The sequence below is a fragment of the Bacillus sp. WP8 genome (assembly GCF_000800825.1).
Classification (GTDB): Bacteria; Bacillota; Bacilli; order Bacillales; family Bacillaceae; genus Bacillus; species Bacillus safensis.
Window position 1 is genome coordinate 401728 of the sequence record NZ_CP010075.1, and the last position, 115343, is coordinate 517070.

Genomic DNA, 115343 nt, shown 5'->3' on the forward strand with positions numbered 1-115343 from the left:
AAAACTAGAGTATGATGCAGACTTATTTTCTGACGACACGATGGAACGGTTCCTTCGTTACTACAAACAGCTGCTTATGTGTATTTGTGAAAATCCAGCACAGCCGATCAGACAAATGAATTATCTGCCAGAGAAAGAGAAGCAGCAGCTGCTCTATGAATGGAGCGGAAAAACAGAACAACCAGCAGGCCCGCTTCTCATCACAGAACGGTTTGAAGCACAGGTGAAAAAGACACCTCATGCGATCGCCCTCGAATCTGGGGAAGACCAGTGGACGTATCAGGAGTTACAAGAAAAAGTCGATCGGCTTGCCGCTTATCTGCAGCAGCGAGGAGTGAAGCCGCATGAACCAGTAGGGCTGCTGATCGACAGGTCGCCTGAAATGATTTTTGGGGTGCTGGCGATTGTGAAAGCAGGCGGGGCCTATGTCCCAATTGATCCTGAATATCCAGATGCACGAATTGATTATATGCTGAGGGATACAGGTATTCAGCTGTTACTAACAAAAAATGAATGGCTGAAACAAGTCTCAATCAGTCAAACCGAGCTCATTTGTCTTGATCAGGGATATGAAGAGTTTTTATCAGAGGGAGAACTCAAACCTGCTGCCTTAAAACCTGATGGACTCGCTTATATCAATTACACATCAGGGTCAACTGGACAGCCAAAAGGGGTTTTGATTCCGCATGAAGCGGTCATCCGGCTTGTATGTGAAACAGATTATGTCACCCTTGACGAACATACGCGTATTTTACAAATCGCTAGCTTTTCCTTTGATGCCTTTACGTATGAAATATGGGGAGCCCTGCTCAACGGAGGAAGGCTGATACTGACCGATCGAAATACGATTTTATCAATGGATACGCTGGCTGACACGCTGACATCTTACAAGATCACAACAGGATTTCTGACAGTGCCGCTGTTTAACCGATTAACAGAGGAACATCCAGAAGCTTTATCTGGATTCAATGCCTTATTGGTCGGTGGTGATGCTTTGTCAGCTGCTCATATCCGTAAAGCGCTGCCGTATTTACCTGAAGGCCTTTTAAACGGCTATGGACCAACTGAGAATACGACGTTCTCCTGTGTGCATCACATTCGGGCAGTGGATGAGGGGCAGGTGGCGGTTCCTATCGGTCAGCCAATTGCGTATTCACAAGCTTATGTACTAGACGACCAGCTGCAGCCGGTTCCACAAGGTGTCATTGGAGAGATCTATGTAGGCGGTACAGGGCTTGCACTCGGTTACCTTGGAGATGAAGAAAAAACATCACAATCATTTATCCCGCATCCTTTCCAAGAAGGAGCGCGTTTATATAAAACTGGCGATCTGGGCCGCTGGCTGCCAAACGGCATCATCGACTGCCTAGGAAGAATCGATCATCAGGTGAAAATTCGCGGACACCGCGTCGAATGCGGGGAAATTGAAGCCGCTATGCTGCGCTTTGAAGACATCATAGAATGTGCAGTCATTCCGCATCAGCATGAGAGTGGCCACAAGCGGTTGATCGGTTATTTTGTCCAAAAGGGCAGCGTGACCACGCAAGACATTCGCCATCAATTAAAAGAAATACTGCCAGATTATATGGTGCCAAGCCTATTAATAGAGCTGGAGGAACTCCCGCTCACGGCAAATGGCAAGGTAGACCAAAAACGTCTCCCGCCGCCAGAGTGGAGACAGGAAGAAGTGGACAAACCGGCTGACAAGGCACTCAGTGAGGAAGAACGTGTACTGGAAAAAGTGTGGACTCAGCTGCTCGGCACTCCTTCGATTGGCGTACATGATAACTACTTTGAGCTTGGCGGAGATTCGATTATTGTCATACAAATGGTGGCGCGCTTAGCACAGGAAGGCTACGTCATTCAGCCGAGAGATGTATTTGAAAAACAGACGATTTCACAGCTGGCACTTGCTATGAAAAAGTCAGATGCTGCTGCGTTCTATGATCAGTCGCCTGTCACAGGAGCAGTTCGTCTACTTCCGATCCAATCATGGTTCTTTGAGCAATCATTGATAAACCAAGATTACTGGAATTTATCTGCCCATATGGAATTCAAGCAATCCATACAGCTCAAGCAGCTGACACAGGTTCTCTCAAAAATTGTCGATCATCACGATATGCTGAGAGCGATTTATACAAAAGCAGCAGATGGCTCGTGGATTCAAACCATTCGTGCGCCTGGCATCACGCCTTGTGTCACCTTCTTTGATCTAACGAGTGTTTCTCAAGAGGAAGCGCTGGAACAAATCCGTATGGAGACCGCCGCTTGTCAAGGAACGTTGTCATTAGAGCGAGGGGAAGTCATCAAAGCCGTTCTTTTTCACATAAGTGATGGTATGTCTGAACTCTTTATCGCTGCCCATCATCTTGTGATGGATGGAATCTCATGGCGCATCATACAGGAAGACCTATTAAATGGACTGAAGCAGCTTGCGGCAGGGCAGGAAATCGCGCTTGCAAAGAAAACTGCGTCCTATCAGCAGTGGGCAGAGGCTCTTTATGAATATGCACAAACCGATCAATTACAAGAGCAGGTTCCTTTTTGGCAAAATATCATCAGTCAAGAGGAAGAGGGTTCTCCTTTTCAAACACCTGCGCTTTTCAATATAGAAGAACATGCAGAGATCCTGTCTATTCAATTGACGAAGGATCAAACAGATATTTTACTAAGACAGGCATCTCAAGCGTACCGAACAGAGGTAAACGATTTACTTTTATCAGGACTCACGCAAGCCGTTGGAAAGCCACTACTTATTACGTTAGAAGGGCACGGACGCGAGGATTTATTTGAACAAATGGATTTGTCACGAACAGTCGGATGGTTTACAAGCTCTTATCCTATTTTTATTCCTTTTATTCAAACCGATGTTGAGAGACAAATCAAAGATGTCAAAGAAACCTTAAGAGCTGTGCCGCAAAAGGGAATCGGCTATGGCTTGCTTCAATACATGACAGCAACTCGTTTACTCAAAAAGGCAGCGCCGCAGATGAGCTTTAATTACCTTGGACAGTTAGATCAAATAGACGGTGAGACACACCTTTATATAGCTGATGAACGAAATGGACATGTACATGATCCAAAAGCAGAAAGACAGCATTTGATCGATGTGTACGGATATGTTGTGAACGGTCAGCTTCAGATGAATTTTATGATCAATCGTGAACTGCTTCAGTATGAAGAGGTGCGTCTGTTACCTGAACGGTTCAAAGAAAAAATGGAGGATATTCTGACGCATTGTGTAGAGACAAAAGGCGGTTTTACGCCATCTGATTTTCCAATGGTTCAGCTGACGCAAAAGCAAATCGATGATCTCCCAGACAATGTAGTGGATGTGTATCCACTATCTCCAATGCAGCAAGGGATGCTGTTTCATGCTTTATTAGATCAAGCGTCACAGGCGTATTTTGGTCAAGTGCATATGACGCTCGAAGGCTTAACGGACGGTGCAGCCTATGAAAAAGCCTGGAATCTGCTTGTGGAACGTCATTCGATTTTGCGGACAACATTTGCTTGGGAAGGGCTAAAGGAGCCTGTTCAGTTGATTCAATCAGAAGGAAGCATTCACCTCACTCAGCACGATGTGCGCCACCTGAGTGAAACGGATCAGAAGGAAGCCATCGAGCAATATTTGCAAACAGATCGTTTAAAGGATTTCAAACTAGAAGATACGGATGAACCGCTGATTCGTATTGCTTTATTCCATCGTGATGAAAACACATGCACGTTTGTTTTTAGCTTTCATCATATTTTAATCGATGGTTGGAGCTTGTTCAGCTTTATTGAAGAATCCTTTTCTTTGTACCGCTCTCTTGTGGATGAACGGGAGTTGGATCTTCCTGCTGTCCGTCCATATAAAGATTTTATCGAGTGGCTGCAAAAGCAGGATCAAGAGAAGGCGCTAGCGTTCTGGAAACATTATATGTCAGGAGTAGAGGAGGCCACGCCGCTTCCAGGAGACGATGGGCATGCTTCAGATGAAGATGCAGGTGTTGATCAGCTAAGTATCAAACTAACGCCCGAGATGCAGGAGAAACTCGAAAAGATGACAGGCAAGCAGAAGGTGACAATGAGCACCCTGATTCAGACAGCATGGGGGCTGCTTTTGCATCTTCATTCAGGATCTGATGATGTCATGTTCGGCGTGACAGTATCAGGACGGCCGGCGGATTTACCACAGGTTGAAAGCATGACAGGGCTCTTTATTAACACATTGCCGCTCCGTTTGCCGATCACGCCAGAGTGGACCATTTCCAAGCTGCTGGCACATACGCAGGAAACAGTTTTTCAGATGCGGGAATTCGAATATACCGTACTGCCAGATATTCAGCAGCTGACCCACATCCCGAATGGAGATTCATTGTTTAACAGCATTGTCGTGTTTGAAAACTATCCGATTGAATCTATCGAGCCATACGGAGTACGCATTGTAGACATTGCGAGTCATGAAGAAACGAACTATGACCTGACCCTTGTGGCAGTTCCGGGAGATACGCTGGAGCTTCGGGTCACATATCGCCTCAATCAATATACAGAAAAGCAAATACAATCGTTGATGCAGCAGCTGATCCACACACTTGAAGCGATGACAGAACAAATGGAGACACCCCTTTCTTCCTTCACAATCGTGACGAATGAAGAAAAAGAGCGGATAATCACCGATTGGGCGAAAAACGCACAAGTCAGTGTGCTGTACCCAGATCAAGAAGAGGTCTATTCAGGTGTGCATGATCCTTCCTGTGAGACGGAAATATATGTCCTGAGCGAAGAGCATCAGCTCATGCCGATAGGATTCCCTGGAGATATTTTTATCGGCGCAAAGGATATCAAAGCACTTTGCGGGGAGCTTGCCGATTGGATGGAGACGCATAAAATTCCGCATCCATTCAAACATCAAACTGGCGAATACCTCTATCCGACAGGGGATGTCGGCGTTTGGACTGAAAAAAATAAGATTCAGATTTTGGATTGGATGTAGGAGGAGAAGAACGATGTTAGTGAGTAGACGAAAAGGACATGCAGCAAATCATATCGTCAGAATCAACGGAAAACGGATGGATCTCAAAGCATTAGAGCAAGTCATGATGCTTCATTTTCCGCTTAAGGAATGTGCCATCATTCCGAAGAAAAATCAAGAAGGCAGTCTATCGCTTGTGCTATTTGCACAGGCGAAGGACCCTTCGCTGACAAGGGAGGACCTGATGAAAGGTCCACTTCACCCTCATGAAGTGCCAGCTGCTCTCATCTTATTACCTTCTTTGCCAAAGACAGAAAGTGGAGCAGTCGATACAGAGGCACTGCTGTCAATTGAAATCATAGATCAAGAGGAATTAAGAAAGATAGAAGAGCGCACCAAAGCTATAGATGGAGTAGAGGAAGCGGCCGCTTTCATTGAAAGTCAGTCAGAAAAACAAACGCCCTATCACTTAGATGATCTGTTTCCTAATCGACAGCGTACTCAAGGGAACGGATCGCTTTCGAAAAATGAAGCGAGCGAGACAAAGCAATCATCTGTACATGAGAAGCCGCCCGCACTTGTGTATGGCGGAGATGTGATCAAAAAGCCAGGCACACCTGTCACACTGACAGAGGTGCTGATTCGAGCAGCTTTTATGTCACCAGACCGCGGGGTGACTTATTTGAAAGAAGACGGGCGTACGTTGACCCAAACCTATCCTGAATTACTAACAAGCGCTGAACGGGTTCTGTCTGGTTTAAGGGCAGCAGGACTGACAAACGGTGATCAAGTGTTACTTCAATTGAAAGATCATCAAGATTTTATCACGGTGTTCTGGGGCTGTATTCTCGGAGGAATTATTCCGACCCCGGTCTCTGTGCCGCCTGTTTATGATGAAATGAATCAAGGTGTGAATAAGCTGAAGGGCGTGTTTCAGCTGCAAAATGAACCTTTCATTATTACGAATGAAGCAAGTGCTGAGGACATTGCTGGGCTGCGTGAGACATTTGAAGCAAAGACCATGCCTATCTTAACAATTGAAACATTGCTGGCGTATGAACCAGATGAACAGCATTATGAGCCGGAGCCGGATGAGCCTGTGCTGCAGCTGCTGTCTTCAGGAAGTACGGGTGTGCCAAAGTGTATCCGTCATCATCATCAAAGCATTTTATCTAGAATTATTGCTTTTGAGCAGGTAAACGGCTTTACACATGAGGATGTGTCACTTAACTGGATGCCACTTGATCATGTTGGTGGAATTGTCATGTTTCATGTACATGACGTCTACCTTGGCTGCCAGCAGATTAGTCCATCCATCGATCAATTTATCGAGCGGCCGATGGTGTGGCTGGATTGGATAGAAACATACGGTGTGACAAGAACATGGGCGCCAAACTTTGCTTTTGCCATGATGAATGAATATGAGGAGGACATTCGTAAAGGGAGCTGGGACCTGTCTACTCTGACTTATATCATGAATGCAGCCGAAGCAGTTGTCCCGAAAGTCACACAGCGTTTCATGCACATCATGGGTCAGCACAGATTAAGCCGTCATGCGATGGTACCTGCTTACGGCATGTCAGAAACATCCTCAGCCATTGTTCAGTCAAAGAAATTTATGCGGAACGGTGAACAGGATGGGCAGCTGACGATTGATCAAAATTCATTAACAAGTGAGATCGAATATGTGACGCACGATCATCCGAACAAGATGACGTTTACAGAAGTCGGCACACCGATTCCGTCTGTATGGATTCGAATTGTAGATGAGCATCACGAGGTGCTGCCAGAAGATCAGGTTGGGCGCTTGCAGGTGAAGAGCCCAACAATTATGATGGGCTACTATCAAAATGAGGAAGCCAATCAAGAAGTATTTGCGGAAAACGGCTGGTTTCACACGGGGGATTTAGGCTTTATTCACGAAGGGCGTCTCGTTCTGACAGGTCGAGAAAAAGACATCATTGTCATCAACGGCGCTAACTATTTGAATTACGAAATTGAAGCCGTTGTAGAAGAGGTGGACGGGGTTGAAGTCACCTTTGCTGCTGCGTACGGCATTTATAATCCCGAATCAAGCAACGACACGCTTGCCGTCTTTTTTGTGTCACAAAGGGATTCAATAGAGGAACAAATCACGATGATTCAACAGATTAGAGAGGCCATCATTCGAAAAATCGGCATAGAGCCTGATCACATCATTCCGGTGAAAAAAGATCAATTTCCGAAAACGGAGAGTGGGAAAATCCAGCGTGCCCAGTTAGGCGCAGCACTAAAAGATGGAGCCTTCCGTGACATTGAACAGGCACTGGATCTTGCTTCTGAAAATGAACAAACACTCCCAGATTGGTTTTTTAAACGCATTTGGGCTAAGGAGAATATCGGTCCAACTCAGTCTTTTGCTGACCATGTACTCGTTTTCGAGGATGAAAAAGGACTTTATCAATCGCTTTACGTCCAATTTGAGCAAAAGAATCAGCCATATATTTCTGTGAGAAAAGGGCATGAATTTTTGCGTCTGTCTAAAGGGATGTATCAGATAAACCCGAGAATCAAGGGAGATTACGTCAGGCTCATTGCAGCACTTGAAGCAGATGAACTAAAGACCGGGCGCATGCTCCATCTGTGGAATGTGTCAGACAAAGAAGACATCGTTGATCCTGCGCATTTCAAAGAGCTGCATGCCAGCACCAATCAATCCATTTTGTACTTGTATCAAGCATTGAGACAAGCAAATAAAGAGCCCATCCGTTTTGTCGTTGTGACAAAAGGTGGACAATTTGTGCAGCCTGAAGACGATCTTCATGTGGAGAAAACGCCGCTTGTAGGTCTATTAAAAACCATTCCGCAAGAATGGGAAGGAGCAGAGGTGTCTCATCTTGATATTGAAGCGGAGAATGTAGAACAGGATGCCAAGCATATTGCGGATGAATTGTCTGCTATCCATATAAAAGCAGAAGTGTCTTACCGAAATGGGGACAGGTTCGTACCAAAGCTGGAAAAAGTTAATATGATGGAAGCACCTCAAACAGAAGGGTTTTTAGAATATGAAGGTCTTTATTTATTGACTGGAGGACTTGGCGGGATTGGGTTTGAGCTGTCTAAGCAGATGCTCCAATTTGGCTTAAAGCTCGTCTTAATTGGACGGACATCTCTGGAAGGCAGCTTGGAAAAGAAAGAAGCCTTCTCACAGTTAAAAGGTTTTGGTGACGTCATTTATGTCCAAGCGGATGTGACCAACTTATGTGACGTCGAACAGGCGATTTATGAAGCAGAAAAGCATTTTGTACAATCGATCCGAGGTGTGCTGCATTTGGCCGGTGCTGGCAATGTGTCTGAGCATTTTCAGCAGGCGGACAAGTATACACTGGCTCATACGTCAGAAGAGGATTTCACCAAAGAAATGTCAGGGAAAGCAGACGGGGCATGGGTGCTGCAGGAAGCCTTTAAGTATGATCAGACAGTACCGCTTGTCTTTTTTGGATCGGTCAATGGCTTTTTTGGCGGCACGACATTTGGGGCATACTCTGCGGCCAACAGCTTTTTAGATGGACTCGCCCACGCTCTCAACTTTCAACAAGGAAGACGAGCGATTTCTTTGAACTTCAGTATGTGGGATAATCTCGGTTTGTCTAAGGGGCATACAGGAGCAGCTCTCACCGTTCGCAAGGGATTTCAATTGATTGGAAAGAAGCAAGGTCTCCATTCATTATGTCTAGGTGTTCGGCTGAATGAAGCGCATCTATTTATCGGATTGGATGGAGCAAACCCAGACATCGCCGGGTATCTTCAGCCAGCTCCAATACCGGTCTTTGAGAAAAAGCTTTTTTACACTGTTCAGCCTGGCAAAGAAGTGCATGTTGAAGAGATCAAGAGCGTCGCAGAAGGCAAATGGGACATTCAGCAAGTACAGGAAATACCGAAAAAACAAGATGGCTCTATTGATCATGAAGCTCTCAAATTGAATCATGACAAAAACGTACTAAGCCTTGAAAAGCAATTGCCAGAAACGAAGACAGAGCAGGTTCTTGCCGCCATCTGGGAGGATATTTTAGATGTAGATCGCGTGTACAAAGAGGATCAATTCTTCGATCTTGGCGGACATTCACTAAAAGCGACTCAAACCATTTCTCGGATCAATCATGAATTTTCAATGAAGGCGCCTTTAAAAATATTATTTGAAAGCACACATTTGGCACATCTGGCGCAAATGATTGATGACATCAAAGGGGCGCCAGCCGTTCAGGAAGCCAAAATTCCAAAGCTTGAAAAGAAAACAAGCTATGAGCTGTCACATGCCCAGAAGCGCATTTGGTTCTTATCCACATTAGAAAAGAGCCATCATTACAATATATTAGGTGCTTGGAAGCTGACAGGATCATTACACATTCAAGCATTAACAAAAGCGATTGGCCTTTTAACAAAGCGGCATGAAGCACTTCGGGCAACATTCGAATCACTTGGCGGCAAGCCGGTCCAACTCATTCGAGAAGACCTTCCGCCATCTGTGACTGTGGCAAATTTCTCGTTATTTAATGAAAAAACAAGAGCGAGAAGACTGAAGCAGCTCATTCAGCAAGAGGCAGAACGCGTCTATGATTTAGAAAGAGGGCCTCTTGCGCAGTGGACGATAGTAGATATGGGGAAGGAGGAGTATTATCTCCTTTGCGCGCAGCATCACATCATTTCAGATGCATGGTCACTCAGCCTGCTCATTCAGGAATTAGAAGTGGCATATGACGCACTGCTTGCAGATGAAACGCCGCAGCTCCCAGCCTTAGAAATCGAATGGACAGATTATGTACATTGGGAAAATGAACAATTAAAGCATCATCAAGCAGACAAAACCTATTGGCTCAATACGTTACAAGGTGAACTTCCAGTGCTGGATCTGCCGTTTGACCGCCCTCGTCCGCCGGTTCAAACATTTAACGGTGCTACAGAGCAAATCGTATTGGATGAACCGCTTATCCGCCGCTTGCAGGCTTTGTCTAAGCAGCAGGGCACGACACTGTTCATGACGATGCTGTCTGCGTACTACGTCCTGCTTCACAAGCTGTCCGGACAGACAGATATCATTGTTGGATCGCCTATTGCAGGCCGGGATGCCAAGCAATCAGAGCAGCTCGTTGGGATGTTTGTGAATACACTTGCGCTGAGACAGGAAGTCTCAACAGCAGAGACGTTCGCCGATCTCTTGGAAAACGTGAAAGAGATGACCTTAAAAGCGTTTGAACATCAGCATTATCCATTTGATAAGCTTGTCGATGACCTTTCGTTAGATCGAGATTTAAGCCGGTCACCTATTTTTCAGGCGGCCATGGGGTATGTCACCAATTCGCTTGATGTAAACCTAAAAGGGCTGACAAGTGAACATGTGGTGGTTCATCATACAGTATCTAAATTTGATCTCACCCTGCATGTATTTGAACAGGAAGAGCAGCTGTCGATTCATGTGGAATACAATACGGATTTATTTGATCAAGAGACCATCCAACGTTATATGAACTATTATCTCCATTTGTTAGATGGCATGACGGCTCAGCCTGAGCGTACATTTGCTGATTATTGCTTAATGGACAAAGCGGAACAGGCGGCGATGATTATAGGGAAAAATCAAACGGAAACGCCTTATCCAAAGCGTACGCTTCAAGAACTGTTTGAAGAGCAGGTGCAGCGTGATCCGCATCGTATTGCCTTGTCCTATATGGATGAGCACATGACGTATGAAGCCTTGGATGAGGAGGCGACAAAGCTTGCTGCTTACTTGCAGTCAAAAGGAATTGGACCAGGCTCCCTTGTACCGATGCTATTTGATCGCTCCTTTGACATGATTGTTTCGGTCCTAGGAATCGTCAAATCTGGTGCTGCGTATGTTCCGATGTCACCTGAATATCCTGATGCACGCATCCGTCTCATCGTTCGTGATACGCAAAGCGATGTGATCATCACCCAGTCTCATCTTGCAGATCGTCTAGTAGACTTTACAGGTACAAAGATTGTCATGGACAAGCCAATACCAGAAACAAATGCAGTGTATCAAAGAGAAGCATCGATCATAGGGGAAGACCAGATAGCCTATGTCAACTACACATCAGGCTCAACAGGTACACCAAAAGGCGTGATGCTCCCTCATGCAGGAGTTGTCCGCTTGGTTAGAGAAACAAATTATATAAAGCTCGGTCCAGATGACAAAATGCTTCAGCTCTCAAACTATGCTTTTGATGCCTTTACATTTGAATTATGGGGAATGCTGCTGAATGGCGGTCAGCTGATTCTGCTCCCAAAATATGCAGCACTGAATATGGACGAATTAACGCAGTTCATCAAAACGCATCAAGTCACAGCCAACTGTCTGCCAACCGCTTTATTTAATCGATTGGTGGAGCATGATCCAAAAAGTGTGGCAGGCTACCGCACATTACTCGTTGGCGGGGAAGCCATGTCTAGTGAGCATGCACGAAAGGCACTGCCGCATATGGAAGGTGTGCTTGTCAATGCTTACGGTCCAACAGAAAACACGACTTTAGCCACCACACATCAAGTCACACATGTGCCAGCAGGCGTAAAATCAGTTCCTATTGGTGTGCCAGTGTCGAACTCAACTGTCGTCATACTGGACGATGCGCTCAAACCAGTACCAGCAGGCGTCAAAGGAGAAATGTATATCGGCGGAACTGGCCTTGCTAAAGGCTACCTTCATGATCCAGAGCAGACAAAGGAGCGGTTTATTGACAATCCTTTCCCTGAACTAAAGGGAGACAAGCTGTATCGTTCAGGCGACCTTGGTACATGGCGTTCAGATGGCACCATTGAATATCTTGGCCGAAAAGATCATCTGGTGAAAATTAGAGGCTACCGAATCGAATGCGGAGAAATTGAGACAGCCCTGCTCAAGCATCCACAAGTCAAAGAATGTACAGTCATCGCCAAAACGTATGGCAGCTCAAAGCGGCTGGCGGCCTACCTTGTGACAGATGGAGAAAATCCTGTTCAGGGCTGGAAAGCCTTTTTGCAGGAAAGCCTGCCAGGCTATATGATTCCAAGTTACTTTGTCGTACTGGATGAAATGCCGGTGACAACGAACGGGAAGGTTGATCAAAAAACACTGCCAGAGCCAACAGAAACAATTTCCCTTTCCGATGATGAAGATAAACCGGTCACTGAAACGGAGGAGCGGATTGTCGCAGCTTTCAAGGAAGTGCTTGGTGTGAAACAAGTAGGTATGCATGACTCCTTCTTTGATCTGGGCGGCGATTCCATCATGAGTATTCAGGCTGTCGCCAAATTAAAAGAAAAAGGTGTTCGTGTTGATCCAAAATGGATTTTCATGCACCCGGCGCCTGCTCAGTTAGCCGCACATTTAGATTCAGTGCCAGAAGCTGCTGAGAACGTCGAAAGGTCTCCGAAGGACTACGTGATTGAGCTGAAAAAAGGTGATCCAGCCGAACCGAGAATATTCTTTGCGCCGCCTGCTGGTGGAACGGTGATGGGCTATATTGATGTTGCTAAGCTTATGACACATCAAGGAGCTGTGTACGCTTTGCAGTCTCCTGGCTTATATGAGGATGAAGAGCCGCAATTTCTCCATTATACGGAGCTTGTGACCCTTTTTATTGAAGCCATTGAAACGTTCTACCGTCCGGGCATTGACTATGTCGCAGGGCATTCAATGGGCGGGCATCTTGCCTACGGAATGAATCAGCGGCTCTGCCATGCAGGGAAAGCACCGAAAGGACTCATCATTTTAGATACGGTCCCAGTGCTAAGAGATGAGGCAGATCAGGCACTTCATGCCGATATGAACGAAGAAGAAGTAAAAATGCTCGCACTTGTCCTTGGAATGGGGAATCTGGTCGGCATTCAGCCAGAAGCTTTACAAGGATTGAGTTTCCAAGAAGTAAAGCAGAAAATTCTCAAAGAGGCAGAAAAGGATGAAGTTGTTCATCAATTCATGAATGATCAATATTTAGATAAATATTTGCAAATGCAAACGCATAATACGATCATGTCACAAGCCATTGAATTAGAAAAAGAACCATTCCCTGTGCCATTTTATATTGTCCAAAGCAGTGATCACGCAAGCGATTTCCAGAAGAAGTTCGCAGACTGGGAGGCTTATACGAAAGAGTCGTGCTCGTATTACCACATCAAAGGCGACCATGTCACCATGATGAAAAGACCGCAGGCAGATGAACTGGCACGGATTCTTCAAACGATTATAAAGGGGTAAAGACGTATGAATCAGTTATTGAAAACCTTTGAAAAAAAATCAGATCTCATTCAGCTTATTTGTTTTCCTTTTGCCGGTGGATATTCCGCCTCATACCGTCCGCTCTTTGAACAGCTAAAAGACATGGCCGAAGTCACAGCAGCAGAGCCCCCAGGGCACGGCACCAATCTCATGCCGCTTGAATCAAGCATTGACCGGCTGGCAGAGCTGTATAAAGAAGGACTCACGGACAAATTGAACCGCCCATTTATTCTGTTCGGACATTCAATGGGAGGACTTGTGGTCTACAGACTAACCCAGCTGCTAGAAAAGGAAGGAATTTATCCCGCAGCAGTGGTGATCTCAGCCATTCAGCCCCCACAAACAAAACGGCAGATGCTGACGCATTTATCCAATGAAGCATTTGTACAGCATATTGCCGAAATGGGCGGGATTCCAAAGGAATTATTAGAGAACAAACCAATGATGGATTACTTTACACCGTCATTGCGTGCAGACTACCGGGCACTAGAAACCTTCCAGCACACAGATCAATCGATTATCGATACACCTGTTTATTTATTCAATGGGAAGCAAGATGAGAAATGCATGCAGGATGCAAGCGGCTGGCTAAAATGGGCTAAAACCATCGAACGCACCAATTTCGATGGAGGCCACATGTACATCAATACACATCTTGAGCAATTTGCAGAGCAGATGAGACATGTCATTGAGCTTGCAGCCAAGCAGCAATTGATCAGACATTAAAAAGAAAGCGGCTCTCTATAAAGAGGCCGCTTTTTCTTATGAATGCTGTTTCTTCACCACATTCCCGCCAATTACTCCGCCAATGACCAGCACCCCTCCGATGAGATGATACCAATCAATCGTTTCGTGTAAAATGAGAACCCCGGCGGCGACCGTGATAAACGCGGATAAATTGTTAAAGATGCTGACCTTTGCTGCTTCAAGCTGAGAAAGTGCATAGTTTGATAAATATGCCGTGAGAAGCGATGAAAGAATACCTAAAAAGAGCATCGACCATACAAAGGATGCTTCTGTAAATGGACTGAAAAACTCCGGCAATGAGCCATTGATCGAATGCCGGATAAGCGCGGCGGCATTGAAAAAGACAAAGCCAAAGAAGGTCATCACAAAGGTGAGTTCGATCACATGGAAGCGTTTTGTAATCACTCTGGCAAACACACTATATGCACTGGATGACAAGGCTGAAAGTAAAATCAGCACATAGCCGATGAAGTGAGAATGCTTGACATCAATTCCCTTCATGACAAAGAGAAGCATCACCCCGCACACAGAAAGAAAGGTAAACAGCACTTGTATCCATGTCGCACGTTCCTTTAAAAACCAGGCTGCCAGCAGCATCGTCAAAATAGGAATCGTTGCTTGAATGATGCCAGCCTCTGAAGAAGATGTATACATCAATCCCCACACTTGAAAAGCAAAGAACAAAACAGGATAAAGCAAGGAAAACGGTACGATATAAATGAGATCACGCCATTGAATGGATATGCGATTCTTCTTTCGTAAAAATGGATACAGCAATAGAGCGGCTGCAAAAGAAACAGTAAAGCGGTGTGCCAATAAATCGATTGGGTTTGCTGATTCTAATGCTATTTTGACAAACAAAAAGGAAAAACCAATGATAGAGGCGTATGCGATCGCGGCAGCATACGCTTTTTGTTTTGAAATATTCATAACGTGACTCCTTACATGAGCATGCATGCTTCAAATGAATTGACCGGTTCTGTTCTTCTATCGTAATCGGAACATCTAACGTGTACAATAAGAGAACATAATATCTGTACCGGTACAAGGAGGAAAAGGCGTGAGGAAATATGATCAGCTTGTCTTGAGTTTAAAAGAAAAAATGGATTCAGGTGAGTACAGCGCTGGAATGAAAATTCCCTCCATTCGCCACTTAGCGGCTCAATATGCAGTGAGTAAAAGCACTGTCATCAAAGCGCTAGACACATTGGAGCGTGAACATCTGCTGTATTCTGTAGAAAGAAGCGGCTATTATGTCGTGAAAACGAAGCAATCAGTTGGTAAGCAGGATGGCACATGGATTGATTTTGCTTCCTCTGCACCTGATCCCGTTGTGTTTCCGTATGTCGATTTTCAGCACTGCATCAACCAAGCAATCGATTTGTATCAAAATGACTTATTTATTTACGGCACAGCCAACGGCTTACCATCCCTGCTGCCAGTCATTTCAAAGCGATTAATGGATTATCAAGTGTTTGCTCATCCAGAACAGATTGTCATGACCTCTGGTATTCAGCTCGCGTTATCCATTTTAAGCACCATCCCTTTTCCGAATGGAAAACAAACTATACTTGTCGAACAGCCCGGTTATCACTTATATCTCCAATATTTAGAGAAAAATCAATTGCCTGTGCTCGGGATTCAGCGGACGGAAAAAGGGATCGATCTGATCGAATTAGAGCGTATCTTTCGAGAAGAGGAGATTCGTTTTTTCTATACGATGCCAAGATTTCAAAACCCGCTTGGAACGAGTTTATCAAAACGAGAAAAAAGAGCGATTGCAGCCCTTGCCGAGAAATATGATGTCTACATTGTTGAGGATGATTATATAGCAGATTTAGAATTCGACACAAAAAGAGACCCTATTTATTCATTCGATCAGGCAGGAAAGGTTATTTATTTGAAAAGCTTTTCGAAAATCATTTTTCCGGGGCTTCGAACAGGAGCGGTCGTCTTACCTGAAGAACTGATTGCTCCTTTTAGCGAACACAAACGGCTCATTGATATCGACAGCTCCATGCTGTCCCAAGCAGCTTTAGAAATATATTTAAAAAGCGGGATGTTTGAGCGGCATAGAGACAGGATGCGGGCGAGCTATCGAAACCGCTCCAAGCAGCTCGTGGCAAGTTTAAAAAATGATCAGGGCGCTTATCAGCTCGGAGAACAGGAGCCGGCTACCCATACACATGTACGTGTCGATCGGTCGATTCCTGTGAACCAGCTTATTCAGCAGCTGAAAAAGGCATCTGTTTCCATTCAGCCAATTGACCGTTATTACCTGTCGGCCTATCAAAAGGACCCCATTCTTCAGCTGAATATCTGGCAGGTGAAAGAAGAGCAGATCACACGCGGAGTCGATCTATTAAAGACGGTATTACAACAAAGCACGCGTTATTAAAGGCGGGACAGTATATCGCTGCAAGTGAGTCTCTCAACGCTTTCTGCCGCAGCAGGCTTTCGTGTGCATACCGCCATTTGGTAGGCAGGGTCAAGTGAATATGTTTGAACAAAGCAAGGCGCTTCATGATCAGGTAATGCAAGCGTCGCCTCTCCATCCTCTGACAGACGGGCTGTAAAAGACGAAAGCCCATAGGATAATCCTTTTCCAGTCAGCTTGATAAAGGCCTCCTTCATTGACCATAGATGAAAGAAATAGGCTTCCTGCCGTTCTGCCGGCTGTGAGAGTAAATCCTGATACTCATCCGCTGAAAAAAATCGTTTGGCAATCGCCAGATCAATAGGTTTGATTTCCTCAATATCAATGCCAACAGGTGCATCATCTACTGCACAAACGACCCAATTGCCAGAATGAGAAAGATTAAAATGAAAAGAAGGAAGATGCCGGACGACAGGCTTGCCGTTGCCCTCTGTTTCAAAAACGATTTGATCCATAGGTAGCTCGTACATATCATGGATCGTTTGACGAACCAGCACTTCACCTAATAAGGTTCTTCTTGCATCGATCAAAAAACGAAAGCGCTCAGCGGCAGCTCGCTTTTCAGATGACACAAAGGGTTTCAGACGCTCTATTTGTTGTCGTGCATTGATTTCATCTAAGTGCTGTAATTGGATAGCAAATATCTTCATAACGAACCTCTAATTTTTTACATTGATTGTACCATTGGAGAGCGCCGCGCAAAAGAGTCCATTAACGTAAAAAAGGCAGCGAGCCTCGCTGCTTTACGTCTGTTTCACGATGTGGACACCATTCGGATCAATTGTATTCATTTCATCAACATTCGTCATGTTCACGTCAAGCAAGGAAAGCCGTTCTCCTTTTTGCCAGTGAATGGGCTGATTCAAAGGTGATAGCAGCTGATCCACTTTAGGTGTCTGTGACAAATCAGGAACAGCAATTGTCATAGCATGCAGCGCATCGTTTCCATTTTCAATGACATCTGTACGGCGCTGTAATTCAAGCCTTAAACGAAGAGGTGTCGAAAGAAATGTTCTCCGTTCCCCAGCTTGGATTGGCCAGTTTAGTTCTTTAGCTTGTGCAAGCAGCTGATCATATTCTTCGTTTGAGACAAGAAAGCCGATGTGATCAAACAAGACTTTTTTACTATATCCGAATGTGATATTGATCTGACCTTTTCTCATTTCGATGATTCGAAAGGTCGGCTGCTTATCTCTAAAATCATCCCATGTGAGCGGGGGATGAAAGGAACCATCCTTTGTAAAACGGCCTTTAACCTCAAAGCCTAGCGAACGATATGTTTGTTCTGTCTCTTCAACAAATGGTGTCCAGTAATGATAGTGGAAAAGCTGCATGAGGTCTCCAACTCCTATGTGTGAATATTCTGTTTATTAATTTTAACACAAGAAAAGCCATTCTATGATAAGAATGGGTTACTTTCATCTTGTAAGGGTTTGAACAGGTTTCTCTGCTGTTTTTGTAATGAGCAGCTGCAGGAGCCGTGTCGATTGCGGCAAGGAGAAACGCAGGACAAGACCTGTGAAGATCGCAGTCAAAATCGTTCCAATGCCGATCGGTCCACCGAGCATCCATGCAAACAAAAGCACTGTTAACTCAATGCCATTTCGAACCCACTGAACGTTCAGCCCTGTTTTCGCTGAGATGAGCAGCATTAATGAGTCCCGTGGCCCAGCACCAAGATTGGCTGAGACATAAATGCCAACGCCGTATCCAGAAACTACAACACCCGTAATAAATACATATAAAGCCGGTAAATACCCATGTGGCGCAGGTAATATCGCATTAAAGAAATCAATAAACACGCCAATCAGCACCATATTAAGTAAAGCGCCGATCTTTGGAAATGATTTCGTAAAAACAGAAGTCAGTGTCACAATGAGTGCACCAATAATAATGGACCATTGCCCAATTGTGAGTCCAAAATGCTGAAACAGCCCGTAGTGGAAAGCGTCCCAAGGACCAATCCCAAGAATCTTCCCTTTCACTGTCAGCGATAGTCCAAAAGCTAGTACGATCAACCCAACAAAATAAAAAAACCACCGTAAAAGATGTTCCCGCTTCAAAAGCATTCCCTTCTTTCTTAAACACTCGATTTCCATCGTAACATACTCTCACACCCCTTTAAATGGCTTTGCTCAATTGTAATCGCTTACTCCAAAAAGAATTTTTTTGATTTGTAAAGGTTCAAAACATCAAAACAAACAGCAAGACTTTCGAATTGTTTTTTTTACCAAACCAAGCCATTAATTCCCTCCTTTTAAAAGAAAAAGAAAAAAATTCAATATATTTTGACAAAAAAATAATCTAAACCAATTAAAGAATAATTATCTTTAGATAGAAGAGATTGTATGTAAACTGTGCCATTAGACCTGTTGGAAAATACGGAGGTTTACGATAAAAAAAGATCATTTTATTGGAAAAAACATATGCAAATCAAACGTTGAGAGGCACCTGTTACTAAAGGTCTATTTTTGTCGAAATTAGTCATTTAGTCATGTTGTTACTTTTGAAATGTTACTGATATTCTTTACCAAAGTGTGGGAGGTGAACTGGTACATACCATTACGATATAAAGCAAGAAAAAGGGGAGGTCAAAAAATGAATATATTGAAAAGAACAAGTCAGTTATTTCTTATTTTGGTGCTGATTATTGGAAATTTATTAACGGTCTCACCAGCTGTTACAAACGCCGCTGGGACGGTTGTTGTGAACAATACGGATTCTTATATTATTGGGAGTAGACCGCTGGTTCTTCAGCAGCTTGATGGAAATAACCCAACAAACGTAAAAGCTAGTGTACAGGTGAAAGGAATCGCTGTAGGTGCAGTGAATGGTGTAGCTGTAAGTGATCGAGAAAATGTTGTATATGCAACTGCAAATGCAACTTCAAATACCGCTAGCCCTATACTATATAAAATAAATGCGACCTCAGGGCAAGCAGAGAGCGTAACCTCATTACCTGAAGGTGCTACTAATGCCGTTGTGTATCAAGATAAATATATATATTCTTATGCTTCTAATGGTGAGTATTTCCTTGGAACGTACGATTTAGTTACGGGTAAAAAAACGGCCAAAAAAATCGTAGGCTATGAGATTGGGTCTGGCGTTGGCGGAGACCTTGTCGTTGATAAGGACGGTTATCTTTGGTTCGCATCCAATGGCAGTGGTGCCATTGCACAAATGAACCCTGATACAGCAGAGGTCATTCGTGTCATTCCAATTAAAAATGCGGATGGTAAAACGATTGACGGAGGCGTTCGGGGAATTAGCTTTTTGCCAAATGGACAAATGCTATTACAGTCAGGATTAAATGAATCCATTGGTCATTCCACTCTTTTTACACTTGATGCGAAAACATTAAGTACAACATATATGGGCACTGTAGGTGATACATTATCTTACGACCTAGCTTCACGTGTAAAACCAGAATTTGATCCATATCCACCAGAGCTTGAATCAGAAAAATCAGTTATCTTACAGAAAAAAGCAGAGGGCAACACAGATGAGAAGCATCCAGAAGTAGGCGATACCCTTCTTTATACAATTAGAGCCAAAAATACAGTACAATACGGCATTCTTAAAAATCTAATCATTTCAGATCAGCTTCCAAGCAGTTTAAGCTATGTTGCAGGCTCACTTAAGGTAGATGGTGCCAGTGTCACAGATGCAAAAGATCAAGACAAAGGTGATTATACAAACGGCACTGTTGCAGGACAAGTAGGTGACGTGAAAGATACCGATTGGCACACTGTGACATTTGAAGCGACAGTAGGAAAAGGTCAGGCAGGCAAGGATATTAAAAATACTGCCAATGTAAAAGGGGAGAACACACCACCAGGCAATCCAACAACAGATATAGAAATCTATCCTCGAGATCCAAAGCTTGAATCAGAAAAATCGGCGGTCTTGCAGAAAAAAGCAGAGGGCAACACAGATGAGAAGCATCCAGAAGTAGGCGACACATTGCTTTATACCATCCAAGCCCGTAATGCTGTTGAAGATAGCTTCATTGAAGATCTTGTCATTTCTGATAAATTACCTCAAGGGTTATCATATGTACCAAATTCACTTCAGGTAGATGGAAATCCAGTCACGGATACAAAAGATGATGACAACGGCGATATAACAGATGGAACTGTTACTGGAACGTTCGGAGAAGTGAAAGATGCGAAGTGGCATACAGTGACGTTCGAAGTGACGGTTAACAAAGGTCAGGCAGGCAAAGACATTCAAAATACAGCGAGTGTCACAGGCGGTAACACACCACCAGAGAAACCGACAACAAAAACAGAAATCTATCCTCGTGACCCGAAGCTAACGTCAGAAAAATCAGCCGTCTTACAGAAAAAAGCAGAAGGTAACACAGATGAGAAGCATCCAGAGGTTGGTGACACTCTTCTTTATACAATTAAAACAAAGAATACGAAAGAAGACAGTCTCGTTGAAAACTTAGTGATCTCAGATGAACTGCCGGAAGGCTTGGCATATGTACCGAATTCACTACAGGTGGATGGAGATACAGTCACAGACGCAAAGGATGACGATAACGGAGACTTTACAAACGGAGCCATTTCAGGACAATTTGGCGACATTAAGGATACAGATTGGCATACGGTGACGTTTGAAGTGACGGTTGAAAAAGGACAATCAGGCAAAGACATTCAAAATACAGCCAATGTCACAGGGGGCAACACACCACCAGAGAAACCGACAACAAAAACAGAAATCTATCCGCGAGATCCAAAGCTTGAATCAGAAAAATCAGCGGTCTTGCAGAAAAAAGCAGAAGGTAACAAAGATGAGAAACATCCAGAAGTAGGCGATACCCTTCTTTATACGATTAAAACAAAGAATACGAAAGAAGACAGTTTGATTAAAGATTTAGTCATTTCAGATCAATTACCAAAAGGACTGAAGTATGTCACTGGATCCCTGCAAGTTGATGGAGAATCCGTCACGGACGTAAAAGACGATGATAGCGGAGACTACACAGATGGAAAGGTTACAGGATCTTTTGGTGATGTGAAGGATACGGACTGGCACAACGTGACGTTTGAAGTAACAGTTGAAAAGGGACAGGCTGGTCAAGACATTCAAAACACAGCTAGCGTCACAGGCGAAAACACACCGCCAGAAGAGCCATCAACAGAAACAAAAATTTACCCTCGTGACCCAAAACTAACATCAGAAAAATCAGCGGGCATTCAGAAAAAGGCAGAGGGCAACACAGATAAAAAGACACCACAGGTAGGCGATACCCTTCTTTATACGATCAAAACAAAGAATCTTGAAGAAGACAGCATCGTCAACAATCTCGTGATTTCCGATGAATTGCCAGAAGGTCTTCAATATGTCGAAGGTTCACTAAAAGTAGATGGACAAGCCGCAACAGATGCAAAAGATGACGATAACGGAGACTATACAAAAGGCACAGTAACCGGTCAATTTGGCGATATCAAAGATACGGACTGGCATACAGTGACCTTTGAAGCGAAAGTCGCAAAAGGCCAATCAGGTAAAAGCATTCAAAACACAGCAAAAGTAACAGGCGAAAACACGCCGCCAGAAGAGCCATCAACAGAAACAAAAATTGATCCAAGAGATCCAAAGCTTGAATCAGAAAAAACATCTGAGATCTCTCAAAAAGCAAAAGGCAATACAGATGAAAAACAAGTACAGGCAGGCGACACGCTCCTTTACACCATCAAAACAAAAAATAGTGTAGAAGACAGTGTCATCAAAGATCTAGTCATCGCAGATAAACTGCCAGAAGGTCTTCAATATGTCGAAGGTTCACTAAAAGTAGATGGACAAGCCGCGACAGATGCAAAAGATGACGATAACGGAGACTACACAAAAGGCACAGTAACCGGTCAATTTGGCGATATCAAAGATACGGACTGGCATACAGTGACCTTTGAAGCGAAAGTCGCAAAAGGCCAATCAGGTAAAAGCATTCAAAACACAGCGAAAGTAACAGGCGAAAACACGCCGCCAGAAGAGCCATCAACCGAAACAAAAATTGATCCAAGAGATCCAAAGCTTGAATCAGAAAAAACATCTGAGATCTCTCAAAAAGCAAAAGGCAATACAGATGAAAAACAAGTACAGGCAGGCGACACGCTCCTTTACACCATCAAAACAAAAAATAGTGTAGAAGACAGTGTCATCAAAGATCTAGTCATCGCAGATAAACTGCCAGAAGGTCTTCAATATGTCGAAGGTTCGTTAAAAGTAGATGGACAAGCGGCCACAGATGCAAAAGATGATGACAATGGAGACTACACAAAAGGCACAGTAACCGGTCAATTTGGCGATATCAAAGATACGGACTGGCATACAGTCACATTTGAGGCGAAGGTTGCCAAAGGATCTGAAGGGAAAACCATTCAAAATATCGCAGTCGTAAGTGGTGAGAATGTAGACGATCCAGACAACCCTGAAAACTCAACAACTGTAGAACCACCGCATAAGCCAGAGGTGCCAGCAAATCCAGATACGCCTACTAATTCAGATACGCCTTCTAGTTCAGAAACGGAGACACCTGGTCATCATCTTCCGAATACTGCAACTGCGATGTACAACCTTTTACTAGCAGGTTTTGCACTCGTATTAATAGGTGCAGCTCTTATCGTCTGGAACAGAAGAAAAAGAAACGGATAACCGGTCATGTTTCAAAAATTCATCTCAGCGATATTAATCATAGCAGGGCTGTGTCTTGCGATTGTAGGATATTTGAATATCGTTGATGGACAAAAAGAAGTAGATCATTCATTTCAGTCTGCACAAGCAGCCATTCAGCAAAAGGGGAAAACAGATTCCCCTTTTGCGCCGCAGACTGGTGAAGCGATTGGGCTTTTGCACATCCCAAAGCTAAAAGCTGAGTTACCGATTGTAGAAGGAACAGATGCAGATGATTTAGCAAAAGGCGTTGGTCACTTTCACGAGAGTTATTTTCCAAACGAGCACGGACAAATCGTTCTATCAGGGCACCGTGATACGGTGTTTAGACGAACAGGAGAACTTGTGAAGGGAGATCAACTGATTATTGAGCTTTCATATGGACGTTTTGTCTATGAAATCGAGAAAACAAAGATAGTGAAGAAAGATGATCAAACAATTATTACGTTACAACAGGAAAAGGAAGAACTTATCCTCACCACATGTTCCCCTTTTTCCTATATTGGTCCTGCACCAAACAGATATATCATATATGGGAAGCGTATTTAGTCACTGGAACAGCCTGCAGATTAACCGATTTGATCGCTTAATCCCTTCATATAGAGGGAATTGTCTATATCATATCTAGTGATGCAGGAGGGGGCAATTTGTTAAATAACGATTATGTTAAATATATAGATAAATTTGGGAGAATTGTTCTTCCGACAGAGATGAGAAAACGGTTGAACATTCATCCGCAAGATTTTATGGAGATTTATCGAGAAGAAGATCAAATAGTGATGAAGCCGTATTGGCAGGACAAACCTTGTATCGTAACAGGGCAAGTGACGTGTTCCAATAAGGTGCTATCTGGTGGTGTGGTCATCAGTCCAGAGGGAGCAAGGCTGCTCCTGCAAGATTTACTGGCGCTTCGCCTGCAAAAAGAGATATAAAAAAAGGCTGTCCTCACCACGTGAGAACAGCCTTTTTTCATCATACTGGATTCAAAATCCGGTTTAAGAATTGTTTTGTTCGTTCTTCCTTTGGTCGTTTGAAGATTTCTTCCGGAGGACCTTGTTCGACAATGACGCCGCCATCAATAAAAATCACTTCGTCTGCTACTTCTTGGGCAAACTTGATTTCATGTGTGACAACCGCCATGGTCCAGCCTTCCTTCGCTAGATCCTTCATGACCTTTAAAACTTCCCCGACAAGCTCAGGGTCAAGCGCAGAGGTTGGTTCATCAAAAAGCATAAGCTCTGGCTGAATGGCAAGTGCACGGGCAATCCCGACACGCTGCTTTTGACCGCCTGAGAGCTGAAATGGATACAGGTCTTTTTTATCCTCAAGACCGACCTTTTGCAAGAGCTGAATGGCTTCTTTTCGAGCCATTTCCTTTGGACGGCGCTGCACCTGGACAGGACCTTCCATGACATTTTCAAGCACTGTACGGTGAGGAAACAGGTGATAATCCTGAAATACCATTCCTGATTTCCGGCGTAGCTTTAGCAGATCAGCTGATTTATTTTTTTTCGAAAAATCAATCGAGAAATCATCGAAGGTAAAGGAGCCGCCATTTGGTATTTCAAGTGCATTTAAACAGCGAAGCATCGTTGTTTTCCCAGATCCAGATGGACCAAGAATGGCCACAACCTGCCCTTTGTTGATCGAAAAATCAATCGACTTTAAAATCTCATTTTCACCAAAGGATTTCTTGAGACCTTTGACTGTTAGCATGTCGTTCCCTCCTTACCTTGCGACATATCGATCAAGTCGTTTTTCAATTTGATGCTGAACGAGCGATAGAATAAAGCAGAATACCCAATAGATGAGGGCTGCTTCCATATAAATAAACAAGATCTGATCCAAGTTCGCCGCAGCAATTTCCTGTGATTTACGGAACATCTCTGCCACGAGAATTTGGGAGGCAAGGGATGTATCCTTCACCAAGCTAATGAATGAATTAGACAGCGGTGGAATTGATACACGCACAGCCTGCGGTAAAATCACGCGGACGAGCGTTTTGCGATGTGTCATCCCAATGGAATAACCTGCTTCCCATTGTCCTTTTGGAACAGACAGGACGGATGCACGGATAATTTCCGACGCATACGCACCTACGTTTAAAGAAAAAGCAATAATGGCACTTGGATATGGATCCAGTGTGATATTAAATGTCGGAAAGAAATAGAAAATAATAAACAATTGCACAAAAAGCGGCGTTCCGCGAACGGCCGACACATAGATGGAGAAAATCCATCTGAGGGCTTTAATTTTAGACATTCTCGCAAGAGCTGTCACAAGCGCGATAAAAATACCAATAATAAAGGCAATGATGGCGAGGGGAATTGTATAATAAATCCCCTGCATCACCATTGGCCAAAAAGATTGCTGAAGAAGATCCCAAGGAATGACGACTCCTAGGATGTTATTTTGTAACATCTTCACCAAACCATTTCTTAGAAATCTTAGCGAGTGTACCGTCTTTTTTCATTTCTTTTAATGCGCCATTCACTTTGTCAACGACTTCGCCGCTGCCTTTTCTGAATGCGAAATAAGTTTCTTGAGGATCTCCTGTTTCAAATGCAACTTTTAGGTTTTTGTTACCGCTTGTTTTCAAGTAATTCAATACAGCCAATTTGTCATTGAACGTCAGATCAGCACGTCCTTGCTGAATCAATTGAATGGATTGCGCAAGACCTTCAACGCCTTCGATCTTAGCACCAGCATCTGTTGCTAGTTTGTTGTAGTTACTTGTTAACGATTGTGCTGCTTTTTTGCCTTTAACATCAGATAGTTTCTTGATGTCGTTGTTATCTGATTTTGTCACAACAATAGCTTGAGATGTCGTGTATTTATCAGAGAAATCGTATTGATTTTCACGTCCAGTTTTCCCAACTTGGTTCGCTACCACGTCAAAACGTTTTGCATTCAGTCCAGCAAACATACTGTCCCATTGTGTTTCTTTGAATTCAGGTTTTAAGTCAAGGCGTTTTGCTACTTCAGTGATGACTTCTACATCGTAGCCAGTTAATTTATCTGTCTTTTTGTCATGGAAAGTGAAAGGAGCATAAGTACCCTCAGTTCCGATGGTTAATACACCTTTATCCTGAATGGATTTCCAAAGGTCTCCTGATTCCTTAGACCCAGATTGTTTATTCGCGTTGTCGCTTGCACCAGATCCACATGCCGTGATCAATGCAACACAAGCGCCTAAAATAATGGCAAAGAACATTTTTTTCATTTTATTCCCCACTTTTCTTGTTGGTATTTACAACATATGATCTTACAGAGAAGCAACCTAAAAGTAAAGCATTTGAAACTAGCTTGAGCGAATCTCACCAACTTTATGCCCGCAACCCATTTCTTTCAAACCTAAAAAGTCATTCAGTTTATTTGTGCGAACATTACTAAAATAAAGACTTTGAGACAGTGACCATAGAAGGAAGCATATTTATTATAAAAGATGTATAATTAGTAGGTTGTTTTGAAAATGGAATGAATCACATGGAGACATGTTTTGATAAACAGAGCATCTTAGAAGAAGGAGGGCATCATTGTGGATGTTGGACAAAATCAGCCTGAACAATTGAAAAGGGCGATGACCTCCCGCCATTTATTTATGATTTCACTTGGCGGTGTCATTGGGACAGGCTTTTTCTTAGGAACGGGCTATACGATTGGACAAGCAGGGCCAGTCGGAGCCGTTCTTTCATATATTGTGGGCGGATTGATCATGTATTTAACCATGCTGTGTCTTGGGGAGCTGTCGGTTGCACTTCCTGTGTCGGGGTCGTTTCATACGTATGCGACGAAATTTGTCAGCCCGGCAGCGGGTTTTGCTGTCGGCTGGATTTATTGGCTCGGCTGGGCGGCAACGGTCGCCCTTGAGTTCTTATCAGCAGGACAGCTGATGAGGCGCTGGCTGCCGCAAGTAGATGTGTGGATTTGGTGTCTCATATTCGGACTCTGTCTTTTCTTATTAAATGCCCGGTCAGCAAAAGCGTTCGGGGAGTCGGAATTTTTCTTTTCTACCATTAAAATTATTGCAATTTTACTCTTTATTGGCGTAGGCGGAGCGGCGATGTTTGGGTTTATTGATACAACGAGCGGTGAACCCGCCCCTTACTTCAGCCATTTTGTGAATGATGGGCTGTTTCCAAATGGTCTGCTGGCCGTTGTGGTCACGATGATTACGGTGAATTTTTCGTTTCAGGGAACAGAGCTGATCGGGATTGCGGCAGGAGAAAGTGAAAACCCTGAGAAAACCGTTCCCCGTTCGATCCATCAAACCGTATGGCGTACACTTGTCTTTTTCGTCTTATCTATTTTCGTCTTAGCCGGTATGGTGCCTTGGAAGGAAGCCAGTGTGCTGCAAAGTCCATTTGTTACTGTGTTTGAGAGAACGGGCATTCCTTTTGCGGCAGACATCATGAACTTTGTCATTATTATTGCTTTATTATCTGTTGCAAACTCTGGCTTGTATGCATCGACAAGAATGCTGTATTCCTTATCGAAGGAAGGAATGGCAGGAAAAGCATTTAGACGCGTCAATCAGCGCGGCATACCGATGAATGCCTTACTGCTCACTTTCCTGTTTACAGGGATTTCGCTGTTATCCGGTTTTTTTGCAGAGAAAACGGTATTTGCCTGGATCGTGTCCATTGCCGGAATGAGTGCCCAGACAGGCTGGATCACGATTACATTATCACAGCTTCTTTTCCGTAGAAAATATTTGAAAGCAGGCGGAAAACTGGAAAACTTAAAATTTAAAACGCCTCTTTATCCGGTGCTGCCAATCATTGCGATTACACTGAATACCATCGTTTTGGTCAGCCTTGCCTTTGATCAAGAGCAGCGCATCGGGCTATATGTCGGCGTACCGCTCATGATCATTGGATATGTTGTCTACCATCGCTATGTGAAAAAGCATCAGGCACAAAGTGAGCCGCTGAAGCTGCAAATCCATGGAGATGATGAGATTCGGTTTTAAAATCAAAAAACACTAAATTTAAGAAATTTAAAAACACCTCTGATATCAATCTGAAGGTGTTTTTTTTTGAAGTGATTCTGGAAGTTCTCAACTAACAACAAAAGTTAGTTCATATCCTGCTGTTTAAAATCTTGTTGTTCAAAATTTTGGAGCTTATTCTGATATCCTACGTTATTATTACCCCAAAGCTTCTCGTAATCCCATCCTGTTAGCGCTTTCAAAACACTTCTTGTTTCATCATCAGCCTGTTCCATTGAACCATTATTCTTTAACCTATTAATTTCATTAATCATAATGGAATGAGTTTTCTTAGATAATTTAAATTTAAATGAAATAACTAAACTAATCCCGACTAGCCCTACAGTTCCGAAAAACAGAATACCTACAATCCCATTTATTGCTGTCGTAGACTGTGTCGTCGCACTTGCAACGAATCCACTTTCCTGTAAAATAACTCCCACCAAGAATGTGGCTAAAGCTGTAGTACTCTTGCGTGTAAACGTCATAATACCTGCAAATATTCCTTCTCTTCTTTTACGAGTGACCATTTCATCTACATCAGGAATGAAAGTGTAAATATTCCATGGTATATAATATAACCCACTCTTTCCGATGCCTAAGATAAAAGAGAAAGCATACAGCGCTATAATCATATAAGTTGGTTGTGTGAAGTATAAAAATATATAACCGCTGATACATGTAATAATAGCAATATAAGATATTTTCAAAGATGGCGCAGGACCTATTTTAATCACGAGCCAACCAAACAATATGGTACATACCATTTGAAGTAATGAACCAATAGATAATAAATCGGCTGCGAGCACTGCATCTTTATTTAAAGAAAACACAACAAAGTAGACAAAGACAGCGTTTAAAATATCCATGGCAGTAAACGAACAAATATACATCGTGAGGTGCTGGCGGAAACTTCTAATTCTAAAAGTAGATGTTAAGTCAATGATGACTTTTTTTATGGATTCTATAGCAGGTACTTTTTCTACACCATCAGGTTCTATCATGTCTTCTTCTATTTTACGTTCCCATGTTGTTCTATGTGTAATTAATAATGCAGCCATAAAAATAAAGGTGAAGATAATTCCATTGTAAAGAAAAACTTGAGGTGAATCTTTTCCGAATATTTCGAATAATCTGCCTGGAATAAAGGTAGCTAAAAATGTTCCTAGTCCTGAGTAGATTAATCTTATTGTTGAGAGCTTGGTCCGTGCATTAAAATCATTCGTCATTTCAGCTCCAAGTGTTTCAAATGGAATTAATACCATTGCTGCAAGGAATTCTAACAAAATATAAACCGTTAAATAGTACCAGTAATTCATATCAGAAATCCAAAGAAGAGAATAAATAACCATCAAAGGGCTTCCAATTAGTAAAAAGAACCTGCGTCGTCCAAATTTTTTCCCAAGTTTTGTACGACCAAAATTGTCAGTGATATGGCCCATAATTGGGCTTGCTATCGCATCAATAATACGAGCAATTGCAATAATAGATCCTGCTTCAACAGGGGTAAGACCACAGTATGTAATGAAAAAATATAACATCCATGCGCCTATGATAGCGAATGCTCCCCCTCCAAATAAATCCATTGTTCCATAACCAATATAATTTTTGAGTGTTAGTTTCCTGTTCTCAGTCTGCATTCTTATTTCTCCTTTCCAAGCCTACTTATAAATTTAAAAAAACATATAAAATAAAGATGTATGACAAGGAAAAAAATAAAAATATTAAACACCTGAATACGCCATAAAACCTCCATCAACAGGAATGGTCACGCCGGTAACAAATGCTGACATATGATCATCAACAAGCCATAATAGGGTACCAAGAAGATCTTCTGGCGTACCAAACCTTCTCATTGGTGTGTTCGAAATAATCTTATGAGACCTCTCTGTATAATCTCCTTCTTCAGTTAGGAGAAGGTTTTTATTTTGTGAGGTTAAAAAGAAGCCCGGTGCAATGGCATTTACTCTAATTCCTGCCTCGGCCATATGAACAGCTAACCATTTGGTGAAATTTTCAATTGCTGCTTTTGCCGCGCTATAAGCAGGCACTTTGGTCATTGGAGAAGGGGCACTCATAGATGACATGTTGATGACAACTGCTCCCTTTCGATGAACCATATTTTTAGTGAAAATTTGTGTAGGAATAAAAGTCCCCATAAAATTTAAATCAAATACATTTTGTACACTATCTGTACTTAAATGAAAAAAAGTATTTACCTTAGGATTAGTAAGGTCGTCTGTTTGAAATATTTCATTGGTTGTATTTGCACTGGAGTGGTTACCACCAGCTCCATTGATCAATATTGTACAATTGCCTAATTCCTCTGTTACAATCTTCTCGGCTTGTTCAACACTCTCTTTATTCAGAACATCACATTTAATCGCAATCGCTTTCCCGCCCATAAGGTTAATTTCTTCGGCTACCTTTTCACCCTTTTCGACTGTTCTATTTAAAATGGCCACAGACACGCCATGTCTAGCAAGTTCCTTTGCCATGGCGCTGCAAAGTACGCCACTTCCTCCTGTTATGACAGCTACTTTACCAGCTAAATTTTTATTTTCTTGTATGTTTACCATGTAGCTTCCTCCTTTGCTTCTTTTCATACAGAATGTTTATTTTGTAAAGCATCCCAAGCTCCCCACAAATACATAATTCCAAGTGCTCTATCATAAAGACCATATCCAGGCCTACATTGTTCATCCCATATGTGTCTTCCATGATCGGGTCTACAATAACCTTTGAATCCGCTTTCATAATAAGCGTGTATAATAGCTGAAACATCTACTGATCCATCTTTTGATCGATGCGATGTTTCAACAAAGTCCCCGTTATCATATACACGTACATTTCTTATATGAGTAAATGGGATTCTATCAATAAATTCGTGAATCATAGAAACTAAATCATTTTCTAAGTTTGCTCCTAAAGATCCTGTACAGAGCGTTATACAATGATGTGGGCTATTATTTAGTTGTAAAATTTTTCTGATGTTTTTTTGGTTAGTTACTATTCGCGGTAGACCAAAGACAGGCCAAGGTGGATCGTCAGGATGAATAGCCATTTTAATATCATGAAGTTCTGCAATTGGAATAACCTGATCTAAAAAATATTTCAAGTTGTCCCATAAATCATCGTCTGTTACATTTCTGTAGGCTTCAAAAAGGTGGTGGAGGTGATTTAACCGCTCTGGTTCCCAACCTGGCATGGTTAAACTGGAGTTCTCACTAATTTTATTTACTAAGTCTTTCGGATCAATATCTTTAATTCGACTATGTTCATAAAATAGAGCTGTAGAGCCATCAGGAAGTGTTTTATTTAAGTCTGTACGGATCCAATCAAATACAGGCATAAAGTTATAACATATGACTTTAACACCGACCTTTGCTAGCTTCTGAATTGTTTTCTTATAATTTTCTATGTATCGATCTCTAGTTGGAAGTCCGAGCTTAATGTCTTCATGAACATTCACGCTTTCAACCACTTCAATATGAAGGTTATGTTTATCAGCTAATTTTTTCATTTCTACAATTCTTTCTAGTGGCCACTCTTCTCCTGCGGGCACATCATGCAGTGCCCAAACAATTCCTTCCACTCCTGGAATCTGCTTTATTTGTTCCAGTGTGATTGTGTCGTTTCCTTCGCCAAACCATCTAAATGTCATCCTCATCTACCATCACCCCTAAAATATAAGTAACAACCTATTTTTATTTAAAATAATTTGGATATTCTTTCTTCAATAATTCTTTATCAACAAGTGCAATTTTCAAATGCTCTTCCATGATTGTTTCAGCTTTATCAGCATCTTGATCTTGTATAGCTTTGAAGATATTTACATGTTGAGAAAAAATATTATCCCAATTATAATCTGTTACTAGCCTTAACATGCGACTCCTATTAAAGTGTACATTCATCTGTTGAATAACTAACCATGTTTTTTCTTTTTTACACCGCTTGAAAATAGTTCTATGAAACTCCTCATCTAATTCAAACATTTTTTTATAATCTTTTTTCTTAACGCAAATTTTTTGCATACTTAAATTCATATCTAAATCATTAATCAACTCTTCAGAAGGTTCCTGACAGGCTAGTCTAATCACTGCCTTCTCGAGATGTTCTCGCATAAACCGTGCTTCCTCCACAAGGTTCAAATCAATTAAAGAAACAAATGTACCTCGTTGAGGGTAGATACTTAATAATCCTTCTTGAGATAATTTTAAAAAGCTTTCTCTTACAGGAGTTCGACTAACATTAAATTGAATGGATATTTCTTTTTCAGAAATATTTGTCCCAGGTGGAAGCTTCAGGCTTAATATTTGATCTTTTAGCATATTGTAAACTTGTTCCCTCGTAGAGAGGTTTTGGTTTTTAAAATCAATATTCATTATTCTAATCTCCTTTCTCTAACATACTACCATACAAGTGCATTAGAATGGTAGACACTAATTTAATTTTTCTGAATATTACCCTGTGAGCATTTATAACTCTTGATGATTCTAACTATGTAAGCCATGATCAATCATAAAAGTGAGGGATATTAAAAAGAAAATTCAAAAAACTATACAAAATTCAAAAAGATTGAGTTATAATGTTTTTGAGCTACCATACTAGTATAACTAGAATATTAATAGAACGAACGGTACTCTGATCTATCAGTTAGGTGAATCATTCAGTTTTTTTGAAAGCGCTATCTCATTATTAGAAGTGAAAATTTATCTTCTTGCAGAAGGGAAAGATTGATATGACCAACATCGCAATTATAGGAACTGGATCTATTGCAACTGCCCATATCGAGGCTTATCTTGCAATGCCTGAAATCAGTAAAATTGTAGCTTTAGCTGATATTTATCCTGAAAAAGCAATGTCTGCAGCAACAAAATATAACCTAGAAGCACGAGTTGTCGCTAACTACCAAGAGTTATTGAATGATCCTACGATTGATGCCGTTTCCATTTGTACACCTCCTTATATGCACGCAACCATTGCCATCGATTTTCTTAAAGCAGGCAAACATGTCTTAGTAGAAAAACCTATGGCTTCTTCTCTAAAAGAATGTGACGAAATGATAAAAGCATCTATTGAAAGCCAAAAGCTTTTATCCGTTGTTGCTCAAAACAGGTTTATGACGCCCATTATGAGATTAAAACATGTCCTTGATCAAAACCTCATTGGAAAAATCGCTCATACTCAAGTTGATTCTTTTTGGTGGCGTGGTCATAGTTACTATGATTTATGGTGGCGCGGTACATGGGAAAAAGAAGGTGGAGGTTGTACACTTAATCATGCTGTCCATCATATTGATATGTTGCAATGGATGTTAGGATTGCCGACTGACATTTTTGCAGCAACTAGTAATACCTTGCATGATAATGCAGAGGTTGAAGACCTTTCGATTGCTGTACTTCGCTATGGAAATGGCAGCTTAGCACAAGTAACCAGTTCTGTTGTTCATCATGGAGAAGAACAACAATTGATTTTTCAAGGTGAAAAAGCTAGAGTATCTGTCCCATGGAAAGTAAATGCTCAAATAGCTAAAGAAAATGGGTTTCCTCAAGAGAAAAATGATGAGGATTTAGAAAATCGTATTCAGGAAGCTTTTAATCAATATCCGGAATTGCTATTTGAAGGGCATAAAGGACAAATAAATAATTTTTTAATGGCCATCAATGGTAACCAGAAGCTTTTAATTGATGGAACAGAAGGAAGAAATACACTAGAACTTATTACAGCCATCTATAAATCTGCAAACCAAGGTGTTCATGTGAAGCTTCCTCTTTTAGCAGACGATCCTTTTTACACACGTGAAGGCATGCTCGCGAACGTTAAGCATTTTTATGAAAAACAAAGCAGTGTAGAAAATTTTTCAGACGATACGATAACCGTTGGAGGAAATTACGAGAAACTATGAGTCTAACGTTATAAATTATTAAAAATAAACTGGAAGCTAGCTAGAGGAGGAACAAATCATGCAGAAAAGTGATGGAATGAATTATGCTCCTAAGGGAAAAAGTGCCCCTGTTGTTACAGAAGGACAATTCGTAATAGCAGCTATAGGTCTTGATCATGGACACATCTATGCAATGTGCAATGGATTAACTGAGGCTGGGGCTACATTAAAATGGGTGTATGATCATGATCAGAAAAAAGTACAAGAATTTTGTAAAGCATATCCGGAGGTACAGGCAGCCAAAAGTGAGAAAGAAGTTCTCGAAGATCCTGATGTAAGGCTCGTGGCAGGCGCAGCCATTACATCTAAACGCTGTGATTTAGGGCTGCGTGTTTTAGATCATGGTAAGCATTACTTTACGGATAAATCACCTTTTACAACGTTAGAACAATTGGAGCTTGCTCGTAAAAAAACAGCTGAAACGGGGCTTAAATGGGCTGTTTATTATAGTGAACGTTTGCACGTGGAGAGTGCCGTATTTGCTGGTCAATTGATTGAACAAGGAGCCATTGGAAAAGTGGTACAAGTTCTTGGGACTGGCCCACATCGTAGTAATGTAGAAAGCAGACCCAGCTGGTTTTTTGAAAAGGAGTATTATGGAGGTATTCTATGTGATATTGGTAGTCACCAAATTGAACAATTCCTTTACTATTCTGGCGCAAAAGATGCAAAAGTTGTACATAGTAAAGTGGGCAATTACAAACATCACCAATATCCAGAATTGGAAGACTTCGGCGATGCTACTTTAATTGCGGATAATGGGGCTACAAACTATTTTAGAGTAGACTGGCTGACTCCTGATGGCCTTAGCACTTGGGGGGATGGGCGTACATTCATTCTTGGAACAGATGGGTATATTGAAATTCGCAAATACGTAGACATAGCAAGGGATAAAACAGGAGACCATTTATACTTAGTAAATCAACAGACAGAGCAACATTTTTCTTTAAATGGAGAAGTAGGATTCCCTTACTTTGGTGAACTTATTTTAGATTGTTTAAACGATACTGAAAATGCTATGACTCAAGAACATACTTTTAAAGCCGCAGAACTATGCTTAATTGCACAACGAGACGCAATCTATGTAAATACGGAGATTGAATTAAGTAAGATCTAAAAAAGTGAGGTGTTATTTTTGTTAATAACACCTTATTTCATTTAATTGATTTTCTAAACATAAGTATAGAGGTGACTATATTGTCTACATTCCTAAGCGAAGATATGATGCTTAATCACGAAAGTTCAAAAGTTCTTTATCATGATTACGCGAAAAATATGCCAATCTATGACTTTCATACGCATTTAATGGCTGATGATATTGCTGCTAACAAAAAATATGAAAATATGACTGATATTTGGCTTAATGGAGACCACTATAAATGGAGGGCTATGCGGTGGTTTGGCGTAGAAGAAAGATTGATCACGGGGAATGCAAGTGACAAGGAAAAATTTTTAGCTTGGGCCCAAACGGTTCCATATACAATAGGAAATCCTCTTTATCATTGGTCACATTTAGAATTAAGTCGTTATTTCAATGTAAATGAGTTGTTCTCAGAAAAAAATGCACATAAAGTTTGGGATATCTGTAATGAGAGATTAAATGAAAGGAACATGTCCACAAATGGAATTTTAGAAAAATTTAATGTAAAAGTTGTATGTACGACTGATGATCCAATCGATACTTTAGAAATTCATCAAATCATACGTAAAGATGTAGGAATTACTACTAGGGTCCTACCTACATTTAGACCGGATCAAGCTTTAAATATTGAACAATCAAATTTTGTGAATTATATAGAAAAATTAGGTGAGTCAATCAACGGCGTTGTTTTAACATATGAAAACTTTATCGCTTCATTACATTCACGAATTGATTATTTTCACGCGAATGGATGCAGAATGTCTGATCATGGTTTTGAAATATTTCCATTTTCACCAGCTACTGAACAAGAAGTATCTTCTATCTTTGTACGTGCGCTGCAAGGAAAAACACTATCCCAAGAGGATATCAATAAATTTAAAACAAACACTCTTCTTCACCTGAGTAAAAAATATCATTCTCTTCATTGGACCATGCAATTACACATAGGTGCTTTAAGGAATAATAACACACGAATGTTCAAGTTAACGGGAAAAGATAGTGGGTACGACTCTATGTCTGACTTCCACCTAGCAAGACATTTAAATGGTTTTTTGAATGCCTTAGACAAAGATAACCTTTTACCTAAAACCATTATCTATAATTTAAATCCCGTTCATAATGCGATTGTGGCCTCTACTATAGGGAATTTTCAATCTTCTGATGCCAGAGCAAAAATTCAATTTGGATCCGGGTGGTGGTTTAATGATCAAAAAGACGGCATGCTAGATCAAATGAAAACATTATCTAATATAGGTTTGCTTAGCACTTTCGTAGGTATGCTTACAGACTCCAGAAGCTTTTTATCGTTCCCTCGCCATGAATATTTCAGAAGAATTTTATGTAATTTATTTGGGACTTGGATAGAAAATGGAGAGCTTCCAAGGGATTACGAATTTATAGGAAAAATAGTCAAAGATATTTGTTATCACAATGCCGTGAATTATTTTAACATCGAAATAAATGAGACAGTACCAATGAAAACGAATGAATCATGCAGTAAGATATAAAATTTCTATATGAAGGATGATCAACAATAAAGTGAAAAACTGGACATGATGTACTCATGTCCAGTTTTTTATTAATGAACGCCTTTCATCGCTTTCTTAATCACTGGTGTCAGTAATAGCATTACAACGCATAAAACGATGGCCAGCAATCCGATGATACCGAAATAGACGGTTTCTGGCACTTTATCAAACAGTTTGACTACTTGCGCATTGATCGCCTGTGCCATCGCATTTGAAAGGAACCAAAGGCTCATCGTTTGCGCTGAGAAGGCAGCAGGTGCCAGCTTTGTTGTCGCTGACAGTCCAACTGGTGATAAGCAGAGCTCTCCGATCACAACGAGGAAGAAGCTCAGAACGAGCCATAATGGGCTCACAAGTGTGTTCGGACCAGACATGTATGCAGGAATGATCATGATGATGAAGGATAACCCTGCAAACAGAAGGCCGAGTGAGAATTTAATCGGGGTAGACGGCTGTTTCTTCCCAAGTCTGACCCATAACCAAGCAAACACTGGAGACAGCAGCACAATAAAGATAGGGTTCAATGATTGGAACCATGAAGACGCTAGTGTCATCCCAAGAAAATTCAAGTTTGTTCGTTGATCTGCATATGTCGCTAAAATGTTTGAGCCTTGTTCTTGAATCGCCCAGAACATCACGGCAGCAAGGAACAATGGAATATAAGCGAGAACTCTGGATTGCTCCACTGCACTCGTCTTTTTACTGAAATACATGACAATGAAATAAACAATCGGAATGAGTACACCAAGGGCACTGACAAACCAAGTGAATAGATTAATTGTGAGTGCGCCTGTTTGAATGCCAATGACAGCAAAAACTGCGAGCAAAATCACAACCAATGATCCGTAAATTTTGAAGTTCTTACGTTCGGCAGCTGATAATGGATTTGTCACATAAGTGCCGGCAAGACCAAGGTTCGGTTTTTTTGTGACCACAAATGTAATGAGTCCAACAAGCATCCCAACGGCAGCGAGTGAGAACCCGAGGTGGAAATTCACTTTTTGACCGAGTGTTCCGACAATTAATGGGGAGATAAAGCCACCCATGTTGATCCCCATGTAGAAAATACTAAATCCAGAGTCCCTGCGTGGATCTGTTTTTGTATACAGGTCGCCAACAATGTTTGAAACGTTTGGCTTAAGAAGACCTGTCCCAATAATAATCAGTCCCATACTAATAAAGAGCGCTGTTGCTCCGCTTGGCAAAGCCAAAATCACGTGGCCAAGCATAATGAAAACTCCGCCATAAAACACCGTACTGGACGAACCAAATACCCGGTCGGCGAGCCATCCGCCAATAACTCCTGACATATAGACAAGCGCACCGTAGACAGACATGATCGAATTGGCTGTCGTCTGGTCAAAGCCTAGACCGCCTTTTGTCACCTCTGTGTACATATAATAAATAAGCAGTGCACGCATGCCATAATAGGAGAAACGCTCCCAAAATTCAGTGAAAAACAGTGTGTAAAGTCCTTTAGGATGTCCAAAAAACCCTTTTTGAGGAACACTTTTAACAATTTTATCGTGGTCGATTGTAGACATGGCATAGATCCTTTCTTAAAAAAAGAGATATGAGAAAAATGATATTCTTGTATAGTTCTTGTGTCAATATAAAACTATTCTAAAACAGGAAAATGTTAGTTCAATAGGCTTAAAGACTCAAAAAATTGAAAAATTCATTGAAGTAAAAATTATCGGAAAGTTATTCCGGAAGAATTTATTTAAAATTTGAAGCAATGTACAAGCAAACCTTTACCACATGCATAGGATGACGAGAGAACATGTGTGAAAAGGAGTGATTTAGGTTGGGGGAATTGAATGAAGCTGATCTAAAAAAACCTGTTGTCAATGTACTAGATTTTGGCGTGATTGCTGACGGGAAAACGGATTGCACAGCCAAGCTCAATGAATGTTTAGAATGGACAAAAGCACAAGGGTATTCCCATGTCTGGCTGCCGAGCGGCACATATTTAATCGATGCGGTGTACAGAGGTGATTCATTTTTTCCTTTCCGAGGTGCAGGTATACGGGTGCCAAGTCATATATGCATTGAGATGGCGCCAGACGCTGTGATAAAGGTAAAACCAAATGATTCATGGGGGTATGCAGCCTTTTATATAGGAAAGGTTCAGAATGTGACCATCCGAGGCGGACGTATTGAAGGGGATCGTCATGAGCATGTATACAAGCCGCTCCCCTCTGAACGAAAAACCCATGAATGGGGCTTTGGGGTGTGCATTGAAGGTGCCTCCCATGTCGAGGTGAATCATGTCCAAATCAAAAATTGTACGGGAGACGGCATTATTGTCAGTCCCCATGGTTTATTGACAGAGGGTGAACCGTACTCGCCTGCTGCATCTATTGATATTTCCGGCTGCACCATCACAGATTCGAGGCGCAACAACATTTCGATTACAGGCTGTGATGGGGTCATTGTGGAGGACTGTCTCTTGGAAAGAGCAGGAGTAAATGGGGTCGAGCCGAGAATGGGCATTGATATTGAAGGCTATGGAGAAAATGCCGTTAATATGGAAGAACCGCTGAATATTCAGATTCGAAACAACATCGTCAGAGGAGGTGCTGCAAGCTCCATCTATAACTTTAACGGTTATGGTGTGATCATTGAAGGCAATCATACAGATAGCAGTATCTCCTATGGCTTCTCCACCGAAACGATCATTGCCAACAATATGATTCGTGCAGTGGGAGGAGGGGTTACAAAAGCAGGGATTACGAGCTTAGGCGTCTCACTTGGCCAAACCGAAAACAATGTGATTATTATTGGCAATATGATTGAGGGGTTTGAAAAAGGGATTGATGTGAGGGGAGACAGTGTTCACATTACAGGTAATAAGATTAGTCTTTTTGAAGATGCGGCTGTGTCCGTTTATATGGCGAATCGTATTCTAATAGAAGGAAACCATATTGAATCAGGAACGAATACCGGAAAAAGGAGCGCCTCCCTGCGTATCTATCAATCGGATAGTGTCGTCTTTTCAAACAATACGGTCTATTCTGTTATCGATGCGGCCGTGGTGAGAGGAACGAATATCCTTATTCAGCACAATCAATTCAAAGAATTCAGCAGAGGAATCTGGGTGCAGGAAGGGGAAACAGGGATCAACGGCAACCACTTTATTCAAGAAGGACACCCGGAGCTAGATTCTTCCTATACGATCAGTGTCACCGAAAATGCAAAGGCTTTCATCTGGCAGAATCGCTTTAAAAACTATCAAAACTACGCTGTATACAGTAGCACGACAGGGGCATTAGAAATTAAAGACAATTCCTTTGAAGAAACATCCTTATATGTGGTGATGTATATTAAAAATGGTTCACCACAAATTGGAGATAACCGCTTCTATTTAAATCGATCGATCGGACAGCCGACAGCGATCTTTATTGACCAGGCTTCCTCAGCTCGTGTGCTGCGCAATAACATCATCAATCTATCTCCTCAAAAAGCGATTGCTGTCCGCACCGCAAATTCCACTCATTCTGTCATCGCTCACAACATGCTGGAGCGCAGTCAATTGTTGACACACACCACAGACCGGCTCATCGGAAATATTGAGATTGATACGCCATCATGAGCGTTTAAAATCCCTTATTTTGGAGGTTCAGAAGGCGGTTGACAATCCTGTAAAAAGGGCATATAGTAATAATTATTTTTCATTTTTCGCAACATTTGCCCTTTTTTTATTAATAAAACCGATTAATTCAATCAGAAAAATGTATCTTCTAAGGACTTCAGTTTGATACATGTAGGATATAGAAAGGATGAAGAACAAGTGTCACAGCCGAAAAGGAAGCTCAAGCTAGGCGTATTCATCGCAGGAACTGGACATCACGTTGCCTCTTGGAGACATCCGAATGCAGTACCAGACGCAGCCATGAACCTAGATTATTTTAAACAATTAGCGAAAAAGGCAGAGGAAGGAAAGCTGGATTTGCTCTTTTTAGCTGACAGTTTATCCATTAATCAAACCTCTCATCCGAACGTATTAACGAGATTTGAACCGCTCACGCTGCTTTCATCGATTGCTGAGTCTACTTCAACGATTGGTTTAGCAGCAACAGCTTCCACTACATACAGTGAGCCTTTCCATATTGCAAGACAGTTTGCCTCCCTTGATCATTTATCAGGCGGAAGAGCGGCATGGAATGTGGTCACATCTTCTATTGAAGAAACAGCGAAAAATTTTAGCGGAGAAGAGCATTTAGCACATCATAAACGTTATGAGCGGGCAGAAGAGTTCGTCGAAGTCGTCAAAGGTCTCTGGGATTCTTGGGAGGAAGACGCCCTTATCAGAAACAAGGAAACAGGAGAATTCTTCGAATCTAGTAAGCTTCATGAGCTCCAGCATAAAGGTGAGTTCTTCTCAGTCAGGGGGCCTCTCAACGTATCACGCACGCCGCAAGGGCAGCCTGTGATCATTCAAGCAGGATCTTCCGAAGATGGTCAAAAGCTTGCAGCAAAAACAGCAGAGCTCATTTTCACTGCACAAAACGATCTCGAAAAAGCGAAGGAATTTTATCAAAGCTTGAAGGGGAAAGTAGAGGCTGCTGGCCGTGCTAGAGAGGACGTCAGCATCATGCCGGGTATCTTCCCGATCATTGCTGATACAGAGGAAGAAGCCCGAGCAAAATATGAAGAATTACAGGAGCTGATTGTTCCTGAGATTGGACTGAGCATTCTGCAAAATTACTTAGGCGGGATTGATCTGTCTCAGTATCCGTTAGACGGACCGCTTCCAGAGATTGATCCGAGCGCGTCAAATGCGGTGAAAAGCCGTTTTGATCTCGTGATGAATATGGCGAGAAAGGATAACCTGACCATTCGCCAGCTCTATCAATCGGTTGCCGGCTCACGCGGTCATAATATTTTCATTGGAACGCCGGAGCAGCTGGCAGACGTGATGGAAACATGGCTGAATGAAGAAGCAGCAGACGGCTTTAATGTCATGCCGCCGCTCTTGCCAGAAGGACTGGATGTGTTTGTAGACCGCGTCGTCCCAATCCTTCAGGAACGAGGCTTATTCAAAACCGATTACACAGGACAAACCTTACGAGAAAATCTCGGACTAACAGAGCCAAAAAATCGCTACACGACATAAGGTGAGGTGACTAACGTTGGGATACACGTTTCGTCTGGCAACAGAGGCAGATATAGAGGCGCTGCTTGAACTAACAACAAGAGCCTATGAGCCAATTCGTGAGCTCGGCATTCAGTTCCAAGCAGCACATGCCGATTTCGCTCTCGTTCAGAATAATGTACAAAAGAATCTTTGCTATGTGATGGAAGAAAACGGAGAGCTTCTATCCACCTTATCACTCCGCATGCCTTGGGGAGAGCAGCCAGGACCGTTCGGCGTCCCTCACATCTGGTGGTTTGCCTCAGAACCAGCCGCCAAAAAAGGGACAGGCTCTGCCTTGCTGGAATGGGTTGAAACCGAAGTACTAAGGGATACACTAAAGGTACCGTACGTGTCACTCGGTACAGCTGATAAGCACCCGTGGCTCGTAGAAATGTATGAGCGCAAAGGCTATGTCAGAGCAGGAGAAAAGGATTTAGGCAAAGGTCATATCACGGTTTATCTTAAAAAACAATTAAGATCAGATATCACACAACCATAAGACGAAAGAAGGGTTTTCGAACATGAAAAACAAAAAGTGGCTAGTCGTTCTTTTTGCAGCAATGCTGGCAGTTTTAGCAGCTTGCGGCGGCAATAATCAGAGTGAAGGCAAAGACGAAAAAGTATTAAAAGTAGGTGCTACTGGACAAAGCTATCCTTTTGCTTATAAAGACAATGGCAAGCTCGTCGGATTCGATGTTGAAGTAACAGAAGCCATTGCGAAAAAGCTTGGTTACAAACTAGACTGGCAGCTGAGCGAATTCAGCGGACTAATGGGACAGCTGACATCTGGTAAGCTCGATACGGTGTCAAACCAAGTTGCCATTACAGACGAGCGTAAACAAACATTTAACTTTACAGATACGTACGCATACGCAGGAACACAAATCATCGTGAAAAAAGATAACAACGACATCAAAGGTCTTGATGATTTAAAAGGAAAAACAGTGGCGGCGGTTCTTGGCTCTAACCACGCTAAAAACTTAGAGAGCAAAGACCCAGATAAGAAAATTAAGATTAAAACATATGAAACGCAAGACGGCGTATTAAATGAAGTGGCAAATGGCCGCGTAGATGCTTATGTCAACGGCCGCAGTGTATTACTTGCTCAAATTGAAAAAACAGGTCTGCCGCTGAAAATCGTAGGCAACCCAATTGTGTATGAAGAAGTAGGCTACCCATTTGCGAAAGATAAAAAGCATGACAAACTAAGAGAAGAATTTAACAAAGCCATCAAAGAATTAAGAGAAGACGGGACACTTAAGAAATTGTCTGAGAAATATTTCAAAGACGATGTCACAGTGCCAATTAAAAAATAACAACAGCGGCGGTGAAGAGCAGACATGAACAAAATTGATTGGCAGTATATGGTGACGGTTTTTCCGACACTGCTTCAATACTTGCCGATAACGATCTTCATGGCGATTGTCTCCATGGTATTTGCCATTATCATTGGTGTGGTATTCGCTCTTATTACAAAAAACCGGATACCTGTTTTATACCAATTTGCCAAGCTGTATATTTCTTTCTTCAGAGCGGTTCCAACCTTGGTTCAGCTCTTTCTCATTTATTTTGGTCTCCCGCAGCTATTCCCTGCGATGACCTCAATGGATGCTTTAACAGCGGTCATTATCGGATTAAGTATTAAAAACTCAGCATACTTAGCAGAAATTTTCAGAGCGGCTCTGAACTCAGTGGATGAAGGGCAGCTTGAGGCATGCTTATCTGTCGGTATGACAAGATGGCAGTCTTACGTCAGAATTATTTTCCCGCAGGCCATCAGAAATGCGATTCCAGCGACGGGGAATACCTTTATTGGTCTTTTAAAAGAAACATCTCTTGCCTTTACGATTGGTGTGGCAGAAATGTTTGCACAAGGGAAGATGATTGCATCGGCGAACTATAAATACTTTGAAACCTATTTAGCCGTAGGGATTGTGTATTGGGTGATGACCATCATTTATAGCTTCCTGCAAGACCTATTTGAACGAAAAATCAGCAAACCTTACCGGAATTAAGGAGGTGTGGACATGATCAAGCTCACCAATTTGAAGAAATCATTCGGCGACCTTGTCGTCTTAGACGGAATCAATCTCGACGTGCAAAAAGGGCAGGTTGTGGCCATTATCGGACCTTCTGGCTCCGGTAAATCCACTTTGCTGCGCTGCTTAAATTTATTAGAAACACCAGATGAAGGCACGATTGAAATTGGCGATGCGAAGCTCGATGCGTCTAAATATTCACGTAAAGAAGCCCATCACCTGCGTCAACAAACGGCCATGGTGTTTCAAAACTATAATTTATTTAAAAACAAGACAGCACTGCAAAACATTACAGAATCATTGCTTGTGACGAAAAAAATGACAAAGCAGCAGGCGAATGAAATCGGTATGAAACTGCTGAAGCAGGTAGGGCTAGAGCAAAAGGCTGACAGCTATCCAGTCACATTATCTGGCGGACAGCAGCAGCGGATTGGGATTGCCCGCGCGTTAGCGGTTGATCCACATGCGATTTTGCTGGATGAACCAACGTCAGCGCTTGATCCAGAGCTTGTCTCAGGTGTGCTTCAAGTCATTAAATCCATTGCGATTCAAGAAACAACGATGATCATCGTTACACATGAAATGGCGTTTGCAAGAGAAGTGGCAGACCATGTGATTTTCATGGCAGATGGTCATATTATTGAGCAGGGCACGCCAACTGAGTTATTTGATGAAACGAAGAATGAACGGACGAAACGATTTATCCAAAAAGAAGCAGCGGCTGAAGAAGCATAAGCTGCTTTTTATTCTTTAGAGGGGTGATTGATAGTGAAATCAATAGGAAATGAAGCTTTAAACAAACGTTTAATCAACATTCGCCGAACACTTCATGAGCATCCAGAGCTGGCGTTTGAAGAATATGAAACGACAAAGAAACTGCGCCGCTGGTTAGAAGAGGAAAGGATCACTGTACTTGATATCCCAGCCCTGCAAACAGGCGTTGTCTGTGAAATCAAAGGAGAACAAGAAGGACCGACGATTGCTCTGAGAGCCGATATTGACGCTCTTCCGATTGAAGAAGCATCTGCCGAACCATTTTCTTCAAAGGTACCGGGCAAAATGCATGCATGCGGTCATGATTTCCATACAGCTTCTATTTTTGGGGCGGCTCTTTTATTAAAGGAGCGGAAACACGAGATCAAAGGAACGGTCCGTATTTTGTTCCAGCCGGCTGAGGAAGTTGCTCAAGGAGCGAAACACGTCATAGAGGCAGGCGTTTTAGATGGAGTCGATGCGATTTTCGGTATGCACAACAAACCTGACCTGCCAGTTGGCACGATTGGCATTAGAGAAAAAGCATTGATGGCGAGTGTGGATCGGTTTGAAATCGATATTAAAGGAACGGGAGGTCATGCCGGGATTCCAAATCACACGGTGGACCCCATTGCCATCAGCGGGCAGATCACAAGTGCCCTTCAGCAAATCGTCAGCCGCCGCATCAGCTCCTTGCATCATGCGGTTGTCAGCATCACACGCATTCAAGGCGGTACATCATGGAATGTCATACCCGACCGTGTCGAGATGGAAGGAACGGTGCGGACGTTTGAGCCTGAAGTAAGAGCAATGATTCCACAGCTCATGAAACAAATCGTCAGCGGAATTGCAGAAGGGTTTGGAGCAGAGGCTGAAGTGAGATGGCATCCTTATTTGCCTTCTGTCATGAATGATGAGTGTCTGACAAAGGTGGTAGAAGAAACGGCGGGCTCTCTTAACTTAGATGTTGTGCAGGCAGAGCAGTCACCGGGCGGAGAAGATTTTGCCCTTTATCAAGAACACATTCCAGGCTTTTTTGTATGGATGGGGACCAGTGGTACGAAGGAGTGGCATCACCCTGCGTTTACTTTAAATGAAGACGCACTTCCGGTTGCTGCTGCCTTCTTTGCTGAGCTTGCCGTTCGGGCATTGGAGTCTCGATCATGGAATTAACAAAACAACTGGCAGATGCAGTGCTTTCTGCTGATCCGCTGCAAGATGAACGGGCCATTCAGATGGCTAGAAATGGCCTGTTAGATGCTGCGGCATCAGCGCTTGCTGCGAAAGAGGATGAAGGGATTCAGAAGCTGATGGCGCTTGTTGAACAGGAAGGCGGAGCCGCTCAGATTCCTGTCATGGGACAAGGGAGGAAGGTGAGCCGCCAATCCGCAGCAATGCTGAACGGCTACCTCATCCATGCCCTTGATTATGATGATGTGCACTCAGATGTGAGAGGACACCCAAGTGCGGTCATCATTCCGGCGCTGCTATCACAGCTGACAGACGGCAAAGGGTATGGCGAGCGGTTTTTAGCAGCCTACATCACAGGCGTTGAAGTGATGGCAAGACTTGGCGAATCCATCGGCAAGGCGCATTATGAGCGGGGCTGGCATAATACGGGAACACTCGGTGCCATTGCGGCAGTGTGTGCGATTGGCTATTTGAAGCAGGTCACACGAGAAGAACTGACGAAAGCAATCGGCTTTGCTGGGGCGCAATCAGCTGGAATGCGAAAGCAATTTGGTTCTGATATGAAACCATTACAAGCCGGCTTAGCTGCTAAAACAGCCGTTTGGTCTATGGATTTAGCTTGTTCAGGTTTTGGCGGGAATGACTCGGTTCTTGATGGTGCACTTGGTTTCTTTTCGCTCTATGGAGATCAGGAGCGTGCGGAAAGCCGTTTGCTAGAAGGCTATGGTTCTACATGGCGTATCGTTTCACCTGGGCTGTGGTTCAAAGTATATCCATTCTGCTCAGCAGCCCACCATGCGGCAGATGCGATCCAATCCTTAATGAAAGAGCGGGCATTCTTGCCGGAGCAGGTAAGACAGGTCGAGGTCATATTCCCGCCAGGCGGGGATGCAGCGCTTATTGAGCGAACACCTTTGACTGGGGAAGAAGGACGATTCAGTGTTGAATATGTCATCGCACTTGCAGTGTTTGGACAGACGCTTACGCTGGATGCCTTTACGAAAAAAAGCATTCCATCAGACATGCGGACATGGATGAAGCGGGTGAGCAGAGGATATGATCAAACGATAGAGCCCCATCCCGATGCTGTTCCAAAAGGACGCTTTACGATTGTGAAGCTCACCTTATCTGACGGCACCACCATCAGCAAACGAGTTGATGTACCTCAGGGAGCACCAGGCTGTGCGTTATCGAAAGAAGATATCATACAAAAGTTAAGCAGCGTCACAAGCGCATCACAAGCACAGCAGATTTTACAGGCGGTTGAAGAGGGAAACGACGCTGCGTATTTGAAGTTGCTGGCATGATAAAAAAGCTCATCAATAGAGATGAGCTTTTTTAAATAGATCTATCATATAACTGTCAGGAAGCTCTTTATCTAAATATATGAGACTTCCTCATGAGTTAAAGAACCATAAATGACACTGTCCTCATCTTGATATGTTGTAAAGTAATGTTGAATCATAACTTCAACTAACATCTTGACCATCTTCTGCAATTCCATCATAAAAAAACTCAGGTGATTCACCGCAGTATTAGTTCTTTCAAAAAGTATGAATAAAAGATGACCAAACGATGATAAGTTCATGAAAACAGTGGAATCCAATTGAGATTTGAGAGGGAAGATGTAAAATAAAGCTACATAAAGAAAAACAATGGCAGCAGCGGAGGCTGATGATGAAAATATTAATGATTGAAGATAATCAGAGTGTTTGTACAATGACGGATATGTTTTTTCAACGAGAGGGATTTCAAGCGGAATTCGTTCATGATGGATTAGAAGGACTGAATCGTTTTCAGCAAGAGGAGGATTGGGATCTGCTCATCTTAGATGTCATGCTTCCTTCGATGGATGGTCTGACCATTTGTCAAAAGGTGCGCCAGATCAGTGATGTTCCGATTATCATGCTGACAGCAAAGGAAACCGAATCTGATCAGGTACTTGGTTTTGATCTTGGGGCAGATGATTATGTGACCAAGCCCTTTAGCCCACTCACCTTGATGGCAAGAATTAGAGCGGTGAAACGACGCTTTGCTCATACAACGACTCAAGAAAAGGTGAATGAGGGTGAACGGCTGGAGACAGTACATTTTCAGTTGGATAAGAAAACGAGGGAAGTTTTCCTGGATGGAGAGCGAATAGAGAACCTCACACCGAAGGAATACGATCTGTTGTGCTTTTTTATTCAGCATCCTCGGCAAGTATTTTCACGAGAACAATTGCTTGAGCAAATTTGGGGATATCAATTTTATGGAGATGAACGAACGGTAGATGTTCATATTAAACGGCTGCGCCAAAAAATTGGGGACGGGCCTAAACCCTTTTTGTATACAGTATGGGGCGTAGGGTATAAGTTCGATGAAGATTAAATATTTTTATCAGCTGCTGATCAGTCATCTTGGGTTATTGCTCATCGCCATTGTCATTATCAGCACCCTTTTATCTCATTTTGTGAAAGATATTGCCTATCAAAACAGAGTGAATGAAATGAGCTCCTATGGGAATGAAATCTTGCAAGATTATAAACGACTCCCTAAAAGCGAGATGACCTTTCGTCTGCGTCCATTTGAAGATATTCTTTCGACGAGGCAAATTCGTTTTTTCGTGTTTGATGAAAAAGGAGATATTCTCTCTCAGCAGCAAGAGATGCCGCCGCATGAAGTATTATTGACAAAGGATTTATGGGCCAAACTCTCAAAAGGAGAGCAAATCATTGACAAGCGAAGTGATTCACGCCGCCTTGATCAAGAGGCATCACTTGTGGCACTCCCTGTCATGGAGGATGGTAAGCTAAAGGGCGGAGTCGTCCTTATTGCCCCGATTCAAGGTGCTGAACAGCTTATCTCCCAAATGAATCGTTACCTGTATATCATCGTATTTGTGGCACTGACGATCACCTTTATTCTCAGCCTGTTCTTGTCTAAATTTCATGTGAACCGCATCAAAAAGTTGAGAGAGGCGACTGAAAAAATTGCGCAAGGTGATTACAACATCAAGCTTGAAAACAAACACCTTGATGAAATTGGCACACTTGGTGAGGATTTTAATATGATGGCCAAGCGTCTTCAGCAATCAAGAGAGGAAATTGACCGGCTCGAAAAGCGCAGACGCCAATTTATCGCAGATGTGTCTCACGAATTGAAAACACCGCTGACCACCATTCGAGGACTGGTGGAATGGCTGAACACAGCTGATGTGTCAGCAGAAGAGAAAGAGAAATGCTATTCCTTAATTACTGACGAGACAAAACGTATGCTACGCCTCGTCAATGAAAATATGGATTATGAGAAAATTAGATCGAATCAAATTATCCTTCAGAAATTTCACTATCCACTCATTGACACATTTGAAGTGATGAAAGAACAGCTGAGCCGAATCGCCGAAGAGAAAAACAATCAGCTGATCGTGGATGTTGATCCCAAGCTAAAGGTTTATGCGGATTATGACAGGCTCATTCAAATGCTTGTCAATATCACAAAGAACGCGATTCAATTCACAGAAGGCGGTCGTATTTACTTAAGAGGAAAACAAGGAAATCAAGAGACGATCATTGAAGTGGAAGACACGGGCATTGGCATTGCGCCAGATGAAGTCAAACACATATGGGAACGTTTTTATAAAGCGGATATCTCAAGAACGAATACACCGTATGGAGAATACGGATTGGGCTTGTCCATCGTGAAGCAGCTTGTGGACTTACATGAAGGGCATATTGATATGAAAAGTGAAAAAAACAATGGAACGACATTTACCATTCGACTGCCGTTTCCAGAAGAAAAGGGCTAAAATGAAGTTCATTTTAGCCCTTTTTGGTGAATCACCACTTATTCATTTTTGGTAAACGTTAACCCAATATGAGCAAGTGCCTGCGGTAAATCTTTTCGGATAGTGATGTCTTTAAACGATATATTGGATTGAATCGCACTTAAAGCAAGGTCTTGTTTAATGCCTGTTAAAACTGCCGAAATTCCTAAAAGTCTCAGCGTTTGTGCGTAGCTGACCAAATATTGAATGCTCTGTTCATTCAGGCTTTTTGTTCCCGATACATCAATAACCAAATGAGAGAGCGACAGCCTGTAGCTTTCCTGTAAAATGGTTTCCAAAATATGCTGAGCACGTGTCTCTTCAATATCACCAAGCAGAGGAAGCACGGCGACACCGTCAACAACTGGTACGATCGGTACAGACAATTGCTGAATCTGCCTGTTGGCACGGTCTAGCTCGAGAACGTAGCTTAATAAAGAAGCCATCGTTTCAAACATATACACATGCTCTTCTGTGAAATGATTTGGTCTCACATCAAGTCCGCAAATCGTTCCGTAGTTCGTCCCATCTGTGAAATCAATGGGAACCCCAATGAACGAGCCGCCTTGAAGATTTTTCGTGACCTCTAAGTATTTAAAACGGTCATCTTTCGAAATGTCAGGGATCACAAGTGTAGCCTGATGGTCGACCGCCAGCTTGCAAAATGTCTTTTCATAAGGAAGTTCTTCCCCTTCTTCAAGAAGCTGCTCGTCATGATTTAACACTTTTACAATTTGATTGGTGTTTTGATCATTTTTAGCGATAAACAGTGTATTCACACCAATGAATTGACTCATCATGTTTAAAATACTAGTAGAAGCATCATGAAAATTGCGAAACTGTTTTAATAGTTGTTGACGAGGCATTGTTTTAGGACTCCTTGTAGCTCCGATCATAGGTCGGAACGGATAGTTGATTTGTCTCTATCATACAAAATCAAACGAGAAATAGATACACTTTAATGCGCAGAGAACTCGAATCGGCGAGAGGAAAAAAGACTGCCGGATCTTAAGATCTGGCAGCCTGCTGATTAAAGGGAGACAGGGACAGTAGACATAGAGAAAAATTCCTCATATAAGGCTTGAACAGCTTCTTTTCCTTGAGCCGCTTTGACGCCAAACATCATGCTGACCTCTGAAGAACCTTGATTGATCATTTCAATATTGACCTTCGCTTTTGACAGCGCCTTTGCCGCTCTTGCTGTTGTGCCAACATTATGACGCATCGCTTCTCCTACAACCATAATCAGCGAGAGATTCCGCTCTAAAACGACCTCATCTGCATCAAGCACGAGCTTCAATCGGTCTAGCAGCTCTTCTTCAATATGCTGCTCCTCCAGCTGATCCTGCCGTAAAATAATGGTCATATCATCAATGCCAGAAGGAACATGCTCATACGTAAGCCCATATTCCTCTAGTGTTTGCAGCACCTTACGTCCAAAACCGACTTCTCTGTTCATCAAATATTTACTAATGTAAATGCTGCAAAATCCATTGTCTGAGGCGATTCCAACAACCGGTCCATTTGTATGATCCCGCTGATTCACGATTTTTGTACCCTTTGCCGACGGGTTGTTGGTGTTTTTAATCTGAACTGGAATGCCTGCACGGAAGGCCGGAATAAGTGCTTCATCATGGAACACAGAAAAACCAGCATAGGACAGCTCGCGCATTTCCCGGTATGTCAGCTCTGTAATCTCTTTTGGATCATGAACAATCGTTGGATTAACAGCGTAGACAGCATCCACATCTGTAAAGTTTTCATACACGTCTGCCTTTAGGCCGTTTGCCAAAATGGAACCGGTAATATCGGAGCCGCTTCGCGAAAAGGTAACGATGTCTCCTGCTAGGCTAAAGCCAAAAAAGCCAGGGAATATAATAATGCCAGACCGCTCTCTTAATTTGTACAGATGATCATATGATTCCGGCAGGACTTGCGCTTGACCAGGCTCATCGCTCACAAACAAACCAGCTTCCTTTGGATTCACATAATGAGCTTCCACACCCTGGTGGCGGAAATAGGCGGCAATGAGCTTAGCGTTATTGTCTTCACCGCTTGCTTTAATGGCATCAAGATAGCACTCAGGGCGGGATGAATCAGCCTGTAATAATGTGTCTAGATCTTGCCTGATGGTATCGATAATGTCTTGACCTAATCCGAGTTCATCCGCTATTGAGGCATACCTCTCGATGACGGCTTCCTTTAAATCATGTGCTTCACCTAAACGTAAATATTGTTCACCACAGCTAATTAATAGATCGGTGACCTTCGTATCCGTTGAATGCCGTTTTCCTGGTGCGGAAACAACGACTGCTTTTCGAGCTGGATCTGCTGTTACAATGTCAAATACCTTTTGCAGCTGCTTGCCAGATGCAAGTGAACTGCCACCAAATTTCACGACCTTCAATGCATACATCTCCTATAGTAAAAATTTTCTCACAAATTGAATAGTTCCTATTATCAACTCTTTTCCTTAAATTATCAAGGTTTTTCTTCACTAGAAATACAAATGTGTTTATAGAGAGGACGGTATTGTGTGAGTATATGAAAAAAGAGCCGGCCATATGCCGAGCTCTTTTTCTTATGAAGAAGACGAGGAGGAAGATATCTCCTGCTTCATCACTTTGTTATCACGTTTTGCCTTTAAGAAAAAGGAGAGGATGAGTCCAATGACTGCAATCAGACCAGAAATGAAAAATGACGTATTCATTCCATGAACGGCTGATTTTAATGGATTGGCTAATTCTGCATTTGCAGCAGAGCTGCTCATGATGGAAACAAGCACAGCCGTTCCAATGGAACCGCCTACTTGTCTCATCGTGTTATTCATCGCTGTCCCATGCGGGATCAAATGAGGCGGTAATGCGTTAATACCTGCCGTTGTCAGCGGCATCATGATCATCCCAACCCCGATTAAGCGAAGCGTATAGGCGACCGTAATGAGAGCGATCGATGAATCAAGGGTGAGCAGCATAAATGGCAGGGTGGTAACGGTGAGGATCGTAAATCCGCCTAATGCCAGCCCTCTTCCGCCGACTTTATCAAAAATCCGTCCAATAATCGGTGACAGGAGTCCCATGAAGAGAGCACCCGGCAATAAGATCAGCCCTGTATCAAGTGCAGACAGCCCTCTGACATTCTGCGTATAAAGCGGCAGAATCGTCTCTGTACCAATCAATAAAGCAAAGACAAGCATCCCGAGGAAAGTTGTTAAGCTAAAGATCGCAAATTTAAATACGCCAAACTCAAGCATCGGTCTTGTTAAGTTCGACTGGCGCAGGATAAAGAAGAACAAGCTCACGGCGCCGACAATCAGCGAAATGAGAACAGTTGCACTCGTCCATCCATATGTGCCGACACTAGAAAATCCGTAAAGCAGCCCGCCGAAACCGAAGGACGACAAGATGACAGATAACACATCAATACGTGTCTCTCTTTGCTGCGTCACATTTTTCATTAAGAAGAAAGCAAGAATGAGATCAATGATACCGATTGGCATAACAATATAAAACAGGGCCTTCCAGCTGAAGGAATCGACAATCCAGCCGCCAAGTGTTGGTCCAAGCGCTGGTGCGAACGAAATGACAAGTCCGACCATGCCCATTGCCTGCCCACGTTTTTCTTTTGGGAAAATAGTTAAAAAGATCGTTTGCATCAGCGGCATTAAAATCCCTGCGCCGGCTGCCTGTACGATACGCGCTGCAAGTAACACCGGGAAATTCGTTGCAAATGAAGCAAGAATTGTACCGGCTGTAAAGATGCTAAGTGCCGTTAAAACTAAAGAACGGCTCGAAAATTTCTCAATTAAGAAAGCCGTAATCGGGATGAGAATCCCGTTTGTCAGCATAAAGGCTGTTGTAAGCCACTGTCCTTTGCTGACCTCAATATTGAAGTCCTCCATGATATGTGGGATCGCTGGAATAAGAAGCGTTTGGTTTAATATCGCGACGAATGCCCCAACGAGAAAAATCCCAACAATCACAGATCGATTGTAAGATGTTGTTGATTGGTTCATGTTATCCCTTCTTTATCTATAAAATGATGCTTTTCAGCTGTGACACGTTTTGTGATAAAACGCTGTTTTTGCCTAAATAATCGAGCAGTGAGCTGATTAAAAAGGTTCTCGGTTGGTCCTTTGATAATTCCTGATTGAGCAGCTCATACGCAGAGAGGAGATCATCTTTTTCTTCTCCGTTTGGCCATGAGTGAAGCTCTTGTTTGATTTTTGTTAAGTACGAGTTGACAAGTTTTTCTTCGTCATATTCGTCCTGTGAGGAAAGCAAATAAGAGTTCATCAGCTCGTCTGTTAACACAGGTTCAATGGAACAAGGCTTTTTCGATACACGATCCATTACACCGATGATCATTTCGGCAGCAATTTCTAATTGGATGTTTTTTTGCTCAATCGCCAGCATTAAGATGAATTCTCTCATTAATCCATTGAGAACAATCACTAAATCCCAGACATATGGAGCGACAGATTCACCATATGTACTTAAAATAATGTCTCTGTGCCGCTGCATGATAATGGAGCGTGTTTCACGTAAATGCTTAATGACAATGGGCGAATGCTGAGAAAAAGCTTCAAAGGACAGCATGTTCAAAAATTTATGATTCTCTTTAAACTCTTCAAGCTCAAGCTTAATCTTCTTTGTGAATTTTTCCTTTTTGGACAGCGTCGTTTCTGAATGAATGATGCGGGAAATCTCTCTCATTTTGCGCTGATTGTATTTAATCAGTTCTAATAGAAGAGCTTCCTTTGAATCAAACAGTTTATAAATAGACGCTTTGGATATTTTACAGGCATCGGCAATTGACTGCATGGAGACACTCATATAGCCTTTTTGAGAAAACAATTTCTTCGAAACCCGCAAAATCTCTTCTTGCTTTTCGTTCATCTTCTTAAGTCCTTTCCGAATCGGCAAAACCATATGGTCACAATGGAAACCGAGTGGTCACTTTGGCTATCATAACAAAACCAATGCCTTAAGACAAGAAAATGAACTTAAAAAATACCCGTCTGTATGACAGGTACTTTATCCTTCCGCATGTGCGACATATATTTTTGTTTTGCCGTGAAGTTCAACGACCAAAAGGTCTTCTCTCTCCTTCACAGAGTAAATAGCGGTCCCTTTTTGCAGCCTAGAAGCTGTACCATGTTCAAAATTTTTGGCGGCTGTTTTCTGAATGACACCTACTTGCTGATGTTTTGTGACGTGTAAGGATGTCGTCCAATCTACATTTGTTTCATACACGGTTCCTTCCCATTGAAATAAATCTGCCTGCTGATCCATAGCTAATAACTCTTCCGCACTAGGTGGTTTTGACTGGGAATGATATTGGACTGACTGGCAGGCGCATAAGGAAAACGTGAGCAGCAAGAGCAATAAACTAAACCATATGTTACGTATCAAAAAAGGTTCCTTCCCTTCAATACAGCGTTTCTTAAGTAATGGACGTGAATGAAGTTAAATCGTTACATGCCTAGTCAGTTCATGAGTTTTAGGTGAATGAGATTGTATGTTGGCACAAAATACGATACATTTATCGTATGACGAATCCAAACCATCCAAACAAAGAAGATATGAGACTGATTTCTGTGCTGCACGCATTGGCTGATCCAATCCGCTTAGAAATTGTCCGCTGCTTGGCAGAAGCGGGGGAGAGGACATGCGGCACGTATGAGATGAATATTGCCAAATCCACGCTTTCCCATCACTTCAAAGTGCTGAGGGAGGCAGGCGTCGTGAAAGTGAGAATTGACGGGAAGCACCGTTACTATTCTTTAAGAAAAGAAGACATCGAGACCGCTTTTCCTGGACTCATGTCATCGATTCTAGCTGTAGATAAAAAGCGGTGGTAAGCCAGCTGTCTATGAAGAGCAGCTGGCTGTTTTATTTCCCAAAAATGGCGTCATACAGCCGTTTCACTGCCGGCTGAATATCCTCTCGCCTCATATGCGAGAAGCCGAGGACGAGCGGGATAAAGCCTGGCTGATGCCCCGGCAATTGCTCATCAAGGGTAAACCGATCCATACCGTACATTTTCAGCTTCCTTTCTTTCGCTCGCTGTAAAATCTCATGCTGCGTCCGATTTGAGCGGAACTCTGCGATAAAATGAAGCCCGGCATTTTCTCCAATAATCCGCACATTGTCAGCAAAAACCATATTGAGCTCTTCAATGAGCTGCTTCCGTTTTTCCTCATATAAACCATTCATGCGTTTAATATGCCGTTGATACGCCCCATCTTTTATAAAATGAAGAAGGGTGTATTGTGTAAAAAGATTAGCAGTTTGAATGAAAAAATGCTGTTCCTCCTTATAGCGTCTTAATAAATGCTGAGGCAGCACCATATAGCTTAGCCGCAAGCCGGGCAGCAATGATTTTGAAAAGGTGCCCATATAAATGACTTTGTCATATCGATCGAGACTTTGCAGCGCTGGAATGCTGTCTGTGCCATATTTAAATTCACTGTCATAATCATCCTCAATGATATAACGATCTGGCTGATCAGCTGCCCAGTTTAACAGCTGAATGCGCCGGGAAATCGGCATAATCACCCCTGTTGGAAATTGATGAGAAGGGGTGATGATCAACACATTCGGCTGTTTTGTATAAATGTCGTTCATCCGCACACCTTTTTGATCAATGCCAATCGTTTCAATTTGATGATGATTGTTTTTCAGCATTTGATAGAGCCGGCGGTAGCCAGGGTTTTCTAGCCCGTATACTTGATCGGCTGGAAGAATGCTTGATAACGAATGGATCAGTGACTGTGTGCCTGCACTTAAAATGAGCTGTTCTGGATAGCATTTGACTCCTCTCGCAAGTCCGATCAGCCGGGCAATCGTTTCCCTGAGCTCATACACACCTTGTGGATGCGGAAGCTCACCGAAGGCATCTTGGTGGAGATGGATCGCCTTTTGTTCGCTTTTTAGCCAGCTTTTAAATGGGAAGTTCGCTGTATCGACGGAGATATGTGAAAAAGAATACCAGTCGTCTCGTGCAATCGGTTCTTCCTTTAAATCTACAGGAAGAGAAGAGGGTTTTAGCTGACCAGATTCATGAAACGTTTCTAGTGACTCCACGAAAAAACCTTTGCGCTCAACCGAGTATAAATACCCCTCGGCAAGCAGCTGCTGATAGGCGCCATTCACTGAATTAACGCTGACGTTTAATGTATCGGCTAACTCTCGTTTGGACGGTAATTGATCGTGTGGCTGTAGGTTGCGATTTAAGATTTCTTCTTTGATTTTCATATAAATTTGATGATAAATATATCCGTTTTGCCCTGTTTGATCTAGTTGAATTGTCAGCATCTCACCATTCCATCCTCTCTGGTACCATGAAAAAAATGATATTGGTACTTTCTATCATACCAAAAAATATTCAGAATAATAAAAAAGGATATAAAGGGGATGGATGACAATGAGTCAAACGACAACAAACCGTTTTTCAACTGAAGAATGGCAGGGGAAAAGAGATCAATACGTCGCAAGAGGCGTGAGTAATGGCAACCGTCATCTTGCAGCGAAGGGGAAAGGAGCCGAGCTGTTCGATATTGATGGGAAGCGATTTATCGATTTTGCAGGCGCCATTGGCACATTAAACGTAGGACATTCACATCCAAAGGTGGTTGAAGCGGTCAAAGCTCAGGCAGAGAGCCTGATTCATCCAGGTTTTAACGTGATGATGTACGAATCGTATATCGAATTGGCAGAGAAGCTTTGCCGCCTCACACCAGGAGACCATGATAAGAAAACCATTTTCCTTAATTCAGGTGCAGAAGCTGTTGAAAATGCCGTGAAAATAGCCCGTAAATATACGAAAAGACAGGCCGTTGTGTCGTTTACAAGAGGTTTTCACGGCAGAACGAATATGACAATGAGCATGACGAGCAAGGTCAAGCCATATAAATTTGGCTTCGGACCATTCGCATCTGAGGTGTACCAAGCACCGTACCCTTATTACTATCAAAAGCCTGAAGGATTAAGTGATGCCGCGTACGACGAGTACATCATTGATCAATTCAATCAATTCTTCGTCGCAGCCGTTGCACCAGAAACTGTTGCTTGTGTGGTCATGGAACCAGTCCAAGGGGAGGGCGGATTCATTGTGCCATCGAAGCGTTTCGTTCAGCACGTTGCATCATTTTGTCAGCAGCACGGGATTGTCTTTGTTGCCGATGAAATCCAAACCGGTTTTGCGAGAACAGGGAAATACTTTGCGATTGAGCACTTTGATGTGGTGCCGGACTTAATTACTGTGTCAAAATCTCTTGCAGCTGGCTTACCGCTGAGTGGTGTCGTTGGCAGAAAAGAAATGCTTGATGCGGCAGATCCAGGGGAGCTCGGGGGAACATATGCAGGAAGTCCGTTAGGCTGTGTAGCAGCAATGGCTGTTCTTGATATCATTGAAACTGAACAATTGAATCAACGATCTGAACACATTGGACAAGTCATTGAGGACAAAGCCAATGAATGGAGAACAGCGTATCCATTCATTGGGGAAGTCCGCCGATTAGGGGCAATGGCGGCGATTGAAATTGTGGAAGATCAAACAACGCGTACACCGGATAAGAAAACAGCCGCAGCGATTGCAGCATATGCAAACGATCACGGGCTGCTTCTATTAACGGCAGGGATTAATGGGAATATTATTCGCTTTTTAACACCACTTGTCATCACAGATGAGCTGCTTCACGAGGGACTAGGGATCATCGAGGACGCCTTCAAAGCACGCTAAACAACAAAGGGGGATGGTTGTATGCAAAAACAACAAATGGCAAAAACGATGTCGCAGTCAGACGTGCTGTTTTTGTCCATTGGTGCAATGCTTGGCTGGGGCTGGGTTGTACTTTCGGGAGATTGGATTTTAACAGCGGGCTTTTTAGGCAGTGTGATTGCCTTTGTGATAGGAGGCATTCTCGTGATTTTTATTGGACTCACGTATGCCGAGCTTTCATCTGCAATTCCAGAGACAGGCGGGGGGCTCGTCTTTGTCCAACGGGCATTTGGGATGAAAGCAGCGTTCGTCTCAGCATGGGGCGTATTGTTTGGTTATGTGTCTGTGATTACGTTTGAAGCTGTCGCCTTGCCGACCGTCATTGATTATGTGATTCCAACACAGCATGTTGGCTTCTTATGGAATATAGGGGGATGGGACGTTTATTTCACGTGGGTATTGATTGGATCTGGCGGTGCATTGTTTTTAACAGCGCTGAATTACATTGGGGCGAAGCCTGCCGCCATTTTCCAGTCCGTGTTCACTGTGGCAATTATTCTGACAGGTTTTCTCCTTTTAGGCGGCGCAACATTTAATGGAGATTTTGCAAACCTTGAGCCGATGTTTCAAGGCGGGGTTGGCGGTCTCATGGCGGTATTAGTCATGATTCCCTTTTTATTCGTTGGGTTTGATGTCATTCCACAAGTAGCAGCGGAAATTCATGCACCAAAGAAAATCATTGGGAGAATCTTGATTATTTCTATCGTAAGCGCGGTCGTTTTTTATCTGCTTATTGTCTTTGGGGTAGCTGCTGGAATGTCAAAAGGACAGCTTGAAGCCTCTTCATTAGCGACAGCAGATGCCATGGTTCAGCTTCTCGGTCATCAAGCATTTGGAACAGTGCTGGTTATTGGCGGTGTAGCAGGGATTGTGACGAGCTGGAATGCCTTTATTATCGGTGCAAGCCGTATCTTATACGCTATGGCGGAAAGAGGCATGATTTCCAAATGGTTTGCGTATATTCATCCAAAGTATAAGACACCGACAAATGCGATTTTGTTTCTTGGGGCATTGGCCTTTTTTGCTCCATTATTAGGCCGTCCTGCCCTCGTGTGGATTGTGAATGCGGGCGGTGTCGGAATCATCGTCGGGTACTTAATTGTGTCCATCGCCTTTATGAGACTTCGCAAAATAGAAGCCGAGCTTGAGCGTCCATACCGCATTAAATATTGGCGGACGACAGGCGTTCTAGCCATTGGACTGAGTCTTCTTTTTCTTTCATTTTACTTTCCAGGAATGCCGGCCTCCTTATCATGGCCAGCTGAATGGATTTTGCTTTTAGGTTGGGTACTCATTGGGTATATACTATATGTAATGAATCCAAGAACGAAGGAGACGGTAGAGCATGACAAACGAACTCAAAGTGTATAATCCTGCAACAGGAGAAGAAATTGCTTCAGTTGCTCAGCATACAAAAGAACAGATCGAAGACGCAATTTCCCGCTCACATAAAGCATTCAAAGCATGGGCCAAAACGTCAGCGCATGAGCGTGCCAATATCATTCGCAAGTGGTTTGATCTGATGATTGAACATAAAGAAAGGCTTGCGAAAATCATTACAGAAGAAAACGGGAAGCCGTATCAAGAAGCATTAGGGGAAATCGTCTATGCGGCTGGTTATATTGAATGGTACGCGGAGGAAGCAAAGCGAATCTATGGAAGAACCATCCCATCACATACGACAAGTAAACGCCTTTTCGTCACAAAACAGCCAGTTGGTCCTGTTGCTGCCATTACTCCGTGGAATTTCCCTGCGGCGATGATTACGAGAAAGGCAGCCCCAGCGCTTGCAGCAGGCTGTACGTTTATTGTAAAACCTGCTGAAGATACACCGCTGACAGCTATTGAACTAGTAAAATTAGGTCATGAAGCTGGTATTCCAGAGGATGCATTGCAATGGGTTGTCGGAGATGGCAAAGAAGTGGGTGAAATCTTCACAGATAGTCCATTGATTCGAAAAATCACGTTTACAGGCTCAACGCCCGTCGGAAAGCATTTGATCAAAAACAGTGCCAGCACAGTCAAACATGTATCAATGGAGCTTGGCGGTCATGCCCCACTCATCGTAGACAAGGACGCAAATCTTGAACTAGCTGTCAAACAAGCAGTGGCGTCTAAGTTCCGTAATGCAGGACAAACCTGCGTCTGTGCCAACCGCTTAATTGTGCATGAAGACATTCATGAAGCATTTGCGCAAAGGTTCAGCAAAGAAGTAGAGAAGCTGAAAGTGGGCAATGGCTTTGAAGAAGGCACATCTATCGGTCCAATTATCAACAAGCGCGGCTTTGATAAAATTGTCGGCCAAATTCAAGATGCAGTGGATAAAGGGGCGAAAGTTCTTGTCGGCGGCGATACGCATTTCGACGATGACAAATCATATTATTTTGTCCAGCCAACGGTTCTTACACATGTGGACCCTTCGATGAACATCATGCATGAAGAGACCTTTGGTCCAGTGGCACCGATTACGATATTCCAAACGTTAGATGAGGCAATTGAATTAGCCAACGATACACCTTTTGGCCTTGCAGCTTATTTCTTTACAGAAAATTATCGGAACGGGCTCTACATTTCCGAACATCTCGATTATGGAATTATTGGCTGGAATGATGGCGGTCCATCAGCTGTCCAAGCACCGTTCGGCGGTATGAAAGAGAGCGGAATAGGGCGAGAAGGTGGAATCGAAGGAATCGAACCATATTTAGAAACAAAATATGTATCTATTGGTTTAGACGAATAAACGTGAAAAAGACTGTCTGAGGAATCTCAGCAGTCTTTTTTATGTTATACAGCCGGCGGGAAAAGCTGGTCCACCGTTTCTTTCGTTTCTTTCAGAATTTCATGTATGTAATCTGCAGATGCCTGTTCCATACTGCTGAACAAAAGCCGTTCGACAGGCTGAACCCCAATAAGATTAAAGACTTCTGTATCCGTTGTCATGTGATGAGAGGAGGAGAAGCTCATATTGGAATCAAGAAAATTCCTCGGGGCATCGTGCGTGTTGATAATGACCCCTTTTTTGTGCCGAAGTAAATTTTCAATCACTCCATGCTCATTCTTCTGATAAGCAAAGCCCTCAGAAAAGACGCGCTCTACATAGCCCTTTAGCATAGCTGGCAAGCCTGTCCACCATATTGGAAAAATAAACGTCAGCACATCCGCTTGCTGAATCAGCTTCTGCTCTCTTTGAATGTCGATCGGGACATCACCGCATTTGATCGCAGCCTTTTCTGCAATGGTGAGCTCTGGAGAAAAACCTAGCGCATAGACATCACGAACAGTCACTTTATGACCATTGTTCAATAGAGTGCTCACAACAAGATCTAATAAGGTTTGATTTAAGCTTTGCTGGGGATGAGCAAAAATGATTACATGGTTCATCTCATAGCCTCCTATGTGGTCATCTGTCTCATTATGGCATGTGGATTTATCCTATTCAATCCTATATTGGTAATAACAAGTTGGGAAAATGGAAAATAATTGATTTTTAAATGTGTAAAGGAAGAAAAAGCGATCGTTTCTAAGAAAACGATCGCTCATACAGCTTTTATTTTTTTCTAAAAGCAAGTCCCAGTGCAATCAGTGCCACGACTAGAGCAGCAATGGACAGACCAAGGACAAGTGGTGAGGAAGAAGCAGAGGCTGTTTCAGAGGCCTTCTCTTCTTTGGGTTTTTCTTGACCATGTGAATCCGTTACGGTATTAGATGCCACAATGTTTGTGATGGAATGAGGTTTATCAGCATCTTTATCGCCAGTCCATTCAACGACTGTTCCATCCTTATAATATTGATACGCATCCCATGCAGCTTCACCAGCTTTTTCAGGGTTTTTCGCTACAAAAACGAATTGCTGAAATTGTCCAGCAAGCACACCTTTACCAGTTGCCTCCCAAGTCACTCTTGTCACCTTGCCATCTTTCTCTTCAGTTGACGTTTTCCAGCCAGGTACAGGCTCATATTGCTGGAATTCTACGCCTTTAGGAATTGTCACGACAACCTTAGTCGTTGGACTGTCACTTTCAGAAGGAACCTTTAATGTATAGGTCTCCCAAACATTTGTCGCAGACGTATCAGGCTTGACTGTTACGTGCGCACTCACAGGAATCGCCAATAAAAATGAAGCGAGAAGCATTGGTAATAAAGCTTTAACGTATTTTTTCATATGTGATGAACTCCTTTTAGTTTCTTCTAATAAAGGTGGTATCGATATTCTCAAAAGAACCAGTTAACGCATGGATTTCAATTTTCCATGTGCCTTTTTCATTTAATAAGAGATTTTCAGCAGAGAAATGACCATTTTTTAATCGTTTCAGCTGAAATTCACTTGGTGTCTCATCACCGAATAAAGCCACCTTATGAATCTTGGCTGTCACAGATTGAATATCAGTCATCGTTTCACCATTCTTCTTTGTAAATGCCACTTCGAATGAGTTTTTCCCCGGGGCATTCGGGGTAATGCTCAAGGACACAATGTCACGATGCTCGACCTGATTGGCGCCAAAGAAAGGCTCAGGTGCAGGCGGAGGAGGGCTTGGAATATTAGTAAAGACAGCCGTTAATAACAAAATGGCGATCCCGATCATCCATTCAGCTCGTAAGGAAAAGCTGCGTTTCTGCTTTTTTTCCCATCTCAGCATCAAGTAATGCATAAGCCCAAGCAGGCCCATGATGATAAATAAACCAAGCTTGATTAAAAAGGTACGTCCGTATGCTGATTGGAAAAGAGCGTCAAACGATTGCAAAATAAAGATGGCATTCACAAATCCTGAAAACACAATAAGTCCAACAGAGAGCAGTGCCCAAGGATGAAATGCTGCGAGCGTATTCCGTATGAGCGGCTCATCTTCATTTGGCAGTTTCTTCATCAATAGAAGGACAATGGCTGTTAAACCACCAACCCAAATCGAAGCAGAGACGAGATGGATGAAATCAAGTGATGTTGTGAGTATTTTATTGTCTGTTGCGGCTGGATGTCCGATTTGTGCTTTCAACCAAAGCAGCACTGTGAAGAGAAGCAGTGGAAACAGCCAAACACGAAAAGAAGAGAAGTCCCCTTTTCTCACCGCCACAATTGTCCAGATGGTGAGAAGTACAAATGACGCCATAAGCATCATCCACAGACTACCGCCAGAAGTGGACGCAATCGTTTCTTGTAAAAGCGAAGGCTGAAATGCCCCAAAAAAGGACACGTCTGCCGCTGATTTTGTCTGAATCGGCAGCTGGAACACAAGTGCTCCGCCCATCATGATCAATGACAATGTCAAAAGCCGCTTCATTCGTTTCGCCAATACAGGTGAAATCGCTGCCCTGAACCAAAGCAGTCCAAACAAAATGGTGCCAAGGAATAAGCTGAATGACGTATAAAGAAAGGCTTTATCAATAGTTGAAGCCACATCAATGGATTCATCCGTCTGACCTTGCTCTAATTGGTCAAAACCGCCAGCCGCTTTTCCAATACTAAACGGAATCATGCCAGAGACAGAGTGCCCGTCCGCTGATACCGCATTCCACTGAATGGTGTAAATCCCTTTTGGTAAATTCTTTTTTAAAGCCGCTTCCATGATCTTTTGATCTTTAATGATCGTATCTCCTTTATCCACACGATCACCTTTTGCATTTAGCACCTTAATGGCATGAAACCCGCTCTCAATTCCTTCACTAAATGTGATCGAGACTGAAGGAGGCTGCTGATCCAGCTCTTCATTTGCCGCTGGGTTCGAGCTCACGACATATGCATGAGCAAATGCTTCCTTTGGAATGAAAAAAGCGAACATGACCATAAGAAGCAGAAGCCACTGACTATTTTTAAACAAGGTGAATAACCGCCTTTCTACCTATGAAAATGTCTCATGTATCAGAAAGAAAGCGGCAGTAAACTGTGAGTCACAGAAAAAACCGCTCTTCCTATTGTACCGCCCTCTCTAAAAGGTAAACGAAACAAATAGCAAGATGGTTCACTTTTTCTGTGTCATGTCTGCGCAGACATTTCTTAATTGAATAGGTTTGATCAATTATAAGCCTATTCGATTTAAGAAGAGGAAACAAGAAGTGACCATTTGAAAGTTGTGAAATTCCCATGAATTTTGCGTGAAAACAACGGCATATCAAGCTTTCCACCCATTATATGTTGAGATCTGACAGAGAATTCACATCATTTTTCAATTTTGTCACACACGATGTGACAAAGTGACATTTAGTTTCAATTGATGAGAAAGTGAAAGCGTTTTACGATAGGCATAAGGGCTTCACTGAATCTTGTTCTTATATCTTTTGACCTATAAAGCCCTAAATAAAGGGAGAGAAGAAAGGAGTTTTCATAGATGCAGGAAAAAAGCGGATTTCGCGTAAAAGTACAGCGCTTTGGAAGCTATTTAAGCGGTATGATCATGCCGAATATTGGAGCGTTTATCGCTTGGGGACTCATCACTGCATTGTTCATTCCAAGTGGTTATTTTCCAAATGAACAATTAAATACACTTGTTGGTCCAATGATCAACTACTTGCTGCCGCTCTTAATCGGTTACACAGGCGGTAAGCTCGTATATGACCATCGAGGCGGGGTACTCGGTGCAACCGCTACGATCGGGGTTATTGTCGGTTCGGACATCCCAATGTTTTTAGGTGCGATGATCATGGGACCGCTTGGCGGGTATCTCATTAAGAAAATCGACCAGCTGTTTAAAGACCGAATCAGATCAGGTTTTGAAATGCTGATTAATAATTTTAGTGCAGGTATTCTAGGTGCCATTTTAGTCGCCATTGCTTTCTACGCCATCGGCCCAGTGGTACTAGGTCTGAATAAAGCCCTTGCGGCAGGTGTAGATATCATTGTCAATGCACATTTACTTCCGCTGGCAAGTATCTTCATTGAACCAGCAAAAGTATTGTTCTTAAACAATGCAATTAACCAAGGAATTTTAGGTCCATTAGGGGTGGAGCAAGCGGCGAAGACAGGCCAGTCCGTTCTGTTCTTGCTTGAAACTAACCCAGGACCAGGTCTCGGTGTCCTTCTGGCCTACATGTTCTTTGGAAGAGGGACAGCAAAGCAGTCTGCACCGGGTGCGATTGTCATTCAATTCTTAGGGGGAATCCATGAGATTTACTTCCCATACATCTTAATGAAGCCAAAGCTCATTTTAGCGGTAATTGCTGGGGGAGCAAGCGGCGTTCTAACTTTTACACTGTTAAATGCAGGCTTAAAGGCTGTGCCGTCACCAGGAAGTATCATCGCTCTTATGCTCATGTCACCAAAAGGCGGCCACCTTGCCGTTCTAGCAGGTGTTGTCGTGGCAGCGGTCGTATCATTCCTTGTCGCTTCTGTCATTTTGAAAGCGTCTAAAGCAGTGGATGAAGACTTAACAGCAGCAACAGAAAAAATGCAAGACATGAAAGGCAAGAAAAGTGCAGCAGCAGCTGCTCTTACAGCACAAAAAGAAGGTGCTGAAGCAAGCGAGCAAGCAGCATCTCCAGATGAAATCAATCCAGATGACGTGAACAAAATCATCTTTGCCTGTGATGCAGGAATGGGCTCAAGTGCGATGGGCGCATCCGTTTTAAAGAATAAAGTCAAAAAGGCAGAACTTGATATTGATGTGACAAATACATCCATCAGCAACATTCCAGATGATGCCGATGTAGTCTTTACTCATAAAGATTTAACAGATAGAGCGAAGGCAAAACTGCCAGGAGCTGTGCATATTTCAGTTGATAATTTCTTAAACAGCCCGAAATACGATGAGCTGATTGAGAAATTGAAAAAATAACATGACGAAACGGGTTGAGTCCAATTTTTCCTAATTGAACTCCCCGTTTTGGTTGTTTTCTAATTTTCTATTCTAAAAAAGGTGTGTGATCTTTCATGAAACAAGTACTTTCAAAAGACAATATTTTTCTAAACGAACAAGCGGGCTCTAAAGAAGAAGCCATTAAAAAAGCAGGCGAAGTCTTAGTGGCAAACGGTTATGTCACAAGTGATTATGTTGACAAAATGTTTGAAAGAGAAAATATTTCTTCTACATTTATGGGCAACGGAATTGCCATTCCTCATGGAACAGAGGATGCGAAAGCGGCTGTCCTTCATTCAGGGATTTCCATTATCCAAATTCCAGACGGCGTTGAATACGGCGAGGGGAATATTGCTAAAGTTGTATTTGGCATCGCTGGTAAAAACAATGAGCATCTCGATATTCTTTCTCAAATTGCGATTGTCTGTTCAGAAGAAGAAAACGTAGAGCGTATCCTTCATGCAAAGGATCAGGATGAACTGATCGCCATCTTTAACGAGGTGAACTAACATGAAGGCACTTCATTTTGGAGCAGGAAATATTGGCAGAGGGTTTATCGGATCTTTGTTAAAAGCATCAGGATTTGAGCTCGTTTTTACCGATGTAAATGAAGCGGTCATCAACGAGCTGAATGAAAAAGGAGAATACACGGTTGAACTCGCAGCACCAGGGCAGCAGCAAGAAGTAGTCGGTCCTGTGTCAGCCATCAATTCCGCAAAAGATCCAGCCGCTTTAATAGAGGCGATTGCAACAGCTGATCTCATTACAACAGCTGTTGGACCAGCCGTTTTGAACATCATTGCTTCGTCGATTGCTGAAGGTTTAAAACAGAAAAAGCCTGATCATATCATCAACATTGTGGCATGTGAAAATATGATTGGCGGCAGCTCTCATTTAAAGAAAGCCGTTTTCTCTCATTTAACAGCTGATGAACAAGAAGCGCTGTCACACACAGTTGGTTTTCCAAACGCTGCGGTTGATCGCATTGTCCCAATTCAGCATCATGAGGACATATTGAAAGTATCAGTCGAGCCATTTTTCGAGTGGGTGATTGATGAGACAGGCTTTATTGGAGACGTTCCTCAAATTGACGGAGCGACCTTTGTACAAGATTTGACGCCATTTATTGAACGTAAACTCTTTACTGTCAACACAGGACATGCACTAGCTGCTTATGTCGGGTACGAGAAAGGTGTGCAAACGATTAAAGAAGCTGTCGATACACAAGAGATTCGTCAAGTGGTTGAAGGTGCACTTCACGAAACAGGCAGTTATTTAATCGACACATATGGCTTTCAAAAAGAAGAACATGATGCGTATATTCAAAAAATCATTAAACGATTTGAAAATGCCTTTATCTCTGATGAAGTCACGCGTGTCGCACGCTCTCCGCTTAGAAAGCTCGGAGCAGATGACCGTTTAATAGGTCCAGCGAAAAAGATCAAACAGCCACATTATTTAATTAAAGGCATCGTGGCAGCTTTGGCTTACGACTTTACTGAAGATGAAGAAGCTGTTCGTCTGCAGGCATTACGAAAAGAAAAAGGCATTGAAGGTGTGCTGGAAGAGGTATGTGGACTCTCGCCAACAGACGATCTTTATCAAGCCATTCTTAAAGAAGCAACTCGATAATTTGAAAATCCCTTTCCAACGTGCGAAAGGGATTTTCTTCTATGACTTTTTTTAATACTTTCCCCAGCTTGACGATATATAAAATAAGGGGGAATTTGTTTATGAAAAAGAAAGCGTTTGCGTCAAGAAGTGTATTTTTTCAATTAATGTCTGCCATTATCGTGATCACGATTTTAACGGGCGGACTTGTTGGAACTACGGGATATTTGTTAGCGAAACATGTATTAATTGATGCAGGGAAAGCAGATTTAAAGCACATCGTCAGCGGAGCGATGGCCACACTTGAACAGTTGAATGACCGTGTGGAGAAAAAAGAACTGACGCTTGAGCAGGCGCAAGAACAGGCCCGCCTTTACTTGAGCGGACCCAAAAATGACAACGGGAAGGGATACCAATCTCAAAAATCAGATTTTATCTATAAAAATAAAGGCTATCTGATCGCATATGGCACTGACTACTCAACCCAGGTCCATCCGGTCAACGACATCGGCGTCATTCCAGATAACACGACCAATCGTCAAAAAATGGTCGCCGGTGCCAATGCAAAAGATGAGGATGCACACTATGTGACCTATATGGATAAGGACGATGCAACCGGCGAAGAAAAGGAAAAGCTTGCCTATATGAGCCAGTTTACACCGTGGAATTGGAGTGTAGGCATCGCTGTCTTCCAGGACGAATTTTATAAAGAATTAGAGCAGATGAAGCTCTATATTATTCTCATTACAGCGGGTGTCGCCCTTCTGAGTTTAGGCGTCTTTTATTTAGCTGCCCGAGGAAAAGTCAGACTGCTCAAGCAAGTCACTGCTGCTTCAAAGGAAATTGCGGCGGGGAATATTGAACGCACGAGCTTAAAGGAAACAACGGATGAAATCGGACAGCTGGCAAAAGGCTTTAACCATATGTCAGGAGAGCTCAGAACACTGGTGAGCGGTTTACAGGAAACGAGCAGTCAGCTTGTTGAATCAGCGACAGATTTATCGGCGATATCTGAAGAAACCTCAGCCAGCAGTGAAGAAATTGGACGAGCCATCGGAGACATTTCGACTGGAACACTTCATCAAGCATCCGATCTTGAAGTAGCCAATCAACAAATGACCCAGTTTAATCAATCTATTGAGAATGTCAAAGAACAGAGTGATCAAATTAAACGGATTTCCGACCAATCGAGTCAATCATCACAGCAGGGCCAGCAAATCGTACAGCAATTAAAACAATCGAATGAACAATCGATTCAGGCGTCTCAAGGCATTAGAGCAGGAATCGAGCAGTTAAGTACAAAAGTACAGGATATTTCTCAAATCACAGATACGATTGAAAGCATTTCAAATGAGACCAATTTACTGGCACTGAATGCCAGCATTGAAGCAGCACGTGCAGGAGAGCACGGCAAAGGCTTCTCAGTTGTCGCGAGTGAAGTGCGGAATTTAGCTGAGCAGACAAAACAATCAGCCGTTCAAATTCAGCAAATGATCCAAGGCATTAAAGAAGAAACGACAACAACAGCTGGTATCATGTCTAACACAATGGATCGTTTTGCCGAGCTGGATGAAGCGGTGCATGCAACAGAAAACGAATTCAATGCCATCTCTACATTGATTTCACAAACCATCGTTGAAACAAACGCGATGGCAAAAGAGCTGAATACACTGCTGGAGCAAAACGACCTTATCACAAAAGCCATGCACGGCGCAGCACATGTTTCTCAAGAAAACGCAGCGGCGATCGAAGAAATCACTGCATCCACAGACGAACAAGTGACAGCCATCTCTAATGTGGCAAAAGCAGCAGAAAGACTCAATGAACTTAGCATGCGGTTGAATCAGGACATTGCGCGTTATCGTCTATAATTCATTTTGACTATGTGGTACTATGAAGTTAATCAAAACCTTGCTCACGCAAACAAAAGGAGTGTTTCAGTCATGAAAAAGAAGATATTGATGTTCTTACCTTGTGGCTATGGATACTCCACTGCTGTTTTCTTTGAAGGTAGATAGAAATTGGTGGAGTCTGTCTACAAAACGAAGAAACTAGCAGAAAAATAAACGTGAGTGAGGGACATAACATGGAAAAAATAACGAGAAAAAACCCAGAAAGTATGCCGAAACCTGTTGGTAACTACAGTCATATTACAAGGGTGCCAAAGGGTGCGGGATTATTTGTTACATCGGGTCAGGTAGGGACAGATATAGATGGGCAGATCCCATCAAGCTTAAACGACCAAGTAACGAATACGTTTGAAAATATCAAAAAAATCCTTGAATCAGAGGGATTGAATGAAGAACATGTGATCAAGGTCAATATATGGGCAACAGAAGAAATCGACTGGGATCATCTATATCCTCAGTGGGATACGATCTTCAAAACAGCTTACCCATCAATGACGGTTGCTTATGTATCAGCTTTAGGATGGCCGGAGCTGAAAATTGAAATTGAACTATGGTGTGCGGATATATGATTTAAAAAAAGAACAGCGATGCTGTTCTTTTTTACTTGAGCCGCTTTGTAATCCATCCAGCAAAGAATGTAAAGACGGTATAGACAATCACCCAAATGAGAAAAGATTCATTCCCGCCAATATAGGTGAACATGAAGATCATGCTCGCTAACAGCACAATCAAAGTAGGCATCCAAACATTCTTCAAAAGGAGCGTACCGAAAATACCAATCAGCACAGAGATAATGGGAAAGCCAAATACAATGAATAGAATAAAAACAGCCATACGACTAACTCCTTTTAACAAGTGTTTACATCAAAACATAAAAGACCGACGCAGCCATGTGCGGAAGTGCAAAAATGATCACAAGAAAAGCCGTATCAAGGCGCCACAAGCGGTGTTCTTTTGTTTCAGAATGATAGGCTGCTCGTGTCTCTTCTCCACTTGTCCATGCACCCATTAGCACCCCAGACATCACGACCCCAATAATAGAGATTCCGCCACTGACAAACCCAATCCATTCAAGGTGTTGCAACAGGATAGCGGCGCTGCAAATCACAATCATTGAGCAAACACCGACGAAAAAAGCATGTTTTTTTCTCATTTTGGTTCACTCCCTTCAAAAAAAAATTAGGAGATCGAATCACATATTTCAATGAAATGACCATCAGGATCAGACACATAAGCGACCGTTTGACCCCATGGTTTTTTTGCAGGTTCTTTGATGATGGGTACCCCTTTTTCTTTCATTGATGCAATTGTTTGATCCACATCATCCACAACAAAGCCAATCTCAAACGTTTGAGACGCTTGATTTGCTTCTGGGACAGGCAATCCGAGGGCCTCTTTGACATCCTGGCGTGAATTAATCGATAACGTCACGTCTCCAGTGTCAAACTCAACATAAGATTCAACCCTCAATTTTATAGGGAAACCAAGAACATGTTGATAGAAATGAATACTTGCCTCAACATCGTTTACATATAGAATGGTATATTTCATTTTCATGTGTAAAACTCCTCTCTTCATATACGTGTCAAAAACGGAAAGGTTTCCCACTCATTGTACCATATAGGATATAAGGTGTATTTCATACCAAAAAAATCAAAATAATTAGCTCAATAGTCTTGAAAAACAAAAAGTGGTGACATATGATAAAAATGTAAAATTAGAAAAAATAGGGGGATTTTACATGTTGAAAAAAATCATGGTAGCTGTCTTGTCTTTAGGTCTTTTATTTAGCTTTACACAAGTCGACACCCACACAGCAGATGCAAAGACAGTAAAGTACAAAAACTGCAAAGCGCTGAACAAAGTATATAAAGGTGGCGTAGCAAAAAGTAAAAACACGAAAAACAAAGGCGGGAAAACAAAGTACAAGCCTTATGTATCAAAAGCACTTTATCAAAAAAATATGCGGCTTGACCGTGATAAAGACGGCATTGCATGTGAACGCTAAGCACCTGTGAAAAGACCTGTCACAAGGTCTTTTTTCTATGGGATCAAACTCGTCCCTTTGTGCCAGCTTCATCTTTATATTAAAATAAAGATAGTTTCAAAAATCGATACAAAGTGGGGTACTCAATTTGTCAACACAAGCTCATAAGAAAGACATCCGATTGATTGCCATTGATATGGATGGCACGCTGTTAAACAGTGAGCACATCATTCCAGAGGAAAATAAACAAGCGATTAAAGAAGCTGAAGCAAAAGGGGTCCATGTAGTCATTAGCACAGGACGGACACTGATGACATGCCGAGAGCTGGTTGAGCCGCTCAAGTTATCTTCTTACCTTGTGACAGCAAACGGAAGTGAGATCTGGGATTCAAACTTCCAGCTGATCGAACGAGATCTGCTGCATCCTGATCACGTCCAAATGATGTGGGATTTAAAAAATAGGTACGAAACCGATTACTGGGCTTCGACTGTGGATAAGGTGTGGAGAGGTGAATTTCCAGAACGAATTCATGACCATGAATGGCTGAAATTTGGCTTTGATATTCATGATGATGACGTTCGTGAGGAAGTCCTCAATACATTGAAAACAAATAAGCATCTAGAAATCACAAACTCAAGTCCAACGAATATCGAAGTCAATGCTGCTGGCATTAACAAAGCGGCAGCTCTTGCAAAAGTAGCAGAACGCATTGGCTGTACGATGGATAACGTCATGTCACTTGGCGACAGTCTCAATGATATGGCGATGATTCAAGAGGCCGGATTAGGCATTGCCATGGGAAATGCGCAGGAAGTGGTGAAAGAGGCCGCTGATTGGATTACAGCTCCTAATACAGAACATGGCGTTGCAAAGGCTATCCAACATTGGGTGCTGTCTAAATAGAATGCATTTCATACAAGAAAAAGTGAGAGGACTTTGCCTCTCGCTTTTTTTGTTTTCTCTAGTTCTATTGTTATGTTTTCTGCCAATTTCATGTGCAGTCTATGGAAAGTTGATATAATCAATATAAATTCGAATATTCGGACTTTTGATTCCGTATTTCGGAACAACAAGGAGGGGTTCTATGTATCAAGTGGATATCAACTGTGATTTGGGAGAAAGTTTTGGTCAATACACAATCGGTGCAGACGAACAAATCTTAGAATATGTCACCTCAGCCAACATTGCTTGCGGTTTTCACGCAGGAGATCCAACGGTTATGAGAAAAACAGTTAGAATGGCACTGGATAAAGGGGTCAAAATTGGTGCACATCCTGGTTTGCAAGATTTGGCCGGCTTTGGCAGACGTCCAATGGCTATCTCTGCAGCGGAAGCCTATGATCTTGTCATCTATCAAATTGGCGCTCTATCAGCCTTTCTCAAGGCCGAGGGCGGCACGATGCAGCATGTCAAACCACACGGCGCCCTCTACAACATGGCGGCTAAAAATACTGAATTATCTGAATCGATTGCGAAGGCTGTGTATGATGTGGATCCAAACCTTGTGTTATTTGGTCTGTCAGGGAGTGAACTTGCGTTAGCAGGTGAACGGATAGGTCTGCAAGTGGCACATGAAGTTTTTTCTGATCGGACGTATCAAACAGACGGGACGCTGACATCGCGCCGCGAACCACATGCACTCATTGAAGAGGATGAACGTGCCGTCCAGCAGGTTGTTCGTATGGTGCGAGAAGGCAAGGTTCGTACAGTTCAAGGGGAAGATATCGAGCTCAAAGCAGATACGGTCTGCATTCACGGAGACGGCAGCCATGCGCTTCAATTTGCAAAAACCATTACAGCGAAGCTAAAAGAAGCCGGCATCCATCTCAAGGCCTTTCAATAAAAATCGTCATCAAAGGGGGAAACAGCATGAAAACAGAGAAAGTCAAACACATGAAGGCACCAAAGGGGAATCGGTCTATGCTGATGGGCGCTGCCTTTTTAATGGCGACGTCCGCGATTGGACCGGGATTTTTAACACAAACGACCGTTTTCACACAGCAGCTTGCGGCTAGCTTTGGATTTGTCATTTTGATCTCAATTTTATTAGATATTTTTGCACAAACAAATGTATGGCGCATCATTGCCGTGTCAGAAAAACGAGGTCAGGATATTGCAAATATGGTGCTCCCGGGTCTCGGGTATGTGCTCGCCTTTTTGATTGTTATTGGAGGACTTGCCTTTAACATCGGAAATATCGCTGGGGCTGGTCTTGGTTTTCAGGTGATCTTCGGTGTCGATCCGCGAATTGGCGCAGGGATCAGTGCTGTGATTGCCATTCTCATCTTTGTAATTAAAGAGGCTGGGAAAGCGATGGATCGTTTCACACAGGCAGCAGGCTTTGTCATGATTGGCCTGATGCTGTATGTGGCGATTTCAACAGCGCCGCCAGTTGGAGAAGCGGCGGTGAGAACATTTGTCCCAGAGGAGATTGATATTTTATCCATTGTGACACTTGTGGGCGGAACGGTAGGCGGCTATATCGTCTTTGCTGGCGGGCATCGCTTGCTGGATGCAGGTATTAAGGGGAAGGAAGCCCTGCCGCAAGTGACGAAAAGCTCTATTTTCGGTGTCTTAATTACTTCTGTCATGCGTGTAGCACTCTTTCTTGCCACATTAGGAGTTGTTTCAAAAGGCTTGCAGATAGATCCATCCAACCCGCCTGCCTCTGTTTTTCAATTAGCTTCAGGAAATATCGGATATAAAATGTTCGGGATTATTATGTGGGCTGCGGCGATTACATCCGTCATTGGAGCAGCATACACATCTGTTTCTTTCTTCAAAACCTTCTCACCAAAAATTGAGCAAAACCAGCGTGGCATTATCATTGGTTTTATTGCTCTTTCAACCCTTTGTTTTATCACGATCGGAAGACCTGTGAACATCTTGATATTAGTTGGAGCGATCAATGCATTGATTTTGCCGCTCGCTCTTGGCACATTGCTTGTTGCGGCTTATAAGAAAGACATTGTCGGAAATTATCGCCATCCTTTCTTTTTGACAGTGTCTGGTGCATTTGTTGTGGTCATCATGGCGATAATGGGCGGTTATACCATCATCAATGAAATCCCGAAACTATGGAGTTGATTCAGATGAATACTTACCAAACTTATGAGCCTTCACAAATTAGAGAATTGATTCGCGAAAAAAAGATCACAGGACCAACGGCTGGCTTTGCTGAGGGATTTGCTCAGGCTAATTTGATGATTGTCAAAAAGGAACTAGCCTTTGATTTTCTCCTATTTTGTCAACGGAATCCAGCTGCATGTCCCTTGCTTGATGTACTGGACCCAGGTGATCCAGTGCCAAGACGGTCGGCGCCTCAAGCGGATATTCGTACGGACTTTCCTAAGTACCGTATTTACCGAAAAGGGATTCTTGAAGAAGAGGTTACAGATATCTCTGCTTATTGGGAGGATGATATGGTTGCCTTTCTCATTGGATGCAGTTTTACGTTTGAGCACGCGCTTATGCTGAATGACATCCCTGTCCGCCATATTGAAGACAGTCATAACGTACCCATGTATCAAACGAATATAGCTTGTGAAAAAGCAGGAGTCTTTCATGGCCCAATGGTGGTCAGCATGAGACCCATTCCGGCGCATCAGGTCACAAGAAGTGTTCAAGTGACGTCTCGATTTCCATCAGTCCATGGCGGTCCAATTCATATAGGGGACCCAGCGGTGATTGGTATTTCCGATGTGAACCAGCCTGACTTTGGAGAACCATCTGTGATCAAAGAAGGAGAAGTCCCGGTGTTTTGGGCATGTGGTGTGACGCCGCAAGCCATTGTCATGCATACAAAACCCGACATTGCGATCACTCATGCACCCGGGCATATGTTCATCACAGATCGAAGAGATCAAAAGCTCGGTGTACTGTAGAAAGAGAGGTGTCCTCAAGTGGCTTTTTCAACGATAAAAGATTTCATCACCTACCACCCGCTGGGAGATGCAGCGATCGTCATCCAAGCTGGAGCTGACATACATGAGGAGATTCATGCACGTGTTGAGCAGCTGTTTGCATGTATTGAACAGCACCCATTTGAAGGGTATGTAGAAGCGGTTCAAGCCTTTACAAACGTGACTGTTTTTTACGAGCCTTATACCGTTCATCAATCGGCCCAGCTTCAAACACATGACCTGTCTCCGTACGAATGGGTCAAAGGCTATATTGAACAACTTCTTGAAGACAAATGGCAGGAGGGAGTTCAGGTAAAGCGCCGCATTGTGGATATTCCAGTCTGTTACGGGGGAGCGCTGGGCCCTGATTTAGAAGAGGTTGCCCGTATCAATGGTTTAACGCCAGAGGAAGTCGTACGTATTCACACTGCCGGGACGTATCTTGTCTATATGATTGGATTTGCCCCAGGGTTTCCGTTTTTAGGCGGGCTGTCTGAAAAGATCGCGGCACCACGCAGAGAAACACCAAGGATGTCCATTCCAAAAGGCTCTGTTGGTATTGCGGGAAAGCAGACAGGCGTTTATCCAATTTCCACACCAGGGGGCTGGCAGCTCATTGGACAAACCCCGCTGCCGCTTTTTCGCCCAGACGAGGAAATTCCGAGTCTATTGAAAGCAGGGGACGAGGTCAGATTTGTCCAAATGTCTGAAAAGGAATTTTTCAGCATGAAGGAGGCAGAGCGTTGAGTATTCATGTCATCAAACCAGGGATGTACACAACCATTCAAGATAAAGGGCGGCAAGGCTATCAAAGGTATGGCGTCTTAACGAGCGGCGGCATGGACCCGCTTTCACTTAGAATCGCCAACATTCTCACTGGCAACCAAGAAAACGAAGCCGTACTGGAAGTCACGTTGATGGGGCCGGGCCCTGTGCTCACATGTGAGAAGGATCAGCTCATTGCAGTCACTGGTGCTGATGTAGAGATTGATATTGACGGAGAGCGGGCACCTTTATGGAAGCCGCTATTTGTCCGATCAGGAAGCACGATCACCTTTGGTCTTTGTAAGAGAGGCTGCCGCGTTTATCTTGCTGTGGCAGGTGGATTTGATGTAGAGCCAGTCATGCAGAGCAAAAGCACCTATGTAAGAGCGGGGATCGGTGGACTGAAAGGACGTCCTCTTGAAAAAGGCGACGTTCTGCCCATTGGAGAGCCTTCTATCGTAGCGGATCATTTGTTTGATAGGCTAAAAAATAAAGTGAATCAGGCGGGATACGGCGCACCAGATTGGACAGTGAGTCACGATTATTTTTTGCCGCTGCGGAAATCGCCAGTGATTCGTGTGCTGGCAGGGAGGCATTTTTCTCATTTTCAAGAAACATCTCAAACTGCATTTTTTGAGAAGCCTTATCAGGTCACACCTCAATCAGATCGTATGGGCTGCCGGCTGAAGGGAGAGCCGGTTCATTTAAAAGAAAAGCTGGAATTGATCTCAGAAGCTGTCGCCTTTGGATCCATTCAAATTCCTCCCGATGGCCAGCCAATTATTCTGCTGGCAGATCGGCAAACGACAGGCGGATACCCGCGTATGGGAGAAGTAGCGACTGTAGATTTGCCGCTTATTGCACAGGCGATGCCTGGGGCAAAGCTGTATTTTGAACAAATAGATCATCGGGATGCAGAGCAGGCATTATTTAAGCAAGAAGCAGAACTGAGAGAGCTTACCGCAAGAATCAAGCTGGAAGCATTCTCGTTTAGAAAAGGTGAAGAAGATGCAAAACACAAATAAAACGGTTGTGAAATCAATGGAGATTTTGCGGCTGTTTATCGCTCACGATCAATTAACATTAAATGAAATGATCGAGCTATCTGGTATGCCGAAAACATCTGTCCATCGCATGGCGACCTCTTTAGCCGATATGGGACTGTTAGAAAAGCAAGAAACAGGTGCTTATCGATTAGGCTTGATTTTCCTTGAATATGGTCAGCTTGTGGCGGACCGCCTTGATATTCGGAGGATTGCGAGACCATTTATGGAAAGCTTACGTGATGAAGTGGGAGAAGCTGTACAGCTCATTGTTCGCGAGGGTGACGAAGCCATTTACGTGGAAAAGATAGAAGGTACGCAGCCTGTTCGTCTCTACACCGCCGTCGGTAGACGCTCCCCCCTATATGCAGGTGCCTGTGCGAGAAGTATTCTTTCCTTTTTACCAGAGAGTGAAAGACTTGCCTATATTGACTCAATTGAGCTGGATAAGATCGGAATTGGGACTATTACAGATAAAGAGGTTCTAAGAAACATGCTGGAAGAATCAAATGCGCGGGGATATACGTTAAGCTATTCTGAGCTTGAAAACTATACAGCGGCCATTGGAGCCCCTATTTTCAATCATCTGGGGGAAGTGGCAGCAGGTATTAGCATTGCAGGATTTGAAGCGGGCTATCAAAAAGAACGCCTGCCTTACTTAATTCAACAGGTGAAAAAAGCCGCCAGTGATATTTCGAGAGAATTAGGCTTTTCATCCGAACAAATAAAAAGCCAATGACCGTCAAGATCATTGGCTTTTTTGCGTGCAGTTATTAGAAAGTTTTTCCTAAAGCTTTTGCACGTTCGATTGCATCTGCTTTAATTTGCTCTGCTTTCGCAGGCTCAGCATTGTGACCTTCAACGATAAGACCTTCGAAAGAAGGAATTCCGAAGAAGTTCGCAATTGTACCAAGGTAACGGTGACCTGCTTCAAGTTCAGCAGCAGGACCTTCAGTGTAGTATCCACCACGTGCTTGGATGTGAAGAGCTTTTTTGTCTGTTAATAAACCAACAGGACCTTGCTCAGTGTATTTGAATGTTTTACCAGCTACAGCAACAGAGTCGATGTATGCTTTAAGAACTGGTGGGAATGAGAAGTTCCAAAGTGGTGAAACAAATACATATTTGTCAGCAGAAACGAATTGATCGCTTAATTCGTTTAGACGAGCAACTTTTGCTTGCTCTTCAGCTGAAAGTGTATCGAAGCCAGCACCAGATTGAAGTTTGCCCCAGCCAGCGAATACATCTGCATCAATGTGAGGAATGTTTTCTTTGTACAAATCGATATGTACAACCTCGTCACTTGGGTTTGCTTCCTTATAAGATTCGATAAATGCCTTAGCAGTAGCCATACTGTAAGAAACTGTTTCATCATGCGGATGTGCAGTGATGTATAAAACTTTTGCCATGTTCATTCAATCCTTTCTGTCTCGGTTATTTTTTTAGCGTATCCCAAAGGTACGCTGAATATGTGGCATCTTTAATCATATTGGAATGCTATGAAAAAGATGTAACAAGCACAGTTACATAAAAACTGATATTTTCATTGTAATCACATTGTAGTTTGAAGTCAAGATATAAAGTCTCGAAATCAAGATAAAAAGTTTGTAAATTTTTCTGGAACACTTAAACACGCAGATTTCAGCGCAAAAAACCTACTCTTATTGAACAAAAAATCGTTCAATACCGCAAGTAAAGAGTTTGTAAAGGCGCTGCAGCTCAAAAAAAGATGGATGCCTCTAAGTCATCTGCTACAAGCATCTGTTCTCCAAATTCGTATATATAAGAGAAGGCAGGAGAGAGTGAGGGATAAGAGTGGGACGATCCTATGTTGCAATTGGAGATTCCTTAACAGTTGGGGTGGGGGCACGTTTATTTGGCGGAGGGTTTACTCAGCGGTTTCGATGGATGCTTGAAAAAAAGACGCATGCACCGGTCGAGCTGTCTGTATTTGCAAAGTCAGGGTTAACGACCGATCAGATTTTACAGCTCTTCAAACGGTCTGAGGTGAGATGTGCCATTGCAGCTGCTGACATCATCACCATCACAGGCTGTGGAAATGACCTTGTTCAAGCTGTTCAGCAGTATGAAGAAGGTGAAGATGAAAAGAAATTGCTGCAAGCGGTCATGCATTGCCAGGCGAATTTTAGCAAGATGATTCACGAAATTGCTCAGATCAAAAGAGGGCAGCATGAGCCCTATTGCGTATATCTCATGAATTTATATAATCCTTTTCCACAAATACCAATAGCCGGGCGGTGGCTTCAGCAATATAATCAACAACTTCGTTTGCTTGCTGTGAATCCACATGTAGAAGTTGTGGATGTATACAAAGCGTTTGAAGGGCATGAAAGAGCTTACTTATCGATTGATCAATTTCACCCGAATCCTAAGGGGTATGATGCAATGGCAGAAGCATTGTATCAACAATACTGTAAACAGCTGTAATCCGGTGGGATTGCAGTTTTTTTCATCCTTTTCAATAAATGACGGTTTCGATATGATAAAAGAAACGAAGGCGAAAGAGGTGTGCAGGCATGGAGGAGATCAATGCGTTTTTTCAAAAGATGACAGGAACGGCTTATGAAGTAGGAAAACAGCAGGCTCTCTGGCTGAAGGAGAACCCGCTGCTGCAGACACAATATATTCGAACAGAACCGGTAACACAACAGGCTGTGAAGGAAACGAAGCAGCTGATCCGTCCTTTTCTTCCTCAATTAGATGAAGAAATTGCTGGGTTTTGTGATGAAATGCAATTAGATGAGCGTTATTTGACCTTTTTCTATTCATCGCATCTTCAGCCAGGCTGTTCCCATTGTGTGAGGCAGGGGAATATGGCAGCCGGTCAACAAACGGTCATGCTTCGTAACTATGATTTCTCCCCGATTTTTGATGATATGCGTCTTGTGACGACACATGTGAAAGGCTTGGCATGTCATACAGGTTCGTCGCTGCTCTTGTTTGGCAGATCTGATGGAATGAATGAGCATGGTCTTGCTGTGACTTTCTCCGCTTGCGGTCCGCCGGTTGGCAATGAACCCGGTTTAAAGCCTCCAGCAGTCGCCGGTTTGCAGGTGTATCATGTGATTCGCTCTGTTCTGGAATCCTGTCAAACGGTCGAGGAAGCCATTCGCTCAATCCAGGAAATGCCCGTTGCTTCAAATGTTCATATCATGCTTGCGGATCGAAAAGGAGAGGCGGCTGTAATAGAAATCATCGATGGTCAAAAAAGGGTGAGAAGACCGGAGACAGGTTATATTGCCGCAACGAATCATCCGGTAGCTGATCAAACAGCAAAAGGGATGACCAAACATCATTCTATTGTCAGATACGATATGTTAATGGAGGCTTTAAAAGAACAACGATCAAATGATTCTCTTGTGAAGCTATTTCAGACAGAATATCCTTATGGTCTAACTGTGCACAATTATGAGGAGCTGTTTGGAACGATGCGAACCGTCATGTTCCGTCCGGAAGAAGGCACGATTGATTATTGCTTTGGTTCTCCGGTGTACAATCCGTCTTATTCTTTAAAAGCCGGTAGTTCACTGCATTTTCATGAACAAAAGGTACAATTTCATCAAAAGGATTATGGACCGTCATTTTGGAGAAGCGTCTAATGATCCCTTGTTTATATTTTGTCACAGCCGCTGTGCCAAATTCAGATCAACTTAAGATTGCATCACTCGTTGAAAGCGTTTTATATTAAGGTGTGACAATAGACCTATTTATACAGAAGGAGGCATTTCATGTACATAACGGCACGAGAACAGAAAGTCATTAAATACATCATTCAGCAAAATCGTTATGTCACCATTCGTGAGATAGCCGATTCTGTTCAGGTGAGTACAAGAACGATCCATAGAGAACTAAAATCTATTAAACCAATTTTGAAAGATTATCATCTTTCATTAGATAAACAGCCGGGAAAAGGCTTAAAGGCAGTTGGCGAACAGGAGGATAAACAGCGGCTTCTTGCTCATATGTCAAGTGAGGATCAAATTGAATATAGCTCGGATGAACGAAAGCTCTTAATCCTATGTGCGCTGCTTGAAGCGAAGGAACCGGTGAAATTATACACACTCGCAGCTGACTTGCAGGTAACAAATGCGACGATTAGCTATGATTTAGATGAACTGACGGAGTGGATTGCTCCATACGGTTTGCAGCTTATCCGCAAGCGCGGGTACGGCATTGAATTAAAAGGGCCGGAGGAAGCAAAACGGAAAATTGTCGGCAATCTCATTGTTGACCGGCTCGACATTCAATTGTTTTTAGAAACGATTGAAATGAATATCAAACATCGAACGAAAGCAACGGAAAAGGTGTTTGGCGTTGTCAGCAGAGGTCAGCTGCTCAAGGTAGAAAGACTGCTCTTTCATTTGAAAGATCGACTGTCACTTTCCTTATCTGATAGTGCCTATATTGCACTTGTTGTTCACTTAACCTATGCCATCGAACGTATTCAGCTTGGGGAAACCATTCGAATGGAAGAGGAAGAGCTGCTGGAATTAAAGCGGACGAAGGAATTTGAATCATCACTCCGAATGGCAAGAGCGCTTGAACGCATGTTTAATGTGGAGATCCCTGAAGCGGAGGTCGGATATATGACCATCCACCTTCGCAGTGCAAATCGCAGCTTTGGGGCAGAATACCGTATTGATGAAATCGAGCTGGATATCGCGCTGAGAACGAAAAAGCTCATTGATTTTATTTCAAATAAAACCGGCTATCATCTTAATGAAAATGATTCATTGTATGAGGGACTCGTATCTCATCTCGAACCTGCCATGAACCGTCTAAAGGAAAAGATGAGAATCTATAATCCGCTCACACAACAAATTAAAAAAGACTACTTTTTGCTGTTTATGGCGATAGAAGAGGGAGTCGAGCGTTTCTTTCCAGAGATTGAATTTCCAGAGGATGAAATCGCCTTTCTTGTGCTTCACTTTGGCTCAGTGCTTGAAATCAAAAAAGAAGAAACAAAAATTCATGCGCTGGTTGTTTGCTCAAGCGGCATCGGTTCCTCGAAAATGCTCGCCTCTCGGTTGAAAAAAGAATTGCCGGAGATCGCCAAATTCGATCTATCCTCCTTGATAGAGCTAAAGGAAATCGATGCATCGAGCTATGACATGATTGTCTCGACCGTTCCGATACCATATGAGCATATCGATTACATTATGGTCAGCCCCCTCCTAAACGAGGATGATGCCATGCGTGTGAAGGCTCATATTAAACGGAAGATTCCTTATATCATCGAGAAAAAAAGAACAAAAGAATCTCCCAAAGAATTGGTGCAAGAAACCGTTAATATGATGACGGTTGCAGAGCAGGTGACGAATTATATGTTTGTGATTCGCAGCATCCTGTCCCGTTTTACCATTGAAAAAAGAAAGACGATGCCGAAGCATGATGAAACCATCAGTCAGCTGCTTCGTCAGCTTGAAGAGGAAGGGCTTATCATACATGCGGATGATGTAGCGAGCGGCCTTTTGGAACGTGAACAGCAAGGCGGCTTAGGCATACCTGGTACTGAATTTGCTCTTTATCATTTAAAGCATGCATTCATCAAGGAACCAATCTTTCATATTTATGATCTTGATCAAGCATACGAGGTTAAAAGCATGGATGGCGGGCAGCAGCAGATGTCACGAATGCTCATGATGCTGGCGCCGCAAGAGCTTGGCAAGGAAGGGTCAGAAATGTTTAGTCTGATCAGTTCATCCATCATTGAAAGTGAAGAAAGCATGGCGCTTTATGGACAAGGGACAAAGGAAGACATTGAACAGAAATTACATCAGCTTTTCTATCAATTTGTCAAAGAGGCAAAGTGGTAAGTAAGAAAAAGGCCGAGAGCTTAGTCGCTTCTCGGCTTTTTTGCTGTGACACAGACAGCAAGGGTAGGACGAATTTCTTCATACTCAATAGAAAATGGGTCAAACCCTGCAAACTGCATGTCATTTAATATGCTTTCACCCATCTCTTTTGTCCGGTTGGCGTCAGCTCCTTTTTCTCTTGGCTGCATGACAATAACGAGTGTTCCGCCTGGTTTCAAGGTGTGGTAAAGATTGAGTAAGCCCGTCTTTGGATCATCCCAAATTGTAAAATTGTTAACAGACAGCACTTTGTCATACTGCTCTCCGGGAAGGCGTGTTTTCTCGATTTTTCCGACATACAATCGGACCTGTTTGTCTTTTGCTCGTTTGCTGACGCGGGACTGTGCTTGCTCCTGCATGGTTGAAGAAGCATCCAGCCCATCAATGTGAAGATCTTGATAATGCTTGAGCATATGTTTGATGCTGTAGCCGGGTCCATAGCCAATCTCCAAAATGTTTTCACCATCTGTCAGATCTAAGTGGCGGATGGCCCACTGATTCAATGATTTATTTTCATTTGCCATAATGAATCCAGCGATGCTTCCGAGCCAGCCTTTTGGTCTGCTAAAAGTTTTTGAAATGGTAGACAGCATGTGAGAACGCTCCTTTTTGATGATCATGTAACCGATTTTTCTCCTATTCAAACATGTTGATTTTCGGGAACACATCTGTACAGCTTCATGATGTTTGAGTGGAAAAATGAGGTGGTAATGAAAGGATACATCAACAAATCAAGGAGGAGCTTACACATGGATTTACGTGAATATTTAACAAATGGCATTCCGCGCCAAACGCAGGATCAGCAGCCAGGCAGTGAAAGAGAAATGAATCCAGCGCCGATCTTTGAGGATGAATCATATCAAGGTTCTGGCAAGCTAAAAGGAAAAGTGGCACTGATTACAGGCGGAGATAGTGGAATCGGACGGGCAGTATCTGTTGCCTATGCAAAAGAAGGAGCACATGTCGCCATTGTGTATTTAAATGAACATGAGGATGCAGAAGATACGCAAAAACGTGTAGAACAGGAAGGCGTCAAATGCTTAACGATTGCAGGAGATGTCGGTGACGAAGCCTTTTGCGAGAAAGCAGTAGAAAAAACAGTTGAAGCCTTTGGACAATTAGATATTTTAGTAAATAATGCGGCTGAACAGCATCCGCAAGAACGTATTCAAGATATTTCAAGTGAACAGCTTCACCAAACCTTTAGAACCAACTTCTATTCCTATTTCTATTTTACGAAAAAGGCACTGGATTATTTAAAACCGGGAAGCTCCATTATTAACACAACATCAATTAACCCATATCGAGGTAACCCAGTGCTGATTGATTATACGGCGACAAAAGGAGCAATTAACGGCTTTACGCGTTCTATGGCACAATCACTTGTGAAAGATGGGATTCGGGTAAACGGTGTAGCGCCAGGTCCAATTTGGACACCGCTCATTCCATCTACATTTGATGAAGACAGTGTGGAAAGCTTCGGGGCAGAAACCCCGATGGGAAGACCAGGACAGCCTGTTGAGCATGTCGGCTGCTTTGTGCTGCTGGCTTCTGACGAATCGTCTTATATGACAGGACAGACACTTCACGTCAATGGCGGTTCCTTTATGAATACATGATCTACGCGGCACCGCCCAGCTTTGATTGGGCGGTGTTTTTAGTATTTCTTGCGATTCTTCTGCACAGATGTGACAGACCATACGATAATGCCCACAACAACTGCCGCAATGACAAGTGAACTCAAATGGAACATCGTTTCATGATGCATGTTCAACTTCTCCCTTCATTGAACCTGTTTTCTATAGCATCAGCCAGAAGGTCTCTTTTTATGAAAAACACATTTCTTTGTTTAATGAATGGGCCGTCGTGGAAACCTAAGAATACGGATGAAATTTTGAAGGAGTGAAATGATATGTCTCAAGAAGAATTAAAACAGAAGGTATTAAACCTATTAGATGAACAAAAGGTCGGAACATTGGCGACTGTTGAACAGGATAAGCCGCATACTCGCTACATGACGTTTTTCCATGAAGATCTGACGTTATATACACCAACGAGTAAAGAAACACATAAAGCAGATGAAATTGAAAAAAATCCAAATGTTCATATTCTCATTGGATATTCAGGCGAAGGATTTGGTGATACTTATGCAGAAATTGCAGGTACCGCAACATTAACCGATGATCCGGAACTGATCGACCGCCTTTGGTCTGATGAGATGGAGAAATGGTTTAAAGGAAAAGATGACCCGAATCTAGTGATTCTGAAGATTGACCCAACCTCCATTCGTTATATGAATGAAGGAAGCCGTACACCAGCAGAATTATCACTTTAACACTTGCGTAAGCAGGGGGAATGTGTTATAGTTTGATATTAAGTGTTGAAATAAGCAAATAAATAAAGAAAGTAAACTTTCTTTTTTCTATGACACAATGAGAAGCAATAGAGCTTCTACTTGATAAGAACGAGACGCTGTCAAAGCGAACAAACTTATTCTTTTCCTTCTGCACCCGCCCCCCTATATAAGCGGAAGAATGGAAAAAAGACGTTTTGATTTACAATTCACACTGGCACGGCTTCGGAGCCGTAAGGACGAATGAGAGGTAGGGCTTTCGTTGTCTTGTTATCCAGAACTTCCATGGCGTTTACTTTCAAACGTAGGTTCACTCGGAACACATATGACACACTGATATGATCGAATCTTAATTCATATACTCCGTAACGGAGATTAAACATTGATTATTTATTTGCATGAAAAGAGTAAGTAACAGGCTGCCATCTATTTGGCAGCCTTTTTCATTTGGTCAAACAAGAGGACCCCAAAACCAATGAGCCCAAGAAAAGGGAAGATACAAACCAATCGCATAGCGTCCGCTTCAAAAGGGTTAGGGCACTAACAGCAGACCGATGAAGGTTCTGTTGTAAAGTTATTCAAATGAAGCCAAGCTGTAGGGGAAAGGTGTTGAGGAGGATGATACATGAGATAATTTAAAGGAAAACAGTTTAAGAAAGGTATTATATTGGGAGCCGTGCGCTACTATTGTCGTTTTTCTTTGAGTAGCTCCTGAAAGAGCGAGGGATTGCGCTGGGTGCATGAATATGGTAATTTGATTGATCAAATTTTTGGAAGAAGAAAAATAAATCAGCACATTTCGTATGGCATTTAGATGAAACCTATATCAAAGTCAAGGGAGAGTGGCGTTATCTTTTTCGTGCGATTGATCAAGAAGGATATACCTTGGGGTATCCAACTTCGTAAAACAAGAGATCATCAAGCCGCCTATATGTTTATGAAAAGGTCCTACTTTGTACGTTCAAAAAACTGAAACATAACGGTTTTTATGTGCTTACGAAACATTTCACCGTTAAGCATTTAAATAACCTCATCTAACAAGATTATAGACATATCAAGCGACGTTTTGTTAAATCCGCAGGATTTCAAAGTCTTCGCCTCGCCGTGCTTCACGTACAATCAAAGGAATCAAAACGATCTTACTGTTTAACCGTGGATTTCTAGTGGAATCTTTCATTCTTTTTTATATTCGACTATCTTTGCGCAAGAACCAGAACCGTTTGATTTAAAATTGATAAAATAATCGAAAGATATTGAATTTATCATCCCGTAATTATAGAATGTTTATGAAGGAGTGAAAAATATGAGTAAAATATTAACTATCAGTGGAGAAAGGGAAACGTACGAGGTAATGCTTTCATTCTCCATATTATGGGAAAATGCCTTAGGAATAGCTGCTTACACTTATCCCGAAATTCATCCTAGGTTGTCTAAATCTTCTTCATATTGGAGTGAATTAGAGAAAATTTTACCTGAGAATCTAAAAAAGGAACTTGATTTGGTACAAAAACACAACACGTGGTATGCACAACTTCAATTACTTCATCAATTTGATTTTAAAAAAATTGATGAGGTTGTTTTTGAAGTAACAAATTTAAAAATGGATGAATTGCTCTTTATATGCCTTCCATATTTAGGTGTTGAAAATGAGGAAAAAAGGTATAAAGCTGCATTTGAAAAGGATAGTAACTCAATATCAGACTTATACCAAGCCGCTCAAGGACACAAGTTTTTTTCTTCTTATTTACAATACCTTTTTAATGTAAAAGAAGAGGATTTAAAAAAACACTTAGTCATGACTATAACTGGATGGTACGAGAATGTACTAAAATTACATGAAGAACATATAGAATCAATACTTGCTCAAGAGCATTATGAAAAATCCCGTCATCAATCGAAATATGAATCGGAGAAATTTGTAAAATATGTTACCGGTGAAGAATATCACCCTGAACCAAACATTCAGAAGGTATTGTTGATTCCTCAACTTATGTACAAACCTTTGAATATTGGTATGACACTCCGAGGTACAAAGGTCATTTATTATGCAGTTTCGGATGGGAATAAATTTCTAAAAGATGATAGAGATGCCCCGCCATCTTTCTTAGTTCATACTTATAAAGCTTTAGCGGATGAATCGCGTCTTCGTATTGTTAAACACCTTACTAAAAAAAGTTACACATTGCAGGAACTTACAGAAAAACTCTCTATTCCAAAATCTACTCTTCATCATCATTTGTCCATACTTAAATTATCAGGTTTAGTTTCAATTCAATCATCAAAGTATTGTCTCAACAAACAAGAAATTGATTTTATAAATGAAAGTCTAATGACTTATATTGAGGAGCCATGATTGATGAAAGAACAATCAAATAAAATTCATAAAAATTTTTCTTATATATCTCTTTTGGTTGGACAAACTGTATCGGAATTTGGTGGTGCCATTGGAGCACTTTGTAATTCTTTGTTGTTATATGAAATTACAGGATCAAAAGCGGCTATGGGGACACTTTGGTTAACATATTTTATCCCTTCATTAATACTTCAATTCTTTATTGGTCCATTTATAGATCGAATTAGTAGAAAACAGATCATGTTTGTTTCCCAATTTTTAAGGGGAATCGTCTTTATGCTTCCCTTTTCTTTAATGCTCTTTGATCAAGCGCACCCATGGAGTTTATTTGTTATCCAATTGACACTAGGAATGATACAGCCACTATATGTACCTGCTAGCTTAGCGATACTCCCTACTCTAATATCTAAACAACAATTAACCCAAGCGAATGCTTTCTTAGATGGTGTACTAAGATTAATGGGATTTTTGGCTCCACCTCTTGGGGGTCTTTTAATTTCTATCATTGGAGTAAAATGGACATACCTTTTAGTTGGCTGTTTATTCTTTTTAAGTGCATTGAGTTTAATGAAACTTAATGAAAAGCCGGTAAAGAACTTTACTTCCAAAGAATCTTGGTTAAAACTTATTGCTAAAGGCTACGTTTACTTTTTTTCTAATAAACAATTATTATGGTTAGGTATTTTAACTGCATTTGTTCAATTTGCTGTAGGTGCCACTATAGTTATTAATGTTCCATATATAATAGATGAATTAAATGGAAATTCATTTATTTACGGATTATTTATGGCTGGATATCCGTTAGGTTATTTCTTTGGCTCAATGTTAGTTTCTAAATTCCAAAAATTCGCGCAAAAGAATTACATTATGCTACTCGGTTTGCTTATGGGAGGTACTTCCTTTGTATTATTAGGCACTATACATTACTACCCCCTGGCAATTATTGTAGAAATTCTATCAGGTTTATTTTTCCCATTCTTTGGTGCACAAAGTGTAGCATTATACCAAAAAACAGTACCAAATGAATTAGTAGGGCAAGTATTTTCTGTTCGACTGCTTATCATTCGATCAACTATGCCATTAGGAATCTTATTTGCTGGACAATTAGGAGACATAATTGGTGTAAGATATATATATATCATTGTTGGCGGTCTAATTTGCCTGGTAGCTAGCATAACATTAGTTTTTCCATACTTCAGATTTTTGGGTAATCAAACTCTTATTAACTCAAACAACACATTACAAAAATAAATATAAGTTTTCTAGGATGTATACAAAATAGTCTAGCTAAATTTTTATTATTAAAGGAAACATACAATAAGACCAAAAAGAAATTTCTTTTTGGTCTTATTCCTCTGGTTTTTATCAAAATTATATCAAATATCCCTTTAGAGTATTCTTAAAATCAACGAATTAATTCATCATTTCTATTATACCTAAAGAATATCCGGTTCTTCTTCATTAAATTTCAATACAGCACGAAACCTAATATGTCCATTCTCTAATCGGTTCAATGCTTTTTGAAAATCCCTATAAGAGAATTCTTCTATGATTGGTTTAATGTTGTGTAGCGCAGCAAATTCTAAACTTTCACTCAACAGGTGCCTCGGGCCATGAACAGATCCCATAATTCTTTTTCGACCAGCAATTAATTCCTCTGTTGAAATATCAAAATTCCCTGCTTCTCCCTGTACAACTAGAGTACCCTCAGGTGCTAATGCACTAATTGCCTGACTCATATGTATTGACGATATGGTAGGTGCCAAGATAACATCTGCACCTCCTAATTTCAATACTTTGTCTACCCAGTCGGTACTTTCGACATTAATTACATAATGAGCACCTAATTTTTTTGAAAACTCAACCTTGTCATCTCCACGTGTTAAAGCAATTACACGGCAGCCAAAAGATTTTGCAAATTGTATACCTAAATGACCAAGTCCTCCAATACCTAACACAGCTACTGTTTTCCCTGCGGAAGCCCCAGCATGAACTAAGCCGCCATAAACAGTATACCCAGCACAAAATAAAGGCGCTGCTTGTGTAAAATTTATCTCTTTAGGAATTCGAACAACATAATGGGCAGGTGCTTTTAAATATTCGGCGCAACCTCCTGAAACAGTAACCCCTGTTGCTTTCCTATCAGCACAAAATTCAACTTTCCCCTGTATACAGTGTGGACATTCTCCACACCCGCTTTGATCCCAAGGAAGTCCAACTCTATCCCCTATTTTTAACCCATTTACGCGTTTACCAACTGCTACTATGACTCCTGCTGGCTCATGACCTGGAATAATTGGAAATTCGTTCCCCCATTCCCCTCTTGACATATGAATGTCACTATAACACAAACCACTTGCCTTAATCTTAATTAGTACTTCTTCATCGAGTATATTCGGTGTTGGAACGTCTCTTATTTCCCAATTTGAATTCGCTTCAGGAATTACAAGTGCTTTCATATTAAACTCCTTTTTATATCGTAGATATATTTATATTTGTTTTAAAAAATACCTTTTCTAAAATTTATTCAACTTGTGTATCTTATAAAGTACAATCATCATTTTTAAGTAACCTTGACTTCTTTGATACTAGTTGAAAATATTTGCATACTCAAATTATGTAACTCATTGTCATCCATTGAAAATCCGTAACTATTTATATACTTAGTACGAATTTTTGCAACTCTTTGCTGTAACAGTTTAACCGGCACTCGTTCACGTATTGCATCATCCATAATAGTAGCAAGCTCGAGCATGTCTTCTAACTGTGCACCGTGACGCGTTATCTCATTAACTCCAAGTCGTAAAGCTAGTTTCTTCTGGAATCCTGGTAAAGTATTATTTACGTTAACTCGTATCCCCACTTTGTAAAGTCTTTCACTAGCTTCATAAGAGGAAATTCCTGTGATATCCGTACTCATCCATACTTGATGTCCAACAGTGTAACCGTGTTCTTTTCCCTTAACATCATAACCTAGACGATGTAATTCACTAGCCAGGATTTTTGCATTTCCAACGATTCTCTGTGCATAATCAAAACCACCACAATCCCTAAATTCTAGCAAAGAGATAGCTAAACTTGCCACTGCTCCAAAATGATGACTGCTTACCATATAAGATTGCACTTCTTTAACCTTTTGTTCTATTTCTATATTATTTGTAAAAAATATAGCTTTTTGAGGGCCCGGAAAGGTTTTATGGGTAGATCCTCCAAAGGAATCAGCTCCAAGTGCTAGGGGATTTTTTATTACATTTCCAAAAATTAAGCCTAGCCAATGACTTACATCCGCATGAACGATCGTTTTTGGAGATACCCGTTTTACTGTTTCAACCAATTTCTCTATATCAATTGGAAAGAGACAGTTAGATTGATCCACATATACAAGGTGGATATTTTCCTTCTCTAATTTACTTTCTAGACAATTAAAATCAATATTGTGTTCATCCAACGCAGGTATAAATTCAACGTTCAGACCTATACTTTCTCCAAGCTTTTTAGTTGCAAAATGCCCACCTTGTTCAGGTGAAACAGCTAAAATGTTTGCTCCAATGCCACCACCCAGTGCCTTTAATACAATTAAGCTACAATTTAAGCCCGATAATGGACGAAGATTCACATACTTTGCCTGGCCTAGTTCTTGCAGTAATGGGATTGCCACTTCTGTTTCTATCTCATATACTTCTTGGGCCCCCCGAAAAAACCATTCATCGGATTTTTGTTTGACATTAAAAAAATATCGATTATAGATGTCTAACATTAGTGGTAATCTAGAAAGAGGTGTTGCCTCATTTTCACTAGGTATTAAATTAATTGTTTTATATTTATTACTCTCTTGTTCTAGTAACATGTCAAAAATTTTATAGATATTCATGGATGATCCCCATTCTCCAATTTAATAAATGATTTGAAGGTTTAAAGATTCATTTTAATTAAAATTGACATTGATAATTTCTCTATTTTATTTGGCCAATATCTAAAGAAATAGTTCTTTATGATAGTTTGGTTTTGGGCTCCTATTCACAATAATATTTCTTTATCTTAAATCATTGATATTTCTGATTTTTCTAAATCTAATCTTTTCATTTAGACTACATTTGTATTAATGAACGTTAAATTATTTCCTATTAATTGTTTGTTTAAAAATTTAATATATGGAGATTTATCAATTTTCATATATACATTTGAAAGACTACAATATTTTTTAACAGATGCTTTACTCAAATTTATATTCTGCTAATTGTTTTTAATCAGGCTTAAATTCACTTCCATTTTGTATTCTCAACAAACCAACGCTGTGCTTTAAGTATATTATCTTGTAACTCAATTTCTGAATTTGCTACTATCATCATATTTGCAATGGAATCAACACAATGTTTGGATCCATCGTAAAGCATTCCAGGCTTCCCGGTAACTTGATACTTAACTACAAAATCAAAAGGTATTTCTGATGGCACAGATACCAATTCACCAACTTGAGTTTTACATAGAATCCACCCACCTAGTTGAGATAAAGTCGGATTTATCTCAACAGGAAGATCACATTGCAGACGTAAAACAGAACGATTTAAATTCACTCCTAGACTATGTTCAATGGTATTATTTACAAGTGCTCTTCCAGTTCGACTTGCTATTTCACAGATGAGTAATTCACCAGTAGGCTTTTCAAATACTTCAAGGTGAAAAGTAAAGAGTTTAGGGGATGGCAATAATTCAATTACCTTATGGGTAAGACTTATTAATCGCTCAAAAACTGGATTATCTCTTCCTAACATATAGCTCGAATGAAAATCTGTATTCAACCATTTTCTATTAAGTGTGTGGTAAGTGGATGGCCAACAAAATTTAATTTCCCCATCACTTACTAATCCATCAATATGATATAGTTTTCCCTCTATATATTTTTCAGCTAACATATTAGGTTGAAATTGATTTGTCAACCATTCTTCTAATTCAGTAGAATCACGAATCATTGAAATCCCAATTGTAGCAACAGAGTCGCGGGGCTTTACAATAACTGGGAAACCATGGTTCTCTATAAATAGTAATAGATCTAAAGGAGAGTTTACTAGCGTAAACTCTGGAACAGGAATTCCTTCTTCTTGTATATATTTTTTCATAATTAACTTATCTCGATAAGGAACTGTATTTTCTATACTTTGACCTTCAATTCCAAACAGTTCACGTAATTGGGCTGCTCGGATTAAATCTAATTCATCAATAGCAATTACTTGTTTGAAAGGTTGTTTCTCGTTTAATGACATAGCTATTCTTTCAATATTCCCATTTTGGCTATAATTACTGAAGGGGAGAACTGCTGAATAGTGATTGTGATTGAATGTATCTATGTAATCTTCATTTACGAATAATACGATATGGTCTTTTATTTCAGGAAGCCATTCATGGTATGGCTCTTCTTCTGGTGAATAACTTAAAATAAGATGTTTCATAGTTAGGTACTCCTTTTAGGTTATTATTTTGATTTTTAAATTCATTAGAGTTGGAGAAGGATATCAATTAATTTACTACCTAATTTTAATATTTAAAATATTAAAAGCTTCTATCAATTACATTTTCACAGTATCATGTTACTCTAAAATTAATACATATTTCTACTAATTTAGAGGTTATTGCAAAACAATAAATATGCAATGTTATGAATCAGCAAAACTAGCTGAACATGCAGTAGATAGCGATTTTCCCCATACCAATAAGGATGTTCCAGCCCTTTATCTTTGAGTTTACTAAACTGTTGTTCAATTTTGCTACGCTCGTTCAACTGTTGTTTTCCAAAGGTTGTATTTACAAAATGTGATAACACAGGACGGTGTGAATTTTTAATTTTGTTCGCTATTTCGTGCGTTAATGGGATTTACAGGAAGGATATCACACGCACCTGCAATAAAATGTGTTGGCTATCATAAGCAGCGTCTACAAAGGAAATCAACACATGTTGCTCTTTAAGGTTCTGTTGCAAAGTTCAAAAAAAGTATGCGTCCGTTTACAAAATACGGTTATCGTTTAAGCAGCTATGAATAATTGCTGTAATTCCTTGTACGTTGAAAAGGAGAAGTCTGGAAGGTGATTTCTCCCTTGACTTTGATATAGGTTTCATCTAAATGCCATATGAAATGTGCTGATTTATTTTTCATCTTCCAAATTTGATCAATCAAATTACCATATTCATGCACCCAGCGCATGATAGTTGCAGAAATCCCTCGCTCTTTCAGGAGCTACTCAAAGAAAAACGACAATAGTAGCGCACGGCTCCCAATATAATACCTTTCTTAAACTGTTTTCCTTTAAATTATCTCATGTTCATTCTCCTCAACACATTTTCCCTACAGCTTGGCTTCATTTGAAAAACTTTGAAACAGAATCATTTCTATGTAAAACTTAAGTTACAAACAATATCATCTAAAATGCTCTTCATTTTTTCTGAATCCTCACTTTTCACGATGACATAGCCTTCTGTATCATTAACGTTTACTCTGCTTTTTTTCACTGAATCCCCAACTCGCGGAAAGCTATATTCCATTATCTCATCTTTATATTTATTATATAAAGAATCCCATCCATTAATTTTGCTGATAAAATCAACATTTTCAGCAGTTAAAAATATAATACCAGCTTGCCAAAATCTATTATATGACACACTGATAGGCATTTTTAATAGATGATGAGCCCATATCTTTTCCGTTGAAAAATCTTGAGAATAATTTATTAATAACGGAATATTAGCACCTGGTATCCTTGCGCCCACTTCGTTAATGAGTACTCTGTTATTTTTATCAATAAAATACTCAATATGTGCAAAAGAATGTTGAATGTTAAGAGCTGCAATAGCCTTTGCTCCTAAATTCCTAATTTCACAATCTATATTTTCAGGCAAATCATTTTTTAAATATACTCTATGTCCATGTGGATTTAAGACTGTATCTATAATTGTTGGTTCATATTCGGTTATAGTACCAAAAATCACCTTTCCATCTTCCACGATAACATCATAGCTACCTTCAACAATAATTTCTACATACTCTTCCGCTTGGAACAGTTGTTGGTTATTAAAAAAATTATTGTATGCTATTCTTGCTTCATGTTCGTTATTAACTTTGATTACCCCCCGACACCCAGCGTTATTTAAAGGTTTAAATATATACGGATAATCTCCATTATTTATAATTTCATTTATTTTTTCAGGATTGTTAATTAGCATATGTTTAGCACACGGGACATTATTTTCCATAAATTTCTTTTTCATTTCATACTTATTTCTTAAAGGAATAATATCTGCAGTTTGCAATCCAGGAAATTCAAACTCCTCCCTAATTCGAGCTACGTTTTCTATATAGAATTCATAAGGGGTTTCAATTTGATTAACGTCTATACTTTTCAAAAGCTCATTTATAGCATTTTTTAATCCCTTAAAGTTTCTAGGGTCTTCTTCAATACAAATAATATTAGTATTTACAGAATTCACGTTAGGCCCTATCCAAATGACTTTACTACACAACTTTGATAATTCAAAAATGTAATTATAATAATTTGCTGGTGCTGCAACTATAATAGTATCCATAGCTCAACCTCTCTTAGCATATTTTTAAAATTTTTTGAAATTATAACAGTGAACTATATAAAAGTATCTATCAATACAACCTTAGAACTTTTTTAATTATATGTAGCATAATAATATTATTTTATACCACTACCAACAATAGCTACGCGAGGCATTTCTAATTGCCATCTTTGGCCTATTTGATTTATTTTTACTGTTTTCTTTCCGAAAGATTGAGATACCCCTAATTGTTGATAATCGTAAACAAAGTATTTGTTAGCCAATTGATAAATAACATCATGTACTTCTTGTTCCCCAAACTGTAAGTCTAATTTGTATAATCCGTACATATTATGTAGATAATCTGTAAATTGAAATTTTACATCTGCCATTGAATTCCCTGTAAAAATAAATGGATCATACATATATTCAATCTTAAAACTTTCAAATCCACTTTTATACAGATAGGATTTAATTTCATTGTAATCAAAATGCGAAAAATCATGTCCAGTTAAGGAATATTTGTGGACGACTTCTTGAAACCAATTAGCAACTGGTGAACATGATTCGAAATCATGTAAGATAAATTTTCCTCCCTTTTTCAAAACCCTATACGCTTCTTTACATGCTTGTAATCTTTGAGAAACTGGTATGTGGTGTGTACCATAAGCAAATATTACCCCGTCCAAACTATAATCTTTTATTGCTAAGTATTGGGCAGCCAGACGTAAAGCTGGAATACTATGTTTTTTTGCAGCATTTATCATATCTGCAGAAATATCAGTAGTTAATATTTGGGGAAGGTTCTTAGAATCTATAATATTTGAGATAACTTTTGTTAATAATCCATCTCCGCCCAATGCATCAAGTAATTTCATATCAGATGATAAATTTTCAATTTTTTCATTCGGACTCAGTAAAGAAAATATATTTTTTATTCCTTCTGAACGAACAGTTATATTTTTTTGGGCTATTCTATATACCTCACCTCTTCCCCCCGTATCGGCTGATTCGAAATCAGCAAATTCAGATTCTATTTCTTTAATTAATTGTATAGAAACAGGGATTTTTTCGAGATCAATACAACTGTATAAATCTGTGAATTTTTCTTTCAATATTTCTAATCCGCTTATAAATATAGTGTCCTTAATGTCTAAATTAGTCATAAAATCCTCCTAGATACCAAATTGTGAATAACAAATAATGAACCTACAGATGGTTAATGTAAAATTTATTGCGAAATTAAGTGAAAGTAAAAAAATATTGACTATTTATTGAAATTATAACTATAATTTACATATACAATACACTTAATGTTCTAAATAATTATAATATTAAAAAGTTATTTTTGCAATTTTATTTTCCAAAAAATATTTTTTATACTATTTTATGGAATGTTTGTTTTTGCTCAATTATCATCTTAAAGAGAAAAGAATTAAATATTTTGATATTTAAGGAGGTGAAATACACGCAATTGTTCTAGTTATAGTCTGAATAATCGAATTTTAAAAGCGGAGGAATTTATATGAATAGAATTAATAGTTTACCAAAAATTGAAACACCTATCCCTGGGCCTAATTCAAAATTATATCTAAGTAGGCTCCTAGATATGGAAGCACCTTCTTTGACGCTTAACGACTCAAGTTTATCTATTATATGGGAAAAAACTTCTGGTATGAATGTATTTGATGTAGATGGAAATAAATATCTTGATTACGCATCTGGATTAAATGTTGCGAACGTTGGTCATACAAATCAGGAAGTTGTAGATGCGGCAAAGGAGCAGTTAAATGTAATGCTTCAAGGGATGGGAGATTTTCATGCTAATAAACGCAAGATTGAGTTTTTAGAAAAGGTTTTAGAAATTGTTCCAATTAAAAACTCAAAAGCTATAGTTTCTGTTAATGGTTCTGACGCGGTTGATGCCGCATTAAAAACTGCTACTTTATATACGGGAAAACGTGGTTTTTTGTCTTTTTACGGTGCTTATCATGGAATGGGAGCAAAAAGCTTAGAAGTTACTGCCAGACATCACTTTAGAGCTCCTTTTTCTAAAGACATCCCTCGTTCAACTACTTTTCTTCCATATCCTTATTGTTATCGTTGTCCATTTAGCAAAAATAACAATGACTGTGTAATGGATTGCCTTAAAAACGTTGAACAGACTATAGAAAACACTGCTTCTGGTTCGGATGATATAGGAGCTATTATAATTGAATCTTTCCAAGGAAGAGGTGGGGTAGTACAGGCTCCTCCAGCATTCTTAAAAGGATTAAGAGAGATATGCGATAGAAATGGCATTCTTTTAATAGTAGATGAAATTCTTAGTGGTTTTGGTAGAACTGGTAAATGGTTTGGGTTTGAACACGCGGGGGTAGAGCCCGATATTGTGACTATCGGGAAAGGTTTGTCATCAGGATATCCTATTTCTGCATGTGTTGGAAAAGCAAGCGTTATGGATGTGTGGAAAAAATTCGAGGGAGAATCTGTACATACAAGTACATTTCAAGGAAACCCCGTTGGGTCAGTACTTGCTACTTCTTCAATTAATTATATTCAAAAGAATTCTCTTATTGAACAAAGTAATGAAAAAGGCCAGTATTTTAAAAACAGATTAATAGAGTTAATTGGCAACCATCAAAATGTTGGTGAGATTAGAGGAAAAGGATTAATGATAGGCATTGAATTTGTGAAAAATAAAAAAACAAAAGAACCTGATGCAGAATTATGCTGGGAAGTTATGCGAAGAAGTCTTCAAAAAGGAATGATTTTATTAAACGGTGGTCATCAAGTTAATGTATTATGTTTAACTCCACCATTAATAATTAAGTACGAAGAGATTGATTTTTGTATAGATACATTAAAAAGTGTATTAGAGGATTTAACAAATCATAAAGCCAATAATTTTGAAAAGGGGCATATAAATTGATTACAGATCTTCATCGCACAAATGTATTAGAGGAGAAAATACCTATGGTTGAAGTGTTTTCTACAGTTGAGGGAGAGGGACTAAAAGCCGGATACCCAACTACTTTTGTAAGGGTATTTAATTGTAATTTAAGATGTAAGTGGTGTGACACGACATATAGTTATGCTCCAATGAAACCACAGTATTTAGCCACAATACCAGAAATCGTTCAGTCTGTAGTTAAATTTTCAAATAAACATCTTTGTTTGACTGGTGGTGAACCTTTAATACATAAAAACAAATCATTACAGTTAATTGAGGAGCTATCAAAAATTGATTATTTAGAGGATATTCATATTGAAACAAATGGTGCTATCGACTTGGAACCATTTCACCAACTCCGTAAAAATAATATGCTTGTTAATAAAAAAGTTCGCTTTGTTATAGATTACAAACTCCCTGATAGTGGAGAAAATAACAAAATGATTCATGACAATTTTTTACTACTTGAAGATAGGGATGAAATTAAATTTGTAATTGCAAGCAATAAAGATTTTCATTTTGCAAAAAATGTATTAGATAAATGGTATAAAAATGGAACACCTTTATTTAGTCCAGTATGGGAATCCATGCCACCTCAAAAACTAGTTTCATTAATATTAGAAAATGAATTAACTAATGTGAAGTTAAATTTACAGCTACACAAAATTATTTGGCATCCAGATCAAAGAGGTGTCTAAGTTAGGAGGAAAAATAATGAATAAAAAAGCAGTTGTTATTTTGAGTGGTGGTTTAGATAGTGCCACTTGTATGGGCGTAGCTCATAATGAGGGGTACGAACTATATCCTATTACTTTTAACTATGGACAACGGCATTATATAGAAGTGAAATTTTCTGCTTTAATTGCAAAGCATTATAATTCAAAAATTCATAAAATAGTTAATATGGATTTTCTAAATCAGATAGGAGGTAGTGCTCTAACCGATGATAATATTCAAGTACCTGTGGGAGGTTTAACTGAAGAGATTCCTGTAACCTATGTCCCTGCTAGAAATCTAATTTTTTTATCACTGGCTGTGGCATATGCAGAAGTGATAGGAGCTGAAGTTATCTATACTGGAGTTAATGCTATGGATTACAGTGGATATCCAGATTGCCGTCCAGAATTTATTGATTCTATGAATACAACAGCTAATTTAGCCACGAAAGTAGGTATGACGGATAAAAAAATTCAAATTAAAACTCCTCTGATTAACTTAACAAAAGGGCAGATTGTAGAAATAGGTACGAATTTAGAAGTTCCATATGAAATAACAACTTCATGTTACTTAGGTGAGCAATATGCTTGCGGAGAGTGTGATAGCTGTCGTCTTAGATTGAAAGGGTTTAGTGAAAATAATATGAATGATCCAATAAAATATAAAGAAAAAACTCATTCTTAATCATTTTAATGTTATAAAAATATTTTTCTTAGGAAGTGATATAAATGGGAAAATTATATACATTAGTAAAACATTTCTGGATATCTTGTGCACACAGCATTCCTAATGCCGGAAAGTGCGAGAGAATACATGGACATAACTATAAAATTACTTTTTGTATTGAAGGAAGTCAATTAGATGATAATCAAATGTTAATTGATTTTAGGGATGTCAAACATTTAATTGAGAAAAAATATGACCATCAATTTTTAAATGAATACGAAGAATTTAATCCAAATGCTGGGGGCTTTGCCCCTTCAACAGAAATAGTTGCCGAAGTTTTTTTTAAGAGCATTAAAGACTTATGTGTTACGAAAACAAACAAACCTAAAATTAAATGGCTAGAAGTTCAAGAAACTAATGAAGCGTATGTGAGATATGAGGAGAAACTAACATGACGGATTTATTAAAATTGGACTTAGAAAGTAATATAAAAGACTTGCTCAAATATATAGGAGAAGATTGTAACAGAGAAGGATTAAAAGAAACTCCTATGCGAGTATTAAAAATGTATGATGAAGTATTTCAGGGATATAAAGAAGACCCCGCTATACATCTTAATAAAGTTTTTCGAGAAAATCATCATGAATTGGTTTTAATTAAAGATATTCCATTCTATTCTCACTGTGAACATCATATGGTTCCTTTTTTTGGTGTAGCACATATTGCTTATTATCCAAATAACTATGTAGTTGGCTTAAGCAAATTAGCAAGACTAGTAGATGGATTTTCTAAAAGATTACAAGTGCAGGAGAGATTGACGAGACAATTGGCTGATACAATTCAAAATAGCTTGAATCCCTCCGGAGTAATGGTTGTAATTAAAGCGGAACATATGTGTATGACCATGAGAGGTGTTCAGAAACCAGGAACGACAACATTAACAACTGCTATGCGAGGCGTCTTTGAGGATAGTGAAAAAGAATATTCAAAGGTTTTAAAATTACTTCAAAATAATTAATTATAGGAGGGTCTCTAATGAGAAATATTGATAATGAAGATAACGTTACTCTTCTTGGATCTAATAACACTCAGTATAATTATGAATATGATCCTTCAGTCTTAGAAACTTTTAGGAATCTTCACCCTGATCAAGATTATTTTGTGAAATTTAATTGTCCAGAATTTACTAGCCTATGTCCTAAAACAGGACAACCAGATTTTGCAACACTTTATATCAGTTATATTCCAAACGAAAAGTTAGTCGAAAGTAAATCGCTAAAACTTTACCTTTTCAGTTTCCGAAACCAGGGAGATTTCCATGAAGATTGTATAAATATCATAATGAAAGATCTTAGAAAAATTTTAGATCCAAAATATATTGAAGTTTGGGGCAAATTTCTTCCAAGGGGCGGAATTAGTATAGATCCGTATGTTAATTATGGGATGAAGGATACAGAATGGGACAAAATGGCTAAAAATAGGTTGTTCAATCATGATCTAGACCCCGAAAATATAAATAATCGCTAGAATAGAAAACTAATAAATGGTTATCTTTAATTATTTTAAAAAATATTCTTTATTTTCGCTTTTTTCTACGAGGTTCGTTAATAATAACCCCCTCGAAAATGTTCGTTAAATTAATAGTAATTAGAATAGAAATGGAGGAGTATTATCATGGATTTCATTTATTTTAGTAAAAAGCCATTTGGTTGGGCTGAACAAATGTTGGTAGAAAAAATAAGGGAATTGGGATATACAGCAGATGTGTATGATTGGGATGAAGTAGAGATTACAGATTCTTCTTTCATGTATCAAGGAAAAGAAATGAAGTTACCTACTGTAGCGATGTTTATCTCGCGAGTCCGAACCCGCCATATCCAAGGAGATAGACTTTATCTGTTTGACTGGTTAGATCTTTTGGAAACTAAAGGTGTCCGCATTTTAAATAGACCAAAAGCCGTCAGAAGTTCTAGTAATAAGGTATATGCAGCTAATATTCTGAAGTCTGCTGGGGTACGTGTACCAGAAACACGTCTGGTTACATCTATGGATCAAATTGAAGCTGCATTAAAGGAATGGAAAGATATTATTCTTAAACCATTGGCTGGGAACGCATCAGTGGATCTTACCCGCTTAATACTTGATGAGCGACGTTATGGTGATGAGGAAACTGAGGTGTTAAGTATATTCCAAGAAACACCTATATGGAATATGTTACAAAAACATCCAGTAATCTGCGCTCAACAATACGTTCAAAATCCAGGTCATGATATTCGCATTAATGTAGTTGCAGGGAAAGTGGTTTCTATCAGTGCTAATGATGCTCTTCCTAATACATGGCGTAAAAAAGATATAAATGAAGGTAAGCTTTTAAGAAAATATGAATTAACAAAAGAATTAGAGAGTGTAGCATTAAAAGCTGTGGAAGTTCTTGGACTTGATTATGCACCAATTGATTTAGTAGAAAGTGAAGATGGACCAGTTGTAATTGAAGTTAACTCAGCGATTTCTATTTGGCCGGGTCATGAAACGATGGGGATCACTATCGATTCTGAAGGATCAGTTAAATATTATGTAAACATGATTATAGAGAATATCAACAAATATAGTACTCAGAGTGTTTGAAATAAAAATTAACTAGGCTAGTAGAATTGTACCGAACGTAATCAATAAGAGAGTAGGGTATTTCTATTTTTAGAAATACCCTACTCTTAATTATAGATTTTATTAGGTTGCGGTTAACATTAAGTTTTTCAAATGAAGCCAAGCTGTAGGGAAAATGTGTTGAGGAGAATGATACATGAGATAATTTAAAGGAAAACAGTTTAAGAAAGGTATTATATTGGGAGCAGTGGGCTACTATTGTCGTTTTTCTTTGAGTAGCTCCTGAAAGAGCGAGGGATTTCTGCAACCCATGCGCTGGGTGCATGAATATGGTAATTTGATTGATCAAATTTTTGGAAGAAGAAAAATAAATCAGCACATTTCGTATGGCATTTAGATGAAACCTATATCAAAGTCAAGGGAGAGTGGCGTTATCTTTTTCGTGCGATTGATCAAGAAGGATATACCTTGGGGTATCCAACTTCGTAAAACAAGAGATCATCAAGCCGCCTATATGTTTATGAAAAGGTCCTACTTTGTACGTTCAAAAAACTGAAACATAACGGTTTTTATGTGCTTACGAAACATTTCACCGTTAAGCATTTAAATAACCTCATCTAACAAGATTATAGACATATCAAGCGACGTTTTGTTAAATCCGCAGGATTTCAAAGTCTTCGCCTCGCCGTGCTTCACGTACAATCAAAGGAATCAAAACGATTCATGCTATATACAAAGAAATCACCTTCCAGACTTCTCCTTTTCAACGTACAAGGAATTACAGCAATTATTCATAGCTGCTCCTCTTTTCACTTATTTTTTTGACCCTTAAGCCACATCAGCCAAATGATGAAGGAACCTATCACACATGAGAGCAAAGTGACAGGCGGCAAGGTATGCCAGCTAGTCAGCCCCTTTACAAAACACATATAAAAAAAGAAAATGGAAATGGATACGAGTACCCATTGCTTGAACCAGCGAGGGACACGCAGCCAAGCTGCTAGAATGATTGATGATAGCTTATCCAATGAGATAACTCCTTTTTTGAATCTGATTGGATTTTATCGTAAACAACAAAGTTTGTAAAATATGGATTTTGGAGGCTTTGATGGTATTCTTCTAGCATGAAACATTTTCGCTGTACTGACGTATAAGTTACAGGAACCTCATGAAAGGAAGCGATCAAGTGAAAAGAATACCAGTCATTTTCCTCAGATATATTGTCTTCTTTATTCCAGCGATCATTCTCAGTGTTTTGGTGTGGAATCATTACCAAGATGATTTGTCAGATGGGAAAGTAACAGAGAATAACGTCAAACGAATTTTTACATTTGATGAAGGCGAGCGAGTGGTGAGTGCGGTATCAAAAGACCAGCAGCTCCATGTTGAAATGTATGATCCTCATTCAGAAAAAAGAATCAGTGGATGGACGGCAACAAGCGATCCTTTTCAAGAAATGTGGCCATCCATTCAAGGAAACAATCTCTTGCTTTCTTTCAAGAATAAAGACGGGCAGCTAATGATCGAGAAGCTGTCTCCAAATGGAGAAAAGAAAGAACTCGCTCAACAGAAACTACAGATTCCCTCATTTCTAAATACGAATACATATCAATGGAATGGACGACTTGTATTTACAGGAGAAATGGAAGGCGCCGCTGCAGTCATTGGTGAGCTGAAGAACGGGCAATTTTATGTACACAATCTTAACGAGCTAAAGCTGCCAGCAAGGCCTGTCTCCATGGATGCTGTCATGAATTCCTTTAGAGGGCAGACCCCTATTCCTATATTTGAAGTAGCCTTGAAAAATGATCAAAAGGCTTATGTCAGCGGCATTTCAAACGAGAAGCATCAGCTTGGCCTCTATGTCTCAAAAAATGCTGAACCGTTTAGCCTTGTGGAAGATACAGTTGAGCAGAGGCTGCAAAAAACGATCGGATCATCACAAAACTTTGCTGTCGCCGTGGAATCGGAATATCCAAAAAGGGCAAGGAAAGTGAATGCAGAAGGAAGGCTTGGGGAAGTCGTTCCAACGCCAAAGCCAATATACCAAACGTATGTGTACCAGCTTAATGAGGAAGAAGTGCTGATTGCAGGCTCTACAGCAAAGGACGAAGCAAAAGGTAAGCTGACGGGTTATATTTATAACCATCGCACGAATAAGGCGGTGTCTGCCAGCAAGCTGTTTCAATCATTGTCTTATGGATCTTTACAAAAAGAAGGGCTCTCTTTCAATAAAAATGTGAAGAGCGATTGGCTCTATTATTCATTTGACAATCAATTAACGGGTGCATTTGAGACGAAAAGCAAAGAGCTAAAGGAATTTCCTTTGCAAAAGGTCATCTCAATTGAAAACGCCAGTCCAGCCCACCAAACGTCTGTTGATACCTTTATGCAATATGTAATGAAGGGCGGACCGCTCATTCTTAACTGGGCGATATGGATCTTGATCCCGCTGTTATTATTTGTGCTAGCGATCTTCCTGCCGCCGATTTTGAGACTGGTGAGAAGAAACAAGATAAAGGACAGTGTCACATTACAAGCCTATATTGTGTCCGTGAAAGAAACGGGCACCTACATCAACGAACAGCCAGTTGTCAGCATGCGGCTTCAATTTGAATATGAAGGGCAAAGTATAGAAAAGACGGTTAAAACGGTTGTATCCTACACCCAGATACCACAGCCAGGCCAGCCTATTGCCATTCACTATGATCCGAAGAAGCAAAAGGCAATGCTTTTAAAAGAGGGTGACTTCTCGCAGCCAAGTGAGCCAAAGTTCATCAAAGGCGCTGTTTTAAGAAATATAGAATCATATGGAACCGTAGGACGAGGCACCGTCTTATCACTCACATTTGAATTAGATCAGAAAACGTATATCATTCCAATGATTCAAGCCGCTGGTTTTGAATTTAGAACAGGAGAAAAAGCCGATCTCGTCGACATCAATGGCCAGCTGAAAATGGCTGCCTATGGCTATGAAGTTCGAAATCGATCGGGGAAAGATGTGACGTTAACAGGAACCATCCAGCGTGTGAAGCAATATTCAATTGCCATCCATGAACAAAAGCCTATTCTGCTGGATGTGACAGTGTCAAACGGAGATCAGTCCATCACCAAAACGGTCAGCCAGTTCATCCCTGATCATATGCAGGTCGCAGTGGGCACTCAAATCACGATCCAGACAAAGAAAGAAGAGCTGGATAGAGAAATGAGCCTCATGCAAGAGAAACAAGGAAGTGCAAAAGTGACCAATGTCGAATTTGCTGGCGTCATCGGCAATCTGCCGTTAGCGATCATTCAAGTTGAGAGAAATGGCATGATGTATGAAGTGAAACAGCCAATCGATCCAATCACCAGTGTCTTGCCTGGTGATGAATTATGGGTGGCATATCACGATATGACGCGTCAAGCAGCCATTGTGAAATATGCATCAATATAAAAAAGCGTTCCTTTTAGGAACGCTTCAGCGTGTAGACAAACCCTCGCATTCGTTGTCAGGTCTGCGCTTCGGTGCTCACGAATGTCAAATTCGCTCCGCAAAGGTAGCCGTCCTTCCTAGACTGCAAAGGTTTTCTATCACGCTGAAAAGAAGACAAAGGGCTAAAATCAAAATCATTTTAGCCCTTTGTCAACAATCTGAAGCGTTCCTTTTAGGAACGCTTTTTCTATTAAGCTTTTGTATCATATTGGCGGAGCACCTTATCGTAGGCGAAATTGCCGAAAGGAATGAATGCCGCAAAAAAACCGGCGATGGACCATTTCAAATGCCAGCGAACTTTAAATGTCACATATGCCAAAATGAGTATATAGATGACAAACAATGCGCCGTGAAGAGAGCCTACAATGGTGACTGCCATCGGAATATCCGCAAAATATTTTAGAGGCATGGCAATTAAAAGAAGGGTTAAAAGAGACATACCCTCAATAAAACCCGCCTGTCGCAGACGGCTAATACTTGTATGCATATACAAATCCTCCTGTATAAAAGCTAGTTTCTCATCTTCTAATATAAACGAAAGATCGTCTGGACATGCTGAAATCTACGAAAAATTCAAAATATGTTCATGGATTGCTTAAAAAATGGGAAAAGTCCTTTACTGTTTGTTTGTTTCAGAGAGTACTTGCTTTAAGTGCATCACATCATGTAATAAATGCTCAGTCATTGCTTGAACCGCTTCTGTGGAGCGGCGCTTTTTTATTTCAGAATAGATCGCTGCATGCTCTCTTTGAATGGTTTCAGCACGAGCCCCGCCGCTAAAATGGAAAATGCGGCAATAGTGAATGAGTGCATTCACGTGATTCAATTGTTTGGATAAACGGTCATTGTGACTCGCCAAAATGATTTTTTGATGAAAGGATTCATGTAACTGGACGATCTCTTTAGATGGCAGCTCCTGCTTGATCGCTTCGTCCGCCTCCGTGAGAACCTGCTCAATTTCATCCATTTCTCTTTGCGTGGCTTCCTTACAGGCAAGCTCAACAGCAAGTGTTTCTAAGGCAACCCGAATTTGATAGAGCTCCTCGACATCTTTTTCTGTTAACGTATAGACGGAATAGCCTGATCGATGATCCGCGATTAAAAGCTCGTCTTTTTCTAACAGCCTCATCGCCTCTCTTACAGGTGAACGGCTTACGCCAAATTGCTTGGCCAGCTGCGTTTCATTGATGCGCTCTCCTGGCTGAAACTGGCCATCAAAAATCATTTGCTTCAGCTGTTCATAAAATTGCATGTGGTACGGTGTTGGTCTTTCCATCTCGAATGAATTCATCTCATCATTCCCTCTTTTGTACATCATCTTTTGTCTCATGTTATCCAAGTTTTTCCCTCTAGGCAAGCCTGCATCGAAAAGTCAATATCGTACAATCCAAGAGAAAAAGGGTGTGCTACACTAATAATGAGTTCAGTGAAAAGAGGGGATCGACATGAGAACATTAGAGGAACGAACAGTCCATTTTGACCAGGACTTGCAAATAGAGGCGTATCGCTTTCATGCCATCATCAAAAAGTTCCCAAAACATTTTCATACATACTATGTGATTGGATTTATTGAAGGCGGTCAAAGACGTATGTTCTGCCAAAATCAAGAATACATCATTGGAAAAGGAGATATCCTTCTTTTCAATCCGTACGATAATCACGGATGTGAACAATTTGATCACAAGCCGCTAGATTATCGCAGCTTAAATATTGAACCAGAGTTGCTGGAGAAGATCTTTCAGCACAAGCCGCATTTTAAAGCCCCTGTGGTTTCACAAAGTGAACTAGCAAAGCAATTATATGATCTTCATCAAATGATCACAGAAGAAGCTCCTGCTTTGAATAAACAGGAAGCCTTTTACTTTTTGATGAAGCAGTTGATCGAAACCTATTCTGATACACCAGAGGAAAAAGCATCAGCAGCCAATGCCAATGCCAATGCCAATGAACAAAAAGTCCAAGACGTACAGCAATATATTGAAACACATCTCACGGAAAATATATCGTTAGATGACTTAGGTGAGCTCGTGTCCATGAACAAATATTCATTGCTGCGTGCTTTTACAAAGTTCAGAGGAATTACGCCGTATCGTTATTTACAGACAATCAGGGTGAACTATGCGAAGGAGCTTCTCGCCCAAGGAATGAAGCCAATAGATGTAGCTGCTGCCGCTGGATTTTCTGATCAAAGTCATTTGACTCATTTCTTTTCGGAATTTATTGGGCTTACGCCAGGGCAGTATCAGCAAATTTTTGAAAAGCAGGTAACAGCAAAATGAAAAATAAACAGCTTCTTGGTCATCTAGCAGCCATGTTCACCATTTTTTTATGGGGATCTACCTTTATATCAACCAAAATATTATTAACGGCTTTTTCTCCGACAGAGATTTTATTTTTTCGTTTTTTCCTTGGGTACCTTACCCTGATGATTATTTATCCAGTCACCATGAAGGTGCAGCGTAGAAAGCATGAAGGGATGTTTGCGCTCGCAGGGTTATGCGGTGTGGTCTTATACTATTTTTTAGAAAATGTTGCACTTACCTATACGTTCGCTTCGAATGCAGGTGTCATCAGCTCCGTTGTCCCATTTTTCTCTTTTCTATTGTCTTATTTTTTATTAAAAGATGAGCCGCTGCACAGCCGCTTTTTCATAGGCTTTTTCATCGCGATGATGGGAATTGTACTGATTAGCTTTAATGGGATGACGACGTTCCAATTGAATCCGCTCGGTGATGCTTTAGCATTTATGGCTACCATCGTCTGGGCATTTTATTCCATTTTATCGAAAATGATCAATCAATATGGCTACCATATTATTCAGGTGACAAGACGTGTCTTCTTTTACGGGCTGCTATGGATGATTCCGCTGATCTGGCATTTTAAGATTCGTTTAGACTGGGAGCGGTTCACGAATCCATCGTTTGCCTTCCACTTGCTGTTTTTAGGCGTCTTTGCATCAGCTATTTGTTTTCTGACATGGAGTTTTTCCGTGAAGACGATCGGTGTGGTGAAATCAAGTGTGTATATTTATGGAGTGCCCATTATCACGATGATCATTTCAATGATCGTTCTTCACGAGAGTCTGACCTTCATGTCGGCACTAGGAACGGTACTGACCTTAGGAGGTTTGCTGCTTTCAGATAAAAAAGGTGCGGGAAGAAAGAAACAGAAGTCCCCGATACTGGTGCAGGATAAAAAGGCGCTTTGATCAAAAAGCGTCTTTTGTCCATTGTAAGAACAGGCACTCTTTAGTAAACTCAAATTAAACGGTCGACGGTCGACCGATGACAAAGGGGGAAAAATCAATGAAGCATGTTTCAATTGCAGCGATACCAGGAGACGGAGTTGGAAAGGAAGTTGTGCCTGAAGCCATCCGAGTTTTGAAAGCGATATCAGAGGTGCATGGCGGTCTATCTTTCACCTTTCAGGATTTTCCGTGGAGCTGTGAATATTATTTAGAGCATGGCGAAATGATGCCAAAGGATGGATTGGAACAACTAAAAGCCTTTGACAGCATTTTCTTAGGGGCCGTCGGAGATGCCAATTTAGTGCCGGATCATGTATCACTTTGGGGATTGCTCATTAAAATTAGACGTGAATTTGAGCAGGTGATCAACGTTAGACCTGCAAAACAGCTGAGCGGCATTCGCTCACCGCTTGCTCAGCCAAAGGATTTCGATCTTCTTGTTGTAAGAGAAAACGGTGAAGGTGAATATAGTGAAATTGGGGGCCGTATCTATCAAGGAGAAGATCAGCTTGCCATTCAAAATGCTGTTTTCTCCAGAAAAGGGACAGAGCGAGCCATGCGTTTTGCCTTTCAATTAGCAAAAAAGAGAAGAAAGCATGTGACAAGTGCAACCAAATCGAATGGAATCGTTCATACAATGCCATTTTGGGATGAAGTGTTTCAAGACGTAGCAAAGAATTATCCAGAGGTGAGAGCAGACTCGCAGCACATTGATGCTCTCTCAGCCTTCTTTGTGACAAGACCTGAGAAATTCGATGTGATTGTCGCCAGTAATTTATTTGGCGATATTTTGACTGATCTTGGAGCCGCCATTATGGGAAGTATTGGCGTAGCGCCTGCTGCCAACATCAATGTGAATGGTAAATATCCGTCCATGTTTGAGCCTGTACACGGATCAGCCCCAGACATTGCAGGAAAAGGGATTGCCAACCCAATCGGTCAAATTTGGACGGCTAAACTCATGCTTGATCATTTCGGAGAAGAAGAACTGGGCACACACCTGCTCGAAATCATCGAGTCAGTCACAGCAGACGGCTTTTTAACAGCAGACATCGGCGGAGCCTATCAAACACAAGAAATCACCAACGAAATCATCAAGCGCTTGAAGAAATAATCCGTCATTAGAACCGCATCTCCACGTCTGCTATAATAAAAGGATGGATAGAAGAAAGAGATGTGAAATCTAGTGTCAAAAACAGTTGTATTAGCAGAGAAACCTTCAGTAGGACGTGACTTAGCACGTGTACTGAAGTGTCATAAAAAAGGAAATGGTTTTTTAGAAGGAGATCAATACATTGTGACGTGGGCTCTTGGCCATTTGGTCACACTGGCTGATCCAGAAGGCTACGGAAAAGAATTTCAATCCTGGCGTTTAGAGGATTTGCCGATCATTCCAGAGCCGCTCAAGCTTGTCGTCATGAAAAAGACAGGAAAGCAATTCCAAGCAGTGAAAGCGCAGCTTGCAAGAAAAGATGTAAAAGATATTGTCATCGCAACAGATGCTGGACGTGAAGGGGAGCTAGTCGCAAGATGGATCCTTGAAAAAGCGCATGTGAAAAAGCCGCTGAAACGACTATGGATCTCATCTGTTACGGACAAAGCCATCCAAGAAGGCTTCAAACGATTAAAAGATGGCAGAGAATATGATAATCTGTATCGCTCGGCTGTTGCACGTGCAGAGGCAGACTGGATTGTAGGGATCAACGCAACAAGAGCGCTGACGACCAAGTTCAATGCACAGCTTTCCTGCGGACGGGTACAAACACCAACGATTGCCATGATCGCCAAACGAGAAGAAGACATTCAGCAATTTCAGCCGAAGCCGTTCTATGGAATGACTGCACAAGTAGATGGGCTTACGTTGACATGGCAGGATGCCAAAACAAAGCAAAACCGCACATTCCAAGAGAATGTCATAAAAGAGCGTTTGGCAGGCTGCAAAGGAAAACCAGCAGTGATCGATGCATTGAAAAAAACAGCGAAAAAAGCTTTTGCTCCAGGGCTGTATGACCTGACTGAATTGCAGCGTGATGCACATAAACGCTACGGCTTCTCAGCAAAAGAAACCTTGTCTACGCTTCAGCGATTGTATGAGCAGCATAAGCTTGTGACATATCCGCGTACAGATTCAAGATTTATTTCAGCGGATATCGTTCCTACATTAAAAGATCGTTTAAAAGGAATGAACGTCAGACCGTACGCACAGCATGTGAACCGCATTTTACAATCAGGCGTGAAAGCGCACAAAGGCTTCGTCAACGATGCAAAAGTGTCAGATCACCATGCGATCATTCCAACCGAGGAAGAGCTGTATCCTGGTGCACTAAGTGATAAAGAGCGTAAATTATATGATCTTATTGCCAAACGATTCCTTGCTGTACTCATGAATCCTTTTGAATACGAGGAAACAACGGTGATTGCCAAGATAGGCAGTGAAACGTTCACGGCAAAAGGAAAAACCGTACAATCAGCCGGCTGGAAAGCCGTGTATGATGATTCCTATGAAGACGAGGAATCAGCCGAAGCAGATCAGCATCTGCCGCTGCTCTCAGAAGGGCAGTCACTTGAAGTACGCCAGCTGAAAGAAACAAATGGAGAAACGAAACCTCCTGCCCGTTTTAATGAAGCAACTCTGCTATCTGCTATGGAGAACCCAGCGGCATTTATGCAGAATCAGGAAAAGGACTTAGTGAAAACCCTCGGTGAAACAGGCGGACTAGGAACAGTGGCCACAAGAGCCGATATTATTGAAAAACTGTTCAACAGCTTCTTAATCGAGAAAAAGGGCAAAGACATTTTCATCACATCGAAAGGGAAACAGCTGCTTTCCTTAGTGCCTGAAGACTTAAAGTCTCCTGCGTTAACAGCGGAATGGGAACAAAAGCTTTCTAAAATCGCAAAAGGACAGCTGAAGGCTTCTCAATTCATGAGTGAAATGAAGTCCTATGCAAAACAAGCCGTATCTGAAATCAAACAAACGAATCAAACCTTTAAGCATGACAATGTCACTGGCACCCATTGTCCTGACTGCGGAAAACTTATGCTGAAAGTGAACGGAAAACATGGCACAATGCTCGTGTGCCAAGACCGAGAATGCGGCCACCGTAAAAATGTAGCGAAGAAAACAAACGCACGCTGCCCGAACTGTCATAAAAAGCTCGAGCTGCGCGGAGAAGGTGATGGTAAAATCTTTGCTTGTGTGTGCGGCCATAGAGAAAAACTGTCTGTTTTCGAAAAACGCAAATCACAATCCAATCAAAAGAAAGCCAGTAAGCACGATGTGTCTAAATATATGAAGAAACAAAAGAAAGTGGAAGAACCAATCAATAACGCACTGGCTGAGCAATTAAAGAAATTAAAATTAGATCAATAGTAGTATATAAACCCATGCTGAAATGCATGGGTTTTTCTGTGCAATCAAGTATATCGGCATATGGTTTTTCTGAAAATGGGAATATGTATGCAAAAAGACTCGTAATTTGGTATAAAATATTTATTTAAATTTTAACAAAAACACTCTATAATAAATCGTTGGATGCTAAGAGAACGGGAGTTGAAAGGGGACACGAATGGTTACAGCCATACATCGCACGGCTATTGTTTTACTCATTGTTTTTTTATTAGGCGGATGTACCTGGGAACAGCAGAAGGAATTAGCTGATCCAGTATCTCCACAGCCTGTATTGCCTGGAGAATATTTTATCACTCATCACCTCATGACAGATCAAGGCATGATTCGCACTTCATTAGCAGAGCAGCACATCTACTTATCTGAGTCGCTTGGACTTTGGATGGATTATCTTGTTCGAAAAAAAGACCAAAATTCTTTTGACCAACAATTTGGTGTCCTGCAAGATGAATTTTTACTAGATGATCATCTTCTCAGCTGGCAAATCGAATCTGATCAAAAAAGTAAAGCCAATGCTCTAGTTGATGACTTACGGGTAGTGGCGGCACTTCAAAAGGCAGATCGTTTATGGAAGAATGCAGCGTATCAAACCACAGCAAAAGAAATCGCACAAGCGTTAAAAGACAAGAATATGTATAGAGGCATCTTGTCCGATTATTATGATGCGTCAACAAACCGAACTTCACACACAATCACACTCTCATATTTAGACCCAAAAGCAATCAAAGAATTGGAATCCCTCAAAATATTCACGAAACAAATGACGAGTAACCAATTGACCATTCTAAAACAAGCACCGAGAAAAAAAGGATTCTTTCCTAAATCCTATGATATAAAGAAAAAAGCCTATTCATTTGATCGAGAAATCAATATGATTGATCAACTCTATACGGCTCTACATGCCGATCGTGCAAAGGTGAGTACGTCCGCGATCATGAAATGGCTGAAAACGACTTTTAAAAAAGAAGGAAAGCTGTACGGTAGATATAAACTTAGCACATTGCAGCCATCAGTGACGTATGAATCGCCTTCTGTATATGCACTGGTCATCTTGTATGCTCTTAAACGAAACGAACCAGAATTCGCAAAAGAGGTCTATGACCGCATGAAAGAATTACAAATTCAAGATCCTCTCAAGGATTATTATGGAGGATACATGAACGAAAAAGACACACACTCATTTGACAACTTATTGCCTCTCATTGCAGAAAGGGAGCTTTTTAATGAATCGGTTATTCAGTAATACGTATCGTTTATATTATTCTCTGCTCCTCACGTTTGCAGGTCTTATTTTGTTTATGAGCTACCTTGGCTTGCATGATGCAGAGAGCTTTTTGATGATCACACTGACTTTTGTCGTGTTAGGATGCGGGATTTTATTTGGCATCTTACCAGCATTAATTTTTACCTTGCTGATGTTGTTCTTTATAGGAAGTGCTATGTTCTTTACAGAGCTCGGCCACACAAATCCTTTATTTTCTAATCGAACATTGCAGGATGTGGTGGTTTGGGGCGTAGCCCTTCTCTTTTTCGCGATTTCAGCAGGAAGCTTGCATGAGCGGATCAAGACGATGCGTCACACCATTGAACAACAAAAGCAGGCGATGAAACAATTTGTGGCGATTGACTCGACAACTGGATTTGACAATGCAGATCGGATGAAGCTGGAATTATCCGAGGAAATGAAACGGGCAGAACGTTACAAACAGCCATTCGTTTTTATCCTTCTTCATATCCATTATGCAGCGGAATTCAAATCGTTATATGGAGAAAAAGAAATGCAGCACCTATTTCAGCAATTAAGTATCAAGATTCGCGAAAGTGTCAGAGAAACTGATAAGAAATTTCGATTATCCGAAGAACGAATAGGCTTGCTGCTTACTCACACACCAGAAGAGAATGTCTCTGTCGTCCTTGAGAAGCTAAAAGATAAATTGCAAAAGCATGTGCTGTTAAACGGTCGTGAAGTCACCCTGACTTTTCATGTCTGTCATTTAACAAGCAGTTCGGATTATCGTACGCCAGAGCAATTTTTAGAAGAACTAGAAAAAGAGATGATGATGAATGAACTTTAATTCTTTGATGAAATGCTGTTTACTGCTTGCTCTTTTTTTGATTCTTTCTTTTAAATACATGGCTTCAGCCGACGCACTTGCCAAGTCAGATACCCTGATCGTTTATTCGACAGAATCGGGGGAAGCGACTCCAGCAGTGCATATGCTGGATCTACTCGCCGGACATTTTTCAACAAAGACGACGATTGTATCTGATGAACATTTGGCTGAAAAGAAGATCAGTGAATTTCAGCAAGTCATCTACCTAGGAGAAATAAAGAGAACCTTACCGAAACAGACCATTCGTATGATGAATGAAGCACAGAAGGTAATAGCCATTGGATACAATGCGGAACAGCTTCGCCCATTCTCCAATCTTACTTTTCACAAACAAGATCACACGAGTCAAATCAAATATACAGATGATCAAACTTACCGTCAGCTAGAGAAAAGTATCAGTGCGTTAACGGTTCAAGGGGCAGACTTGCAAAGTGAATTTTTATTGAAGAAGCATGAAGCTGATCTTCCATTTGTGATCCAAACAAAGGAAGGTGCCGACTATATTGGCATCTTAAATGTCGTGCAGCAGAACGAGCTGCTTGCAGAAGTGCTGGAAAAACGCCTGCCTTCTTCTCATCAACTGACCACAAAGTACTTAAGGCTTGGGAACATCAGTCCTGTCTCTGACGAGA

Annotated in this window: 93 protein-coding genes and 4 pseudogenes (2 of these 97 only partly in view); 62 read left to right on the forward strand and 35 right to left on the reverse strand. The window is 41.2% G+C overall.

Going from position 1 to position 115343, the window contains the following annotated elements; genetic code table 11:
- The 3 genes in view from QR42_RS01970 to QR42_RS01980 are tightly spaced (at most 13 nt apart) and all read left to right on the forward strand, a layout consistent with a single transcriptional unit that may run on beyond the window.
- A protein-coding gene (locus tag QR42_RS01970) for a non-ribosomal peptide synthetase (protein ID WP_039176440.1) crosses the window boundary here: on the forward strand, positions 1-4978 show its final stretch. It extends 5156 nt beyond the left edge of the window; only the last 4978 of its 10134 coding nucleotides appear in the window; its start codon lies beyond the left edge, outside the window; it ends in the stop codon at positions 4976-4978.
- A gap of 13 nt (positions 4979-4991) precedes the next feature.
- A complete protein-coding gene (locus QR42_RS01975; protein ID WP_039176443.1) occupies positions 4992-13187 on the forward strand; it encodes a non-ribosomal peptide synthetase in 8196 nt (2731 codons plus the stop codon).
- A 6-nt stretch (positions 13188-13193) separates the two neighbouring features.
- On the forward strand, positions 13194-13934 hold the full coding sequence (locus tag QR42_RS01980; RefSeq protein ID WP_039176446.1) for a thioesterase II family protein: 741 nt from the start codon (positions 13194-13196) through the stop codon (positions 13932-13934).
- Between the two features lie 36 nt (positions 13935-13970).
- Here the strand turns inward: QR42_RS01980 and QR42_RS01985 are convergent, their stop codons facing one another.
- Positions 13971-14885 carry a DMT family transporter gene (locus QR42_RS01985; RefSeq protein ID WP_039176448.1) on the reverse strand — a complete coding sequence of 305 codons (915 nt, stop codon included), beginning with the start codon at positions 14883-14885 and terminating at the stop codon, positions 13971-13973.
- 130 nt (positions 14886-15015) lie between these two features.
- On the opposite strand from QR42_RS01985, the gene QR42_RS01990 reads away from it, so the two are divergent.
- The gene (locus tag QR42_RS01990; protein ID WP_039176451.1) at positions 15016-16353 is read left to right on the forward strand and encodes an aminotransferase-like domain-containing protein; all 1338 of its coding nucleotides are present in this window, start codon (positions 15016-15018) and stop codon (positions 16351-16353) included.
- Here the strand turns inward: QR42_RS01990 and QR42_RS01995 are convergent.
- The 3 genes from QR42_RS01995 to QR42_RS02005 all read right to left on the reverse strand — a co-directional run bounded on the left by QR42_RS01995 (position 16350) and on the right by QR42_RS02005 (position 18455).
- Complete coding sequence (locus QR42_RS01995; RefSeq protein WP_039176454.1) at positions 16350-17042, reverse strand: 4'-phosphopantetheinyl transferase family protein; 693 nt, start codon at positions 17040-17042, stop codon at positions 16350-16352. The genes QR42_RS01990 and QR42_RS01995 overlap by 4 nt on opposite strands.
- Positions 17043-17135: 93 nt before the next feature.
- The gene (locus tag QR42_RS02000; RefSeq protein ID WP_039176458.1) at positions 17136-17726 is read right to left on the reverse strand and encodes a hypothetical protein; all 591 of its coding nucleotides are present in this window, start codon (positions 17724-17726) and stop codon (positions 17136-17138) included.
- An 84-nt stretch (positions 17727-17810) separates the two neighbouring features.
- Positions 17811-18455 carry a YczE/YyaS/YitT family protein gene (locus QR42_RS02005; RefSeq protein ID WP_039182975.1) on the reverse strand — a complete coding sequence of 215 codons (645 nt, stop codon included), beginning with the start codon at positions 18453-18455 and terminating at the stop codon, positions 17811-17813.
- 535 nt (positions 18456-18990) lie between these two features.
- Between QR42_RS02005 and QR42_RS02010 the strand changes: the two genes are divergently transcribed.
- The 3 genes from QR42_RS02010 (at position 18991) to QR42_RS02020 (ending at position 24005) form a co-directional block, all read left to right on the forward strand.
- Positions 18991-23055 (forward strand): isopeptide-forming domain-containing fimbrial protein, encoded by a 4065-nt coding sequence (locus QR42_RS02010; protein WP_039176461.1) that lies wholly within the window; start codon positions 18991-18993, stop codon positions 23053-23055.
- A gap of 6 nt (positions 23056-23061) precedes the next feature.
- Complete coding sequence (locus tag QR42_RS02015; protein WP_039176464.1) at positions 23062-23622, forward strand: class D sortase; 561 nt, start codon at positions 23062-23064, stop codon at positions 23620-23622.
- 98 nt (positions 23623-23720) lie between these two features.
- The gene (locus QR42_RS02020; RefSeq protein WP_039176465.1) at positions 23721-24005 is read left to right on the forward strand and encodes an AbrB/MazE/SpoVT family DNA-binding domain-containing protein; all 285 of its coding nucleotides are present in this window, start codon (positions 23721-23723) and stop codon (positions 24003-24005) included.
- Positions 24006-24045: 40 nt separating this feature from the next.
- On the opposite strand, the gene QR42_RS02025 is transcribed toward QR42_RS02020, so the two are convergent.
- From QR42_RS02025 to tcyA, 3 genes are read right to left on the reverse strand one after another with little or no spacing between them, the layout of a single operon-like run.
- A complete protein-coding gene (locus QR42_RS02025) occupies positions 24046-24789 on the reverse strand; it encodes an amino acid ABC transporter ATP-binding protein (RefSeq protein WP_039176468.1) in 744 nt (247 codons plus the stop codon).
- Between the two features lie 12 nt (positions 24790-24801).
- Positions 24802-25494 carry an amino acid ABC transporter permease gene (locus QR42_RS02030; protein WP_024424286.1) on the reverse strand — a complete coding sequence of 231 codons (693 nt, stop codon included), beginning with the start codon at positions 25492-25494 and terminating at the stop codon, positions 24802-24804.
- Positions 25481-26296: a cystine ABC transporter substrate-binding lipoprotein TcyA gene (gene tcyA / locus QR42_RS02035; RefSeq protein WP_039176473.1), complete on the reverse strand. Its 816-nt coding sequence runs from the start codon at positions 26294-26296 to the stop codon at positions 25481-25483. The genes QR42_RS02030 and tcyA overlap by 14 nt, the downstream gene beginning before the upstream one ends.
- A gap of 315 nt (positions 26297-26611) precedes the next feature.
- Between tcyA and QR42_RS02040 the strand changes: the two genes are divergently transcribed.
- Positions 26612-28045: an amino acid permease gene (locus QR42_RS02040; protein ID WP_039176475.1), complete on the forward strand. Its 1434-nt coding sequence runs from the start codon at positions 26612-26614 to the stop codon at positions 28043-28045.
- A 104-nt stretch (positions 28046-28149) separates the two neighbouring features.
- On the opposite strand, the gene QR42_RS02045 is transcribed toward QR42_RS02040, so the two are convergent.
- From QR42_RS02045 to QR42_RS02060, 4 genes are all read right to left on the reverse strand, one after another.
- Positions 28150-29703, reverse strand: coding sequence for an MFS transporter (locus QR42_RS02045; protein WP_039176478.1), 1554 nt, complete (start codon positions 29701-29703; stop codon positions 28150-28152).
- Positions 29704-29787: 84 nt separating this feature from the next.
- On the reverse strand, positions 29788-30642 hold the full coding sequence (locus QR42_RS02050; RefSeq protein WP_039176481.1) for an SDR family oxidoreductase: 855 nt from the start codon (positions 30640-30642) through the stop codon (positions 29788-29790).
- Between the two features lie 23 nt (positions 30643-30665).
- On the reverse strand, positions 30666-31733 hold the full coding sequence (gene uxuA / locus QR42_RS02055) for a mannonate dehydratase (RefSeq protein ID WP_039176484.1): 1068 nt from the start codon (positions 31731-31733) through the stop codon (positions 30666-30668).
- 37 nt (positions 31734-31770) lie between these two features.
- Entirely contained in the window at positions 31771-32448 is a 678-nt protein-coding gene (locus QR42_RS02060; RefSeq protein ID WP_039176486.1) for a GntR family transcriptional regulator, read from the reverse strand.
- Between the two features lie 356 nt (positions 32449-32804).
- Between QR42_RS02060 and QR42_RS02065 the strand changes: the two genes are divergently transcribed.
- From QR42_RS02065 to uxaC, 3 genes are all read left to right on the forward strand, one after another.
- The gene (locus QR42_RS02065; RefSeq protein WP_039176489.1) at positions 32805-33971 is read left to right on the forward strand and encodes a Gfo/Idh/MocA family protein; all 1167 of its coding nucleotides are present in this window, start codon (positions 32805-32807) and stop codon (positions 33969-33971) included.
- A gap of 58 nt (positions 33972-34029) precedes the next feature.
- The gene (locus QR42_RS02070) at positions 34030-35127 is read left to right on the forward strand and encodes a Gfo/Idh/MocA family protein (RefSeq protein ID WP_039176497.1); all 1098 of its coding nucleotides are present in this window, start codon (positions 34030-34032) and stop codon (positions 35125-35127) included.
- Positions 35128-35207: 80 nt separating this feature from the next.
- Entirely contained in the window at positions 35208-36659 is a 1452-nt protein-coding gene (gene uxaC / locus QR42_RS02075; protein ID WP_052196512.1) for a glucuronate isomerase, read from the forward strand.
- A 71-nt stretch (positions 36660-36730) separates the two neighbouring features.
- On the opposite strand, the gene QR42_RS02080 is transcribed toward uxaC, so the two are convergent.
- A complete protein-coding gene (locus QR42_RS02080) occupies positions 36731-38224 on the reverse strand; it encodes a peptide MFS transporter (protein WP_024425520.1) in 1494 nt (497 codons plus the stop codon).
- Between the two features lie 263 nt (positions 38225-38487).
- Between QR42_RS02080 and QR42_RS02085 the strand changes: the two genes are divergently transcribed.
- The 10 genes from QR42_RS02085 to QR42_RS02135 all read left to right on the forward strand — a co-directional run bounded on the left by QR42_RS02085 (position 38488) and on the right by QR42_RS02135 (position 49590).
- On the forward strand, positions 38488-40275 hold the full coding sequence (locus tag QR42_RS02085; protein WP_039176499.1) for a right-handed parallel beta-helix repeat-containing protein: 1788 nt from the start codon (positions 38488-38490) through the stop codon (positions 40273-40275).
- 198 nt (positions 40276-40473) lie between these two features.
- On the forward strand, positions 40474-41799 hold the full coding sequence (locus tag QR42_RS02090) for an LLM class flavin-dependent oxidoreductase (RefSeq protein ID WP_039176500.1): 1326 nt from the start codon (positions 40474-40476) through the stop codon (positions 41797-41799).
- 16 nt (positions 41800-41815) lie between these two features.
- The gene (locus QR42_RS02095; RefSeq protein WP_039176502.1) at positions 41816-42319 is read left to right on the forward strand and encodes a GNAT family N-acetyltransferase; all 504 of its coding nucleotides are present in this window, start codon (positions 41816-41818) and stop codon (positions 42317-42319) included.
- A 22-nt stretch (positions 42320-42341) separates the two neighbouring features.
- On the forward strand, positions 42342-43136 hold the full coding sequence (locus tag QR42_RS02100; RefSeq protein WP_024427304.1) for an amino acid ABC transporter substrate-binding protein: 795 nt from the start codon (positions 42342-42344) through the stop codon (positions 43134-43136).
- 24 nt (positions 43137-43160) lie between these two features.
- A complete protein-coding gene (locus QR42_RS02105; protein ID WP_024427305.1) occupies positions 43161-43835 on the forward strand; it encodes an amino acid ABC transporter permease in 675 nt (224 codons plus the stop codon).
- Positions 43836-43847: 12 nt separating this feature from the next.
- Entirely contained in the window at positions 43848-44594 is a 747-nt protein-coding gene (locus tag QR42_RS02110) for an amino acid ABC transporter ATP-binding protein (protein ID WP_039176505.1), read from the forward strand.
- Positions 44595-44627: 33 nt separating this feature from the next.
- Positions 44628-45785: an amidohydrolase gene (locus QR42_RS02115; RefSeq protein ID WP_039176508.1), complete on the forward strand. Its 1158-nt coding sequence runs from the start codon at positions 44628-44630 to the stop codon at positions 45783-45785.
- Positions 45776-47110 (forward strand): MmgE/PrpD family protein, encoded by a 1335-nt coding sequence (locus QR42_RS02120; protein WP_039176511.1) that lies wholly within the window; start codon positions 45776-45778, stop codon positions 47108-47110. The genes QR42_RS02115 and QR42_RS02120 overlap by 10 nt, the downstream gene beginning before the upstream one ends.
- 370 nt (positions 47111-47480) lie before the next feature.
- Entirely contained in the window at positions 47481-48173 is a 693-nt protein-coding gene (locus QR42_RS02130) for a response regulator transcription factor (RefSeq protein WP_039176516.1), read from the forward strand.
- A complete protein-coding gene (locus QR42_RS02135) occupies positions 48163-49590 on the forward strand; it encodes a sensor histidine kinase (protein ID WP_039176518.1) in 1428 nt (475 codons plus the stop codon). Before QR42_RS02130 ends, QR42_RS02135 begins: the two co-directional genes overlap by 11 nt.
- A 38-nt stretch (positions 49591-49628) precedes the next feature.
- Here the strand turns inward: QR42_RS02135 and QR42_RS02140 are convergent, their stop codons facing one another.
- The 5 genes from QR42_RS02140 to QR42_RS02160 form a co-directional block, all read right to left on the reverse strand.
- Positions 49629-50474, reverse strand: coding sequence for a GAF domain-containing protein (locus tag QR42_RS02140; RefSeq protein ID WP_039176521.1), 846 nt, complete (start codon positions 50472-50474; stop codon positions 49629-49631).
- A gap of 164 nt (positions 50475-50638) precedes the next feature.
- Entirely contained in the window at positions 50639-52015 is a 1377-nt protein-coding gene (locus QR42_RS02145; protein WP_039176522.1) for an aspartate kinase, read from the reverse strand.
- A gap of 174 nt (positions 52016-52189) precedes the next feature.
- Positions 52190-53623, reverse strand: a complete 1434-nt coding sequence (locus QR42_RS02150; protein WP_039176526.1) for an MDR family MFS transporter — start codon at positions 53621-53623, stop codon at positions 52190-52192.
- 16 nt (positions 53624-53639) lie between these two features.
- Positions 53640-54506: a TetR/AcrR family transcriptional regulator gene (locus QR42_RS02155; RefSeq protein WP_228285979.1), complete on the reverse strand. Its 867-nt coding sequence runs from the start codon at positions 54504-54506 to the stop codon at positions 53640-53642.
- A 138-nt stretch (positions 54507-54644) separates the two neighbouring features.
- Positions 54645-55022, reverse strand: a complete 378-nt coding sequence (locus tag QR42_RS02160) for a hypothetical protein (protein ID WP_039176531.1) — start codon at positions 55020-55022, stop codon at positions 54645-54647.
- Between the two features lie 137 nt (positions 55023-55159).
- Here QR42_RS02160 and QR42_RS02165 point away from each other — a divergent pair, with 137 nt between their 5' ends.
- A complete protein-coding gene (locus tag QR42_RS02165; protein ID WP_039182979.1) occupies positions 55160-55471 on the forward strand; it encodes an ArsR/SmtB family transcription factor in 312 nt (103 codons plus the stop codon).
- Between the two features lie 31 nt (positions 55472-55502).
- Here QR42_RS02165 and gabR read toward each other — a convergent pair whose 3' ends face one another.
- Positions 55503-56927 (reverse strand): MocR-like transcriptional regulator GabR, encoded by a 1425-nt coding sequence (gabR, locus tag QR42_RS02170; protein WP_039176535.1) that lies wholly within the window; start codon positions 56925-56927, stop codon positions 55503-55505.
- Between the two features lie 109 nt (positions 56928-57036).
- Here gabR and gabT point away from each other — a divergent pair, with 109 nt between their 5' ends.
- The 3 genes from gabT to QR42_RS02185 are packed head-to-tail and all read left to right on the forward strand — an operon-like array spanning position 57037 to position 61132.
- Complete coding sequence (gene gabT / locus QR42_RS02175; RefSeq protein ID WP_039176538.1) at positions 57037-58353, forward strand: 4-aminobutyrate--2-oxoglutarate transaminase; 1317 nt, start codon at positions 57037-57039, stop codon at positions 58351-58353.
- 21 nt (positions 58354-58374) lie between these two features.
- Positions 58375-59763, forward strand: coding sequence for an APC family permease (locus QR42_RS02180; RefSeq protein ID WP_039176540.1), 1389 nt, complete (start codon positions 58375-58377; stop codon positions 59761-59763).
- Positions 59738-61132 carry an NAD-dependent succinate-semialdehyde dehydrogenase gene (locus QR42_RS02185; RefSeq protein ID WP_039176544.1) on the forward strand — a complete coding sequence of 465 codons (1395 nt, stop codon included), beginning with the start codon at positions 59738-59740 and terminating at the stop codon, positions 61130-61132. Before QR42_RS02180 ends, QR42_RS02185 begins: the two co-directional genes overlap by 26 nt.
- A gap of 44 nt (positions 61133-61176) precedes the next feature.
- On the opposite strand, the gene QR42_RS02190 is transcribed toward QR42_RS02185, so the two are convergent.
- The 3 genes from QR42_RS02190 to QR42_RS02200 all read right to left on the reverse strand — a co-directional run bounded on the left by QR42_RS02190 (position 61177) and on the right by QR42_RS02200 (position 64205).
- The gene (locus QR42_RS02190; RefSeq protein ID WP_039176546.1) at positions 61177-61773 is read right to left on the reverse strand and encodes an NAD(P)H-dependent oxidoreductase; all 597 of its coding nucleotides are present in this window, start codon (positions 61771-61773) and stop codon (positions 61177-61179) included.
- A gap of 166 nt (positions 61774-61939) precedes the next feature.
- Positions 61940-62554 carry a YcnI family copper-binding membrane protein gene (locus QR42_RS02195; protein WP_039176549.1) on the reverse strand — a complete coding sequence of 205 codons (615 nt, stop codon included), beginning with the start codon at positions 62552-62554 and terminating at the stop codon, positions 61940-61942.
- Between the two features lie 16 nt (positions 62555-62570).
- A complete protein-coding gene (locus QR42_RS02200) occupies positions 62571-64205 on the reverse strand; it encodes a copper resistance CopC/CopD family protein (protein WP_039176551.1) in 1635 nt (544 codons plus the stop codon).
- Between the two features lie 507 nt (positions 64206-64712).
- Here QR42_RS02200 and QR42_RS02205 point away from each other — a divergent pair.
- The 5 genes from QR42_RS02205 (at position 64713) to QR42_RS02225 (ending at position 70266) form a co-directional block, all read left to right on the forward strand.
- Complete coding sequence (locus QR42_RS02205) at positions 64713-66155, forward strand: PTS mannitol transporter subunit IIBC (RefSeq protein ID WP_039176553.1); 1443 nt, start codon at positions 64713-64715, stop codon at positions 66153-66155.
- A gap of 95 nt (positions 66156-66250) precedes the next feature.
- On the forward strand, positions 66251-66685 hold the full coding sequence (locus tag QR42_RS02210) for a PTS mannitol transporter subunit IIA (protein WP_039176556.1): 435 nt from the start codon (positions 66251-66253) through the stop codon (positions 66683-66685).
- A gap of 1 nt (position 66686) precedes the next feature.
- Positions 66687-67808, forward strand: a complete 1122-nt coding sequence (locus QR42_RS02215; RefSeq protein WP_039176559.1) for a mannitol-1-phosphate 5-dehydrogenase — start codon at positions 66687-66689, stop codon at positions 67806-67808.
- Between the two features lie 101 nt (positions 67809-67909).
- Positions 67910-69658, forward strand: coding sequence for a methyl-accepting chemotaxis protein (locus QR42_RS02220; protein ID WP_039176562.1), 1749 nt, complete (start codon positions 67910-67912; stop codon positions 69656-69658).
- Positions 69659-69873: 215 nt separating this feature from the next.
- Positions 69874-70266 (forward strand): RidA family protein, encoded by a 393-nt coding sequence (locus tag QR42_RS02225; protein ID WP_039176565.1) that lies wholly within the window; start codon positions 69874-69876, stop codon positions 70264-70266.
- A gap of 31 nt (positions 70267-70297) precedes the next feature.
- On the opposite strand, the gene QR42_RS02230 is transcribed toward QR42_RS02225, so the two are convergent.
- Genes QR42_RS02230 through QR42_RS02240 form a run of 3 tightly spaced genes read right to left on the reverse strand, consistent with a single transcriptional unit; the run spans position 70298 to position 71254 of the window.
- On the reverse strand, positions 70298-70531 hold the full coding sequence (locus QR42_RS02230) for a DUF2651 family protein (protein WP_039176568.1): 234 nt from the start codon (positions 70529-70531) through the stop codon (positions 70298-70300).
- A 25-nt stretch (positions 70532-70556) separates the two neighbouring features.
- Positions 70557-70850 carry a DUF5316 family protein gene (locus QR42_RS02235; RefSeq protein WP_039176570.1) on the reverse strand — a complete coding sequence of 98 codons (294 nt, stop codon included), beginning with the start codon at positions 70848-70850 and terminating at the stop codon, positions 70557-70559.
- 26 nt (positions 70851-70876) lie between these two features.
- Positions 70877-71254 carry a VOC family protein gene (locus QR42_RS02240; RefSeq protein WP_039176573.1) on the reverse strand — a complete coding sequence of 126 codons (378 nt, stop codon included), beginning with the start codon at positions 71252-71254 and terminating at the stop codon, positions 70877-70879.
- 184 nt (positions 71255-71438) lie between these two features.
- Here QR42_RS02240 and QR42_RS02245 point away from each other — a divergent pair, with 184 nt between their 5' ends.
- From QR42_RS02245 to QR42_RS02280, 8 genes are all read left to right on the forward strand, one after another.
- A complete protein-coding gene (locus QR42_RS02245; protein WP_084096344.1) occupies positions 71439-71705 on the forward strand; it encodes an excalibur calcium-binding domain-containing protein in 267 nt (88 codons plus the stop codon).
- A 127-nt stretch (positions 71706-71832) separates the two neighbouring features.
- Complete coding sequence (locus tag QR42_RS02250) at positions 71833-72588, forward strand: Cof-type HAD-IIB family hydrolase (RefSeq protein WP_024425552.1); 756 nt, start codon at positions 71833-71835, stop codon at positions 72586-72588.
- Between the two features lie 181 nt (positions 72589-72769).
- The gene (locus QR42_RS02255) at positions 72770-73528 is read left to right on the forward strand and encodes a LamB/YcsF family protein (protein ID WP_039176576.1); all 759 of its coding nucleotides are present in this window, start codon (positions 72770-72772) and stop codon (positions 73526-73528) included.
- Between the two features lie 26 nt (positions 73529-73554).
- The gene (locus QR42_RS02260) at positions 73555-74772 is read left to right on the forward strand and encodes an NRAMP family divalent metal transporter (protein WP_039176577.1); all 1218 of its coding nucleotides are present in this window, start codon (positions 73555-73557) and stop codon (positions 74770-74772) included.
- A gap of 5 nt (positions 74773-74777) precedes the next feature.
- Positions 74778-75569, forward strand: a complete 792-nt coding sequence (locus QR42_RS02265; protein ID WP_039176581.1) for a putative hydro-lyase — start codon at positions 74778-74780, stop codon at positions 75567-75569.
- Positions 75570-75587: 18 nt separating this feature from the next.
- Complete coding sequence (pxpB, locus tag QR42_RS02270; protein ID WP_039176584.1) at positions 75588-76334, forward strand: 5-oxoprolinase subunit PxpB; 747 nt, start codon at positions 75588-75590, stop codon at positions 76332-76334.
- Positions 76331-77377: a 5-oxoprolinase subunit C family protein gene (locus QR42_RS02275; protein ID WP_039176588.1), complete on the forward strand. Its 1047-nt coding sequence runs from the start codon at positions 76331-76333 to the stop codon at positions 77375-77377. Before pxpB ends, QR42_RS02275 begins: the two co-directional genes overlap by 4 nt.
- Complete coding sequence (locus QR42_RS02280; protein ID WP_039176591.1) at positions 77361-78134, forward strand: IclR family transcriptional regulator; 774 nt, start codon at positions 77361-77363, stop codon at positions 78132-78134. The genes QR42_RS02275 and QR42_RS02280 overlap by 17 nt, the downstream gene beginning before the upstream one ends.
- Before the next feature lie 34 nt (positions 78135-78168).
- Here QR42_RS02280 and QR42_RS02285 read toward each other — a convergent pair whose 3' ends face one another.
- The gene (locus QR42_RS02285) at positions 78169-78804 is read right to left on the reverse strand and encodes an FMN-dependent NADH-azoreductase (protein WP_024720223.1); all 636 of its coding nucleotides are present in this window, start codon (positions 78802-78804) and stop codon (positions 78169-78171) included.
- Positions 78805-79210: 406 nt separating this feature from the next.
- On the opposite strand from QR42_RS02285, the gene QR42_RS02290 reads away from it, so the two are divergent.
- From QR42_RS02290 to QR42_RS02300, 3 genes are all read left to right on the forward strand, one after another.
- Positions 79211-79843, forward strand: a complete 633-nt coding sequence (locus QR42_RS02290; protein ID WP_039176594.1) for a GDSL-type esterase/lipase family protein — start codon at positions 79211-79213, stop codon at positions 79841-79843.
- A gap of 89 nt (positions 79844-79932) precedes the next feature.
- Entirely contained in the window at positions 79933-81015 is a 1083-nt protein-coding gene (locus tag QR42_RS02295) for a C45 family autoproteolytic acyltransferase/hydrolase (RefSeq protein WP_039176597.1), read from the forward strand.
- 129 nt (positions 81016-81144) lie between these two features.
- The gene (locus QR42_RS02300; RefSeq protein ID WP_039176599.1) at positions 81145-83232 is read left to right on the forward strand and encodes a BglG family transcription antiterminator; all 2088 of its coding nucleotides are present in this window, start codon (positions 81145-81147) and stop codon (positions 83230-83232) included.
- A 20-nt stretch (positions 83233-83252) separates the two neighbouring features.
- On the opposite strand, the gene QR42_RS02305 is transcribed toward QR42_RS02300, so the two are convergent.
- Positions 83253-83891, reverse strand: coding sequence for a class I SAM-dependent methyltransferase (locus QR42_RS02305; RefSeq protein ID WP_228280297.1), 639 nt, complete (start codon positions 83889-83891; stop codon positions 83253-83255).
- Positions 83892-84020: 129 nt separating this feature from the next.
- On the opposite strand from QR42_RS02305, the gene QR42_RS02310 reads away from it, so the two are divergent.
- The 5 genes and pseudogenes from QR42_RS02310 to QR42_RS02325 all read left to right on the forward strand — a co-directional run bounded on the left by QR42_RS02310 (position 84021) and on the right by QR42_RS02325 (position 89228).
- Entirely contained in the window at positions 84021-84890 is an 870-nt protein-coding gene (locus QR42_RS02310; protein WP_024425561.1) for an SDR family oxidoreductase, read from the forward strand.
- Positions 84891-85183: 293 nt separating this feature from the next.
- Positions 85184-85606, forward strand: coding sequence for a pyridoxamine 5'-phosphate oxidase family protein (locus QR42_RS02315; RefSeq protein WP_039176603.1), 423 nt, complete (start codon positions 85184-85186; stop codon positions 85604-85606).
- A gap of 679 nt (positions 85607-86285) precedes the next feature.
- A pseudogene (locus QR42_RS18760) lies at positions 86286-86853 on the forward strand (DDE-type integrase/transposase/recombinase).
- Between the two features lie 74 nt (positions 86854-86927).
- Positions 86928-87977 (forward strand): ArsR/SmtB family transcription factor, encoded by a 1050-nt coding sequence (locus QR42_RS02320; protein ID WP_039176606.1) that lies wholly within the window; start codon positions 86928-86930, stop codon positions 87975-87977.
- 3 nt (positions 87978-87980) lie between these two features.
- Entirely contained in the window at positions 87981-89228 is a 1248-nt protein-coding gene (locus QR42_RS02325) for an MFS transporter (RefSeq protein ID WP_039176609.1), read from the forward strand.
- Positions 89229-89413: 185 nt separating this feature from the next.
- On the opposite strand, the gene QR42_RS02330 is transcribed toward QR42_RS02325, so the two are convergent.
- The 7 genes and pseudogenes from QR42_RS02330 to QR42_RS18700 form a co-directional block, all read right to left on the reverse strand.
- Positions 89414-90436 carry an alcohol dehydrogenase catalytic domain-containing protein gene (locus QR42_RS02330; protein WP_039176612.1) on the reverse strand — a complete coding sequence of 341 codons (1023 nt, stop codon included), beginning with the start codon at positions 90434-90436 and terminating at the stop codon, positions 89414-89416.
- Between the two features lie 104 nt (positions 90437-90540).
- Positions 90541-91848, reverse strand: a complete 1308-nt coding sequence (locus QR42_RS02335; protein ID WP_039176614.1) for a PLP-dependent aminotransferase family protein — start codon at positions 91846-91848, stop codon at positions 90541-90543.
- A gap of 388 nt (positions 91849-92236) precedes the next feature.
- Entirely contained in the window at positions 92237-93424 is a 1188-nt protein-coding gene (locus QR42_RS02340) for an ATP-grasp domain-containing protein (protein WP_052196513.1), read from the reverse strand.
- 170 nt (positions 93425-93594) lie between these two features.
- Positions 93595-93936 (reverse strand): annotated as a pseudogene (locus QR42_RS18765) (ISNCY family transposase); the annotation flags it as partial.
- Positions 93937-94060: 124 nt separating this feature from the next.
- Positions 94061-94254: pseudogene (locus tag QR42_RS19385) on the reverse strand (IS6 family transposase); the annotation flags it as partial.
- Positions 94255-94359: 105 nt separating this feature from the next.
- The gene (locus tag QR42_RS02345) at positions 94360-95550 is read right to left on the reverse strand and encodes an ATP-grasp domain-containing protein (RefSeq protein ID WP_039176617.1); all 1191 of its coding nucleotides are present in this window, start codon (positions 95548-95550) and stop codon (positions 94360-94362) included.
- A gap of 116 nt (positions 95551-95666) precedes the next feature.
- Positions 95667-96695, reverse strand: a complete 1029-nt coding sequence (locus QR42_RS18700) for a class I SAM-dependent methyltransferase (RefSeq protein WP_052196514.1) — start codon at positions 96693-96695, stop codon at positions 95667-95669.
- A gap of 359 nt (positions 96696-97054) precedes the next feature.
- Here QR42_RS18700 and QR42_RS02355 point away from each other — a divergent pair, with 359 nt between their 5' ends.
- The 9 genes and pseudogenes from QR42_RS02355 (at position 97055) to QR42_RS02395 (ending at position 105902) form a co-directional block, all read left to right on the forward strand.
- Complete coding sequence (locus QR42_RS02355; protein ID WP_039176620.1) at positions 97055-98458, forward strand: aspartate aminotransferase family protein; 1404 nt, start codon at positions 97055-97057, stop codon at positions 98456-98458.
- Entirely contained in the window at positions 98455-99177 is a 723-nt protein-coding gene (locus tag QR42_RS02360; RefSeq protein ID WP_039176621.1) for a 7-carboxy-7-deazaguanine synthase QueE, read from the forward strand. The genes QR42_RS02355 and QR42_RS02360 overlap by 4 nt, the downstream gene beginning before the upstream one ends.
- A gap of 16 nt (positions 99178-99193) precedes the next feature.
- A complete protein-coding gene (gene queC, locus QR42_RS02365) occupies positions 99194-99880 on the forward strand; it encodes a 7-cyano-7-deazaguanine synthase QueC (RefSeq protein ID WP_039176624.1) in 687 nt (228 codons plus the stop codon).
- A 44-nt stretch (positions 99881-99924) separates the two neighbouring features.
- Complete coding sequence (locus QR42_RS02370; RefSeq protein WP_039176626.1) at positions 99925-100317, forward strand: 6-pyruvoyl trahydropterin synthase family protein; 393 nt, start codon at positions 99925-99927, stop codon at positions 100315-100317.
- Positions 100314-100880 carry a GTP cyclohydrolase I FolE gene (gene folE, locus QR42_RS02375; protein ID WP_039176628.1) on the forward strand — a complete coding sequence of 189 codons (567 nt, stop codon included), beginning with the start codon at positions 100314-100316 and terminating at the stop codon, positions 100878-100880. Before QR42_RS02370 ends, folE begins: the two co-directional genes overlap by 4 nt.
- A 17-nt stretch (positions 100881-100897) precedes the next feature.
- Positions 100898-101389: a preQ(1) synthase gene (gene queF / locus QR42_RS02380; protein ID WP_039176630.1), complete on the forward strand. Its 492-nt coding sequence runs from the start codon at positions 100898-100900 to the stop codon at positions 101387-101389.
- Positions 101390-101536: 147 nt separating this feature from the next.
- Positions 101537-102487, forward strand: a complete 951-nt coding sequence (locus QR42_RS02385) for an ATP-grasp domain-containing protein (protein ID WP_039176632.1) — start codon at positions 101537-101539, stop codon at positions 102485-102487.
- A gap of 211 nt (positions 102488-102698) precedes the next feature.
- A pseudogene (locus tag QR42_RS18775) lies at positions 102699-103298 on the forward strand (IS6 family transposase).
- 354 nt (positions 103299-103652) lie between these two features.
- The gene (locus tag QR42_RS02395; protein ID WP_235354786.1) at positions 103653-105902 is read left to right on the forward strand and encodes a hypothetical protein; all 2250 of its coding nucleotides are present in this window, start codon (positions 103653-103655) and stop codon (positions 105900-105902) included.
- Positions 105903-106131: 229 nt separating this feature from the next.
- Here the strand turns inward: QR42_RS02395 and QR42_RS02400 are convergent, their stop codons facing one another.
- Both QR42_RS02400 and QR42_RS02405 read right to left on the reverse strand, forming a co-directional pair.
- Entirely contained in the window at positions 106132-106428 is a 297-nt protein-coding gene (locus tag QR42_RS02400) for a DUF3817 domain-containing protein (protein WP_039176638.1), read from the reverse strand.
- A 129-nt stretch (positions 106429-106557) separates the two neighbouring features.
- Positions 106558-107232 carry a GntR family transcriptional regulator gene (locus QR42_RS02405; protein ID WP_039182989.1) on the reverse strand — a complete coding sequence of 225 codons (675 nt, stop codon included), beginning with the start codon at positions 107230-107232 and terminating at the stop codon, positions 106558-106560.
- 154 nt (positions 107233-107386) lie between these two features.
- On the opposite strand from QR42_RS02405, the gene QR42_RS02410 reads away from it, so the two are divergent.
- The 7 genes from QR42_RS02410 to QR42_RS02440 all read left to right on the forward strand — a co-directional run.
- Positions 107387-108220, forward strand: a complete 834-nt coding sequence (locus QR42_RS02410) for an AraC family ligand binding domain-containing protein (protein WP_039176642.1) — start codon at positions 107387-107389, stop codon at positions 108218-108220.
- The gene (locus QR42_RS02415) at positions 108217-109149 is read left to right on the forward strand and encodes a DMT family transporter (RefSeq protein ID WP_039176645.1); all 933 of its coding nucleotides are present in this window, start codon (positions 108217-108219) and stop codon (positions 109147-109149) included. The genes QR42_RS02410 and QR42_RS02415 overlap by 4 nt, the downstream gene beginning before the upstream one ends.
- A gap of 97 nt (positions 109150-109246) precedes the next feature.
- Positions 109247-110302 (forward strand): tartrate dehydrogenase, encoded by a 1056-nt coding sequence (locus tag QR42_RS02420; protein WP_039176648.1) that lies wholly within the window; start codon positions 109247-109249, stop codon positions 110300-110302.
- 72 nt (positions 110303-110374) lie between these two features.
- Complete coding sequence (locus QR42_RS02425) at positions 110375-112561, forward strand: DNA topoisomerase III (RefSeq protein ID WP_039176652.1); 2187 nt, start codon at positions 110375-110377, stop codon at positions 112559-112561.
- 196 nt (positions 112562-112757) lie between these two features.
- Positions 112758-113840 (forward strand): glycosyl hydrolase family 8, encoded by a 1083-nt coding sequence (locus QR42_RS02430; RefSeq protein WP_039176655.1) that lies wholly within the window; start codon positions 112758-112760, stop codon positions 113838-113840.
- On the forward strand, positions 113821-114672 hold the full coding sequence (locus tag QR42_RS02435; RefSeq protein WP_039176658.1) for a GGDEF domain-containing protein: 852 nt from the start codon (positions 113821-113823) through the stop codon (positions 114670-114672). Before QR42_RS02430 ends, QR42_RS02435 begins: the two co-directional genes overlap by 20 nt.
- Positions 114662-115343: the 5' end (the start) of a DUF2334 domain-containing protein gene (locus QR42_RS02440; protein ID WP_039176660.1), read on the forward strand. 1031 nt of this gene lie beyond the right edge of the window; only the first 682 of its 1713 coding nucleotides appear in the window; it begins with the start codon at positions 114662-114664; the stop codon falls past the right edge of the window. Before QR42_RS02435 ends, QR42_RS02440 begins: the two co-directional genes overlap by 11 nt.

Coding starts and splice junctions, on each gene's coding strand:
- QR42_RS02385 (WP_039176632.1), top strand. CDS start 101,537: ATGGATTTCATTTATTTTAGTAAAAAGCCATTTGGTTGGGCTGAACAA.
- QR42_RS02110 (WP_039176505.1), top strand. CDS start 43,848: ATGATCAAGCTCACCAATTTGAAGAAATCATTCGGCGACCTTGTCGTC.
- QR42_RS02100 (WP_024427304.1), top strand. CDS start 42,342: ATGAAAAACAAAAAGTGGCTAGTCGTTCTTTTTGCAGCAATGCTGGCA.
- QR42_RS02070 (WP_039176497.1), top strand. CDS start 34,030: ATGCAGAAAAGTGATGGAATGAATTATGCTCCTAAGGGAAAAAGTGCC.
- QR42_RS02325 (WP_039176609.1), top strand. CDS start 87,981: ATGAAAGAACAATCAAATAAAATTCATAAAAATTTTTCTTATATATCT.
- QR42_RS02210 (WP_039176556.1), top strand. CDS start 66,251: ATGAAACAAGTACTTTCAAAAGACAATATTTTTCTAAACGAACAAGCG.
- queF (WP_039176630.1), top strand. CDS start 100,898: ATGAGAAATATTGATAATGAAGATAACGTTACTCTTCTTGGATCTAAT.
- QR42_RS02305 (WP_228280297.1), bottom strand. CDS start 83,891: ATGATCATCAAAAAGGAGCGTTCTCACATGCTGTCTACCATTTCAAAA.
- QR42_RS02215 (WP_039176559.1), top strand. CDS start 66,687: ATGAAGGCACTTCATTTTGGAGCAGGAAATATTGGCAGAGGGTTTATC.
- QR42_RS02025 (WP_039176468.1), bottom strand. CDS start 24,789: ATGCTAACAGTCAAAGGTCTCAAGAAATCCTTTGGTGAAAATGAGATT.
- QR42_RS02150 (WP_039176526.1), bottom strand. CDS start 53,623: ATGAACCAATCAACAACATCTTACAATCGATCTGTGATTGTTGGGATT.
- QR42_RS18700 (WP_052196514.1), bottom strand. CDS start 96,695: ATGACTAATTTAGACATTAAGGACACTATATTTATAAGCGGATTAGAA.
- QR42_RS02015 (WP_039176464.1), top strand. CDS start 23,062: ATGTTTCAAAAATTCATCTCAGCGATATTAATCATAGCAGGGCTGTGT.
- QR42_RS02065 (WP_039176489.1), top strand. CDS start 32,805: ATGACCAACATCGCAATTATAGGAACTGGATCTATTGCAACTGCCCAT.
- QR42_RS02345 (WP_039176617.1), bottom strand. CDS start 95,550: ATGGATACTATTATAGTTGCAGCACCAGCAAATTATTATAATTACATT.
- QR42_RS02165 (WP_039182979.1), top strand. CDS start 55,160: ATGACGAATCCAAACCATCCAAACAAAGAAGATATGAGACTGATTTCT.
- QR42_RS02030 (WP_024424286.1), bottom strand. CDS start 25,494: ATGTTACAAAATAACATCCTAGGAGTCGTCATTCCTTGGGATCTTCTT.
- QR42_RS02045 (WP_039176478.1), bottom strand. CDS start 29,703: ATGCAGACTGAGAACAGGAAACTAACACTCAAAAATTATATTGGTTAT.
- QR42_RS02435 (WP_039176658.1), top strand. CDS start 113,821: ATGAATCGGTTATTCAGTAATACGTATCGTTTATATTATTCTCTGCTC.
- QR42_RS02220 (WP_039176562.1), top strand. CDS start 67,910: ATGAAAAAGAAAGCGTTTGCGTCAAGAAGTGTATTTTTTCAATTAATG.
- QR42_RS02205 (WP_039176553.1), top strand. CDS start 64,713: ATGCAGGAAAAAAGCGGATTTCGCGTAAAAGTACAGCGCTTTGGAAGC.
- QR42_RS02280 (WP_039176591.1), top strand. CDS start 77,361: ATGCAAAACACAAATAAAACGGTTGTGAAATCAATGGAGATTTTGCGG.
- QR42_RS02190 (WP_039176546.1), bottom strand. CDS start 61,773: ATGAACCATGTAATCATTTTTGCTCATCCCCAGCAAAGCTTAAATCAA.
- QR42_RS02340 (WP_052196513.1), bottom strand. CDS start 93,424: ATGAAACATCTTATTTTAAGTTATTCACCAGAAGAAGAGCCATACCAT.
- QR42_RS02010 (WP_039176461.1), top strand. CDS start 18,991: ATGAATATATTGAAAAGAACAAGTCAGTTATTTCTTATTTTGGTGCTG.
- gabR (WP_039176535.1), bottom strand. CDS start 56,927: ATGCTGACAATTCAACTAGATCAAACAGGGCAAAACGGATATATTTAT.
- QR42_RS02245 (WP_084096344.1), top strand. CDS start 71,439: ATGTTGAAAAAAATCATGGTAGCTGTCTTGTCTTTAGGTCTTTTATTT.
- QR42_RS02230 (WP_039176568.1), bottom strand. CDS start 70,531: ATGGCTGTTTTTATTCTATTCATTGTATTTGGCTTTCCCATTATCTCT.
- QR42_RS01975 (WP_039176443.1), top strand. CDS start 4,992: ATGTTAGTGAGTAGACGAAAAGGACATGCAGCAAATCATATCGTCAGA.
- QR42_RS02330 (WP_039176612.1), bottom strand. CDS start 90,436: ATGAAAGCACTTGTAATTCCTGAAGCGAATTCAAATTGGGAAATAAGA.
- QR42_RS02050 (WP_039176481.1), bottom strand. CDS start 30,642: ATGGTAAACATACAAGAAAATAAAAATTTAGCTGGTAAAGTAGCTGTC.
- QR42_RS02285 (WP_024720223.1), bottom strand. CDS start 78,804: ATGGCAAAAGTTTTATACATCACTGCACATCCGCATGATGAAACAGTT.
- folE (WP_039176628.1), top strand. CDS start 100,314: ATGACGGATTTATTAAAATTGGACTTAGAAAGTAATATAAAAGACTTG.
- QR42_RS02260 (WP_039176577.1), top strand. CDS start 73,555: ATGAAAACAGAGAAAGTCAAACACATGAAGGCACCAAAGGGGAATCGG.
- QR42_RS02240 (WP_039176573.1), bottom strand. CDS start 71,254: ATGAAAATGAAATATACCATTCTATATGTAAACGATGTTGAGGCAAGT.
- QR42_RS02400 (WP_039176638.1), bottom strand. CDS start 106,428: ATGCATACAAGTATTAGCCGTCTGCGACAGGCGGGTTTTATTGAGGGT.
- QR42_RS02195 (WP_039176549.1), bottom strand. CDS start 62,554: ATGAAAAAATACGTTAAAGCTTTATTACCAATGCTTCTCGCTTCATTT.
- QR42_RS02295 (WP_039176597.1), top strand. CDS start 79,933: ATGGAGGAGATCAATGCGTTTTTTCAAAAGATGACAGGAACGGCTTAT.
- queC (WP_039176624.1), top strand. CDS start 99,194: ATGAATAAAAAAGCAGTTGTTATTTTGAGTGGTGGTTTAGATAGTGCC.
- QR42_RS02105 (WP_024427305.1), top strand. CDS start 43,161: ATGAACAAAATTGATTGGCAGTATATGGTGACGGTTTTTCCGACACTG.
- QR42_RS02405 (WP_039182989.1), bottom strand. CDS start 107,232: ATGAATTCATTCGAGATGGAAAGACCAACACCGTACCACATGCAATTT.
- QR42_RS02300 (WP_039176599.1), top strand. CDS start 81,145: ATGTACATAACGGCACGAGAACAGAAAGTCATTAAATACATCATTCAG.
- QR42_RS02120 (WP_039176511.1), top strand. CDS start 45,776: ATGGAATTAACAAAACAACTGGCAGATGCAGTGCTTTCTGCTGATCCG.
- QR42_RS02320 (WP_039176606.1), top strand. CDS start 86,928: ATGAGTAAAATATTAACTATCAGTGGAGAAAGGGAAACGTACGAGGTA.
- QR42_RS02060 (WP_039176486.1), bottom strand. CDS start 32,448: ATGAATATTGATTTTAAAAACCAAAACCTCTCTACGAGGGAACAAGTT.
- QR42_RS02370 (WP_039176626.1), top strand. CDS start 99,925: ATGGGAAAATTATATACATTAGTAAAACATTTCTGGATATCTTGTGCA.
- QR42_RS02415 (WP_039176645.1), top strand. CDS start 108,217: ATGAAAAATAAACAGCTTCTTGGTCATCTAGCAGCCATGTTCACCATT.
- QR42_RS02410 (WP_039176642.1), top strand. CDS start 107,387: ATGAGAACATTAGAGGAACGAACAGTCCATTTTGACCAGGACTTGCAA.
- QR42_RS02420 (WP_039176648.1), top strand. CDS start 109,247: ATGAAGCATGTTTCAATTGCAGCGATACCAGGAGACGGAGTTGGAAAG.
- QR42_RS02235 (WP_039176570.1), bottom strand. CDS start 70,850: ATGAGAAAAAAACATGCTTTTTTCGTCGGTGTTTGCTCAATGATTGTG.
- QR42_RS02335 (WP_039176614.1), bottom strand. CDS start 91,848: ATGAATATCTATAAAATTTTTGACATGTTACTAGAACAAGAGAGTAAT.
- gabT (WP_039176538.1), top strand. CDS start 57,037: ATGAGTCAAACGACAACAAACCGTTTTTCAACTGAAGAATGGCAGGGG.
- QR42_RS02080 (WP_024425520.1), bottom strand. CDS start 38,224: ATGTCTACAATCGACCACGATAAAATTGTTAAAAGTGTTCCTCAAAAA.
- QR42_RS02185 (WP_039176544.1), top strand. CDS start 59,738: ATGACAAACGAACTCAAAGTGTATAATCCTGCAACAGGAGAAGAAATT.
- QR42_RS02315 (WP_039176603.1), top strand. CDS start 85,184: ATGTCTCAAGAAGAATTAAAACAGAAGGTATTAAACCTATTAGATGAA.
- QR42_RS02255 (WP_039176576.1), top strand. CDS start 72,770: ATGTATCAAGTGGATATCAACTGTGATTTGGGAGAAAGTTTTGGTCAA.
- uxuA (WP_039176484.1), bottom strand. CDS start 31,733: ATGAGGATGACATTTAGATGGTTTGGCGAAGGAAACGACACAATCACA.
- QR42_RS02310 (WP_024425561.1), top strand. CDS start 84,021: ATGGATTTACGTGAATATTTAACAAATGGCATTCCGCGCCAAACGCAG.
- QR42_RS02135 (WP_039176518.1), top strand. CDS start 48,163: ATGAAGATTAAATATTTTTATCAGCTGCTGATCAGTCATCTTGGGTTA.
- QR42_RS02355 (WP_039176620.1), top strand. CDS start 97,055: ATGAATAGAATTAATAGTTTACCAAAAATTGAAACACCTATCCCTGGG.
- tcyA (WP_039176473.1), bottom strand. CDS start 26,296: ATGAAAAAAATGTTCTTTGCCATTATTTTAGGCGCTTGTGTTGCATTG.
- QR42_RS02140 (WP_039176521.1), bottom strand. CDS start 50,474: ATGCCTCGTCAACAACTATTAAAACAGTTTCGCAATTTTCATGATGCT.
- QR42_RS02000 (WP_039176458.1), bottom strand. CDS start 17,726: ATGCAGCTTTTCCACTATCATTACTGGACACCATTTGTTGAAGAGACA.
- QR42_RS02430 (WP_039176655.1), top strand. CDS start 112,758: ATGGTTACAGCCATACATCGCACGGCTATTGTTTTACTCATTGTTTTT.
- QR42_RS01985 (WP_039176448.1), bottom strand. CDS start 14,885: ATGAATATTTCAAAACAAAAAGCGTATGCTGCCGCGATCGCATACGCC.
- QR42_RS01995 (WP_039176454.1), bottom strand. CDS start 17,042: ATGAAGATATTTGCTATCCAATTACAGCACTTAGATGAAATCAATGCA.
- QR42_RS02225 (WP_039176565.1), top strand. CDS start 69,874: ATGGAAAAAATAACGAGAAAAAACCCAGAAAGTATGCCGAAACCTGTT.
- QR42_RS02180 (WP_039176540.1), top strand. CDS start 58,375: ATGCAAAAACAACAAATGGCAAAAACGATGTCGCAGTCAGACGTGCTG.
- QR42_RS02130 (WP_039176516.1), top strand. CDS start 47,481: ATGAAAATATTAATGATTGAAGATAATCAGAGTGTTTGTACAATGACG.
- QR42_RS01980 (WP_039176446.1), top strand. CDS start 13,194: ATGAATCAGTTATTGAAAACCTTTGAAAAAAAATCAGATCTCATTCAG.
- QR42_RS02155 (WP_228285979.1), bottom strand. CDS start 54,506: ATGAACGAAAAGCAAGAAGAGATTTTGCGGGTTTCGAAGAAATTGTTT.
- QR42_RS02265 (WP_039176581.1), top strand. CDS start 74,778: ATGAATACTTACCAAACTTATGAGCCTTCACAAATTAGAGAATTGATT.